This is a genomic window from Streptomyces sp. NPDC006393, from assembly GCF_040628575.1.
GTDB lineage: Bacteria > Actinomycetota > Actinomycetes > Streptomycetales > Streptomycetaceae > Streptomyces.
Genome location: NZ_JBEXZD010000009.1, coordinates 1 through 113,248, shown reverse-complemented (window position 1 = coordinate 113,248; position 113,248 = coordinate 1). Strand labels below are relative to the sequence as shown.

Annotated in this window: 97 protein-coding genes and 4 tRNA genes (1 of these 101 cut by a window edge); 45 read left to right on the top strand and 56 right to left on the bottom strand. The window is 71.1% G+C overall.

Annotated features, from left to right (window positions below; genetic code table 11):
* Window positions 1-14 carry the 3' portion of a multidrug efflux SMR transporter gene (locus ABZ484_RS07020; protein WP_358864837.1) on the top strand. The gene continues 307 nt to the left of window position 1, outside the view, so 14 of the gene's 321 nt are visible here — the last part of the coding sequence; its start codon lies off the left edge, out of view; it ends in the stop codon at window positions 12-14.
* A gap of 10 nt (window positions 15-24) precedes the next feature.
* On the opposite strand, the gene ABZ484_RS07015 is transcribed toward ABZ484_RS07020, so the two are convergent.
* Window positions 25-2,334: a transglycosylase domain-containing protein gene (locus ABZ484_RS07015; RefSeq protein ID WP_358864870.1), complete on the bottom strand. Its 2,310-nt coding sequence runs from the start codon at window positions 2,332-2,334 to the stop codon at window positions 25-27.
* A 1,419-nt stretch (window positions 2,335-3,753) separates the two neighbouring features.
* On the opposite strand from ABZ484_RS07015, the gene ABZ484_RS07010 reads away from it, so the two are divergent.
* From ABZ484_RS07010 to ABZ484_RS06995, 4 genes are all read left to right on the top strand, one after another.
* A complete protein-coding gene (locus ABZ484_RS07010; protein ID WP_358864836.1) occupies window positions 3,754-4,554 on the top strand; it encodes an ABC-2 family transporter protein in 801 nt (266 codons plus the stop codon).
* A 151-nt stretch (window positions 4,555-4,705) separates the two neighbouring features.
* On the top strand, window positions 4,706-5,509 hold the full coding sequence (locus ABZ484_RS07005) for an ABC transporter permease (protein ID WP_358864869.1): 804 nt from the start codon (window positions 4,706-4,708) through the stop codon (window positions 5,507-5,509).
* 15 nt (window positions 5,510-5,524) lie between these two features.
* Window positions 5,525-6,577: an ATP-binding cassette domain-containing protein gene (locus ABZ484_RS07000; protein ID WP_358864868.1), complete on the top strand. Its 1,053-nt coding sequence runs from the start codon at window positions 5,525-5,527 to the stop codon at window positions 6,575-6,577.
* A 149-nt stretch (window positions 6,578-6,726) separates the two neighbouring features.
* Window positions 6,727-7,473 carry a DUF1707 domain-containing protein gene (locus ABZ484_RS06995; RefSeq protein WP_358864835.1) on the top strand — a complete coding sequence of 249 codons (747 nt, stop codon included), beginning with the start codon at window positions 6,727-6,729 and terminating at the stop codon, window positions 7,471-7,473.
* A gap of 43 nt (window positions 7,474-7,516) precedes the next feature.
* Here ABZ484_RS06995 and ABZ484_RS06990 read toward each other — a convergent pair whose 3' ends face one another.
* Window positions 7,517-8,872 (bottom strand): SGNH/GDSL hydrolase family protein, encoded by a 1,356-nt coding sequence (locus ABZ484_RS06990; protein ID WP_358864834.1) that lies wholly within the window; start codon window positions 8,870-8,872, stop codon window positions 7,517-7,519.
* Window positions 8,873-9,316: 444 nt separating this feature from the next.
* Here ABZ484_RS06990 and ABZ484_RS06985 point away from each other — a divergent pair, with 444 nt between their 5' ends.
* The gene (locus ABZ484_RS06985; RefSeq protein ID WP_358864867.1) at window positions 9,317-10,579 is read left to right on the top strand and encodes a DUF445 domain-containing protein; all 1,263 of its coding nucleotides are present in this window, start codon (window positions 9,317-9,319) and stop codon (window positions 10,577-10,579) included.
* Window positions 10,580-10,876: 297 nt separating this feature from the next.
* Complete coding sequence (locus ABZ484_RS06980; RefSeq protein WP_358864833.1) at window positions 10,877-12,427, top strand: MFS transporter; 1,551 nt, start codon at window positions 10,877-10,879, stop codon at window positions 12,425-12,427.
* Window positions 12,428-12,539: 112 nt separating this feature from the next.
* Here the strand turns inward: ABZ484_RS06980 and ABZ484_RS06975 are convergent, their stop codons facing one another.
* A complete protein-coding gene (locus ABZ484_RS06975; protein ID WP_358864832.1) occupies window positions 12,540-12,857 on the bottom strand; it encodes a hypothetical protein in 318 nt (105 codons plus the stop codon).
* A 265-nt stretch (window positions 12,858-13,122) separates the two neighbouring features.
* Here ABZ484_RS06975 and ABZ484_RS06970 point away from each other — a divergent pair, with 265 nt between their 5' ends.
* On the top strand, window positions 13,123-13,596 hold the full coding sequence (locus ABZ484_RS06970) for a carboxymuconolactone decarboxylase family protein (protein WP_358864831.1): 474 nt from the start codon (window positions 13,123-13,125) through the stop codon (window positions 13,594-13,596).
* Window positions 13,597-13,681: 85 nt separating this feature from the next.
* Here ABZ484_RS06970 and ABZ484_RS06965 read toward each other — a convergent pair whose 3' ends face one another.
* The 3 genes from ABZ484_RS06965 to ABZ484_RS06955 form a co-directional block, all read right to left on the bottom strand.
* On the bottom strand, window positions 13,682-14,839 hold the full coding sequence (locus ABZ484_RS06965; protein ID WP_358864830.1) for a hypothetical protein: 1,158 nt from the start codon (window positions 14,837-14,839) through the stop codon (window positions 13,682-13,684).
* 267 nt (window positions 14,840-15,106) lie between these two features.
* The gene (locus ABZ484_RS06960) at window positions 15,107-15,313 is read right to left on the bottom strand and encodes a DUF397 domain-containing protein (protein ID WP_358864829.1); all 207 of its coding nucleotides are present in this window, start codon (window positions 15,311-15,313) and stop codon (window positions 15,107-15,109) included.
* Complete coding sequence (locus tag ABZ484_RS06955) at window positions 15,314-16,159, bottom strand: helix-turn-helix transcriptional regulator (protein WP_358864828.1); 846 nt, start codon at window positions 16,157-16,159, stop codon at window positions 15,314-15,316.
* A gap of 219 nt (window positions 16,160-16,378) precedes the next feature.
* Between ABZ484_RS06955 and ABZ484_RS06950 the strand changes: the two genes are divergently transcribed.
* Window positions 16,379-17,011: an ATP-binding protein gene (locus ABZ484_RS06950; protein WP_358864827.1), complete on the top strand. Its 633-nt coding sequence runs from the start codon at window positions 16,379-16,381 to the stop codon at window positions 17,009-17,011.
* A 25-nt stretch (window positions 17,012-17,036) separates the two neighbouring features.
* Here ABZ484_RS06950 and ABZ484_RS06945 read toward each other — a convergent pair whose 3' ends face one another.
* Window positions 17,037-17,453 (bottom strand): hypothetical protein, encoded by a 417-nt coding sequence (locus ABZ484_RS06945; protein ID WP_358864826.1) that lies wholly within the window; start codon window positions 17,451-17,453, stop codon window positions 17,037-17,039.
* A gap of 127 nt (window positions 17,454-17,580) precedes the next feature.
* Between ABZ484_RS06945 and dcm the strand changes: the two genes are divergently transcribed.
* Window positions 17,581-18,711 carry a DNA (cytosine-5-)-methyltransferase gene (dcm, locus tag ABZ484_RS06940; protein WP_358864825.1) on the top strand — a complete coding sequence of 377 codons (1,131 nt, stop codon included), beginning with the start codon at window positions 17,581-17,583 and terminating at the stop codon, window positions 18,709-18,711.
* Between the two features lie 54 nt (window positions 18,712-18,765).
* Here dcm and ABZ484_RS06935 read toward each other — a convergent pair whose 3' ends face one another.
* The 3 genes from ABZ484_RS06935 to ABZ484_RS06925 all read right to left on the bottom strand — a co-directional run bounded on the left by ABZ484_RS06935 (window position 18,766) and on the right by ABZ484_RS06925 (window position 22,756).
* A complete protein-coding gene (locus ABZ484_RS06935; RefSeq protein WP_358864824.1) occupies window positions 18,766-20,595 on the bottom strand; it encodes a DEAD/DEAH box helicase in 1,830 nt (609 codons plus the stop codon).
* The gene (locus tag ABZ484_RS06930; RefSeq protein WP_358864823.1) at window positions 20,592-22,007 is read right to left on the bottom strand and encodes a ParB/RepB/Spo0J family partition protein; all 1,416 of its coding nucleotides are present in this window, start codon (window positions 22,005-22,007) and stop codon (window positions 20,592-20,594) included. Before ABZ484_RS06930 ends, ABZ484_RS06935 begins: the two co-directional genes overlap by 4 nt.
* A gap of 71 nt (window positions 22,008-22,078) precedes the next feature.
* On the bottom strand, window positions 22,079-22,756 hold the full coding sequence (locus tag ABZ484_RS06925) for a hypothetical protein (protein WP_358864866.1): 678 nt from the start codon (window positions 22,754-22,756) through the stop codon (window positions 22,079-22,081).
* A gap of 219 nt (window positions 22,757-22,975) precedes the next feature.
* On the opposite strand from ABZ484_RS06925, the gene ABZ484_RS06920 reads away from it, so the two are divergent.
* Window positions 22,976-23,665 carry a hypothetical protein gene (locus tag ABZ484_RS06920; RefSeq protein WP_358864822.1) on the top strand — a complete coding sequence of 230 codons (690 nt, stop codon included), beginning with the start codon at window positions 22,976-22,978 and terminating at the stop codon, window positions 23,663-23,665.
* Here ABZ484_RS06920 and ABZ484_RS06915 read toward each other — a convergent pair.
* From ABZ484_RS06915 to ABZ484_RS06880, 8 genes are all read right to left on the bottom strand, one after another.
* Window positions 23,643-24,161, bottom strand: coding sequence for a very short patch repair endonuclease (locus ABZ484_RS06915; protein WP_358864821.1), 519 nt, complete (start codon window positions 24,159-24,161; stop codon window positions 23,643-23,645). The genes ABZ484_RS06920 and ABZ484_RS06915 overlap by 23 nt on opposite strands.
* Window positions 24,162-24,171: 10 nt before the next feature.
* Window positions 24,172-24,930 carry an NgoMIV family type II restriction endonuclease gene (locus tag ABZ484_RS06910; RefSeq protein ID WP_358864820.1) on the bottom strand — a complete coding sequence of 253 codons (759 nt, stop codon included), beginning with the start codon at window positions 24,928-24,930 and terminating at the stop codon, window positions 24,172-24,174.
* Window positions 24,931-24,932: 2 nt separating this feature from the next.
* Entirely contained in the window at window positions 24,933-25,913 is a 981-nt protein-coding gene (locus ABZ484_RS06905; protein ID WP_358864819.1) for a NaeI family type II restriction endonuclease, read from the bottom strand.
* Between the two features lie 47 nt (window positions 25,914-25,960).
* Window positions 25,961-28,876 (bottom strand): Z1 domain-containing protein, encoded by a 2,916-nt coding sequence (locus ABZ484_RS06900; RefSeq protein WP_358864865.1) that lies wholly within the window; start codon window positions 28,874-28,876, stop codon window positions 25,961-25,963.
* Window positions 28,877-28,995: 119 nt separating this feature from the next.
* Complete coding sequence (locus tag ABZ484_RS06895; RefSeq protein ID WP_358864818.1) at window positions 28,996-30,573, bottom strand: ATP-binding protein; 1,578 nt, start codon at window positions 30,571-30,573, stop codon at window positions 28,996-28,998.
* 179 nt (window positions 30,574-30,752) lie between these two features.
* Complete coding sequence (locus ABZ484_RS06890; RefSeq protein ID WP_358864817.1) at window positions 30,753-31,784, bottom strand: SEC-C domain-containing protein; 1,032 nt, start codon at window positions 31,782-31,784, stop codon at window positions 30,753-30,755.
* 307 nt (window positions 31,785-32,091) lie between these two features.
* The gene (locus tag ABZ484_RS06885) at window positions 32,092-33,576 is read right to left on the bottom strand and encodes a glycoside hydrolase (RefSeq protein ID WP_358864816.1); all 1,485 of its coding nucleotides are present in this window, start codon (window positions 33,574-33,576) and stop codon (window positions 32,092-32,094) included.
* A gap of 220 nt (window positions 33,577-33,796) precedes the next feature.
* Window positions 33,797-35,254, bottom strand: coding sequence for an MFS transporter (locus ABZ484_RS06880; RefSeq protein WP_358864815.1), 1,458 nt, complete (start codon window positions 35,252-35,254; stop codon window positions 33,797-33,799).
* A gap of 194 nt (window positions 35,255-35,448) precedes the next feature.
* Here ABZ484_RS06880 and ABZ484_RS06875 point away from each other — a divergent pair, with 194 nt between their 5' ends.
* The 4 genes from ABZ484_RS06875 (at window position 35,449) to ABZ484_RS06860 (ending at window position 38,270) form a co-directional block, all read left to right on the top strand.
* Window positions 35,449-35,976 carry a helix-turn-helix domain-containing protein gene (locus tag ABZ484_RS06875; RefSeq protein WP_358864814.1) on the top strand — a complete coding sequence of 176 codons (528 nt, stop codon included), beginning with the start codon at window positions 35,449-35,451 and terminating at the stop codon, window positions 35,974-35,976.
* A gap of 32 nt (window positions 35,977-36,008) precedes the next feature.
* Window positions 36,009-36,338: a DUF6412 domain-containing protein gene (locus ABZ484_RS06870; RefSeq protein ID WP_358864813.1), complete on the top strand. Its 330-nt coding sequence runs from the start codon at window positions 36,009-36,011 to the stop codon at window positions 36,336-36,338.
* Between the two features lie 136 nt (window positions 36,339-36,474).
* Window positions 36,475-37,203 carry a membrane protein insertase YidC gene (gene yidC, locus ABZ484_RS06865; RefSeq protein WP_358864864.1) on the top strand — a complete coding sequence of 243 codons (729 nt, stop codon included), beginning with the start codon at window positions 36,475-36,477 and terminating at the stop codon, window positions 37,201-37,203.
* 209 nt (window positions 37,204-37,412) lie between these two features.
* Window positions 37,413-38,270, top strand: coding sequence for a fumarylacetoacetate hydrolase family protein (locus ABZ484_RS06860; RefSeq protein WP_358864812.1), 858 nt, complete (start codon window positions 37,413-37,415; stop codon window positions 38,268-38,270).
* On the opposite strand, the gene ABZ484_RS06855 is transcribed toward ABZ484_RS06860, so the two are convergent.
* From ABZ484_RS06855 to ABZ484_RS06845, 3 genes are all read right to left on the bottom strand, one after another.
* The gene (locus ABZ484_RS06855; protein WP_358864811.1) at window positions 38,267-39,166 is read right to left on the bottom strand and encodes an LLM class F420-dependent oxidoreductase; all 900 of its coding nucleotides are present in this window, start codon (window positions 39,164-39,166) and stop codon (window positions 38,267-38,269) included. The genes ABZ484_RS06860 and ABZ484_RS06855 overlap by 4 nt on opposite strands.
* Window positions 39,167-39,317: 151 nt before the next feature.
* Entirely contained in the window at window positions 39,318-39,797 is a 480-nt protein-coding gene (locus tag ABZ484_RS06850; RefSeq protein WP_358864810.1) for a heme-degrading domain-containing protein, read from the bottom strand.
* Window positions 39,794-40,873, bottom strand: a complete 1,080-nt coding sequence (locus tag ABZ484_RS06845) for a Gfo/Idh/MocA family oxidoreductase (RefSeq protein ID WP_358864809.1) — start codon at window positions 40,871-40,873, stop codon at window positions 39,794-39,796. Before ABZ484_RS06845 ends, ABZ484_RS06850 begins: the two co-directional genes overlap by 4 nt.
* 48 nt (window positions 40,874-40,921) lie before the next feature.
* Here ABZ484_RS06845 and ABZ484_RS06840 point away from each other — a divergent pair, with 48 nt between their 5' ends.
* The 9 genes from ABZ484_RS06840 to ABZ484_RS06800 all read left to right on the top strand — a co-directional run bounded on the left by ABZ484_RS06840 (window position 40,922) and on the right by ABZ484_RS06800 (window position 48,742).
* Window positions 40,922-42,133: an ROK family transcriptional regulator gene (locus ABZ484_RS06840; RefSeq protein WP_358864808.1), complete on the top strand. Its 1,212-nt coding sequence runs from the start codon at window positions 40,922-40,924 to the stop codon at window positions 42,131-42,133.
* 254 nt (window positions 42,134-42,387) lie between these two features.
* Entirely contained in the window at window positions 42,388-43,185 is a 798-nt protein-coding gene (locus ABZ484_RS06835) for a hypothetical protein (RefSeq protein WP_358864807.1), read from the top strand.
* Between the two features lie 31 nt (window positions 43,186-43,216).
* Window positions 43,217-43,972: a GntR family transcriptional regulator gene (locus tag ABZ484_RS06830; protein WP_358864806.1), complete on the top strand. Its 756-nt coding sequence runs from the start codon at window positions 43,217-43,219 to the stop codon at window positions 43,970-43,972.
* A 128-nt stretch (window positions 43,973-44,100) separates the two neighbouring features.
* Entirely contained in the window at window positions 44,101-45,225 is a 1,125-nt protein-coding gene (locus tag ABZ484_RS06825) for a TIGR03364 family FAD-dependent oxidoreductase (RefSeq protein ID WP_358864805.1), read from the top strand.
* Window positions 45,226-45,233: 8 nt separating this feature from the next.
* The gene (locus ABZ484_RS06820) at window positions 45,234-46,058 is read left to right on the top strand and encodes an HAD family hydrolase (RefSeq protein WP_358864804.1); all 825 of its coding nucleotides are present in this window, start codon (window positions 45,234-45,236) and stop codon (window positions 46,056-46,058) included.
* Between the two features lie 73 nt (window positions 46,059-46,131).
* Window positions 46,132-46,911 (top strand): HAD-IIA family hydrolase, encoded by a 780-nt coding sequence (locus tag ABZ484_RS06815; RefSeq protein WP_358864803.1) that lies wholly within the window; start codon window positions 46,132-46,134, stop codon window positions 46,909-46,911.
* Window positions 46,912-47,013: 102 nt separating this feature from the next.
* Window positions 47,014-47,304, top strand: a complete 291-nt coding sequence (locus ABZ484_RS06810) for a hypothetical protein (RefSeq protein WP_358864802.1) — start codon at window positions 47,014-47,016, stop codon at window positions 47,302-47,304.
* 14 nt (window positions 47,305-47,318) lie between these two features.
* A complete protein-coding gene (locus tag ABZ484_RS06805) occupies window positions 47,319-47,525 on the top strand; it encodes a hypothetical protein (protein ID WP_358864801.1) in 207 nt (68 codons plus the stop codon).
* Window positions 47,526-47,704: 179 nt separating this feature from the next.
* A complete protein-coding gene (locus ABZ484_RS06800; RefSeq protein ID WP_358864800.1) occupies window positions 47,705-48,742 on the top strand; it encodes a glycoside hydrolase family 6 protein in 1,038 nt (345 codons plus the stop codon).
* Window positions 48,743-48,849: 107 nt separating this feature from the next.
* Here the strand turns inward: ABZ484_RS06800 and ABZ484_RS06795 are convergent, their stop codons facing one another.
* From ABZ484_RS06795 to ABZ484_RS06785, 3 genes are all read right to left on the bottom strand, one after another.
* Window positions 48,850-50,790, bottom strand: a complete 1,941-nt coding sequence (locus ABZ484_RS06795; RefSeq protein WP_358864799.1) for a kelch motif-containing protein — start codon at window positions 50,788-50,790, stop codon at window positions 48,850-48,852.
* Window positions 50,787-52,760 carry a glycosyltransferase family 2 protein gene (locus ABZ484_RS06790; RefSeq protein WP_358864798.1) on the bottom strand — a complete coding sequence of 658 codons (1,974 nt, stop codon included), beginning with the start codon at window positions 52,758-52,760 and terminating at the stop codon, window positions 50,787-50,789. The genes ABZ484_RS06795 and ABZ484_RS06790 overlap by 4 nt, the downstream gene beginning before the upstream one ends.
* Before the next feature lie 417 nt (window positions 52,761-53,177).
* Window positions 53,178-53,251 (bottom strand) — tRNA-Lys (locus ABZ484_RS06785).
* 190 nt (window positions 53,252-53,441) lie between these two features.
* On the opposite strand from ABZ484_RS06785, the gene ABZ484_RS06780 reads away from it, so the two are divergent.
* Together ABZ484_RS06780 and ABZ484_RS06775 are read left to right on the top strand one after the other, a co-directional pair.
* On the top strand, window positions 53,442-54,047 hold the full coding sequence (locus ABZ484_RS06780) for a lytic polysaccharide monooxygenase (RefSeq protein ID WP_358864797.1): 606 nt from the start codon (window positions 53,442-53,444) through the stop codon (window positions 54,045-54,047).
* A gap of 121 nt (window positions 54,048-54,168) precedes the next feature.
* Entirely contained in the window at window positions 54,169-54,630 is a 462-nt protein-coding gene (locus ABZ484_RS06775; RefSeq protein ID WP_358864863.1) for a DUF3592 domain-containing protein, read from the top strand.
* Between the two features lie 58 nt (window positions 54,631-54,688).
* On the opposite strand, the gene ABZ484_RS06770 is transcribed toward ABZ484_RS06775, so the two are convergent.
* The 5 genes from ABZ484_RS06770 to ehuB form a co-directional block, all read right to left on the bottom strand.
* Window positions 54,689-54,762 (bottom strand) — tRNA-Lys (locus tag ABZ484_RS06770).
* 144 nt (window positions 54,763-54,906) lie between these two features.
* Window positions 54,907-55,731, bottom strand: a complete 825-nt coding sequence (gene ehuA, locus ABZ484_RS06765) for an ectoine/hydroxyectoine ABC transporter ATP-binding protein EhuA (RefSeq protein WP_358864796.1) — start codon at window positions 55,729-55,731, stop codon at window positions 54,907-54,909.
* Entirely contained in the window at window positions 55,721-56,365 is a 645-nt protein-coding gene (ehuD, locus tag ABZ484_RS06760) for an ectoine/hydroxyectoine ABC transporter permease subunit EhuD (RefSeq protein ID WP_358864795.1), read from the bottom strand. The genes ehuA and ehuD overlap by 11 nt, the downstream gene beginning before the upstream one ends.
* A complete protein-coding gene (ehuC, locus tag ABZ484_RS06755) occupies window positions 56,362-57,105 on the bottom strand; it encodes an ectoine/hydroxyectoine ABC transporter permease subunit EhuC (RefSeq protein ID WP_358864794.1) in 744 nt (247 codons plus the stop codon). Before ehuC ends, ehuD begins: the two co-directional genes overlap by 4 nt.
* A gap of 15 nt (window positions 57,106-57,120) precedes the next feature.
* A complete protein-coding gene (ehuB, locus tag ABZ484_RS06750) occupies window positions 57,121-58,017 on the bottom strand; it encodes an ectoine/hydroxyectoine ABC transporter substrate-binding protein EhuB (protein WP_358864793.1) in 897 nt (298 codons plus the stop codon).
* Window positions 58,018-58,337: 320 nt separating this feature from the next.
* Between ehuB and ABZ484_RS06745 the strand changes: the two genes are divergently transcribed.
* The 3 genes from ABZ484_RS06745 to ABZ484_RS06735 all read left to right on the top strand — a co-directional run bounded on the left by ABZ484_RS06745 (window position 58,338) and on the right by ABZ484_RS06735 (window position 61,633).
* A complete protein-coding gene (locus ABZ484_RS06745) occupies window positions 58,338-59,066 on the top strand; it encodes a decarboxylase (RefSeq protein WP_358864792.1) in 729 nt (242 codons plus the stop codon).
* A gap of 234 nt (window positions 59,067-59,300) precedes the next feature.
* The gene (locus ABZ484_RS06740) at window positions 59,301-60,455 is read left to right on the top strand and encodes a glutathione-independent formaldehyde dehydrogenase (protein ID WP_358864791.1); all 1,155 of its coding nucleotides are present in this window, start codon (window positions 59,301-59,303) and stop codon (window positions 60,453-60,455) included.
* An 89-nt stretch (window positions 60,456-60,544) separates the two neighbouring features.
* Window positions 60,545-61,633 carry an LLM class flavin-dependent oxidoreductase gene (locus ABZ484_RS06735; RefSeq protein WP_358864862.1) on the top strand — a complete coding sequence of 363 codons (1,089 nt, stop codon included), beginning with the start codon at window positions 60,545-60,547 and terminating at the stop codon, window positions 61,631-61,633.
* Window positions 61,634-61,679: 46 nt separating this feature from the next.
* Here ABZ484_RS06735 and ABZ484_RS06730 read toward each other — a convergent pair whose 3' ends face one another.
* Window positions 61,680-63,515, bottom strand: coding sequence for an EAL domain-containing protein (locus tag ABZ484_RS06730; protein ID WP_358864861.1), 1,836 nt, complete (start codon window positions 63,513-63,515; stop codon window positions 61,680-61,682).
* 959 nt (window positions 63,516-64,474) lie between these two features.
* Between ABZ484_RS06730 and ABZ484_RS06725 the strand changes: the two genes are divergently transcribed.
* A complete protein-coding gene (locus ABZ484_RS06725; protein ID WP_358864790.1) occupies window positions 64,475-65,833 on the top strand; it encodes a M6 family metalloprotease domain-containing protein in 1,359 nt (452 codons plus the stop codon).
* Window positions 65,834-66,170: 337 nt separating this feature from the next.
* On the opposite strand, the gene ABZ484_RS06720 is transcribed toward ABZ484_RS06725, so the two are convergent.
* The 7 genes from ABZ484_RS06720 to ABZ484_RS06690 form a co-directional block, all read right to left on the bottom strand.
* Window positions 66,171-66,244 (bottom strand) — tRNA-Lys (locus ABZ484_RS06720).
* Entirely contained in the window at window positions 66,235-66,915 is a 681-nt protein-coding gene (locus ABZ484_RS06715; RefSeq protein WP_358864789.1) for a bifunctional DNA primase/polymerase, read from the bottom strand. Before ABZ484_RS06715 ends, ABZ484_RS06720 begins: the two co-directional genes overlap by 10 nt.
* A gap of 205 nt (window positions 66,916-67,120) precedes the next feature.
* A complete protein-coding gene (locus tag ABZ484_RS06710) occupies window positions 67,121-67,492 on the bottom strand; it encodes a hypothetical protein (RefSeq protein WP_358864788.1) in 372 nt (123 codons plus the stop codon).
* A 226-nt stretch (window positions 67,493-67,718) separates the two neighbouring features.
* Window positions 67,719-69,089: an AAA family ATPase gene (locus tag ABZ484_RS06705; protein ID WP_358864787.1), complete on the bottom strand. Its 1,371-nt coding sequence runs from the start codon at window positions 69,087-69,089 to the stop codon at window positions 67,719-67,721.
* Window positions 69,086-70,699: a hypothetical protein gene (locus ABZ484_RS06700; RefSeq protein WP_358864786.1), complete on the bottom strand. Its 1,614-nt coding sequence runs from the start codon at window positions 70,697-70,699 to the stop codon at window positions 69,086-69,088. The genes ABZ484_RS06705 and ABZ484_RS06700 overlap by 4 nt, the downstream gene beginning before the upstream one ends.
* Window positions 70,690-71,922, bottom strand: a complete 1,233-nt coding sequence (locus ABZ484_RS06695) for a hypothetical protein (protein ID WP_358864860.1) — start codon at window positions 71,920-71,922, stop codon at window positions 70,690-70,692. The genes ABZ484_RS06700 and ABZ484_RS06695 overlap by 10 nt, the downstream gene beginning before the upstream one ends.
* Entirely contained in the window at window positions 71,873-72,832 is a 960-nt protein-coding gene (locus tag ABZ484_RS06690) for a phosphatase PAP2 family protein (RefSeq protein WP_358864785.1), read from the bottom strand. Before ABZ484_RS06690 ends, ABZ484_RS06695 begins: the two co-directional genes overlap by 50 nt.
* A gap of 223 nt (window positions 72,833-73,055) precedes the next feature.
* Between ABZ484_RS06690 and ABZ484_RS06685 the strand changes: the two genes are divergently transcribed.
* Window positions 73,056-73,652, top strand: a complete 597-nt coding sequence (locus ABZ484_RS06685) for a histidine phosphatase family protein (protein WP_358864859.1) — start codon at window positions 73,056-73,058, stop codon at window positions 73,650-73,652.
* A gap of 237 nt (window positions 73,653-73,889) precedes the next feature.
* On the opposite strand, the gene ABZ484_RS06680 is transcribed toward ABZ484_RS06685, so the two are convergent.
* The gene (locus ABZ484_RS06680) at window positions 73,890-75,455 is read right to left on the bottom strand and encodes a hypothetical protein (protein WP_358864784.1); all 1,566 of its coding nucleotides are present in this window, start codon (window positions 75,453-75,455) and stop codon (window positions 73,890-73,892) included.
* Window positions 75,456-75,795: 340 nt separating this feature from the next.
* Between ABZ484_RS06680 and ABZ484_RS06675 the strand changes: the two genes are divergently transcribed.
* Window positions 75,796-76,179 carry a hypothetical protein gene (locus tag ABZ484_RS06675; RefSeq protein WP_358864858.1) on the top strand — a complete coding sequence of 128 codons (384 nt, stop codon included), beginning with the start codon at window positions 75,796-75,798 and terminating at the stop codon, window positions 76,177-76,179.
* A 156-nt stretch (window positions 76,180-76,335) separates the two neighbouring features.
* Entirely contained in the window at window positions 76,336-77,205 is an 870-nt protein-coding gene (locus tag ABZ484_RS06670) for a fused MFS/spermidine synthase (RefSeq protein ID WP_358864783.1), read from the top strand.
* A gap of 100 nt (window positions 77,206-77,305) precedes the next feature.
* On the opposite strand, the gene ABZ484_RS06665 is transcribed toward ABZ484_RS06670, so the two are convergent.
* Entirely contained in the window at window positions 77,306-77,839 is a 534-nt protein-coding gene (locus tag ABZ484_RS06665) for a hypothetical protein (RefSeq protein ID WP_358864782.1), read from the bottom strand.
* A 162-nt stretch (window positions 77,840-78,001) separates the two neighbouring features.
* Here ABZ484_RS06665 and ABZ484_RS06660 point away from each other — a divergent pair, with 162 nt between their 5' ends.
* The 3 genes from ABZ484_RS06660 to ABZ484_RS06650 all read left to right on the top strand — a co-directional run bounded on the left by ABZ484_RS06660 (window position 78,002) and on the right by ABZ484_RS06650 (window position 81,667).
* A complete protein-coding gene (locus tag ABZ484_RS06660) occupies window positions 78,002-78,706 on the top strand; it encodes a response regulator transcription factor (protein ID WP_358864781.1) in 705 nt (234 codons plus the stop codon).
* Window positions 78,703-80,106, top strand: coding sequence for a HAMP domain-containing sensor histidine kinase (locus ABZ484_RS06655; protein ID WP_358864780.1), 1,404 nt, complete (start codon window positions 78,703-78,705; stop codon window positions 80,104-80,106). The genes ABZ484_RS06660 and ABZ484_RS06655 overlap by 4 nt, the downstream gene beginning before the upstream one ends.
* Before the next feature lie 112 nt (window positions 80,107-80,218).
* Window positions 80,219-81,667, top strand: coding sequence for a cellulose binding domain-containing protein (locus ABZ484_RS06650; protein WP_358864779.1), 1,449 nt, complete (start codon window positions 80,219-80,221; stop codon window positions 81,665-81,667).
* Between the two features lie 204 nt (window positions 81,668-81,871).
* Here the strand turns inward: ABZ484_RS06650 and ABZ484_RS06645 are convergent, their stop codons facing one another.
* Both ABZ484_RS06645 and ABZ484_RS06640 read right to left on the bottom strand, forming a co-directional pair.
* Complete coding sequence (locus ABZ484_RS06645) at window positions 81,872-83,296, bottom strand: GH1 family beta-glucosidase (RefSeq protein WP_358864778.1); 1,425 nt, start codon at window positions 83,294-83,296, stop codon at window positions 81,872-81,874.
* Between the two features lie 647 nt (window positions 83,297-83,943).
* Window positions 83,944-84,993 (bottom strand): LacI family DNA-binding transcriptional regulator, encoded by a 1,050-nt coding sequence (locus ABZ484_RS06640; RefSeq protein WP_358864777.1) that lies wholly within the window; start codon window positions 84,991-84,993, stop codon window positions 83,944-83,946.
* Window positions 84,994-85,488: 495 nt separating this feature from the next.
* Between ABZ484_RS06640 and ABZ484_RS06635 the strand changes: the two genes are divergently transcribed.
* The 5 genes from ABZ484_RS06635 to ABZ484_RS06615 all read left to right on the top strand — a co-directional run bounded on the left by ABZ484_RS06635 (window position 85,489) and on the right by ABZ484_RS06615 (window position 92,305).
* Window positions 85,489-86,814 (top strand): extracellular solute-binding protein, encoded by a 1,326-nt coding sequence (locus tag ABZ484_RS06635; RefSeq protein ID WP_358864776.1) that lies wholly within the window; start codon window positions 85,489-85,491, stop codon window positions 86,812-86,814.
* A gap of 478 nt (window positions 86,815-87,292) precedes the next feature.
* Entirely contained in the window at window positions 87,293-88,288 is a 996-nt protein-coding gene (locus ABZ484_RS06630) for a sugar ABC transporter permease (RefSeq protein ID WP_358864775.1), read from the top strand.
* Window positions 88,289-88,302: 14 nt separating this feature from the next.
* Window positions 88,303-89,226 (top strand): carbohydrate ABC transporter permease, encoded by a 924-nt coding sequence (locus ABZ484_RS06625; protein ID WP_358864774.1) that lies wholly within the window; start codon window positions 88,303-88,305, stop codon window positions 89,224-89,226.
* Window positions 89,227-89,602: 376 nt separating this feature from the next.
* Entirely contained in the window at window positions 89,603-91,051 is a 1,449-nt protein-coding gene (locus tag ABZ484_RS06620; protein WP_358864773.1) for a GH1 family beta-glucosidase, read from the top strand.
* A gap of 198 nt (window positions 91,052-91,249) precedes the next feature.
* A complete protein-coding gene (locus ABZ484_RS06615) occupies window positions 91,250-92,305 on the top strand; it encodes a LacI family DNA-binding transcriptional regulator (RefSeq protein ID WP_358864772.1) in 1,056 nt (351 codons plus the stop codon).
* Between the two features lie 105 nt (window positions 92,306-92,410).
* Here the strand turns inward: ABZ484_RS06615 and ABZ484_RS06610 are convergent.
* The 4 genes from ABZ484_RS06610 to ABZ484_RS06595 all read right to left on the bottom strand — a co-directional run bounded on the left by ABZ484_RS06610 (window position 92,411) and on the right by ABZ484_RS06595 (window position 95,269).
* A tRNA-His gene (locus ABZ484_RS06610) sits at window positions 92,411-92,483 on the bottom strand.
* Between the two features lie 123 nt (window positions 92,484-92,606).
* A complete protein-coding gene (orn, locus tag ABZ484_RS06605) occupies window positions 92,607-93,215 on the bottom strand; it encodes an oligoribonuclease (protein WP_358864771.1) in 609 nt (202 codons plus the stop codon).
* A 118-nt stretch (window positions 93,216-93,333) separates the two neighbouring features.
* Window positions 93,334-94,605, bottom strand: coding sequence for a helix-turn-helix domain-containing protein (locus ABZ484_RS06600; RefSeq protein WP_358864770.1), 1,272 nt, complete (start codon window positions 94,603-94,605; stop codon window positions 93,334-93,336).
* Between the two features lie 379 nt (window positions 94,606-94,984).
* Entirely contained in the window at window positions 94,985-95,269 is a 285-nt protein-coding gene (locus ABZ484_RS06595; RefSeq protein WP_358864857.1) for a hypothetical protein, read from the bottom strand.
* A 570-nt stretch (window positions 95,270-95,839) separates the two neighbouring features.
* On the opposite strand from ABZ484_RS06595, the gene ABZ484_RS06590 reads away from it, so the two are divergent.
* Together ABZ484_RS06590 and ABZ484_RS06585 are read left to right on the top strand one after the other, a co-directional pair.
* On the top strand, window positions 95,840-96,367 hold the full coding sequence (locus tag ABZ484_RS06590; protein WP_030170811.1) for a universal stress protein: 528 nt from the start codon (window positions 95,840-95,842) through the stop codon (window positions 96,365-96,367).
* A gap of 138 nt (window positions 96,368-96,505) precedes the next feature.
* Window positions 96,506-97,072 carry a GPR1/FUN34/YaaH family transporter gene (locus tag ABZ484_RS06585; protein WP_358864769.1) on the top strand — a complete coding sequence of 189 codons (567 nt, stop codon included), beginning with the start codon at window positions 96,506-96,508 and terminating at the stop codon, window positions 97,070-97,072.
* 117 nt (window positions 97,073-97,189) lie between these two features.
* Here ABZ484_RS06585 and glmS read toward each other — a convergent pair whose 3' ends face one another.
* A complete protein-coding gene (gene glmS, locus ABZ484_RS06580; protein WP_358864768.1) occupies window positions 97,190-99,007 on the bottom strand; it encodes a glutamine--fructose-6-phosphate transaminase (isomerizing) in 1,818 nt (605 codons plus the stop codon).
* Between the two features lie 52 nt (window positions 99,008-99,059).
* A complete protein-coding gene (locus ABZ484_RS06575; RefSeq protein ID WP_030170818.1) occupies window positions 99,060-99,317 on the bottom strand; it encodes a hypothetical protein in 258 nt (85 codons plus the stop codon).
* Window positions 99,318-99,482: 165 nt separating this feature from the next.
* Here ABZ484_RS06575 and ABZ484_RS06570 point away from each other — a divergent pair, with 165 nt between their 5' ends.
* Complete coding sequence (locus ABZ484_RS06570) at window positions 99,483-101,048, top strand: metallophosphoesterase family protein (RefSeq protein ID WP_358864767.1); 1,566 nt, start codon at window positions 99,483-99,485, stop codon at window positions 101,046-101,048.
* 40 nt (window positions 101,049-101,088) lie between these two features.
* Here the strand turns inward: ABZ484_RS06570 and ABZ484_RS06565 are convergent, their stop codons facing one another.
* Window positions 101,089-102,018: a DUF4429 domain-containing protein gene (locus ABZ484_RS06565; protein WP_358864766.1), complete on the bottom strand. Its 930-nt coding sequence runs from the start codon at window positions 102,016-102,018 to the stop codon at window positions 101,089-101,091.
* 89 nt (window positions 102,019-102,107) lie between these two features.
* Between ABZ484_RS06565 and ABZ484_RS06560 the strand changes: the two genes are divergently transcribed.
* Window positions 102,108-103,733: a beta-N-acetylhexosaminidase gene (locus tag ABZ484_RS06560; RefSeq protein ID WP_358864765.1), complete on the top strand. Its 1,626-nt coding sequence runs from the start codon at window positions 102,108-102,110 to the stop codon at window positions 103,731-103,733.
* Window positions 103,734-103,808: 75 nt separating this feature from the next.
* Here ABZ484_RS06560 and ABZ484_RS06555 read toward each other — a convergent pair whose 3' ends face one another.
* The 8 genes from ABZ484_RS06555 to ABZ484_RS06520 form a co-directional block, all read right to left on the bottom strand.
* A complete protein-coding gene (locus ABZ484_RS06555) occupies window positions 103,809-105,578 on the bottom strand; it encodes an IucA/IucC family siderophore biosynthesis protein (RefSeq protein WP_358864764.1) in 1,770 nt (589 codons plus the stop codon).
* On the bottom strand, window positions 105,575-106,105 hold the full coding sequence (locus ABZ484_RS06550) for a GNAT family N-acetyltransferase (protein ID WP_358864763.1): 531 nt from the start codon (window positions 106,103-106,105) through the stop codon (window positions 105,575-105,577). The genes ABZ484_RS06555 and ABZ484_RS06550 overlap by 4 nt, the downstream gene beginning before the upstream one ends.
* Window positions 106,102-107,379, bottom strand: a complete 1,278-nt coding sequence (locus tag ABZ484_RS06545) for a SidA/IucD/PvdA family monooxygenase (protein ID WP_358864762.1) — start codon at window positions 107,377-107,379, stop codon at window positions 106,102-106,104. Before ABZ484_RS06545 ends, ABZ484_RS06550 begins: the two co-directional genes overlap by 4 nt.
* Window positions 107,363-108,805, bottom strand: coding sequence for a lysine decarboxylase DesA (gene desA, locus ABZ484_RS06540; protein ID WP_358864761.1), 1,443 nt, complete (start codon window positions 108,803-108,805; stop codon window positions 107,363-107,365). The genes ABZ484_RS06545 and desA overlap by 17 nt, the downstream gene beginning before the upstream one ends.
* Before the next feature lie 98 nt (window positions 108,806-108,903).
* Complete coding sequence (locus ABZ484_RS06535) at window positions 108,904-109,746, bottom strand: siderophore-interacting protein (RefSeq protein WP_358864760.1); 843 nt, start codon at window positions 109,744-109,746, stop codon at window positions 108,904-108,906.
* Window positions 109,747-109,852: 106 nt separating this feature from the next.
* On the bottom strand, window positions 109,853-110,902 hold the full coding sequence (locus tag ABZ484_RS06530) for an ABC transporter substrate-binding protein (protein ID WP_358864759.1): 1,050 nt from the start codon (window positions 110,900-110,902) through the stop codon (window positions 109,853-109,855).
* A 144-nt stretch (window positions 110,903-111,046) separates the two neighbouring features.
* Complete coding sequence (locus ABZ484_RS06525; protein ID WP_358864758.1) at window positions 111,047-112,207, bottom strand: acyl-CoA dehydrogenase family protein; 1,161 nt, start codon at window positions 112,205-112,207, stop codon at window positions 111,047-111,049.
* Between the two features lie 6 nt (window positions 112,208-112,213).
* Window positions 112,214-113,161, bottom strand: coding sequence for a hydroxymethylglutaryl-CoA lyase (locus ABZ484_RS06520; RefSeq protein WP_358864757.1), 948 nt, complete (start codon window positions 113,159-113,161; stop codon window positions 112,214-112,216).
* Window positions 113,162-113,248 lie beyond the last annotated feature (87 nt).

Below are 113,248 nucleotides of genomic sequence, written 5' to 3'. Positions count from 1 at the left end.
CCTCCGGTCACTAGTGCCCCGGCACTAGGTGGGGTTCTGGCCGCCCCATGTGCCCGTGTCCGTGCCGGTGGTCGTCCCGCCGTCGCCGGTGGTGCCCCCGCTCGGGCTGGTGCCGCCGGTCGTGCCGCCGCCCGTGGTCGGGGTGGATCCGCCCGCGCCGCCCGTGGTCGGGGTGCTGCCTCCCGTGACTCCGCCTCCGGTGGTGGTGCCCGTGTCCGTGCCTCCGGTGGTCCCGGTGCCTCCGGTGGTGTCGCCTCCGGTGGCGTCGCCCGGGGTGCCGGTGGTGTCGCCGGTCGTGCCGCCGGTCTGACCCTGGCCCTGGCCCTGGCCCTGGGTGTCCTGGCCGCCGGTGTCCGTGCCGGTGGTGGTGCCGCCGTCGTCCTGGCCGCCGGTGCCGGGCGTCTCCACCGCACCGCTGGACGGCGGCGGCTGCGTCTGGTCGGCGCCGGGCTGGAGCTGGAGGTCGAAGTCGCTGGCCAGGGTGTTCTTCAGGGCGTCGCCCATGAACTGGGCCCAGATGCTGCCGGGCGGGCCGCTGCCGTTGATCCGGGCCAGGCCCAGGGCGCCGTAGAGCGGCTTGTGGGCGGCGGTGACCGGGTCCTGGCCCATGACGGAGACGACGGTGGCCAGGTCGGGGGTGTAGCCGGCGAACCAGGCGGCCTGGTCGTTCTCGGCGGTGCCGGTCTTGGCGGCGGCCGGGCGGCCGATCGCCAGCGCCGGGGAGCCGGTGCCGTTCTGGACGACGGACCGGAGGACCGCGGTGGTGGTGTCGGCGGCCTCGCGGCTGACGGCCTGCGAGGTGGCCCGCTCGGGCAGGTCCACCACGTCGGCGCCGTCCCTGGTGATCTTCTTGATGATCGTGTACGTGCCGTGCTTGCCGTGGTTGGCGAGGGTCGCGTAGGCCTCGGCCATGTCGAGGACGCTGGCCTGCGCCACGCCGAGCGCGATGGACGGGCTGCCGATCAGCTCCGGGGCGTCGGACGGCACGCCGAGGGCGACGGCGGTGTCCTTCACCTTGTCGGAGCCCACGTCGACGGCCATCTGCGCGTACACCGCGTTGACGGACTTGTCGGTGGCCTCGCGGACGGTGATGTTGCCGTAGGAGCGCTGGTCCTCGTTCTCGGGGGCGTAGTAGCCGCCGTTCCAGCCCTGTACGGGCCGCTTGTTGGTGCCGTCGTAGATGGTGTTGGGGGTGATGGGGCGGCCGTCCGCGGTGTCGGAGTGGTTCTGGACGGCGGCGGTGAGGACGAACGGCTTGAAGGTGGAGCCGACCTGGAAGTCCCGGCGGGTGGCGTTGTTGGTGAACTGCTTGACGTAGTCGATGCCGCCGTACATCGCCACGACCTCGCCGGTCTTGGGGTCGACGGCGGCGCCGCCCGCGCGGACGTACTTGTCGACGGGGTTGTTCTTCTTGTCCAGCTTGCTCATCACCTGGTCATTGACCGCCTTGACGAAGGCGTCCTGCTTGCTCTTCTGCAGGGTGGTGGTGATGCGGTAGCCGCCCGCGGCCAGCTCGTCCTCGCTGAGGATGTTGTTCTTGGCGAGGTAGTCCTTCACGGCGCGCACGAGGTAGCCGCGCTGTCCGGCCATGTTGGTGGGGACGGTGGCCTCCTTCGGCATCGGGAACTTCATGCCGGCCCGCTCGGAGGCGCTGAGCCAGTTCTTCTTGACCATGCCGTCCAGGACGTAGTTCCAGCGGGCGACGGCGGCGGTCTTGTTCTCGGGGTGGGCGGTGACGTCGTACTCGCTGGGCGCGTTGACGAGCGCGGCGAGGTAGGCGGCGCGGGCCGGGTCGAGGTCCTTGGCCTTGACGCCGTAGTAGGCCTGGGCTGCGGCCTGGATGCCGTAGGCGTTGCGGCCGAAGTAGCTGGTGTTGAGGTAGCCCTCGAGGATCTTGTCCTTGGGCTCGTTGCGGTCCAGCTTGATCGCGATGAAGAACTCCTTCACCTTGCGGGTGACGGTCTGTTCCTGCCCCAGGTAGTAGTTCTTGACGTACTGCTGGGTGATCGTGGAGCCGGACTGCTTGCCCTTGCCGGTGGCGGTGTTCCAGCCGGCGCGGATCATCGCCTTGGGGTCGACGGCGGACTCGGTGTAGAAGTCGCGGTCCTCGGCGGCCAGTACGGCGTGCTGGGCGTCCTTGGAGACCTCGGCGAGGGTGACGTTCTCGCGGTTGATGTCGCCGTCGCGGGCGATCTCGGTGCCGTCCTCGTAGAGGTAGACGTTGGCCTGCTTCATGGCGAGGGCGTTGGCGGGCGGGATCTTGACCAGGGAGTACCCCAGGAAGAACGCGCCGATCACCAGCAGCACGACGGTGAGGAACCCGCCGAGCACCATGCGCCAGGTCGGCACCAGCCGCCGCCACCCGGTCCGCTTGGCCCGCTTGGACTGCTTGGGCCGCTCGGACTGCTGGGGTTGGTGGGGCTGGTGGGGTTGGTGGGGCTGATCGGGCCGCTCGTCTTCACCGCCGTCGGCGGCGAGCCGCGCCCTCGGGAGGTCCGTCGCGGGGGCGGCCGGGCGGCCTGCCGAGGGACCGCCCGCAGGGCCGCCCTGGGCGGCAGCCCCCGCGCGGGCGGCTACGCCGGGACCGCCGGCAGCGCCTGCGGCACTCGTGGCACCCGGGGCGCCTGCGGCACTCGCGGCACCTGCGGCGCCGGCACCGGCGGCCCATGAAGGCCTGAGGACGGTGGTGTCCTCGTGCTCGCCGGTGGGCTCGCGGCGGTTGCCGCCGTCGCGGCCCGCGGAAGCGTCGGCGTCGGCGGCGGCCCATGAGGGCCTGAGGACGGCGGTGTCGTCGCGTCCGCTCGTGGGGTTCGCGTGGTCGCCCTTGTCGCGGTCCGCGGGGATGCCGGGGCGGCGCCCACTCGCGGTGGGTGCCGTGGTGCCTGCCTCGCCGCCTGCCTCGCCGGCCGCCGCGCGGCCCGCCGCGGGGGTGTCGCCGTGACCCCGGCGGGCCGCCGCCGCGTCGCCCCCTTCGGAGGAACCCGCGAGGTCACCCACGGCGGCCCTCTCGCCGCCGTCGCCTCCCGCCGAGGTCCCGCCCGTGCTGTCGACGGTGGACCTGCCGGCGCCTTCCGCCGCGCTCCCGGCCGTGGTCTCGGCTCGGTCACCGCCGGCGCCTCCCGGCCGCCCGCCTGCGGCGGCCCCCGCGCGGCCTTGCAGCGCTGACTCGTCGCGGCCCTGACCGGCGGACGCGTCGCGTTGCTGTCCGGCGGTCCCGGCGGTGCCCCGCGTCGCAGATCCGGAGCCGCCCTGTCCGGTGCCCGCCGCGCTGTCCCGTGCCGCGGAACCCTCGGCGTCCTCCCCGGCCGCCCCCTCGGGATTCTCTCCTGCGCCCCCGGCCGAGTGCCGTGCCGCGGAGCCCTCGGGCTGCCGGGTGGCGGGCTCGGCGGAGCCCTCGCCCGCGGCGGCGGGCCGGGGCCCGGGTGCGGGCTCCGGTGGCCGGGTTCGGCCGGGTCGGTGTGCGGTCGCCTCCGGTTCGGCGGACCGCGGCTGCGGCTGCGGCTGCGCCTCCGCCTGTGGCTGCTCGGCCTGCGGCTGCGGCTCGTCGCTCATCTCGTGCACGGACTCCTGTTTCGCGTCGTACGTCGCCGTACGCCCTCATGCGCCTTCTGCGCCCCCAGATGAAGACTCTCGTACCAAGCGTTCCGTTCCCGGTCGCGGGCAATTGTCCGGGGCGGAAAACGCGTGGCACGCCGCCTCGCGCGCGCACTAGGCTCCTGCGCTTCGGTGTCGGTGGACCTTGGAGGGCGTGACGTGGGCGCTGGACGGTTGTACGCGGCCGTCGCGGCGGGGGGATTCAGACGGTACGCGACGTATCGGGCGGCCACGGCGGCCGGGGTGTTCACGAACACGGTTTTCGGGCTGATCCTCGTGTACACGTACCTTGCGCTGTGGGACGTCCGCCCGCACCTGGGCGGCTACGACCGGGCCCAGGCCGTGACGTACGTATGGCTGGGACAGGCCTTTCTGTCCACGCTCGCGATCGGCGGTGGCGGCGTCGAGGACGAACTGATGGAACGCATCCGTACGGGTGACATCGCCATCGACCTGTACCGGCCCGCCGATCTCCAGCTGTGGTGGCTGGCCGCCGACCTGGGCCGCGCGATGTTCCAGCTGGTGGGCCGCGGGATCGTGCCCTTCGTGTTCGGGGCGCTGTTCTTCCCCGTCGCGCTGCCCACCGACCCGCTGACCTGGGCGGCGTTCCTCGGTGCCGTGCTGCCGGCGATGCTGGTGAGCTTCGGGATCAGGTTCCTGGTCGCGCTGAGCGCGTTCTGGCTGATGGACGGGACCGGCGTGGTGCAGATGGCGTGGCTGGCCGGGTACTTCTGCTCGGGGATGCTGCTGCCGCTGAACGTCTTCCCGGGCGCGCTCGGCGAGGTGGTCCGGGCGCTGCCGTGGTCCTCGCTGTTGCAGGCCCCGGCCGACGTACTGCTGGGGCACGCCGATCCGCTGAGCACGTACGCCTTCCAGGGAGCGTGGGCGGTGGCGCTGCTGGCGGCCGGGCGGCTGTTGCAGTCGACGGCGACGCGGCGGGTGGTGGTCCAGGGTGGCTGAGATCACAGGGGTGGGGCCCCAGGGGCGCCGTACGGACGAGGAGACCGAGGCCACGCCCGAGCCCGCAGCCGAATCCGAATCCGCACCCGCGCCCGCACCCGCATCCGCATCCGCGCCCGCACCCGCATCCGCCTCCGCGTCCCGCGGCCGGCTGGCGGACGGCCTGCGGGCCTACCGTCTGATCGCCGGGATGTGGCTGCGTTCCACGATGGCCTACCGGGCCTCCTTCGTCATGACCACGCTCGGGAACTTCGCGGCGACCGCGCTGGACTTCGTGGCGATCCTGCTGATGTTCTCCCGCGTGGACGCCCTCGGCGGCTACACACTGCCGGAGATCGCCTTCCTCTACGGGCTGACCAGCATCTCCTTCGGGCTGGCCGACCTCGCGATCGGCTCGATGGACCGACTGGGCCGGCGGGTGCGCGACGGCACGCTGGACACGCTGCTGGTACGCCCGGCCCCGGTGCTCGCGCAGGTAGCCGCGGACCGGTTCGCACTGCGCCGCCTGGGCCGTGTCACGCAGGGCGCGCTCGTGCTGGCCTACGCCCTCGGCTCGCTCGACGTGCACTGGACGGCCCCGAAGATGCTGCTGATGCCCCTGATGGTGCTGGGCGGCGCGGCGATCTTCTGCGCGGTGTTCGTCGCCGGGGCGGCCTTCCAGTTCGTGGCGCAGGACGCCTCCGAGGTGCAGAACGCCTTCACCTACGGCGGCACCACGCTGCTCCAGTATCCGCCGACGGTGTTCGCGCGGGAGCTGGTGCGCGGGGTGACGTTCGTGCTGCCGCTGGCGTTCGTCAACTGGCTGCCCGCGAGCTACGTGCTCGGGCGGCCGTATCCGCTGGCGCTGCCGTGGTGGACGGCGTTCGCCTCGCCGCTGGTGGCGGTGGCCTGCTGTGCGCTGGCGGGGCTGGCCTGGCGCGTGGGGCTGCGCTCGTACCGGAGCACGGGAAGCTGAAGGGACATGGAACCCATGGAACTGGACGGACCGGGTGGCGGACTGGAAGAACCGGGTGGCGGACTGGACGGACCGGGTGGCGGGCCGGACGGGGCGTTCATCGAACTCGACCGCGTGGAGAAGGTCTTCGACGTGCGCAAGAAGACCGGTTTCCTCAAGCGTGAGCGGCGGCGGGTGCGCGCGGTCGACGCGATCTCCTTCTCCGTGGCGCGCGGGGAGATGGTCGGCTACATCGGCCCGAACGGCGCCGGCAAGTCGACGACGATCAAGATGCTCACGGGCATTCTCACCCCCAGCGGCGGCCGGCTGCGCGTCGCCGGCATCGACCCCTCCCGTGAGCGGACACGGCTCGCGCAGCGCATCGGGGTGGTGTTCGGGCAGCGTACGACGCTGTGGTGGGACCTGCCGCTGATCGACTCCTACCGGCTGATGCACCGCATGTACCGCATCCCCGACGCCCGTTACCGCGAGAACCTCGACCGCTGTGTCGAACTCCTCGAACTGGCCGACCTGCTGGACGTCCCGGTACGCCAGCTCTCGCTCGGCCAGCGCATGCGCGGCGACATCGCGGCGGCCCTGCTGCACGACCCGGACGTCCTCTACCTGGACGAGCCGACCATCGGCCTGGACGTCATCAGCAAGGCGAGGGTCCGCGACTTCCTGCGCGACCTGAACGCCGAGCGCGGCACGACGGTGCTGCTGACCACGCACGACCTCCAGGACATCGAGCAGTTGTGCTCGCGGGTGATGGTCATCGACCACGGGCGTCTGATGTACGACGGCCCGCTCGCCGGGCTGCACGAGGCGGGCGAGAGCGAACGCACCCTTGTGGTCGACCTGGAGCGGGAGCTGCCGCCGATCGAGGTGCCGGGCACGCGCGTGGTGCGCGTGGAGGGGCCGCGGCAGTGGCTGGCCTTCCCGGCCGCCGAGTCGGCGGCGCCGCTGGTGGCGCGGATCGCGGACCGGTACCCGCTGGTGGACCTGTCGGTGCGGGAGCCGGACATCGAGGCGGTGATCGCCAAGATGTACGCGGGTTCGGCGGCCGGTGCGGAGCGCGCGGTGTCGTAGCTCCCAGCGCGTGCGGTGCCGTAGCTCCCGGCGCGTGCGGTGCCGTAGCTCCGAGCGCGTGCGGTGTCGTGGCCCGGAGCGCGCGGTGTCACCGGCTGGGGCGCGCGGTCTCGTAGCCTGGCGGGCGGGGAACTCGTAGGCTGCTCCACATGACCGACGATGCCCCGGAGCTGCGCGCCTCCGACGCCGATCGTGAACGAGTCGCCGAGATCCTGCGGGACGCCCTCGCCGAAGGTCGCCTGGACATGGCGGAGTTCGAGGAGCGCCTGGATGCGGCCTACAAGGCGCGCACCTACGGGGAACTGGCCCCGCTCACCCGTGACCTGCCCGCCGCGCAGGCCGCCGCCCCGGCGGTGTCCCTGCACAAGGCCCCCGAGGAGAGCGGGAGTTGGGGGAGCCGTGTGGTCGGCGGCGAGGGCTCCTCGTCGTGGGCCGTCGCCATCATGTCCGGGTTCCAGCGCAAGGGTGCCTGGACCGTGCCCAGGCGGTTCAACTGTTTCTCGTTCTGGGGCGGGGGCGAGATCGACCTGCGCGAGGCCAACTTCGCCGACCGCGAGGTCGAGATCAACTGTGTCGCGATCATGGGCGGGATGCAGATCATCGTGCCGCCCGGCGTCGAGGTGATCGTGCGCGGCATCGGCATCATGGGCGGCTTCGACCACCGTGAGCAGGGCGTACCGGGGGAGCCGGGCGCCCCGCGCGTGATCGTGACGGGCTTCGCCTTCTGGGGCGGTGTAGGGGTGGAGCGCAAGCTCACCAGGGCGGAACGGATGCGGCTGAAGGAAGAGCGCCGCCAGGAGAAGCTGGACCGCCGGGCCGAGCGCCGCGAGCTTCAGGCGGCCCGCCGTGAGGAGCGCTGGGAGGAGCGCGACCGCCGCAGGCACCGCCACCACTGACGGATCGGACCGACGGATCGGACCGACGGATCGGACCGACGGATCAGACCCCCCTCTGGACCGCCCCCCGCAGGCTCTCCAGGCCGAACGCCTCGCCCATCCGCCGGTACCCCAGGTCGCTGGGGTGCAGATGGTCCCCGGAGTCGTACGCCTCGCGCAGCCGCCGCGGGTCGTAGGGGTCCCGCAGCGCCCGGTCGAAGTCGACGACGCCGTCGTACACCTCGCCGGCCCGGATGGCGTCGTTGACCTGCTGCCGTACCGTCTCCCGTGCCGCCGTCCACCCGGGGTGGCCCCCGACGGGCGTCAGGGTCGCGCCGACGACCCTCAGCCCGCGCGCGTGGGCCTGCCGTACGAGCGTGCGCAGCCCGGCGACGATCTTCGCCGGGTCGGCCGGCTCCCGGTTGCGCAGTATGTCGTTGACGCCGAGGTCGACCACGACGACCTCGGCGTTCGTGCGCTCCAGCACGTCCCGGGAGAAGCGGTGCAGCCCGCTGGGGTTGTCGGCGGGCCGTCCGGGCCCGTCGGTGAGTATCCGGTTGCCGCTGATGCCCTCGTTGACGACGCTGTAGCGGGGCACGTCCCGGTCCGCGGCGACGGCGGCCCGCAGCCGCTCCGCCAGGACGTCGGTCCAGCGGTGGTTGGCGCCGACGGTCGAGGTGATGCCGTCGGTGATCGAGTCGCCGAGGACGACGACGGTCCCGTCCGCCTGGTCGCCGAGCAGGTCCAGCGCGGTCAGGTAGCGCCAGTACGGCGTCCGCTCGGTGTACGGCGTGCCGGTGGTGTCCTCGGTGTGGTCGCCCTGGGCGACGTAGGAGGTCTGGCGGGCGCGCGGGTGGTAGGTGACCGGCCCGGAGGGGGTGGGGGAGTAGGTGGTGACCAGGACGTCCGCGTCCTGCGGTACGGCGATGCGGACGGCGTCGCTGACCACCTGCCCGCCCGAAGGTATGACGACGCTCGGCGTGCCGGAGAAGGTGAGCCGCCGCATCGTGTCCGCGGCGGCGGCAGCGGTGCCGTCGGTGCCGGTGCCCCCGGCGGCGGCGACCGCGATCGAGGCGTGGGCGATCGTCAGCGGCGACTGGCCGTACAGATTGGACAGCGTGATACGGGCACTCGTACCCGCGACGCTCGTGTGCACGACGTTGCGCACCGAGCGGCCCGCCATGCCGGTGGTCTCCGTGCCGGGTTCGGCGGCGGCGGGGGCGGCGGCCCAGGCCCCCACCCAGACGGCCGTGGAGGCGGGTGCGGCGGAGTCGTGCCGGCCGTGCCGGACGGCGAGGGAGTCCTCGGGTGTGCCGTCGCCGGAGGCGAGCACGCCGTACAGGGCGGCGGAAGCGGCCACGATCAGCGCGACGGTCGCGGTGATCGCGGCGAGCAGGCCGTAGCCGTGACGCCTGGTCATATGGGTGATGTTCTCCTCCGGCGGCGGGAGCCCGGCGCTCCCGTCCTCGTCCGACAGACGCCGGGAACTTCTGTCGCGTTCCGGGAGTCGGTCAGGCAGGGACAATTGTGTACGGGACCCGTGGGCGATCATCGAACGGGTGGCCCCGAAGGCTCCGGAGCACCTCGGTGCGGCCGGAGCCCGACGGACCGGAACGGAGCGGAACGGAGCGGACCGGAAGGGAGCGCACCGGAGGACCGGCGCGGACCGATCGACTGGCGCGGACCGACGGACCGGAGCGGACCGACGGACCGGAGCGGATCGACGGACCAGAGCGGATCGGCCGACCGGCGCGGAGCCGAACGGGTCGAGTGGATGGAACGGTGGATGGAACCAACGACACAGACCGGCCCGGAAGCGGCACAGGCGCAGGCGGAGGCGGAGGCCGCCGTCTCGCGCCGCGCGATGACCGTGTTCAGCCCCGCCGACGAGGAGCGCCGGCGCGGTGTGCGCCGGATGAAGCTGACCGCGACCGGACTGCTGCTGTTCGTGGCCGTGGTCTACGTCCTCGCCAAGTGGGCCGAGCACCGGGGCGCGGGCGCCTGGGCGGGCTATGTCGCGGCGGCGACCGAGGCGGGCATGGTGGGCGCGCTCGCCGACTGGTTCGCCGTCACCGCCCTCTTCCGCCACCCCCTGGGCCTGCCCATCCCGCACACCGCGATCATCCCCACCAAGAAGGACCAGCTCGGCGTCTCACTGGGTGAGTTCGTCGGCGAGAACTTCCTCTCCGAGGACGTCGTACGGCTGCGGCTGCGCGCCGTGGGGATCGGCAGCCGCCTGGGCGCCTGGCTCGCCCACCCGGAGCACGCGGACCGGGTGACCGCCGAGCTGGCCACCGCGCTGCGCGGGGCCCTGACGGTGCTGCGCGACTCGGATGTGCAGGCGGTGGTCGGCGAGGCGATCACCCGCCGGGCGGGCGCGCAGGAGATCGCGCCCGGCCTCGGCAAGATGCTGGAGAAGATCGTCGCCGACGGCGGCCACAGACGCGTCGTCGACCTGGTCGTCACGCGTGCGCACGACTGGCTGGTGCTGCACGGCGACTCCGTGATGGACGCGGTGCAGGGCGGTGCGCCCGGCTGGACCCCGAAGTTCGTCGACCGGAAGGTCGGGGAGCGCGTCTACAGGGAACTGCTGCGTTTCGTCACCGAGATGAGGGACATGCCCAGCCATCCCGCGCGCGGGGCACTGGACCGCTTCCTCACCGACTTCGCCTCCGACCTCCAGTCCGACAGCGACACGCGCGCGCGGGTGGAGCGGCTCAAGGGCGACGTGCTGGGCCGGGGCGAGGTCCAGGACCTGATCGCCTCCGCCTGGACGGCCGTACGATCCATGATCGTCGCGGCGGCGGAGGACGAGCACAGCGAGCTGCGCCTGCGCGTGCGGGCCTCCCTGCTCTCCCTGGGCGCCCGGATGGCCGTGGACCCCAAGGCGCAGGGCAAAGTGGACCGCTGGGTGGAGGGCGCGGCGGTGTACGTGGTGACGACGTACCGCAGGGAGATCACCTCCCTGATCACCGACACGGTGGCGAGCTGGGACGCCGAGCACACCACCCGCAAGATCGAGGCCCACATCGGCCGCGACCTTCAGTTCATCCGCATCAACGGCACGGTGGTGGGCTCGCTGGCGGGGTTGCTGATCTACACGGTGTCGCGGGTGCTGGGGGCGTAGGGGGAACGGTCGTGGCGGAGGGCGTAGGGGGAACGGTCGTGGCGGAGAGCGTGGGGCGAGCGGTCGTGGCGGAGGGCGTGGGGCGAGCGGTCGCTGCGGGGGCCGTGGGGCGAGCGGTCGCGACGGAGGCAGGGTGGCGACGGAGGCAGGGCGGCGAGCGGTCATGACGGAGGCAGGGCGGCCGGTCGACCGTGGCCGGATTGCGATGGCCGGATAGGCCGGTCGGCCGTGCCCAGGGCGTGATCCGTTCCCTCGGGGGGAACCCGCATGAGGTTCCGCTCGACGAGGAGGGAGCCCATGGCCACCGCCGAAGCGGCCACCGGCCGTACCGTGACCACCAGCATTCCCGCCCGGCTCGACCGCCTCCCCTGGTCGCGCTGGCACTGGACGATCGTCATCGGTCTCGGCACCGTGTGGATCCTCGACGGCCTGGAAGTCACCGTCGTGGGCAACATCGCGAGCCGGCTGTCGGAGCCAGGCAGCGGCCTGTCGATCACCTCGGGTCAGGTCACTGGCGTGGCGGCGGCCCTCTATGTGGCGGGCGCCTGCATCGGCGCCCTCTTCTGGGGCCGGCTGACCGACCGCTGGGGCCGCAAGAAGCTCTTCATGATCACCCTGGCGGTGTATCTCGCGGCGACGGCCCTGACCGCACTCTCCTTCCAGGCCTGGTGGTTCTTCCTCTTCCGCTTCCTGACGGGCTTCGGGATCGGCGGCGAGTACGCGGCGATCAACTCCGCGATCGACGAGCTGATCCCCGCGAACTACCGGGGACGCGTCGATCTGATCATCAACGGCAGCTTCTGGGTCGGCGCGGTGGGTGGTTCCCTGCTGTCGATCCTCGCGCTGAACACCGACATCCTGGCCGCCGACGTCGGCTGGCGGATGACGTTCGCCCTGGGCGCCGTCCTCGCCCTGGTGATCCTCCTGGTGCGCCGCCACGTCCCGGAGAGCCCGCGCTGGCTGCTGATCCACGGCCGGGACCGCGAGGCCGAGGAGGTGGTGGCCGACATCGAGAGCCGCGTCGAGGCGGAGAAGGGGCGGCGGCTGCCCGAGCCGCACGGCGAGATCACCATCCACCAGCGCAAGAGCGTGAGCTTCGTCGAGATCGGCCGCACCGTCTTCGCCGACTACCGCAGGCGGGCCGTCCTCGGCTTCTCGCTCTTCATCGGCCAGGCCTTCCTCTACAACGCCATCACCTTCGGCTTCGGCGCCATCCTGACCAAGTTCTTCGACGTGCCCTCCGACCACACCGGCTACTACTTCGCCGTCATCGCGGTCGGCAACTTCATGGGCCCGCTGCTGCTGGGCAAGCTCTTCGACACGGTCGGCCGCCGGGTGATGATCTCCTCCACCTACCTGCTGTCCGGCGTGCTGCTGTTCGGCACGGCGTGGCTGTTCCACAGCGGCGTGCTGAGCGCGCTCACGCTGACGGCCTGCTGGTGCGTCGTGCTGTTCTTCGCCTCGGCCGGCGCCTCCAGCGCCTATCTGACCGTCTCCGAGATCTTCCCGATGGAGACGAGGGCGATGTCCATCGCCTTCTTCTACGCCATGGGCACCGCGGCCGGCGGCATCAGCGGCCCGCTGCTCTTCGCCGACCTCACCGGCACCGGCAAGGTCGGCGACACGGTCCTCGCCTTCTCCGTCGGCGCCGCCCTGATGTGCGCGGCGGGCCTGGTGGCCGCCTTCCTCGCGGTCGACGCCGAACGCCGCTCCCTGGAGGACATCGCCAAGCCGCTGACGGCGGTGGCGCAGAAGGCGAAGGCGGCCACCAAGGGCGGCGGCCACCAGGACACCACGCCCCCTGGCCCGCCTCCGGACACCACGCCCCCGTCGTCGAGCCCGGCCTGACCGGACGGCGGCCCTGCCCTGACGGCGGCCCTGACCTGACGGCGGGCGGCACCGGAACCGAAATCTGAACCGGAACCGAAATCGGAACCGGAACCGGAACCGGGCCCTACGCCTACGGGTGACGCCGGTCGGCGACAGCCCAGGAGGCGAGCGCGACCGCACCCGCGACGGTGAACACGGACGGCCAGGCGCCCATCTTCTTGGCCAGCGGATGCGACCCGGCGAACGCGGCGACGTAGGCGGCGGTGAGCGCCCCGGCCGCCTTACCGCCCGCCCGCTGCCGCCACTGCTGCGCGGCGGCGGCCCCGGCGACGGCCAGTACGGCCCCGCCCAGCTGCCGCTTCCTGGTCCACCGGGCCACGCCGTACCCGCCGACGAGCCCACCGGCGGCGACCACCGCCGGGGGAACCTTCGCCGTGACCTTCGCCATCACTGCCTCCCGCAGACATCGAACAGAAGTCGAGCAAACCGAGGCTAACCCGCACAAGAGTCCGCCGATCGACCGCCCCTCCGGACCGCGACTCACCGGTCCACCGAATGAGACCCAGGTCACACCATCCGCCCGGGCGGAGCTGTCACACACCGAGGCCGGCCTCCGTCGTACCTGTGCAACGCCGGAACAACGAGACAACGAGCCGACGACGAGCAAGTCGTCAAGCAAGTCGACAAGCAGGACGACGAGCAAGGAGCCCACGATGGAAGCCCGTATCAACCTCTTCGGTAACGACGTCGCGAACAAGTTCCTCCGCTACATCAACTCGGCGGGCAAGGTCCTGTCGGACTCGACGCTCCCGCACGCGACGCAGGAGCTGGTGAAGATCCGCGCCAGCCAGATCAACGGCTGCGGCTTCTGCACCGACATGCACACCAAGGACGCCCTGCACGCCGGGGAGAGCACGCAGCGCCTCCTGCTGGTCGGGGCCTGGAGGGAGGCGAAGGTCTTCACCGACGCCGAGCGCGCCGCCCTGGAACTGGTCGAGCAGGGCACGCGGATCGCGGACGCGGCCGGCGGCGTGAGCGACGAGGTCTGGGAGAACGCCGCCAAGCACTACGACGAGGACCAGCTGGCCGCCCTGGTCTCCCTGATCGCCCTCATCAACGCCTACAACCGCGTGAACGTCATCGTCCAGCTGCCGGCGGGCGACTACCAGCCGGGCATGTTCGGCTGACCGGCCCCAGCCGACCGGACGGTTCCCGCCACCACCCCGTTCGGTGCCCCGCCCAGGGCAGCGGGGCACCGAACGGGGGCGGCGGTCAGCTCGCCGCGATTCCTTCCATGCCCCCGTTGTCGTAGGCGGGGAGTCCGGTCACGGACGTCACCTGACGCAGAGCCCCATCCGTGGGATTGACCGCGTAACCGGTGACGGTACCGGCGCCGGCGTTCTGGACGTACAGGTAGTCGCCGCTGGCGGCCATGTCGATCGGTCCCGCGTCGCTGGCCGCGCCGGTCTCGGCCACGGGCACTCCGGAGGGGCCGATCTCGAACTTGCTGAAGTTCGCGCTGCCGGCGTTGGTGCCGTAGTAGTGGCCGTCGACGCCGACGATCCAGCACAGGGCCGCCTGGCCGTCGGACGCGGAGGATCCGACCACACTCAGCGTGCCGTCCGGGTTGAGGTGGTAGGCGGTGACGGTCGAGGTGCCCGCCTCGGTGAGGAGCAGGTCACCCCGCTCGTCGAAGACGCCGGCGAAGGGCACGGGGTTGGCGCTTGCGCTGGTCACCGGGGCGGAGGCCAGCCAGCCGCCGTAGGAGGGGAACACCTGGACGGTGTTGTGGTTCTTGGTCGGCACGAGCACGTAGCGGCCGTCGGGACTCACCAGCACCTGGGCCGGGGCGCTGATGTGCACGGGCGGGGTCGCGTTGCCCAGGTGCAGGCTCCGGTTGTCTCCGTGGATCGGCCAGAGCCGGTTGTCGGAGAGCCGGTACGCCTGGAGCGCCCCCTGCCCACCGGCGTTGAGCACATACGCGAGGCCACCGTGCACCGCGATGCTCACCGGGAAGTCACCGCCCGAGCGGATCACCTGGATCCGCCGCAGACGCGTGCCGTCGTAGACCTTGAACACGGTCACCGTGTCGCTTCCCGCGTTGACCGCGAACAACAGCCCGTTCGCGTACACGAGCGAGCCCTGCGAGGCCAGCGCGTCCACCGGTGCTTCCTGCTCGGTGCCCCCGAGCCCTCCCGTCGCGTACTCGCCGGCCGAGGTGAGGGACCCGTCGGCCGCCCTGCCGAACACCCGTATCATGTTGCCCGCCGTGCCGTTGGTCTGCACGAACACCGCGTGGGCCGTGTCGGCCTGGCGCGATGACTCCGTGCGCGCCGAAGCCGATGCCGATGCCGAGGCCGCCGGCGCCGCCAGCGACAGCGCCGCCGCGGCCGTCAGCGCGGCGGTTAAGACCTTGGCCTTTCGTTTCATGGCTCATCTCCCAAGCGTGGGTCCGGTGATTGGTCCAGACCAAACTAGGGGTGCGAGGGCAGGCACGGTCCAGCCGAGGACCGGCGGCGTAAGACTCCTGTAAGGCTCGGGGCCCCATAGATGGGTGAGCCCGCAAGGCCGGTGGCGGACTGACCGTCCAGGGAAGGTCTCCTGGTGGCCACAGAACGCCAGCATGGCCGGTGATCGTCGAGAGCCGCGCCTGATCCACCTTCTCGGGAACTCAAAGACGCCGATCTTCGGGGCTTCTTACCTCCGAGGGCGGGTCTGAGCTGTCACGAACCACTCCCATGCCCCTTCAGACACGGCGACGCAAGGGCCCTTCGGGCGCTTGGAGTCGCGTATGAGCACGCCTGACGGGACGAAGGCAGCCTCCAGGCACTCAGTGGCGTTGCCACCGCTGTACGAAGACTTGAACCACGCGAGCTCATGCGGGAACGAAGGGTCGGCGGGCATCTACAACTCCTTGCGAACACGGTCGATCAGGGCGGAGGAAGCCTCCATGTCCAACGCTTGTGCGCGCAGATACTCGAACGCAAGTCTGTATCGCTCCAGTTCCTCGTCCTTCTCCAGGAAGAGGGATCCGGTGTGGAAGTCGACGTAGACGACATCGAGGGTCGGCTCCCGGCCCCCGATCACGACGAAGCTGCCGAGTGCTGCGGCGTGAGCTCCCTTGGAGAAGGGCAGCACCTGCAGCGTGATGTGGGGAGACTCGTTGGCCTCAAGCAGTCGGCCGAGTTGTTCCTTCATGACCTGCGGAGAGCCGACAACCCTGCGGATGACGGACTCGTCCAGGATGGCCCACAGGCGAAGCGGCCTCGGCCGCGAAAGGATCTCTTGCCGCTTCATGCGGATGTCGACGAGCCGCTCGATCTCCTCCGCTTCCAGGGGTACTTCGTTGGCCTTCTGCAGAGCGGTGCTGTAGTCGCGGGTCTGGAGCAGCCCCGGGACGTAGACGCAGGAGAAGTGGCTCTCCCCGACCGCTTCGTCCTCAAGGGTGAGCAGCAAGTTCATGCTCTCGGGGATGGAGTCGGCGAAGGTGCTCCACCAGCCCTGCTGTCTCGCGTCCTTCGCGAGCCCGACAACAGCGCGCCGCTCGGCCTCGGTGGCGCCGTACTCCCGGCAGAGGGCATCGACGACGATCCACTTGACCGGCCCTGCCTGGGTCTCGTATCGGCTGACCGTCGCCTTCGATACCCCGACAAGAAGGCCGGCTTCCTCAAGCGTCAGACCCTTCCGAGCACGCAACTTGCGCATCATCGCGCCCAGTTGTCGTCGGCGTGTGGTGGTCCGTTCGGACATGTGGCTCCTTCGCCGTGAGCCGGGCGGCGGCCCGGAAGACGCCCATCAGGCTAGGTAGCTCCATGCGGACTCACCATCAGCTTCACCCGATCGATTCTCGTGAGAAGTTGCACAGCGAGACTTCCCGTGTGTCATGCTCGGCCTGGGATCGCTACGCAGTGCAGCCGATCGGATACGGCAGGCGCAGGCATGTGCGTGGCCTGGGAGTGAGGATTGGCGATGTCCGTCCCCGAAACGACCGATTGCCGACTCCGCTGCGTTCTGCCATTCGAAGCCGCGCCTAGCGAGGTGACGCTGCTGCGGAGAGCTGCCGTAAGGCAACTGAGCAGGTGGGGTATGCCGGTCGCTGTCGACGAGGCCGAAGTCATCGTCACGGAGCTGGCGACAAATGTCGTCAAGCATGTGGGGGAGGGCACCTCGGCGGCGCTCGTGCTGGAGTGGAGGCGCGACCGGCTACGGCTGGAGGTGCACGACCGGAGTCCTGCCCTTCCGTCCCCCCGGAACGCGGACTGCTACGAGGAGTGCGGCCGAGGCCTGCATCTCATCGCCGGCCTCGCCGCTGACTGGGGGGCGGTTCTCACCACTACGGGCAAGGCGGTCTGGTGTGAGGTGCCGCTCGGTGCAGAGACGGATTGCCTTCGAATCGAGCGGGCGGTCGAGGCGCTCGAGAGGTACCAGGGCGCCGAAAGCGACGCAGGCAGGCGCGGGCGGGGTCGGGGCACCGGCCTCGAGGAGTGCACAGTCGAGCTGATCGCCGACCTTCTCTACTGGGCAGTCGCACGTGGACACGACCCGGACGACATCCTCGACCGGGCTCACATGCACCATGAGGCCGAAGCGGAGGTGGCCTAATGGGACACCGGCCGAGTGCACATACTTATCTCCGCGCGCAGAGATGCTGGAGTGCGCCAGGATTCTCCAGGACGGCTCCTGTGGAGCATGCGGTGGCAGTTCGCGTACAGGAGGGCAGGATCTGCTTCCGGCTCTCCGTCACGCCCGATACGTGGAGAGACAGCCTGTGGTGGACCTCGATGTAGCCGTCTCCCGGCTCGCCGTCGGCAGCGGTGAAGCCGAACGAGCGCAGCTCACACCGCAGCGGCGTGCCCTCTTCCAGTACCACCTGGATCTTCCGGTCACGCAGGGGCTTGTCCCGCTCGCGGTAGAGCGCACGGCGTTTGAGGAGCCGCCCCTCACGGGTCAGTCGGACACCCTTCATAGCGACCACCCCGGCATGGACTGTCACGATATCGTACGAGCGTTCGAAATTGATGTCCGTTGGGCTGGTGGTGGCCAAGGTGGGTCAGGGGATGCCGCACACTGGTGTGTGCCGCCGTGTCGAGTCGCAATGTCAGTGGGTCGTGTCACCCTCTGTGAGGGCTGCCGTATGAGGCGTCGCTGGAATTCGTGCAAGAGGAGGGGCCATGACCGGGACTGACCGGGGCTACACGTCGATCGAGATCTGTGCCGGCGCGGGCGGACAGGCGATCGGGCTGCACTCGGCCGGCTTCAGACACCTGGCCCTTGTCGAGATCGACAAGTACGCGGCGGCGACCCTGCGTGAAAACATCGAAGTGCACCCGAAGTGGGACTGGGAGCGCGCCAACTGCGATGTCCTCTGCCAGGACGTCGTGGTGTTCGACCCCGCGCGTGACTTGGTGAAGAGCGCCAGTCTCTACAAGCGGGGTGAGGTTGACCTGCTCGCCGGGGGTGTGCCGTGTCCGCCCTTCTCTCACGCTGGCAAGCAACTCGGTGAGGACGACGAGCGTGATCTCTTCCCGCGCATTCTGGAGCTGGCCGAACTCATCCGCCCACGCGCCGTGATGATCGAGAACGTCCGCGGTCTCATGGACCCCAAGTTCGACGACTACAGGTCACGGATCCAGGCCAGCCTTGAGGAGATGGAGCCTGACGACGAGGGGCGGCCTGGCTACAAGGTCGTGGGTTGGGATGTCTACGAGGCGGCTGAGTTCGGTGTTCCGCAGCTTCGGCCGCGCTCCATCCTTGTCGCGTTCCGGAAAGACGTGCTCAAGGACCTGAAGTACGAAGCTCCCGCGCCCTGCGCCGAGACGGTAACAGTCTTCGATGCGCTTAAGGACTCGATGCAAGAACGCATCGCGCCGTTTCTGACCGGGGCCCGAGCTGCCCAGGCCCAGAAGGTCTTCGACGATTGGGCGGACGGTGCTAAGAGGGGCGTTGCCCCCACGCTCGTAGGCGGTTCCAAGAAGCACGGAGGCGCTGACCTCGGTCCCAGCCGGGCCAAGAAGGCATGGGCAAATCTAGGCGTCTCGGGCATGGGTGTGGCCAATGCGCCAGTGGACGGCAAACCGACCGGCACTGAGGATCGCGATCTGTTTCGCGCCGGGGGGCCCATGCTCACGGTTCGCCAGGCAGCGATCATCCAGGGGTTCCCGGAGTACTGGGAATTCACGGGAGGCAAGACGGCCCAGTACCGGCAGGTCGGGAACGCGTTCCCGCCGCCCGTGGCGAAGGCCATCGGTGAATCGATCATGGAAGTGCTCAAAGCAGACCGCAACCGCGCTGCCGGTCAGTGAGCGAGGGCGGCTGAGGAGCGGCGCACGTGGGCGGTACCGCAGCTCAGCCGTCCGTCATGGCGTCCGGCTGTCCAAGTGCGCGAGAAGGGCATGGATGTCATCGGCGTCCATGCCCAGGCCCGTGGTCTCCTCCTCTTGGAGATCGCCGAGCTGGCGCACCGCGGGGTCGTCGAGCACGCTGCCCAGGAAGTGCAGCTTCTTTTCGAGGCGCATAGCGACGATTTCGTCGATCGTGCCCCGGGCCGCCAGAACGGTCACGCGCGTCTCGGTGTCTGGAGGCAGCCCCAGCCGGTGAATGCGGTCAAGGCTCTGGAGGAAGCGGCCAGCCATGAAGTCGCGGTCCACGTACACGGCATCGTGGCAGACCTGGTGAAGACTGATCCCTTCACCAAGGGTCGCGGGGTTGGAGATCAGGACCTTGCATGACGGGTCCTCACGGAAGCGGCTGAGCTCAGCTTCCCTGTCCCGGGCCGAGGTGGCGCCGTAGACGGAAGCCGGGGCATGCGGTGCAAGCAGCTCCTCCAGAGTTTTCTGGCTTCGGATGAAACCAGTCCAGACCAGTGTCTTGCGGTCGGCCCGCGCGTTCTTCGCGACGATGCGAACGGTCTCCTCGTACTTAGGGGAAAGTTCATGCTGCGGCAGTCGCTGGAGCAGCGCGTGAAGTGAATCGCCATGAGAGACGTCCAGCGCCGGCAGCTGAAAGGCGAGAGCGTCGTAGGGGTTGTCACTCGGGGCCAGCAGAGCCGGACTGATGGCGGCCATCAGGGTGCGCATCGCCGCCTTGCCGAGTGCGGCCAGGTCACCTCGGCGTGCGGACGGGATCCCCTTGAGTGCGTCGTACAACTCGCGATGCAAGGGCGGAAGTTCGACATAGCGAACTACGGGTTCAAAGGGAGGGAGGCCGAGCTCCTTCTTCGTTGTCCGCGTGAACAGTGGACGCAGGGCCTGGCTGGCATAGGCGAGATCGCCGCCGCTGACCGCTTCGACGACGAGTTGCTTCCCGCGGCCTGGCCAGACGAACGAGAGCAGGCTTTCCAGATCCCGGGCACCGTTGGGAGCTGGTGTCCCAGTGAGGATGAGGCGCCGCCGGGCCAGTGGACCCAGCGACAGACAAGCAGATCCGTAGGTGCCGCGGGCTCCGAGTTTCATACGGTGCGCTTCATCGAGCACGAACATCGCCGGAGCCGTACGCAGCCACTCCGACAGGTGGTTGACAGACCCGGACAGCCTTTCGTAATTGACCAAGACGACATCGGCTTCCGGATCGGGGAATCCGGTGTCCATGACGGATGTCAGCAAGGGTTCCTTGAAGCAGACCTCCCCTTCGAATTGCCAGGACTCGTAGGCCGGCTTGGGGCATACGACGAGAAGCCGCCGGACCTCTCCCCGCTCACGCAGGGCGCTGAATACCGCCAGGGCCATGCGGGTCTTGCCGGCACCAGGGACGCTGAAGTTCGCGCCGTGCCCCAGGGACAGCAGCTCCCCGATGTCCCGCAGCTGGAACGAAGTGAGGTCTGCCTGCCAGCCCGCGCCCAGCAGCGCTTGAACGTCATCCGGCGCGAGCGGCAGCTGCTCGGAGTCGGCAGTCGATGAGCCGAGCCTGGCCTGCACTGTCTCGGCGTCATCAAGGACACCGGTGACCAGGCTGGCCAGCTCAGGCTCCCACTCGACATCAGCGTGGGGCCAGGTGGCCAGCTCGCCGATTGAGAACAGAAAGCTGTCCAGATCAGCATCCGACGTCAGCGGGCCGCGCTGGCCACCCGGAGCTACCCGGGTGGCCAGCATCCCGAAGTCGCCTTCCAAGCCCGGCCGGGCGCGGAGCACTGCCCGCGTCCTGGTGACGTCGAAGCTGATCCGGAGCGACGGGAGGTCAGGGTGTGTCATCGCTGGTCTGCCACGACCTCACGCAGCCACGACAGGCCCTCCCCCGGGAGTTGGATGCTCTTTGACGCTTCGGCTGACACCTTGGTCAGTGCTTGCCTGAGTGCGATCAGAGTGTCATCGAAGGCGGCTTCATCCAGGCTGTTGTTGCCCCGTGCCAGCACCAGGTCGGTGATGCACTGCTGAAGTTCTCGAACTGCCGCGTTGACTCGGTCGGGGGCTGCAAGCCGCTTTTTCCGGTCGCGGTTCGCCTTGTCAGCATCCTGGATCGACTCCTCGAAGGCCTCCCGCAGCGAAGACAGGGAACTGTTGGCCGCAGTGAGCTCTTCGGCGGTCGCTGTGGACGCGGACTTCTGTGTGGCTTTCGCCCGGAGGAGCACGTCAGTGAGGGCACGGGCCCCGGCTGTTTCGGAACTCGGTGCCGGCACGGAACGATTGAGACCAGGGATGGAGACCGCCTTCGGCGGCTCCGGGGCGGCTGTGCGGGTCCCTTCAGGCAAGTGACGTTCCAGGTACTTCTCACGGAAGTCGGTGCGGATATTACGGATATCGGTCTTGGCGAATTCAAGGACAATCGCCGCCAACCGGTATTCAAGGAGGGTGTCCGCCGCCTCCTTGTTCTTGGCCTTCTCCTTGTCATAGGTCCGGTAGAGCTCGGCGAAGCTTTCCTTAGCGTCCTCGAAGTCCATGAGGCGAAGTTTGATCCGGCCGTGCTCGCTGCGTTTGACGAGGTCGCGCAGCTGTCCGAGAACCCATGTGTCCCGTTCCAGTGCCGGCGTTGTGGTGTGAAACAGCTTGGCGATGGCGGCGAGAGGCAGCCCCTGGCTCATCTGCTCCTCAATGGCCATCAGCTTGTTGACATAGGAGTATTCGCGCCGCCGGTCCGGCCTGAGCTGCAGCGACAGTTCAACCGAGAGGATATCGTCCCAGGTGCAGCTAGCCGGCAGAACACCCACGCGGATGGACTGGACGCCCAGCTCTTTGAGAGCAGCCCGGCGGGTGTTGCCGTTGACGAGAACACCTTCACGGGAGATGAGTCCCGGCTCGTTCTGGCGATGTTCGCGAAGGCTCTCCTTCAGTTTGTCGAAGTCCGGATCGCGCTGGCGCGGGTCAGACGGCATGGCTGTCAGCAGGTGATGCAGGTAGCTCTGGCCGGCGTCGGACCAGTGATCCTTTGTGAGTGCCTCTTCCTGCACGGGGTCGTAAGCGCGTTGTGCACTGACCCTGTGGGTTGCGGGGTTGTAGTAGAGCCGTTCTACCGGCATGTCGATGACTTCGACGTGGATAGGGCGGCCCCGGAACTCCACGCGGAGTGTTTCAGGCACTGCGTTACCTGCGCGCACATCCTGGAGCCGCTGCTCGACCAGGGCGCGGTTCTCATCCGCGATCGGGGGGGCGCCGAAGTCCGTCGGCATGGGTACCTCTCGTAGCTGAAGTGGGTTGGGGAAACGATGGTGTCGAACGCCGGCAGGGTAGCCGCAGGCGCCTAACGCAGGCCTTCGCGGAATGCTTCGCGTGCCTCGGCCGGCAGTGCCCGGTACTTCGCCCAGACGTCCTCAACGGAACTGAACGTCCGAGCATCCCGCTTGATCCAGGATTTCAGGATGTCGAGTTCGAGCGAGGGGAGCGAGGCAGCCTCGGACAGCAACGCCGACACGTCGTACGTGGAACCGATGCCGCCGACTCGGCAGCGATTGCACTCGACGACGTACTGGAGAGCCTTTGTCCCATTCGGCAGCAGGACTTCACGCCTGGCCACGTCGAGCTGAGCTGTGACCTCCGAGTCGGCGTACGTGTCTCCCGGGGTGGCGCCACACGAACTGCACTTGTGGTTGTAGGTGGCCAGAAGCTCCCGACGCTGGTTCACCGTGATCGCGCTCTTGGGCCGAGTACCGCGGCCCGGTTCCCAGACGGGCTCGCCGCGCTGCACATAGCGCTGCTCGTTGGCGTCGAGGCCGATGTCCTCGCGCTTCGTGTCGATCTTCCACCCGAAATCACGGAGATCCCGCATGCGGCGGTCGATCTGCGCCACGTCCGGAAAGGCATCGCGGAGCTGCCCCTTGGTGAAGACGTTCCCTTCGCCGACCACTTGGACGAGCCAGAGTGCGGCGCGCTTCATCGTGCCCAGTTTGCTGTCCTGCCATGAAGGCAAGGCCATGCTCATCTCCACCTCGCAGAGCCTGAGCGGGCCAGCCCGACTGCGTGTCAGGACAGTTGGCGCCTGACAGTGGCCCGCTACACACAACCGAACCTCAAGTCCGACTGAAAGAGAAGCGGCTGGGTGTCCGGATGAGTATCTGGACACAATTGAGGAGCCAGTTGGGGATGGGCGGCGGCACACTGTCGTCGAAAGCTGCCTGCGGTGAGGACAGAAGGAGCTGGCGTGCCGCGACCGGGTCACTTCAGAGAACTGGATGCCGAAATTCCGGATGAGAGAAAGGCTCTCGCCAGGGCCTTGCGCGACTTGATGAAGGTGGTCGACCTGCCGCTGCGGCAGACGCATGAGGAGCTGGCAAGGCGCAACCATGGCTGCGACACCTCAGCGAGCGCACTGTCCGATCTGCTCAACGCACGCATACACAGGCCCAAGCAGGAGGTTATCCGCGCCCTCTACGACCTGGCGGAGACCGCCGTAAGGACGAGTGGCGCGACCATGCCGGTCACCTGGGAAGAACTGGAGGACCTCCGGCTCAAGGCGTGTGAACCGCCGGCGCTTCTGTGTACCAGCTGCCAGCGGACTGTGTTGCCGGTCCCCCCAGCGCAGGGGGACCGGCAACACGAGATAGGACGGTGGCCCACCGCGCTGACTCTGCTGGACATGAAGCAGACCAGGAGCGCCGAGGACGTTGCCGGCATCCTGCGGCACGTCGGAATGGCGGGCGGACCGGCAGAGGTGGCTCTCGCGGTGACCGCGTGCAGGGCGCGCGGGCTGCGTTCTGAGGCCGACGTGATACTCAGGTATGCGCAGACCGGACGCGACGGGCGCCAGCTTGCCGAGATCGCCTATGAGTTCATGAGGATTGAGGACCACGCCATGGCCCGGCGAGTACTCAAGATGTCTCTTGCTCAGTAGGGGCATTTGCCTTGCTGGCGGGGGAGGGCGGCCGCCTGGACATCACGGCTTGACGGATCGCCTCACTGCATTCCTCGGCTGACTGATGCTCCCAGAAGCGCAGGACAAGCCAGCCGGCTTCCCGCAGGCGCTCGTCTGTATCGCGGTCACGGGCCATGTTCCGGGCCACTTTGTCGGACCAGTAACCGGGATTGGTCTTCGGAGACACGTAATGCTCAGGGCAGCCGTGCCAGTAGCACCCATCGATGAAGACGGCTACTTTCGCAGGCCGGAAGACCATATCGGCGGTTCGGCGAAGGCCGGAGAGCGGGCGAGCCGCCACTCGGTAGCGCAGCCCCTGGGCGTGCACCAGCCGGCGGACAAGCCGCTCAGGAGTGGTGTCCCGGCTCCGGATCGCCTGCATGTTGCGGCGGCGTGCGGCGGACGACGCCCATGAGCCCTCGGGCGGCACCCAGGCGGTCTGTGACGGATCTGGTTCTGGAGTGGAAGCAGTCATCTGCGGTGAGTTACCAGTCGGACAGAGTTGGCGGCAGCGTCCCGTAGGGCGGGAGACGGCCCTGTTCGATGATCTCGCTCAGATCATCCTGTTGTTGGCGGCTGCCGACAGCGGCAACTGCGGCCTTCAGGGCATCGAAGGCGATGTGATATATAGCATCGGCTTCTCCTGTCCCTCGCGCTATCGAGGCGATCCGGCTGGGCATAGGCTCCGCGGTCACCACCACCAGATGGGGCAGCCGACCGCGCCGGTGCCTGATCATCTGGAGAAATTCATGGCGCACATTTTGCACGCGATCTGACCTGATTGTCCACTTGCAGGATACCGCGGCATGCAGATGCGGACGGGTCGCGGCCTCTGTCCCTGGACGTGTGACGCCTACCGTGACATCAGGCTTGATGAGGTAATCACGGCCGAGATCAACACGAAGGGTGGCGTTCTTGCGTACCGCTTCAGCCACTCTGTCCAAGTGCTCGTACTGCGCGAAGTCGGCCACGGTCTTCTTGTGGTCAACATGCCACGTACGTTCCGGAGACAGATGTGGTAGCGCGGTCCTCAGGTGATCACAGACCGCGTGTTCCAGCGCTGGGCCAAGACTTTCAGGGGTGCCGGGAAGCACGACATCGGATTCCACCCCCAGTGCCTCAAGGACATGCCTCGCGAGCAGCTTTGACGTATTGCTGTCGGAGTCCGCGTTGTTTGGGACGAGCTTTCCGGTCTTCTCCAGTCTTTTCCACCCGAGGAGGCCGGTTGCGAACGGCGCGTGCATCGTCAGTCCTGTCTGGTGTGTGAAGGCAGGACCGGGGCGGGCTCAACGGGGTCGCTCGGCTGGGCGAGGACCCATTGCTTCCCGTCTAGGGAGACTCGCGGCGTGTCCCCGTGATGAGGTCTTGCGGCGACCACCCGGGCACTGACGAATTCGCCTTCGTCCGGCAGCGGGAGACCGAGCTGGCCGGCGATCTCGCGGTGGCTGGCATAGTCCCCCATGATGAGGATGCCCTCCGCTTTGAGTGCCGACCGGCTGCCGCCGTTACCGCGGACCCGCTTCATGTAGTCCTTCTGCTGGGCCACTGTGCGCACCACATTACGGCCGATACGTCGCTTCTGGACGCGCCGGAAGAGTTCGTTCAAGCGGCCCTGCCCTGAGCTCGCTGTGAACACGGCCTCCCGGTCAGCGGCATCCATGTGGAGCAGCACGTTCTCGGGGAGGTCCTCGTCGTGCCAGATCCACTGGATTTTTTCCCGGTGTGCCGCCTTGATCGTGAGCTTGAGGTCGCGGTTGTTCCCCGTGTTCAGCCACTCGTCGTGTATCCGGACAAGGCCGATGCTCCAGAGGGACTTGTAGTCGTCCGCCCAAGCAAGCAAGCAGAGGTGGCCGACCGCCTCTGGCGGGATCATCCAGCCGCCGAACTGCTGGGAGTACTTGCAGTCCACGTCGACGCCGGCGATCTGGTAATCCATAGCCTCGCCGTCCGCGAACCTGAACTCACGCTGGAGATTGATCTCTACGAGAGTTCCCGCGTGAGTCTTCTCAGTCTTGAAGAGCGTCTTCCAGTCGTAGCGTCCGGTCACCTCGCCATTGAGCAGCTGGTCGATGGTGTCACGAAGGACCCTGGCGAACCGTCGGCCCGTCGGGTCGAGCGCCTTGATGTGCTCGTAGACCTTGTCGAGTTCAGGGTCTACCCCGGCCGCCGCATGCTGCAGAGCGACCGCTGTAGCGGCTTTGATGTCGGCCTCTTCGAAAGGAAGCATGCTCTCCCCGTCGGTGAGTGGTTCGTTACGTGCAGAGCCGTCGCGCCTCAGAACGCGTTGACGATCACGGCGTCCGGACGAGTGGAGTCCTTTGTTCGGAAGCGCACGAGCTGCTGTTTTGTGTCGATGGCTGCCTTCGGCGGAATCACGGTGAATGCCATGGTGACCCGGTCAGCCGCCGCAGCACCCGTCGCGGCAACGGCCTTCACCTCATCGTCGTGAGCGGCCTCTACGACGGGATACAGGAGGACTACACCTTGAGCCGCTCCGAGTACGGGGGCGCTGTCCCCAGGGAAGGCCGAGTCGGACTGGTTGACCAGCTGCTGTGCGTACAAACGGTGTTCCAGGCCAGAGATACGGCCGAAGGACGACTTGCCGGACTGGCGGCTTCGGCGGAACAGGGAGAAGGGGCCCTGGTCCACCACAGTGGCTTCGATCCGGTGGCGCTGTGTGCGCTGCGGAGCGATGACCAGCCATTCGTCGACCTTGGCCAGGCGGCCGTCGAGCTGGGACAGGTAGGCCAGGTGCGGGGCGAGTACGTTGCCGTCCTCCCACTCCAGTGAGCTGAGGATGGACAGGAGCTGGGCGTGCGGGATCACCGTGGTGGCTGCCTGGAAGCTACGGGACAGCGGTGAGGTGTCATCCGGCAGCAGCCGGCATGTCGTCGATGTCCCTCTGAGTGCCGCGAGAATGGGCTTCCAGCGTTCGGTGTTCCGTGCCGTCATCTTGGTATCCACCGGGTATGCAGCCGGTTCGATCGGCGTACCCGGCGACCGGACCTCCACCAGCTCCGCGTTGAACATCTTGTTCCGGGCCGACGGCTTCACCCACGGCAGGTGCTGGGCCACCAGTGGCGGGATCTGTGCGGGGGTGACCTGGGGGCGGCCGTCCACCAAGGGGGCGTAACGGGCCAGTTCGGCGCGGAAGAGCTCCTCGTCCCGGCAGATCGCTTCGAAGGCCTCGTACAGGTCGACGGTCTTCGCGTTGCGGCCGCGGCCGAGGGACTCCTCACGGCCGATGTAGAGACGTACGAGATCGCGGTAGCCGGGGCGGAAGCCGAACCAGCGGCCCATCTGCATCAGCGTGTCCGCCTGCTGCGTCGTGCGGCGGTAGTACGTGATCGTCAGGCCCTCGACCGTGAAGCCACGGGACAGCTTGGTGCCGCCGACCAGGATTTTCCAGACGCGCGGGGTGCGGTCGAAGTCCAGGTCGGGCTGGGCGTAGTCGCGCTCGCTCTCACCGTTGACGACCATGACGGGGCCACCGCCTTGATTGATCAGGCGGCGGGCCCCGGAGACGTACGGCTTGAGGTCCGCGTAGGTCGCGGGAGTGGGCAGGGAGCCATCCGCGTGGACGTGGAAGTCCTTGTCGAAGAGGGACGCCAGGCGGGCGTGGCCTTCCGGGCCTGTGTAGGCCGCGTTACGCCACATCGTCTCGATGCGCTCGGCGAGTGCGGCGTGCTCGGCCATGCGGACCGATTCGTGCACGAGCATCGTGTGGTGGCGGAACGGGCCCGAGGGAACGCCGTGGTTCTCGCGGTAGAGCTTCAGCGCGCCGGTGAGTACAAAGGCGTCCAGGGCCTCCTGGAGGCGGTCGCCCGTGGAGCCGTAGATGCCGCGGACGTGCTTCTTCTCGGCTTGCCCCTCGCCGTCCTCCATGGTGTCCAGGTCGTGGAAGTCCTGAACGCCCATGTAGCCGGTGGGGCGGGGCAGCGAGATCAGGAAGTCGCGCGGGAACAGGTCCTCCTCGTCACCCGGGTCGATGAACACGTTGGCGAAGGGAGTCGCCGTGTAGCCGACGTACTGGGCGCGGGGCAGGAGTTTGAGGAGCTTGCTGATCTGGCCGTTGATCGCGGTGCGGGTGACCTTCCCGTCCTCCCACTTCTTCGGGTCGGTCGTGTTCACCGAGGCCTGGTCCGACTCGTCGTCGATGATCAGGGCCGGTATCTCGCCGAGGATCGGGCCGATCTTCTTGAGGTCGGTGACCAGCTTCTCCAGCACCGACTTGTTCTTCTTCACGACCATGACGCGGGCGCGGGCCGCGTGCAGGTTCGCCGGCTCGTACAAGGGTCGGGTGCGGTCCGGCTTCTCGAACTCCAAGGCGCTGATGCCGCGCTCCAACGCCATGTAGTCACGGTCGCGAGAGGTCAGACGCTCGATGTCGAAGGCGCCGAGCAGGGAGGGGCGGGCGCCGAAGGAGACGAACTTCGCGGGCCAGTCCTCGTCGTCCTGGTAGTCGATGCCGATCAGGGCGTCCGGGTCGTTCGGGTCGGCGGCGCCCAGGATGTTCTCCTGGCCGATCAGCTCCATGTCGAGCCGGCGCTGGGTCTGGCCGCGCAGCAGGTTCAGGGTGCCGCCCAGCACGATGACCAGGCGGTAGCCCGCGTCAATGGCTTTGGCGGTGACGCCGGTGAAGTTGGCGGTCTTGCCGGACTGCACGTAGCCGACGACGAGTCCGCGGGCGCCGTACGGGGTGTCGCGGGTGGGGTCGGCAAGCCGCTCGACGACCGCGTGGGCGGCCTCGTCCAGGCTGGAGACCGCCGCGTCGCTCCAGCCCTTGCGGCGCAGCAGCCGTTCGTACGACGTCCAGTAGAAGGAGCGGTTCGCGGCCTGCTCCCGGGTGTACCAGGGCTCGAACTCGCGGCTGATGGTGACGGGGCCCGCTTCTTCGTGCACGGGGACTGCCGCGTCGAGCGCCTTGCGCAGATCCGCGCCGAACGCGAGCTTGTCGTAGATCTCGGCGCGCCGCTCCGCGGTGCGAGGCGCGGTGGCGGCCGACCACGTCGGGGACTGTTCGAAGTCCCATGCCGTGAGCTTGCGGCGCCAGAGGGTGAGCAGCTCGTCGCCGGGATCCGCAGCCAGCAGACGGTCGCGGAAGCGGGCCATGTCCGCGTCTGCCGGATCGTCGGCGTCGGCAAGTACGAAGGCGAGCTTGGCGAAGTGCCTGGGGCCACGCCTGCTCATCGCGTCGAGGACCTCACCGTGCAGGTCGGTGAGGTGGTCGGGAGCGGATGTGTTCTCGGCGGTCACGGCGGTCGGGCAGCCTTTCTGGAGATAGGGGAGGGCGCGGGCGAGAGGCGTGACTAACCCTCTGCGCGGGCGATTTCGGCACGCACCGCGGTGACGAGAACGCTGTTCCACAGGGCGACCTTGTCGGTCTGGTTGGCCCAGACGCGTTCCTTCTGGAAGATCTCGTTGAGCATCAGATAGAGAAGGCTCTTGAGGACCGGTGCGTCGTTGGAACCTCCGCGCCGGTCACCGTTGAAGGCGTGCCGGTAGTCCTTGTTGAGGACGACCCGGCGTTCCTTGTGGTCGATCGTGAAGAGCAGTTCGGCGGCGTCGACGCCGGGTGGCACGTCGAGCCTGGCCCAGGCAAAGGTGATGGGATCGGCGCCTTCCAGCTGTGGCAGTTCGTCCCGCAGCGTCCGCTTCAGCTTCGGGTCGATGCCTTTGCCGGGCGGGATGACGGCCGCGCGTTTGACCTCCGTACGCCGCTTGGCGGCCTCGCGATAGGTCACCTCGGCCTCGCGGACGTACTCGGCGAAGGTGTGGCCGCTCGGGGCTGCCGCCTTCTCAAGGCCCCGGGCGAACGCCGGGGTGACCTGGACTCCGTCCTTCTTGACGGTCAGGGCGAACACGTCGTTGGGCTCGGGCGGCAGATCGACGGCGATGCGGGCCAGGGCGAGGTGGCCTTCCGGACTCCGGGTGTCGTTCCAGCCGCCGGCCTGGACGAGCCGGTCATTGCGGTAGAGATAGAAGCCTTGCCGCTCGGCGAGCGGCCCGATGCCGCGGTAGGCGACGAGGGGCGACTTGGGCGGCCATATGTGGGCGGTGAGCTCGATGTCGCCGACGCCCTCAACAGGCGCGGTGTAGGCACGGGGATAGCCGGGGCGACCCGGGACCCGGTAGCCGAACGGGTCGATGGGTTCCACGCCGCGGTGGTCCAGCTCCTCCCGAGTGTGGACGTCCTCGACGACGATGTCGATGTGGAAGCCGTCGCGGGCGAGGAAGCGGTGGAGGTGAAGCCCGAGGTGGGTCTCGAGCCGTTCGATCGCGTCGTCGAGATAGCGGTCGGTCTGACCGGCGGTGATGGTCTCGAACGTGCGGACCTGGTCCCAGCGGACGATGGTGCCGTGCCAGCCGATGATCCCGTCGTAGCGGTCGACCAGGTTCTGGCAGTACTTCGCATCGACGATGTCGCAGGTGAAGTCGGCCTGGGCGCGGGCGGTGAGCCAGCGCCGGCCGGCCGACGGACTCCGCTTGGTGCGGCTGATCACGGTGAGCGCATCGGCGTGCGAGAGGGAAGCGGCCTTGAGCCCGGCCCCGAAGTGTCCGAGCGCGCCGACGGCGTACTCCTGGCGGCCGCCGACGGTCATCGCCGTGTCCAGGCCCGTCTCGTCCATGCCATGGCCGTCGTCGATGACGAGCAAGCCGACGAGCCGGTCGCGTCCACCCCGCTCACCGGTGTCCCGCAGGAAGCTGACGACGACGTTGCCCGCTCCTGCGTCGATCGAGTTGTCGATCAGGTCGGCGATGGCCGCCTCGAAGCCGTAGCCCTGATGCGCCAGCGATTCGAACGACCTGGCCGCCGGGGGGAGCCGTTTGCTACCGCTGGTGGGTACATCGAACTGCCAGTCAGAAGACGGCTGGTAGGGCGGCATACGGGTGTTCCTCGCGGGCCGGGGCATGTCCAGGTGTGTGCGGACATGCCAGTGCAACTGGTTCGCCTGTGACGTTAGCGTGAGCCTGACGTGAAGGAGTAACCGGATAGGAACAAATACGTCCCTAGTTCCTGGATGCGTTCCTGGTGCGGTGCAGGAGGCCCGTCCAACCCGTGGCCTCAGATTTTCTGGACTCCGTGGCAGGTCTCGTACGGTCCTTCCGAACCGCACCAGCACGGCGTGCCCTGCTGTGGCGGCCAGGCCACCGCCCGCCCCCGCGCCGCCAAGGTCGTCGCGTACTGGGGGAGCAGGGTCGGGTCCGACGGGGAGGAGCCCTCGGAGGCGGCGAAGGCCTCGTAGGAGGGGAGGGTGCCGGAGACGATGCCTAGGTTGGCGGTGCCCGAGGCGGCCAGTTCGCGCAGGGATGCCTCTATGGTCGCCAGGTGGGCCTCGTGGGAGGGGTACTCCGTGGTGAGGTCCGGGTAGGCCGTGAGCAGTTCTCGCAGTTCCTGGGTCGGCCAGTGGAGGACCGCGACCGGGAAGGGGCGGGAGAGGGCCTCTCGGTAGGTGCCGAGTTCGGCGCGGAGGCGTACCAGTTCGGCCTGGAGCTCCGCCGGGTTGTCGGAGCCGAGGGACCACACGCGTTTGGGATCGTGGAGCTCGTCCAGGGAGACCGGGGCCGTGTTCAGGGTGTCGGCCACGGTGTCCCAGGCGTCGTGGGCCGCGCCCAGCATGCGGCGCACCCGGTGGCGGCCGAAGAGGAGGGGATGCGTGGCGTACGGAGGTTCCGGGACGTCCCTGAGCAGCAGGTCCACGGCCTCCGTGAACGTCTTGTGCGCCGACTCCAGCTCGTCGTGGGACTCCAGGGACTCGGCGATGATCACCCAGGGGGCCGGGTCCCGGGGCGCCGCCGTGCGGATGCCCTCGATGATCGCCCTGGCCTCCGCCTCGTGGTCGTACTCCCACAGGTTGGAGGCCTTCAGGGCGCGGACCAGGTGGGGGTTCTCCAGGCCGTCGCCGGAGGAGAGCAGACGGTCGTAGAGGGCCGTCGCGGCGGGGCGGTCGCCGGACAGTTCCAGGTGTGCCGCGGCCCGGAGCAGCAGGGCCTCGGCGTCCTCGGGATACAGGCCGGCGGTCCGCTCCAGGCGGGCCGCTTCGGCGGCGTGGTCGACGGTGTCGGCGTTGTCGGCGGGCGGCGTGTCGGGGCGCATGGGTGACACCGTACTGCCGGGCGGTGACGAACGTGAGGTATCTGCTGGCCAGGGTGCCCTGCGGGGTCCGTCGGCCGCGCGGGCGGGGCTGCGTCGTCCGCGTCCGGTTCGCCTGCCGTCCATGGCATGACCGCCGGGCCCGCGCCAGGGCGATCGCCTGGCGCGAACCGTCCGATCCGACCGATCGGAACGATCGGTCCGACGGGCGCGATCGGTCAGACGGCGCGGACCGTCCGGCCCGGCGCGACCGGCCCGACCGACGTGGGCGCGACGCGTTGCCGCGGCCGGTCGTTGCGGCGCCCGTCCGTCAGACCACCACCCCGTCGATCTGGAGCGTCTGCACCGCCTTCGCCGCGAACGGCACCCTCAGAACCTTGCCGCTCAGGTACGTGTCCGTGTGCGCCGTATAGAGGTCGCCGCCGCCCGTCGTCACCGTGTTCCAGCGGGGGACCAGGCCGCCCGAGCCGCCGGTCACCGTGGAGAAGCGGGACAGGTCGAAGGTCAGGGTCGTCGCCGAGGCCGATGTGTTGGCCGCGACGATCACCAGGCGCTTCGCCGACCTGTCCAGGGCCGCCGCCGCGTAGCTCACGCCCGTGTCCAGGATCGTCATGCCCGGACGGATGTGGCGGCTGAACTGGGCCATCACGTAGTACTTGGTCTGTACGGAACCCGGCTGGAGCGTGTTCGGGTCGTACGCGATCATCGCCCAGCCCGCGCTCGGGTCCATCACCTGCCAGTACACCCAGGCCGTGGGGTGCAGCCAGCGGAAGTCGTAGAGCAGGTTGCCGGCCAGGGTCAGGCCCGTGCCGTCGCTGTCGCCGGTCTCCGAGTTCCACAGGGCCTTGCGGGCCGTGGTCACCACGTCCGTGTACAGCAGGTCCCTCCGGCCGCCCGAGCCCTGGTAGCCGTGCACGTTCACCCGGTCCACCAGCGCCCTCGTCGACGACCCGAAGGAGTTCCAGGTCGTGCGGGCCAGGTCGTAGCTCGTCTCGTCCGAGGCCGAGATCCTCGTCGAGGTCAGGCCGCGGCTGTCCAGTTCGCTGCGGAGGTAGGGGAGTACATCCGCCTGGACCGAGGCGTCCATGTGGCATCCCTCCTGGGTGCCGGAGGCCTTCCACCAGTCGGAGCTCGGCTCGTTGAAGGCCTCGACCGTCGCGAAGTCCACGCCCCAGTGCTGGTGGGCGTAGAGGGCGACGGCGGCCAGGTGGGAGGCGTGCTGGCGGTAGTTCCAGGTCTGGAGGTTGTTGCCGCCGTCCGAGGCGCCGGACGGATTGTGGTTGTTGCACATCCACCACATGGGGGAGTTGGCGAAGAGTTCCGATGTCGCGCCGCGCTGGGTCGCCTTCACCAGCATCGCGCGCTGTGTCGCGTCCGCCGTCCACTTCCACGACGACGAGGCCGGATCCTCGTTCGTCCAGTCCTGCCAGTAGCCCTCTATCTGCTTGAACTTCGGGATGTTGGGCGAAGCGACCATCGACTCGCCGTTCACGCTGTTCCAGCTGCACGCCCCGAGGTTGTAGCGGGCGATGTTCAGGCCGAGGCCGGGCAGCGATCTGCCGCCGTACGTCACCGACTTGGTGGTGAAGAACAGGTCGGCGAAGTCGTCGCGGCCGCCGAAGACGTTGGCCCACCAGGCCAGGGACGTACCCCAACCCTCCCAGGTGCCGTACGTCGTCGACGGGTTGACGGAGATCGTGGCGTCCGCGTACGCGGTGCCGGCGCCCAGGGTCCCCAGGGCGCCGCCCAGGACGCCGGCGCCCGTCGCGGCCAGCAGTGTTCTGCGTCGGATCATGGCTTCTCCGGCTCCTCCGCTCCTCCGGCTTCTCCTGCTTTGCCGGCCGGTCAACGGCCCCTGGGCACACCGGGGTTGGAGCCATGCGCCCCCTACGTGTCCGGCGTGTTCCGGGTGCCGTCGAGAAGCATGGAGGGTGCCGCCGGGCATTGTCGAGGGTTGTGGCAGCCCTTTCTAAAACCGCTAGAGGAAGGGGAAGCCTGCCTGTGGCCCGGCCGGTTCACCGCCCTCCCCGCGCCGCCGCCACCGTCAGCGCGCCCGCCGCGGCCAGTCCCACCGACACCAGCATCGCCAGGTTCGCGCCGCGCGCCGGGCTCGCCGCCGACGTGGCGATCGCGATGGTCAGGGCGACGCCCGCGCAGGAGCCGATGTAGCGGAAGGTCTGCTGGGCGCCCGAGCCCATCGCCGCCCGCTGCGCCGGTACGGACTCCACGGCGACCAGCGGCAGGGCCGCGTTCAGCAGTCCGCTGCCCACGCCGCCCACCAGCAGCCCGGGGAGCAGGCGTACCCAGGAACCGGAGCCGATCGCGCCCAGCATCGTCAGGACGGCGGCCGCGTGCAGGACGAAACCGAGGGCCAGTTGCGTGCGGGGGGAGAGCCGGCCCGCCAGGTGCCTCGCCAGGAGCGCGACGGCGAAGCTCAGGCCCGACCAGAGCAGGAACAGCCAGGCCGTGGCGATGGGGGACAGGTGGAGTGTCTGCTGCAACAGGGCCGGCAGGAAGCTGAACAGGCCGATCACCGCCAGGCCCGTGAACAGGCCGCCCGCCGAGGACGCCAGGAAGGGCGGGTGGCGCAGCAGGGACAGGTCGATCATCGGCGTGGCCGTACGGCGTTCCACCGCCACGAAGACCCCGACCAGCAGCACCGCCGCCGCGAGCAGGACGCCCACCGAGGGGCGGAGCCAGCCGTCCCGGCCCAGGGTCAGGGCCGCGACCAGGGCGACCAGGGCCAGGCCGAAGGCCAGTGCGCCGAGTATGTCCGGGCGGCCGGGCCTCGGGGCGCGCGACTCGGAGAGGGCGCGTGCGCCGAGCGCCGTCACCACCAGCGCCGCCGCGCCCAGGATGCCGTATCCGATTCGCCAGTTCGGCAGGGCGCCCGAGACCAGGGGGCCTACCGCGATGCCGCCGCTCACGAAGGCGCCCCAGGCACCGGTCGCGTGGAGCCGGCCGCGCGGGGACGGGAAGGCGTGGACGATGAGGCCCAGGCTGCTGGCCAGCAGCGCCGCGCTCGCCGCGCCCTGAGCGATGCGGGCCAGCGTGAACTGCCAGGTGGAGCTCGAGAAGGCGCCGAGGGCCGTGGTCAGGCCCAGGGCCAGCGTGCCGGCGAGGAAGACGCGGCGGCGGCCGTGGTCGTCGGCCAGGCTGCCGGCCACCAGGAGAAGCGCCGCCAGGCCCAGCGGGGTGCCGTTGAGCAGCCATGCCTGGGCCGAGAGGGAGGTGTGCAGGGCGGCCGCGGTGTCGGGGAGCGTGACCATCGGCGCCGTGTACGTCATCAGGGCCACTGCGGTGGCGGCGCTGGTCACGGCGAGGGTGGCCCCGGGGCGCGGGGGCGAGTCCCGGAGTCCTTCGCGCGGGCGCGCCGTGCCGCGTGCGGTTTCGGCCGAGGTGGCGGTCGAGGTGGTGGTTTCGGTGGCGGTGGCGGCGGCGTGTGCCGTGGTGGGGGAGTCGGGGCCGGTCATGACCTTGTCCTTCCGGACGGGCGGAGGGGATTCACGGTTGTGGTGTGTGTCGGGTCGGGATCTGCTGGTTCGGCGGTGGCGGCGGTGCTGGTGACCTAGTTGGTTCAATGATTGAACTCAATGCCTGTCGCCACCGTAACACCCTCAGTTCGTTCACTGAACCAAGATGTCGAAAAGTGGCTACAGTGGATCCCATGGCACTGGGCAAGGACTACGCGACGCAGGAGTGCTCGATCGCCCGCGCGCTGGAGATCGTCGGGGAGCGCTGGACGCTGCTCGTCGTCCGCGACGCGCTCTACGGCGTACGGCGCTACAACGACTTCCTGGTCCACCTCGGAGTCCCCCGCGCCGTCCTCGCGGCCCGGCTCCAGACGCTGACCTCCGAGGGCATCCTCGAGAAGCGGCGGTACCAGGAGTCGCCGCCCCGCGACGAGTACGTCGTCACCGAACGCGGGATCGCCCTGTGGCCCGCCCTGCGGGCGCTCGGCCTGTGGGGGCGCGAGCACTTCGGCGAGGAGCAGCTGCGCGTCTTCCGTCACGCCGACTGCGGCACCGAACTCGGGTCGTACGGCGAATGCCCCGCCTGCGGAACCGTCGTGCCCGTCCCGGACGTCCTCATGGTGCCGGGACCCGGACTCGATCCCCACCCGGCGGATCCGGTCAGCCGGGCGCTGCTGCGGCCGAAGAGGCTGTTGCAGCCGCTCCAGATCGATCCTGTATGACGACAGCTGGGACGAGAGGGAGGGAGTCGACCGTGATCCGTCAGCGGGTCGGTGCGCGACTCGCTCCTCTGCTGCTGTCCCTGCTGCTGTTCCTGCTGCTTCTGGCCCTGCTGGTCCTTCAGCTCTCGCTGCTCGACACCGCCGGCAGCCTCTCGGTCACCGTCGCGGCCGGGGCGGCGCTCGTCGCCTGCGCGCTGCTCGCGGCGCGCTCCGTGCCGGTCATGCCGCCCACCCGGGTGCGTACGGCCATCCGCGACCGGGCACGCCGTACGGCCTTCCTGCCGCAGCGCGATCCCGACGCCGCGGGCCGGTCACGGCCCCGGGCACCCGGATGCGCCCTTCCGACGACCGCCGTCGCGTAGGGCGCACTTCCCGTTTCCTCCTCGGTCCTTCCCGTTTCCCCCTCGGTCCTGCGCGGGTCCGGTCGTCATGCCGCCATGCCTTCTTCGACCCCGGCACGACGAGAGACCCCTGGAGGGCTCACCCATGTCCGCAGTGCTGTCCGTTTTCGCGAGTCTGGTCGAGCGACTCGCCGACCTGCTCCAGCCGCTGTTCCACGCCTCCGCGGCCGCCGCCGCGATCGTCCTGTTCACCGCGCTCGTACGACTCCTCGTCCTCCCCCTCTCCCGCGCCGCCGCGCGCGGGCAGCGCGCCCGGGCCGCGCTCCAGCCGCGGGTCGCCGAGCTGCGGACGAAGTACCGGAAGGATCCCGAGAGGATGCGGAAGGCGGTGCTCGAACTGCATGCCGAGGAAAAGGTGTCACCGCTGTCGGGCTGCCTGCCCGGCCTCCTCCAGCTGCCCGCCTTCTTCCTGCTCTACCGCCTCTTCTCCAGCTCGACGATCGGCGGCGAGGGCAACGGGCTGCTCGGCCACCGGTTGCTGACCGCCCCGCTCGGCGGGCGGTGGGCGGACGTGCTGGCGGACGGCCAGGTCTTCGGGGTGTCCGGGCTCGTGTACGTCGCGCTGTTCGCGGTCGTGGCCGCCGCCGCCACCCTCAACTTCCTGCGCGCGAAGCGGAGCGCGGCCGAGAGCGGTGCGGTCGCCGTCGGTGGCGGGGACGCCGTCGGCGGGGAGCAGGTTCCCGGGCTCGGCGTGATGAGCAAGGCCATGCCGTTCATGTCGTACTTCACGCTCGTCACCGTGGCGGTGGTGCCGCTGGCCGCCGCGCTGTACGTGGTGACCAGTACGGCGTGGAGCGCCGTCGAGCGGGCGGTGCTCTACCGGTGACCTGCCGGGCGGTGCTTTACCGGTGACCTGCCGGGCGGTGCTCCACCGGTGACCCTGCGCATGGACCTGGCTACGGTCCAGTACGTGAACGGGGTATTGCGGACTGGACCTCGACCTTGGAGGATCGACCAGTCCTCCGACGGCCGCGTCCGCCGCACCCAGGTCGCGTCGCTCGGCCGGGCTGCCCGCGATCGAGGGAGATGGGGAACATGAAGCTGCTGCGAGTCGGTACGGCGGGGGCGGAGCGGCCCGCGCTGCTGGACGCCCAGGGCACCCTGCGTGACCTGTCGGGAGTCGTCCCGGAGATCGACGGCGCGCTGCTCGCCGACGACGCGGCGCTCGGCCGGATCCGGGCCGCCGCCGACGCCGGGGAGCTGCCCGCGCTCGACGCGACCGGGCTGCGGATCGGGCCGCCGCTCGCCCGGATCGGCAAGGTCGTGTGCATCGGGCTGAACTACCACGACCACGCCCGTGAGACCGGTGCCGAGCCGCCCGCCGAGCCGGTGATCTTCTTCAAGGCGGCCGACACGGTGGTCGGGCCGAACGACACCGTGCTCGTACCGCGCGGCTCCACCAAGACCGACTGGGAGGTGGAGCTGGCGATCGTCATCGGCCGTACGGCCCGCTACCTGGAGTCGCACGAGGAGGCGCTCGCGCATGTCGCCGGGTACGCCGTGTCGCACGACGTGTCCGAGCGCGAGTTCCAGATCGAGCGGGGCGGCACCTGGGACAAGGGCAAGAACTGCGAGACGTTCAACCCGCTCGGGCCGTGGCTGGTGACCGCCGACGAGGTGCCCGACCCGCAGAACCTCTCCCTCAGGCTGTGGGTCAACGGGGAGCTGAAGCAGGACGGCACGACCGCCGAGCAGATCTTCCCGGTCGCGGAAGTCGTGCGCTACGTCAGCCACTTCATGACGCTCTACCCGGGCGACGTCATCAACACCGGCACCCCCGCCGGCGTGGCCCTCGGTCAGCCCGACCCCAAGCCGTTCCTGCGCTCCGGGGACGTGGTCGAGCTGGAGGTCGAGGGTCTGGGACGCCAGCGCCAGGAACTCAAGGACGCCTAGCCGTTCAACAGATCGGCCAGCCTGCGCCACTGCTCCCGCGGGAGTTCGTCGCGGTCGCCGGTGCCGGTGACGACCTGGAGGGCCATGTGGTCCGCGCCCGCCGCTCGGAACTCCTCGACACGGGCGCGGATCCGGCTCTCGTCGCCCCAGGCGAACACCGCGTCGACCAGGCGGTCGCTGCCGCCGTGCAGCACATCGTCCTCGGTGAAGCCCAGGCGCAGGAAGTTGTTGGTGTAGTTCGGCAGTTCCAGGTACATCGCGAGGTAGTCGCGGGCGGTCTCGCGGGCGCGGTCCGGGTCCTCGTCCAGGACGACCTTGAACTCCGGGGCGAGCAGCGGGCCCTCGCCCAGGGTCTCCCGGGCCTGCGCGGTGTGCTCAGGGGTGACCAGGTACGGGATGGCGCCCGCCGCCCGGTCCCGGGACAGCCGCAGCGTCCTGGGGCCGAGCGCGGCCAGCACCCGGCGTCCGGCGGGCACCCCGGCGACGTCCAGGGCGTCCAGGTAGTCGACCAGTGCCGAGTACGGGCGCCGGTACTGCTCCGCGAGCTTGGCGTGGCTCACGCCCAGGCCCAGGACGAACCGGCCTGGGGAGGACGCCTCCAGCTCGGTGAACCCGGCCGCGCTCGCCTCGGCGTCGTACTGCCAGATGCTCTGGATACTGGTGCCGACGACCAGCGTCGACGTCGCGTCGAGCAGCGGGGCGGCGTTGCGGGGCGCGCTGCTGCCGCCGAGCCATGCGGCGCCGTAGCCGAGCTCCTCCAGTTCGGCGGCGGCCTCGGCGATCTCGCCGTGCCGGGTCGGGTCCTCCGAGCGGAGGCCGATGCTCCAGACGCCGTACGGTCCGACCTTCTCCTTCAGCGCGGCCGTTTCCTGCTGCGGGGCTGCCGTGTCGCTCATCGGTTCCGATCCCTCCGGGCGGGGTGCGGTGATCATCTCGCGTACACGCACCCCAACCCGCGGGGCCTCGCCGGTAATCCCCCGAGGGGACTACGGGTCTCTCGGGGACTACGGCTTCTCGGGGACTACGGATCCCTCGTGGTCGTTGCGGCTACCGGTCGAGGAACGCCTCGAGGGCCTCCACCACCAGCCGGTGGTCCTGCAACTGCGGCAGGCCCGACACCGTGACCGCGCCGATCACGCCGACGCCCTCGACGGTGATCGGGAAGGAGCCGCCGTGGGCCGCGTAGGTGTCGGGGTCCAGGCGGGAGGAGTCCTCGAAGGTCGTGCCCTTGGCCCGGAAGCGCGCGCCGACCAGGTAGGAAGCGGAGCCGTAGCGCTCCACCACCCGGCGCTTGCGGGCGATCCAGGCGTCGTTGTCGGGGGTCGAGCCGGGCAGGGCCGCGTGGAAGAGCTGCTGGCCGGCGCGGTGGATGTCGATGGCCACCGGCGCCTGCCGCTCCCGCGCCAGCTCCACCAGCAGCGAGCCCAGCACCCAGGCGTCCTCGTGGCTGAACCGGCTGAAGACCAGGCGGCGTTCCTGCGCCTGAAGCTCCTCGACGGTGGGGGTGGGTTCGGGGTTCGCGGTCACAGTCGTACCGCCACTGCGTCGCGGGCCGAGCGGCGGGCCGCCTCCAGGACGTCGAGCGCGGCGGCGGCCTCATGTGCCGTCACCGGGTTCGGGGCGCCCTCGCGCAGGGCGGCGGCCACGGCGGCGTAGTACGCCGGGTAGTCGCCGGACAGCGTCGGTACGGCGCGGCCGCCGCCGGTCACCGGGGACTCCCCGGCACCCACGCGGCCCCACAGGGACTCGTCCTCCCGGCCCCAGCCCTCGGGACCCGGGCGCGCCCCCGCCCGCAGCGCGTCCTCCTGCGGGTCCAGGCCGTACTTGACGTAGCCCGCCTGCGAGCCCAGCACCCGGAATCGCGGGCCGAGCTGGGCGGCCGTGGCGGAGACGTACAGATGGGAGCGGACGCCGTTCGCGTGGGTGAGCGCGATGAACGTGTCGTCGTCGGTCTCGGCGCCCGCGCGGCGGATCACCGACTCGGCGTACACCTGCGTGACCGGGCCGAAGAGGACCAGGGCCTGGTCGACGACGTGGCTGCCGAGGTCGTAGAGCAGACCCCCGATCTCCGCCGGGTCGCCGGACTCCCGCCAGCCGCCCTTGGGCTTGGGCCGCCAGCGCTCGAAGCGTGACTCGAACCGCCATACGTCGCCCAGCTCGCCGTCGGCGATCAGCCGGCGCAGCGTCAGGAAGTCGTTGTCCCAGCGGCGGTTCTGGAAGACGGACAGGAGCAGTCCGCGCTCCTCGGCGAGGGCCGCGAGGCCGCGCGCCTCGGCCGCCGTGCCGGCGACCGGCTTGTCCACGACCACCGGCAGTCCGGCCTCCAGCGCGGCCGTGGCGAGCGGGACGTGCGTCTTGTTCGGGGAGGCGACGACGACCAGGTCGAGTTCGCCGGCGCGGGCGAACAGCTCGTCGGGGCCGGCCACGGTCCGCACGCCCGGGTGCTCGGTGCGGGCCTGCTCCTGCCGCTCCGGGTTCGAGGTGACGACCGTGTCGAGGACCAGGCCGTCGGTGGTGGCGATCAGCGGGGCGTGGAAGACGGAGCCCGCGAGGCCGTAGCCGATGAGGCCCACGCGGAGGGGGGTGCCTGTCGTACCTGTCATGGCTCCCACTTTCGCAACGCTGTTGCCAAAGTGCAAGCGGCGGGGACAATGGGGGCTGTGAGCGGTACGAACGGCAGGGCGGGCGGAGGCGGCGGAGTCGGCGGCGTGGACGGCGTGGGTGGCATCGGCGGGATCGGCGGGATCAGGGGCGACACGGCGGGGGTGAACCTGCTGGGCGTGCGCAGCCACAACACCGCGCTGGTGCTCGACCTGCTGCGCACGGCCGGCGAGCGGGGCATCAGCCGACTGGAGCTCGCCGAACGCACCGGGCTGACCCCGCAGGCCGTCAGCAAGATCACCGCCCGGCTGCGGGAGGAGGGGCTGGCCGCGGAGGCCGGGCGGCGCGCCTCCACCGGGGGCAAGCCGCGCACGGTGCTGCGGCTGGTGCCGGACGCCGGGCATGCCGTCGGAGTGCACCTGGACCGCGACGAACTGCGGGTGGTCCTCGTCGACCTCACCGGTACCGTCGTCGGGCAGCGGCGTGCGCCCCTGGACCTCGGGGCGGGGGCCGAGTCGGTGCTGGACGCCGTGGAGCGGTCGGTGCGGCCGGCGGCGGCCGGGTCGGTTGCGGCGGGTTCGGTGCTCGGGGTGGGCGTCGCGCTGCCCGGGCCGCTCGACCATGCGCGAGGGGTACTGCACCGGGTGACCGGGTTCCCGGAGTGGGACGGCTTTCCGCTGCGGGACGCGCTCGCCGCGCGCCTGGGGCTGCCGGTCGTCGTCGACAAGGACACCAACGCCGCCGCGCTCGGGCTCGCCGTCGCCGGGGAGGGCGGCTCCTTCGCCGGGGAGGGCGGCTCCTTCGCCTATCTCCATCTCGGTACGGGGCTCGGGGCCGGACTGGTGATCGGCGGGAGCGTGCACCGGGGGGCGCGGACCGGGGCCGGGGAGTTCGGTCACCAGGTGATCCAGCTGGACGGGCCGCCGTGCGAGTGCGGTGAGCGGGGGTGTGTCGAGGCGCTGTGCCTGGCGGCCGTGGAGCGGGGGGACGTCGAGGAGGCGGCACGGGTGCTGGGGGCGGGGGCGGCGAATCTGGTGGGGCTGCTGGACATCGATCTGGTGCTGCTGGGCGGGCGTACGGTCGCGGCGGCGCCGGAGGTGTTCGTGGCGGGGGTGGGCGCGGGGGTCGCCGCGCGGGCTCGGCGCGGTGGGAGTTCTGCTTGCGGGGTGCCGGTTCGGGTGGCCCCGGGTGGGGAGTTCGGGGTTGCGGTGGGGGCGGCGCAGTTGCTGTTGGGGCCGTTGTTCGGGCGGGGGGACGGGTGAGCGTACGCGTGCGCGTGCGGGTGCCGGCGGGGGTGGGGGGTGGTTGCTGTGGGGTGGGGCGCTTGCCCCGTGTGGGGGTGCCGCTGCGCCCACCCGTGCCGCCCTGCGGCACGACTGCCCGCAGCTACGGAGGCCTGCGACTGCTCGCAGTTGCGTTGGCTGCTGGGCTGGTCGGGCGGAAGTGTGGGGCTGTTCGAGGGGTGTGTTCGGGGTGGCTTCCTGGTGGGGGCACGGTTCGGGAAGGTCACGTGGTCATGCGACTGTGCACGTCCCTGTCCCCCTGCCTTGCCGCAGCCGCCCTGCTTCTGACCGGTTCCGCCCTCGCCCGGGCCGACTCGCGTCCCGCCTGTGCCGGGCCGGACGACCGTAACTTCCCGATCGCCAGCCGTATCCACGGCGGCCCCGCCGCCTACCGCGCCGGCGGCGGACACGGCACCTTCTTCCTCGACCTCACCAACACCACCTCCGGTACCTGCGCCGCCGTCCATCCCGTCGTCGTCCTCGTCGACGACAAGCGCGCCCTCAAGGCCGGCCAGGTCCGGCTGGAGTTCTACGACGGCGCCGGCGTCCACCCCGTGCGCTTCGAGTCCACCGACCAGGACGAACTCGTCGGCCCGTTCGACGCCGGGCTGCCCGGGTTCACCGTGGGGCCGGGCAGGACCGTCACCGTGAAGGTCAGGCTCTCGTTCACCTCCGACGCCGCCGCGAACGAGGTCACCGCGAACGCGGCCGTCGTACAGCGGCACGACGACGACGGCGACTGGGTCGGGCAGTCCGACGACTACCGGTTCCGTATCCGGTCCCACGCCCACGCCCACGCGCCGAAGGACCCGGACACGGACAAGGACACCGCCGCCTCGGCCACCTCCTCCCGTACCCCCTCGGCCTCCGCCGACCCCGCCGCCACCGCCCCCGACGCCCCCGACGACGACCTCCCCTTCGCCGACCAGCTCGCCCGCACCGGCCTCGCCACCCCGGACGGAGTGATCACGGCCGTCGCCCTGCTGCTGGCCGCCGGCGGCACGCTGGTACTGACCTGGAGGCGCCGGTGAACCCGTGCCCCGCGTCTGCGACGATCCCTGGGTGGACTACCCGAACGACCAGGCCCCCGGCGCCCCGGTCCGCTCCGGCATCCCGGAGCACGGCCGGATCCCCAAGTACTACGCGGTGAAGGCGAGGATCGACGGCCTCGTCCGCGAGCTGGGGGAGGGCCGGCCGATCCCCACCGAGCGCGATCTGTCCGAGGAGTACGGCGTCGCCCGCGAGACGGTGCGGCAGGCGCTGCGCGAGCTGGTCCTGGAGGGCAAGCTGCGGCGCCGGGGCCGCGGCACGGTCGTCGCCGGCCCCAAGCTGGAGCAGCCGCTGTCCCTGGCCAGCTACACCGAGGGCGTGCGGCGCCAGGGCCGTACACCCGGCCGGACCCTGGTCGGCCTCGACCGTCTCCCTTGCTCCGACGCCCTCGCGGCCGAGACCGGCCTCACCCGCGGCGAGCCCGTCTGGCACCTGGAGCGCGTGCTCCTCGCGGACGACGAGCGGATCGGCCTGGAGAGCACGTACGTGGCCGTGGCCCGCCTGCCGCGCCTGGACACCGACTTCGATCCCGACTCCTCCTTCTACGCCTATCTCGAGGGGCTCGGCATCGTCTTCGGCGACGCCGACGAGCGCATCGAGACGGTGCTCGCCACCCCGCGCGAGGCGCTGCTCATCGGTACGCCGCCCGCGCTGCCCATGCTGCTGATCCACCGGGTCTCGCGGGACACCGGGGGCGGCCCTCTGGAGCGGGTCCGAAGCCTGTACCGGGGGGACCGCTTCTCCTTCGCCACGCACCTGGGCGGCTGAGACAAGCGTCACTCCCGCCGGGGTGTCGCATCACGAAACGATAACGGGTCTAGCCCAATCGCGACGGCTCGTCCAGGCTCGTTGTCAGCCGGACACTTCCGGTCCCGTTCGAGAGGAGCGTCGCCGTCGTGAAAGTGGCAGTCGTCGGAGCCGGCGTGCTGGGCACCCTGCACGCCTGGCAGGCAGTGGAACGCGGCCATGAGGTCGTGCAGATCGAGCGCGAGGCCGAGGCCCGCGGCGCCTCGCTGCGCAACTTCGGGCAGATCTGGGTGAGCGGCAGGGCGGGCGGCGAGGAGCTGGAGACCGCCCTGCGCGCCCGGGAGATCTGGGAGGAGATCGGCGGCCGGGTGCCCGCGCTGGGCTTCCGCGCCAACGGCTCCCTGACCCCCGTACGGGGCGAGCTGGAACGCGCCGTCGCCGAGGCCGCCGTGGCCCGCCCGGACGCCGCCGCCCGCGGCCACAAGCTGCTCACGCCGGACGAGGCCCGCGCCCTCAACCCCGCCCTGCGCGGCGAGTTCGACGCGGCCCTGTACTGCGAGCGGGACGCCGCCGTCGAGCCGCGCACCGCCCAGCGCGCCCTGCGCGCCGAACTGCTCGGGCACCCGAACTACACCTTCCTGCCCGGCCGCGAGGTCCGCGAGGTCGTCGGCGAGAGCGCCGTCCGCGACGACCACGGCGAGGTCCACACCGCCGACGTGGTGGTGCTGTGCACGGGCGCCTGGCTCGGCGGACTCGTCCGCGAACTGGCCGGGCCGGACCTGCCGGTGCGCCGGGTCCGGCTCCAGATGATGCAGACCGACCCGCTGGGCGAGCCGCTGCCCACCTCGGTCGCGGACGCGGACAGCTTCCGGTACTACCCGGCGTACGCCTCCGCCGCTCTGGACGTTCTCGACGCCCGGCAGCCGCAGCCCGCGACGGCCGCCGCGCACCGGATGCAGCTGCTCATGGTGCAGCGCGCCGACGGCGGACTGACCATCGGTGACACCCACGAGTACGAACACCCCTTCGCCTTCGACACCGTGGAGGAGCCGTACGAGCACCTCGCCGCCGTCGTCGAGTCCCTGCTCGGCCGCCCGCTGCCGAGGATCCGCCGCCGCTGGGCCGGGGTGTACGCGCAGTGCACCGACCCGAGCCGGGTGGTGCACCGGCAGCGGGTCCGCGACGGGGTGTGGCTGGTGACCGGGCCCGGCGGGCGCGGCATGACCTGCGCGCCCGCGATCGCCGAGCGGACCGCGAACGAACTGGGCTGGTGAGGAGAGAGATGACCGACGCACACACCACCGACGCACACACCACCGACGCACACACCACCGACGCACACACCACCGACGCACACACCACCGACCGGGACGGCATCCGCCTCGTCGTCCTCGACATGGCCGGCACCACCGTCGCCGACGGCGGCCTGGTCGAGCAGGCGTTCGCCGCGGCCGCCGCCGAACTCGGCGTCGAGCCCGGCTCGGCCGACCACGCCGAGAAGCTGGCCTACGTCCGCGCCACCATGGGCGAGTCGAAGATCTCCGTCTTCCGGCATCTGTTCGGCGCCGAGGAGGCGGCCCGGCGGGCCAACACCGCCTTCGAGGAGGCGTACGGCGGACTCGTCGACGGCGGGCTCGTGGCACCGGTCCCCGGCGCCCGCGAGGCCGTCGAGGAGATCCAGGCCGACGGCCGTACGGTCGTCCTGACCACCGGCTTCGCGCGCGTCACCCAGGACGCGATCCTCGACGCGCTCGGCTGGCGCGACCTGGTGCCGCTCACCCTCTGCCCGGCCGACGCCGGCGGGCGCGGGCGGCCGTACCCCGACATGGTGCTGGAGGCGTTCCTGCGCACCGGGACCGCCGACGACGTGCGCCAGGTGGCCGTGGTCGGTGACACCTCCTACGACGTGCTCAGCGGCGTCCGCGCCGGGGCGGGGCTGATGGCCGGGGTCCGCACCGGAGCCCACGGCGACGAGGAGTTCCGCAGCGCGGGCGCCACCCACGTCCTCGACTCGGTCGCCGCCCTGCCCGCCCTGCTCCGCCGTCCGTTCCGCCGTCCGTCCGGCACCGCGCATGTCGCATCGTGGAAGCGGACCGCAGGAAGCTGAACCGTTCCGGCAAGATCGGGTCACTCGTTAGGCTGAGGCCCACGCAGGCCCGCGTACGGCAGGAGATCCGCACATGGCAGAACGCAAGCCCGTCGAGTCGTGGCTCACCGACATGGACGGAGTCCTGATCCACGAGGGTGTCCCGATCCCCGGCGCCGACGCCTTCCTCAAGAAGCTGCGGGAGTCCGGCCGCCCCTTCCTGGTGCTCACCAACAACTCCATCTACACGCCGCGCGACCTGCACGCCCGGCTGAGCCGCATGGGCCTGGACGTGCCGGTGGAGAACATCTGGACGTCGGCGCTGGCCACCGCCCAGTTCCTGGCCGACCAGCGGCCGGGCGGCAGCGCCTACGTCATCGGCGAGGCGGGCCTGACCACCGCGCTGCACGACGTCGGCTACATCCTGACCGACCACGATCCCGACTTCGTGATCCTCGGCGAGACCAGGACGTACTCCTTCGAGGCCCTGACGAAGGCGGTGCGGCTGATCAACGGCGGCGCCCGGTTCATCGCCACCAACCCCGACAATGTCGGCCCGTCCGTCGAGGGCGACCTGCCGGCCACCGGCTCGGTCGCCGCCCTGATCACCGCCGCGACCGGCAAGAAGCCGTACTTCGTCGGCAAGCCCAACCCGCTGATGATGCGCGCCGGGCTGAACGCGATCGGCGCCCACTCGGAGAGCTCCGCCATGATCGGCGACCGCATGGACACCGATGTGCTCGCCGGTCTGGAGGCCGGGATGCGGACGTTCCTGGTGCTGACCGGGGTGACGCAGCCGAAGGACGTCGACCGCTACCCGTTCCGGCCGTCCGAGGTCGTCGACTCGATCGCCGATCTGGTGGACCTGGTCTGACCCTTCCGTGCCCCTTTCCCTCACCCGAACGGAGCAGTGACGCTCCGCCACGGATGCGGGGCCGGTCCGCCGGGCGTCTCCTGGTACCCGGAGGTTGTCACGATGGGTTCACTGGGCATGACGCTCTGTTCGGAGCTCCACCCCGTCGCGGCCCCGCCCGGTACGGCGCACGCGGTGACCGGCCTGGTCCTCGCGGGAGCCGCGACGACCGCCGTCCTCCTCCTGCCCCGGACGCTCGGCGCGACCCGCGCCCGGGACGACGGCGAGACCGGGACCGGGACCAAGACCGAGACCCGGGCGGAGAACGGGGCCGAACCCGAGCCCGAGCCCGAGTCCGAGCCTGAGCCCGAGTTCGAGCCTGACCCCGAGTCCGAGTCCGAGACAGAGGTCTGAGGGATGCGATCACGATGTCCGACACCGAACGTCTGAGGAGTGCCGGCCGTCTGCTGGCCGGGCTCGCCTGGCTGGTCCTGCTGCTCGGGGTGTGGGAGTGGGGAAGCGACCGGGCCGATGAGCGGCAGGGCCCGGTCCGGCCGGCCACCGTGAGCGGAGACATGGCGGCGGTCGGCCGCCCCATGGAGGACAACCCGCCGCCGGCACCGTCCGGCCGCTGAGACCCGCACCGTCCGGCCGCTGAGGCCCCCCGCCCCGGCGCCCGGAGCGTGTGCGCGTACCCCGTCTCACCTCGCGCAACCGGCTCACGCGCCACCTCGCCGGAACCGGCCCGTGAGCCGAAGCCGCCTGGCAGCATGGAACGCGGGCCAGGTGGCCGAGCGCACCGAGGGGGAGTCGCATGGACGGCAGGAGGGGGGCCCGGTCCCGGCGCGCCCCGGTGACCGCGGCGGTGCTGGGTGCGGCGCTGCTCGTCGCGGGGTGCTCATCGGGGGGCGGGGACGGGGGCGGAGGCGATCGGAAGGAAGGCGCCGGCGCCCGAATCACCCAGCGGCCCAAGGAGGCCGACCCGTTCTGGGTCAATCCGGACGGCACCGCGGCCCGGCAGGTCGCCGCGTACGAGAAGGCCGGCAGGAAGGACGAGGCCGAGCAGATCCGCAAGATCGCCGAGCAGCCCACCGGCGAGTGGATCGGCCCGGAGAACCCCGAGGGGGAGGCCCGCGGTTTCACCGAGGCCGCCGATCGGGCGGGCCGTACGGCCCTGCTGGTGCTGTACAACATCCCGCACCGCGACTGCGGCCAGTACTCGCGGGGCGGTGCCGCCGACGGCGACGCCTACCGCGCCTGGATCGACGCCGTCGCCCGGGGCATCGGGGACCGCCCGGCGACGGTGATCCTGGAGCCGGACGCCGTACTGCACCTGGTGGACGGCTGCACCCCGGACGAGTTCCACGAGGAGCGCTACGACCTCCTCGAGGGCGCCGTCGACACGCTCAAGTCCCTGAAGAACACCAAGGTCTACCTGGACGCGGGCAACGCCGGCTGGGGCCGACCCGACCAGGTCGTCGAGCCGCTGAAGCGGGCGGGCGTCGGCCCCGCCGACGGCTTCGCGGTCAACGTGTCCAACTTCTACTCCACGCCGGACTCCCTCGCCTACGGCAAGCAGCTGTCGGCCGAGGCGGGCGGCAAGCACTTCGTCATCGACACCAGCCGCAACGGCAACGGCCCCTACACCGGCGGTGACCCGGACGAGCGCTGGTGCAACCCGCCGGGCCGCGCCCTGGGCGAGCCGCCCACGACCAGGACCGCCGACCCGCTCGTGGACGCCTACCTGTGGGTGAAGCGGCCCGGCGAGTCGGACGGCGAGTGCAAGGGCGGGCCGAAGGCGGGTCAGTGGTGGGCGAGCTACGCGCTCGCCCTCGCCAGGGCCAGCCGGTAGCCACCGGGCCGGCCCAGCCACCGGGCCGGCCCAGCCACCGGGCTGGCCCAGCCACCGGCCGGCTCAGCCGGTAGCGACCGGGCCGGACCGGTGACCGGGCCGGCCGGCTACGGCACCTTCACCCACCGCGCCGTGCTCGGCGTCCCCTGGTCGTCGACCACGAACAGCATGTACCAGCCCGACTGCACCAGGTTCCGGTTCTTCGGCACCGTCACCGTGACCTTGTCCCCGGACGCCTTGAAGTCCAGCGCGATCGAGCGCTGGTCGACGTCCGTGACGTGCGTGGAGGCGCTGGGCCGGATCAGCCGGACCTTCCTGATCGTGGTGGCGTGCTGCGAGGTGAACGTCCCCGAGGCGCCCCGCGCGATGGTCCCCGGGCCGCCGGAGAGCGAGGGCCGCGCGTCCCGGTAGAGATACGGAGGTGTGTAGATCTCGATGCGCTGCTCGAACGTGCCCGGCCTGGTGTTGGCCTTGTCCCCGTAGAGCGGGTCCGAGCCGAAGAACATCACCCGGCCGTCGGGCAGCAGGATCGAGCCCGCGTGGTAGTTCCGGCCCACCAGCGGGTCGGCGACCCGCTTGAAGGTGTTGGACTTCGGGTCGTACAACCGGGCCTGGAGGATGTCGGAGTCGCTGCGGCCCCGGTAGTCCTGGGAGCCGCCGGAGACCAGCACGGTGTCGTCGGGGAGGACGGAGGACTGCGGGTAGCGGGTGCCCTTCTCCAGGGACGGCCCGTCGGTGAAGTGCGGGTGCTTCGCCTTCAGGTCGATCAGCCGGGTCTTCCTGCTGGACAGCCTGGACTCGCCGACCCCGCCGCCGCCGATGACCAGATACCTCTCGTCCTGGGCCGGCGGCAGCAGCACCGTGCCGGAGGTCTCCATCATGTCCGGGTCGCTCAGCCCGGGCAGCTCGCTGAACCTGTTGCCGGCCACGTCCCAGACGCCCGGGTCGCGGCCCACGTCGGCGGGGCCGTAGCCGGCGTTCGAACCCGAGTAGAAGATCTTGCCGTTCTGCATCAGGAACAGCGCCGGGTAGGTGGGGAACTGACGGGCCTTCGGCGTGTACGTCCACTTCTTCGTCCGCGGGTCGAAGATCTCGTTCTTGCCCGGGACCAGCTGGCCGATGTCGTCCAGGCCCGAGACGCTGAGGATCCTGCCGTCGCTCAGGGTGGTGAGCGTCGGATACCAGCGGGCCTCGTGCATCGGATCGACCTTGATGTACTTCTCCGCGACCGGGTCGAACTCGTACGTGTCCCGGATGCCCTGGAAGTCCTTCTTGTCCAGGGCGAGTTTCTGCGCGATGCCGTAGGTGTTGCGGGCGTCGGTGCCGGTCAGGCCCTGGATCCGGTAGTTGTCCTGGGTCCCGGTCTCGTAGGCGGCGCCGCTCTTGTGCGCCTCGACGTAGATCCGGCCCAGCCCCGGGGTGTTGCCGAGGAACTTCCCCGTCTTCTTGTCGAAGTTCTTCTTCGCGCGCGGGACCAGCACCGGGTCCTTGGAGACGAAGGTCCTGCCGTTCGCCCGGCCGGTGAACCGCGTGCCCGCGGGCAGGGTGATCGGCTTGTCCGGGTTCTCGTTGTGGACGATCATCAGCCCGCCGGCCTTGGTGACGTCGCCCTTGAGCTTCTCGTACCGCTTGGTGCCGCCCGCGATCAGGATCCTGCCGTCGCCGAGCTGGGTGTGACCCGTGCAGAACAGGTCGTTGGGCGTGGGCACCTTCTTGACGGTGCCCTTGACCGGGTCCCAGATCCGCGAGTCGAACTTCCTGGCGTCGAAGTTCTCCTGGTTGTTGCCCGACCCCGCGACCAGCAGGACCTTCCCGGTGTGCAGCAGCACCGCGTGGATGGTGTCCTGCCGGTACTTCCTGGGGAACTCGACGATGTCCCAGTGGCCGTTGGCGGCCTTGTACTCGGGCTTGTTGATCGTGTACCGGTGGTAGCGCTCCGTGCCGAAGCGGTAGAGCCACGGCCCGTTCATCCCCGCCAGGGCGAGGACCGCCACCGCGCCGATCCCGAGCCGGCGGGCACGGCGGAGGCCGGCCTGCTGCTCCCTCATTCCTTACGTCCCCCCAGCCCGCCGAGGGCGATCTGCATGGTGTGCTCGCCCGTCCCCTCCGAACTCCTCGCGCCGGACCCGGCCCAGGTGGGCCTGCGTGGTGGGGTGTGCGCTCGCTCGGCCGGGGCGGGCTCCGGTGCGCGCCCGTCCTGCCGCGGCGCCCACCGCCAGGCGAGAATCGGCGAGGCGGTGATCAGCAGGGCGAGCGCCGCCCACGTGATCATCGCGGGGTGGGAGTGACCGCGGGCGAAGCCGGCGGCGAGGGAGCCGGCGAAGACGAGGATGAAGAACCAGTGCACGCGGAAGGTCCCGAAGAGGGTGTCGGGGCTCGCCGACTCGCCCTTCGGGGTCACCACGAACCTGCTCCTGCGGCGCAGCACCGCGTCCATCAGCGAGCGGGCGTAGATCGGCGCGGACAGCGCCGACATCACCATGCCGGCGACACCGCCGGAGCCCTCCGGCTCGTGCGGGGAGACGTTGTGCCGGCGGTTCCAGACGTACAGGCCGATCTGGAGCGCGGAGGCGTTGCCGTACAGCATCAACCACACCGTCGGGTCGATGTTCACGCCCGAGGCGCCCAGGCCCAGGAACAGCGCGCAGCTCAGCGCGGCCAGGATCCAGTTGAGGGCGGACATCGGATAGAAGACGATCATCATGGTGTAGTTGAAGAGCCGGCCCGGCGGCAGCGAGCCGAAGCCCTTCCAGTACTGCTTGAGGATCGTCTCGTACGTCCCCCGCGACCAGCGCAGCTGCTGGGTGAAGAAGTCCGTCCAGGCGTTCGGGCCCTCGCCGACGGCGAGCACGTCCGGGGTGTAGACCGACTTCCACCTGCGGCCCGTCGCCGGGTTCTTGGCGCGGTGCATCTCGAAGCCGGTCGCCATGTCCTCGGTGATCGAGTCGTACAGCCCGCCGATCTGTTTGATCGCGCTGATCCGTACGGCGTTGGAGGTGCCCACGAACATGGGCGCGCCGTAGCGGTTGCCGGCGCGCTGGATCAGAGCGTGGAAGAGGAACTGCTGCGACTCGGCGGCCTTGGTGACGAACGTGTCGTAGTTGCCGTAGACCTGCGGGCCGATGACGAAGCCGACGTCCGGATCGCGGAAGTAGCCCAGCATCCGCTCCAGGTAGTTGGGCAGCGGCACGTGGTCGGTGTCGACGGAGGCGAAGAAGTCGTACTCGTCGCCGTGCGCCTGGAGCCAGGCGTTGTAGTTGCCGTGCTTGGTCTTCGCGCGGTGCGGGCCCCTGGGCTGGTTCCAGCGCTCGACGCCCTTGCGGGTGAAGTGGTGCACGCCCAGGCGCGCGCAGACCGCCTTCACCTCGTCGTCGTCGCCCTCGTCGAGCAGCCAGACGTGCATCACGCCCCGGTGGCGCAGCCGCACGGCGGCCTGGAGGGTCCTCGTCACCATCTCCAGCGGTTCCTTGCCCGGCACGAAGGTGGTGAGGAAGGCCACGCGGGTGCCGGTCTCGGGCACCACCGGGACCGGGTCGCGGGCGACCAGGGTGGCGTGCGCGTTGGACAGCACGTTCATGCAGCGGAAGAACTCGATCAGGCCGATCGAGACCAGCATCACCACGTCGAGGACCGGCAGGAAGTCGTACGCCGGGTGGTCCCGCTCGGTCCAGTGCTCGGGTTGCAGCAGCCAGGCCAGCAGGACCAGCGAGAGCAGCGGCGCGGCGGCGAGCATCAGCGCGACCCGGAGGCGGTGCGGTTCCTGCGAGATCAGCGAGCGGTACTGCACCCGGTAGGGCCGGTCCGGGTCGGGCTGGGTGAGGGGACCGGCCAGGCGGCTGTAGTGCTCGTAGTCGTATCTCGGCAGCGTCTTGCGGAGTCTGCGGAGACTCACCGTGTGGCCGGTGCGGCCGGTGCGGCCGGTGCTACTGGAGCGGTTCATGTGACTGTCTCGGCCGTTGTGGCCGGTTCGGCCGGTGTGGTCGTACTGGTGCCGGGCGCCCGTCGGCGTCGACGTCATGAGTCATCCCCCCACACGCAGGTCACGCGCGTGTCATCGGATTCGTGCCGGTTGCATGGCTGCCCCCCTCGGCGGCCTTCGACGCACAAGGGCCCCTTCTCCCCGCACATCGGGCAACAGGCTCAAACGACCTTTCGAAACCCCCCAACAATCCCCCGACAACCCCCCAATTACCGCGTACATGCGGCATCTCCGCATCAAGGGTTCTACGGTGCTCAGCATGATCGCAAGATGCGAAAAACGGAGTTAACCACTCATACGCACGTAAGTCTCAGGGCGGCACATGTGTGCGAGAAGGGTGCCGGCTCGGGGGGCGTGGGTGGCGAAGCCCCCACAACGCGCGGCGAAGCCGCGCGGAAACAACGATGGCGAGGCCGGTTCGCGCTTTTCCGCGAACACGCCTCGCCATCGCCATCGTGCGCCGCCAGGGACTCGAACCCCGGACCCGCTGATTAAGAGTCAGCTGCTCTAACCAACTGAGCTAGCGGCGCCTGCTGACGTGGACAACTTTACAGGACGGGGAGGGATGGTCCTGACCAACGGGCGTCCGGAAGCCGCCTGCTATTGGTATGGACATGTTCAAGGAGTCGCAATAGCCTGGACCTTGGTCTAGACCAGCATGTACAGCACACGCACAGCACAGCTCACCGAACCTCCCCACACGTTCTCAGGAGCGGCAGCATGCGCACCAAGGCCAAGTTGTACGCGGCCGTGCTGGGCCTCACCACCGCCGGAGCCTTCGTGCTCTCCACCGGCGGCGCCAGCAGCCACGGCTACACCGACCTCCCCATCAGCAGGCAGAAGCTCTGCGCCAACGGCACGGTCACCAACTGCGGCGACATCCAGTGGGAGCCGCAGAGCGTCGAGGGGCCCAAGGGCTTCCCGGCGGCCGGACCGGCGGACGGGCGGATCTGTTCCGGCAACAACACCCGGTTCGCCCAGCTCGACAGCCCCCGGACGCCCTCGGGCGGTGCCTGGCCGACGACCAGGGTCGCCGGCGGCCAGAGCTACACCTTCCGCTGGCAGTTCACGGCCAGGCACGCCACGACCGACTTCAAGTACTACGTCACCAGGCAGGGCTGGAACCAGGACCACGCGCTGACCCGTTCCGACCTGAACACGACGCCGTTCCTGACGGTCCCCTACGGCGGCAAGCAGCCACCGTCCACCCTCAGCCACAGCGGCACCCTGCCCACCGGGCTGAGCGGCCACCACGTGATCCTCGCCGTCTGGACGATCGCCGACACGGGCAACGCGTTCTACGCCTGCTCGGACGTCACCTTCTGACGCACAACTCTGAGCATCGCCTGAGCCACGGGCGCGGCCGGCGTGGGTAGCGTCTCTCCCACGCCGGCCGATCGCGGCCGCACGGGGGTCGGGGGGCTTCATGGGGGCGTTGTCCCATGTCATGCAGGCGCTGTTCTACGTCGTGCCGACGCTCATGATCGGCGGGGCGGTGTTCCTCCTGGTCCGGATCTCCGGCCGCTCGCGCGAGGTGCGCGGCGCCTGGAACAGCGGACTCACGGCCGAGGCGCGGTGCCTGCGGACGTACCAGACCCACGGCACGGCCGTTGACGGGCACGGTCGCCCGACGCTGCACCACGTGTACGAGTTCACGACCCGAGAGGGCCGCGCCGTCCGGTTCACGGAGAGTGGCGGGCCGGCGACGACGGTCGAGGGCGACATCGTCGCCGTGCACTACACGGCCGAGCGTCCGGAGCGGGCGACGGCCCACGCCCCGGCCCCCGGCAGGCTGGCGGCGGGCCAGGGTTGCGCGTACGCCTTCCTCGGCGTCTTCATCGCCTTCTGCCTCGTCTTCATGGCCGTTGCCCATCTGGTCTTCTCGGCGGTGGACGAAGTCATGCCGTAGCCGGTTCGCGCCGGGCATGCGAAAGGCCCCCCGCTTTCGCGAGGGGCCTTTCGGCTCGTGCGCCGCCAGGGACTCGAACCCCGGACCCGCTGATTAAGAGTCAGCTGCTCTAACCAACTGAGCTAGCGGCGCATGACTCTCGCCCTCCGCTTCACGCGGCCGGCGACGAAGAAAATACTACCTGGTCCCGAGGGGTGCTCGTGACCACCCCGGGGCGGGCGGACCGGTATGGACGCGCGGGCCGCGCCGGCCGCACCGGTCCGGCGCACGCCCAGGTCACAGCACCGCGCTGAGGAACTCCCGGGTGCGCTCGTGCTCCGGCTCGCCGAAGATCTTGTCCGGCGGACCGGACTCGATCACCCGGCCGGAGTCGAACATCATCACCTGGTCGGAGATGTCGCGGGCGAAGTTCATCTCATGGGTGACGCAGAGCAGCGTGATGTCGGTGGTGTGCGCGATCTCCCTCAGAAGATCGAGCACACCGGCGACCAGCTCGGGGTCCAGCGCCGAGGTCACCTCGTCCAGCAGCAGGATCTCCGGCCGCATGGCGAGCGCCCGCGCGATCGCCACCCGTTGCTGCTGGCCACCGGAGAGCTGGGACGGGTGCGCCCCGACCTTGTCGGCGAGCCCGACCAGGTCCAGGAGCTCGCGCGCCCGCTGCTCGGCCTCCTCGCGGCTCAGCCCGAGCACGTTGACGGGCGCCTCCGTGATGTTCCGCAGCACTGTCATGTTCGGGAAGAGGTTGAACTGCTGGAAGACCATGCCGATCTTCTTGCGGATCCGCCGCAGGTGCTTGTCGTCGGCCGGTTTCAGCCGACCGTCCGGACCGGGCATGTGGGACAGTGGTTGGCTGTCCACCCAGATCACGCCGTCGCTGACGCGCTCCAGGGTCATCAGCAGCCGCAGGATGGTCGTCTTGCCCGAGCCGCTCGGCCCGATCAGAGTCACGTGCTCGCCGCGCCGGACGGTGAAGTCCAGCTCGTCGAGCACGACGTGGTCACCGAAGCGCTTGACCACATGGTCGAAGCGCACCAGGTCGGAGGGTGCCTGCGGCACCACCGCTTCCGCCGGGCTCGTCTTCTGCAGGGGATCAGTGGCCAAGGCGCCTCTCCAGCTTTCTCATCAGGAGCGAGGTCGGATAGCTAGCCGCCAGGAAGATCAGTCCCGCCAGGGTGAACGTCTCGGCGTACACGAAGTGGGTGGCCCCGTACTCCCGGGCCTGGGAGACCATCTCCGACACCGTGATCACGGCCAGGAACGGGGTCTCCTTGAACATGGAGATGCCGTAGTTGCCCAGCGCCGGCAGCACGTTGCGCACGGCCTGCGGCAGCACCACCGCCTGCCAGGTGCGCCGCGTCGACATCGACAGCGCCCGGCAGGCCTCCCACTGCCCCTTCGGCACGGCGTCGATGCCCGCCCGGTACACCTCCGACAGGTACGAGGCGTAGTGGATGCCGAGCACCGCGATGCCGATGACCAGCGGCTCGACCGTGTGGAAGATCGCGTAGGCGCCGACCAGCTGCACCAGCATCGGCGTGGACCGCACGAACTCGGTGACGGCCCGCACGGGCACCGTGACCAGCCGGGTCGGGGCACGCCCCAGCACGGCGACGACCAGTCCCAGCACGGCGGCCAGCAGGATACCGAGGACGGTGGCCAGCAGTGTGGTCTCGAAACCCTTCAGCAGCAGGGGCAGCGCGTCCCCCATCGCGCCCCAGTCCCACTGGTAGTTCACCGGGCACCTCCCGCCAGTTCGGACCTGCGCGGCGACTCGGCGCTCCGCGTGCGCAGCAGGGAGCGGGCGTCGCTGCGCAGGCCGAGCCGGGCCTTCGCGTGCCGCTCCACGGCGTTCATCAGCAGGGTCAGGGCGTAGGCGAGGACGAAGTACAGCACCAGGAGCGTCAGATAGGCCCACGTCGTCTCGCCGGTGCGGGTCCGCATCTGCTGCACCACCGTGGTCAGGTCGGCCGCCTGGATCAGCCACAGCAGCGGGGTGCACTTGACCAGCTGGATCAGCAGGTTCGTGAACGGTGGGATCATCTGCACCCACGCCTGCGGCAGGATCACCCGGCGCATCCGTTGCAGCGGCGTCATGTTCAGTGCGACCGCCGCCTCCCACTGTGCCTTCGGTACGGCGTTCAGCGCGCCGCGCACCACCTCGGAGCCGTAGGCGCCGTAGTTCATGCCGAAGGCCAGCACCCCGCAGAACAGCGGGGTGAGCTGGTACTGGAAGAGCAGCGGGAAGGCGTAGAAGAACCAGAACAGCTGGACGTACAGGGAGGTGCCGCGGAAGAACTCCACGATCACCCGGGACACGCCCCGCACCAGCACGGACCGGCTGCCCGCCATGAAGCCGAACACGAAGGACAGCGCGAGCGCGACGGCCGCGCCGAGCACCGTGGCCTCCAGCGTCACCGCCAGTCCGGACCACACCTGGGAGAGGTGGCCGAAGAAGTAGGAGTAGAAGTCACCCATGGGCAGGCGTCCCCGTCAGCCCTTGCAGAGGTCGGCGGTCTTGAGGTTCGCCGGCGGGATGGTCTCCTTGCCGAAGCCGTACTGCCCGATGAGCTTCGCATAGCGGGCCTCGTCGGAGGTGATCTTCTTCAGCTGCTCGTTGAAGGCGTCCCGCAGCTCCTCGTTGCCCTTGCGGAAGACGGCGCCGCCCGGGCTGTACTGCTTCTTGCCGTCGACCTCCGGGATGAACGGCTGGGTGACCTCCAGCCCGCTGTTGGTCTTGGCCAGCCAGTTCAGCGAGATGCTGGTGAGCAGGAAGGCGTCGATCCGGCCGGCCTTGACCGCGTCCGCGCCGTCCTGCGGGCTCTGCAGCGTCTTGATGCTGCCGGCGGAGATCCCGGCGCCGGTGGCGTAGTCCTTCTCGACCGCGCCGGACATCACGCCGATGGTCGCCCCGGCCTTCTTCGCCGCCGCCAGGTCGGTCAGCTTCTTCGGATCGCCCTTCTTCACCATCATCGCGGTCGGCGAGATGAACTCCGGCTCGGAGAACAGCGCCTTCGCGCAGCGGTCCGGGATGATCGCCATACCGGCGCTGATCACGTCGTACTTGCCGGCCTGCAGCCCCGGTATCAGGCCGTCCCACTCGGAGAAGGTCGGGCGCAGCTCGGGCACGCCGAGCGCCTTGAAGATCTCCCGGTGCAGCGTGGGCGCCTCGCCCTTGAGCTGGCCGTTCTCCTTGTAGCCGTAGGGTGCCTCGTTGGCGTAGGCCACCTTCACATAGCCCTGCTTCTTCAGCTGGGCCAGCTTCCCGCTGCCGTCACCGCCGTCCGTCTTGCTGCACGCGCTGAGGAGTCCGGGGACGGTGAGCAGTCCGCCGACGGCCGCGGTTCTGGTGAGGAAGCCCCTGCGGGACAGGTTCGGGAACTCGGTCATGGACGCGCAACCTCCAGGGAGCCTTGCCGGACGGGCCACATGCAGCCAGTGGGGGCCCCTTCCCGACTCACGGGAACTATGCGGGCCTGCCGTCGGACGTGATGGAACGGTGACGTGAGCGAGATGCTTCCGTTTCGCGACGCCGACGAGCGGAGGCGAAAGCCTCACCGCGCATCCCGGTCGTCCCGGCCGACCAGGTCACCAGGTGCAACGGTGTCGCGACAGCTGGGTACCCGAGCGGTGGAACCTGCCAGGCGCTGCCGGACGACTCGGCGGGCGCCGTGCCCGTACTGCCCCCAAGAACAGCGGAAAGGCTGGTCATGACCGCACTCGGAGTCCTCTACCCGGGCCACTTCGCCGACGACGACTATCCACGCATCGAGCAACTCCTGGGCAGTGACATTCGGGTGGACCTGGTGCACGTCGGCTGCGAGGACGCCTACCGGGCGGCGGCGGTGCGCGAGGCGGTCCCGGCCGAGCGGCTGACGCGGAAGGTCGAGGGGCTGCGGCTGGCCGGCGCGGAGGCGGTGGTGTGGGCGAGCACCAGCGGCGGCTTCGGGCCGGGCCGGCACGACGCCCACACGCAGGTGCGCACCCTCGCCCGCGCCGCCGGCATGCCGGCCTCCTCCACCTCCTTCGGCTTCGTGCACGCGGTGCGGGAGATCGGCGCACGGCGTGTCGCGGTCGCGTCGCCGTACCCCGAGGACGTGACCGCCCTGTTCGTGGACTTCCTGCGGGCCGGTGGCGTCGAGGTGGTCGCCGAGCACAGCGGCGGTGCCGCCACCGCGGCCGAGGTGGCCGGCTGGGGCGAGCCGGAGGTGCTGGCCCTGGCAGGAGCCGTGGACACCACCGGGGCCGGGGCGCTGCTCCTGCCGGACACGGCCCTGCACACCGTCTCCCACATCCCGGCCCTGGAGGAGCGGCTCGGCAAACCGGTGCTCACCGCGAACCAGGTGACCGTGTGGGAGGGGCTGAGGCTCACCGACCGCCGGGTCAACGCGCCCGACCTGGGCGCGCTGTTCATGCGGGAGCCGATCGTCCAGGTGTGAGGCCGCCCGGGTATGTCCGAGTGTGTTCGGGTAGGCCGGGCGCGGTTGCGGCCCCCGTCGCGGGGGCGTTACCTGGAAGTGTCCGGCGGTGCAGCGAGAACGCCCCGGGGCCCACGGCAGCACCCGGCGGCCCGGTCGGCCCGGCCTGTGTGTCCCCGCCCCTGTGTGTCCCCGTCCCCGGCAGCGGCCCGTCGTCGCCGTCGGCGGCCAGCGTCCGACGCGGAGGTGACCCAGGTGAAAGCCGTCGTCTATGAGAAGCCCTACAACGTGGTGGTGCGAGAGGTCGACGACCCGCGGATCCAGCACCCCAACGATGTGATCGTCCGGGTCACGTCCTCCGCGATCTGCGGCTCGGACCTGCACATGTACGAGGGCCGCACGGCCGCGGAGCCGGGCATCGTCTTCGGGCACGAGAACCTCGGCATCGTCGAGGAGGTCGGCAGCGGTGTGACCTCCCTGTCCGAGGGCGACCGGGTCGTGATGCCGTTCAACGTCGCGTGCGGGTTCTGCAAGAACTGCCTCGCGGAAAAGACCGGGTTCTGCCTGACGGTCAACCCCGGCTTCGCCGGCGGAGCCTACGGATACGTGGCGATGGGCCCCTTCCTCGGGGGCCAGGCGGAGCGGGTGCGCGTGCCCTACGCCGACTTCAACTGCCTGAAGCTGCCGCCCGGGGAGGAGCACGAGACGGACTTCGTGCTGCTCGCGGACATCTTCCCGACCGGCTACCACGGCTGTGAACTTGCCCAGGTCTCGCCGGGTGAGTCCGTGGCCGTCTTCGGTGCCGGTCCGGTGGGGCTGATGGCCGCCTACTCGGCGCTGCTGCGCGGTGCGGCCAAGGTGTTCTCGGTGGACCGGGTGCCCGAGCGGCTCGCCAAGGCCGAGGAGATCGGGGCCATCCCCATCGACTTCACCAAGGGCGACCCGGCCCAGCAGATCAAGGAGCAGACGGGCGGCGAGGGCACCGACAAGGGCGTGGACGCCGTCGGCTACCAGGCCCAGTCGCACAAGGACGTCGGCCACGAGGAGCCCGCCGTCGTCCTGAACACGCTCGTGGAGACGGTACGGCCCACCGGCATGCTCGGCGTGCCCGGCCTGTACGTCCCCTCCGACCCGGGTGGCCCCGACGAGCACGCCAGGCACGGCCAGCTGCTGGTCTCCATCGGCCGGATGTTCGAGAAGGGCCAGCAGATGGGCACCGGCCAGTGCAACGTCAAGCGGTACAACCGCCAGCTGCGCGACCTGATCATCGCCGGGCGGGCCAAGCCCAGCTTCGTGGTCTCCCACGAGCTGCCGCTGGAACAGGCGCCCCAGGCGTACGAGAAGTTCGACAAGCGGATCGAGGGCTACACGAAGGTGGTCCTGCACCCGGGCCACGTGCTCGCGGCCTGAGAGACGGGTGAGGGAATAAGCGGAGAGCGTCTCCTGTTAACGCCGCGCAGGCAGGACAGCGCACGGCACACACAGGAGGCGCCCCCGTGTTGGCGAACGAGATCCGCGGCGAAGCCCACGGCACCGCACCCGTACCCCTCTCCGTACTGGACCTGGTGACCGTCGGAGCGGGCCGCACCGCCACCGACGCGCTGCGCACCAGTGTCGCGATGTCCCGCATCGCCGAGGCCAGGGGCTACCACCGCTACTGGGTCGCCGAGCACCACTCCATGCCGGGCGTCGCCTCCTCCTCACCGGCCGTGATCCTCGCCCACCTCGCCGCCCACACCGAGCGCATCCGCCTCGGCTCGGGCGGCGTCATGCTGCCCAACCACGCCCCGCTGGTCATCGCCGAGCAGTTCGGCACCCTGGAGGCCATGGCCCCCGGCCGGATCGACCTCGGCCTCGGCCGGGCCCCCGGCACCGACGGCGCCACCGCCGCCGCCCTGCGCCGCACCGACCACCTGAACGAGGGCGCCGACGACTTCCCCCAGCAGCTCGCCGAACTCACCCGCTTCCTCGACGACGACTTCCCCGACGGCCACCCCTACCGCCGCATCCACGCCGTCCCCGGCCCGGTCCAGGCCACCTCCCCGGGCGGCGTGCAGTCCCCGCACCGGCCGCCGATCTGGCTGCTCGGCTCCTCCGGCTTCAGCGCCCGCCTGGCCGGCATGCTCGGCCTGCCGTTCGCCTTCGCCCACCACTTCTCCGCGCAGAACACCGTCCCGGCCCTGGACCTGTACCGCGAGTCGTTCCGGCCCAGCTCGGTGCTCGACGCCCCCTACGCCCTGATCGGCGTCGCCGCCCTCGCCACCGACGAGGAGCGGGAAGCCCGCCGTCAGGTGCGGGCCGCCGCCCTGAACATGGTCCGGCTGCGCACCGGCCGGCCCGGCCTCGTCCCCACCCCGGAGGAGGCCGAGGCCTACGAATTCAGCCCGATGGAGGAGGAGTTCATCGCCTCCTGGACGGCCAACGTCATCCACGGCACACCCGACGAGGTCCGCTCCGGCCTCGACGACCTCCGCAAGCGCACCGACGCCGACGAGCTGATGATCACGAGCAACGCCCACAGCGGGGACGTGCGCCTGCGCAGCTACGAACTCATCGCGGACGCCTACGGGTTGCCCGGCGCAGCCTAGGGGCTCGCTGCCGGAGCGCGGACCCGCTGTCGGAGGGTGGACGCCGCTACCGGCGTCCGCAGGCGTGGCCGTCGAGGAGTTCGGAGATGCGGTCCGGCGGCACCGGCCGGGAGTACAGCCAGCCCTGCCCGGTGTCGCAGCCGATGCGACGCAGCCGGCTGGCCTGGTCGGAGGTCTCCACACACTCGGCGGTGACCGTCAGCCCCAGCCGGTGGGCCAGCTGGATCATCGCCTCCACGATCACCTCGTCGGCGGGGCTCGGCCGGTTCACCGCGGCCTCCCGCGTCCGCGCCCGCCGGGCCTCCGCCTGCCTGGCCTCCACCTTCCGGGGCTCCGTCTGCCGGGCCTCCACCTCCCGGGTCTCCGCCTCCCGCGCCTGTCGTTCCTCGTACTGGAAACCGCGGACGAAGGACCCGTCCAGCTTCAGCGCCGACACCGGCAGCCGGCTGAGGTAGGCGAGGTTGGAGTAGCCGGTGCCGAAGTCGTCGATGGCGATGTGCACGCCCATGTCGCTCAGGGCTCGCAGTGCCTGGAGCGGCCGTCCGGCCGAGCCCATCACCGCCGACTCGGTCAGCTCCAACTGGAGCAGATGCGGCGCCAGTCCGGTCTCCGCCAGCACCCGGGCCACGTCCGCGACCAGGTCGGAGTCCCACACCTGGCGGACCGCCACGTTGACGCTGACGAAGATCGGCGGCTCGTCCGGGTGGTCCAGCTGCCAGCGCCGGGCCTGGCGGCAGGCGGTGGCCAGGATCCAGCGGCCGAGCGGCACGATCGAGCCGTCCTCCTCCGCCAGTGTGATGAACCGATTCGGCGTCAGCACACCGAACTGCGGGTGGCGCCAGCGCACCAGCGCCTCGACCCCGCGCAGCCGCCCGTCGTCCATGCCGACCAGCGGCTGGTACTCCAGCGTGAACTCGCCCCGCTCGACGGCCGCGCGCAGCGTGGACACCAGCGCCTGACGGGTCATGCGGTGAGCGTTGCGCTCGGGGTCGAACAGGGTCCAGCGCGCCCTGCCGTCCGCCTTCGCCCAGTACAGGGTGGTGTCGGCCGCCTGCATCAGGGCGGTGGCCGAGGTCCCGGCCGTCCGTCGCTCGACCACGCCGATCGACGCCGACACCGACAGCCGTCTGCCGGAGATCTCGAACGGCTCCTGAAGCGCCGTCAGCACCGACTCGGCGAGGCCGGCGAGTTGCTCGGTGCCGGTGGAGTCCTCGACGAGCAGCGCGAACTCGTCGCCGCCCAGCCGGGCCACCAGCGGGGCGCCGGCCTGGCCGTGCGCGGCCGCGTCGGCGCAGCTCGTCAGCCGCTGGGCCACGGCCGCGAGCAGCCGGTCGCCGACGCGGTGGCCGAGGGTGTCGTTGACCGCCTTGAAGCCGTCGAGGTCCAGGTAGCACAGGCCGATCCGGCCGGTCCCGCCGCGCTCCTCGTCGTACGACCGAGCCGGCGCCGTCGGCTCCGCCTCCAGTGCGGCCGACAGGCGCTCGAAGAACAGCGTGCGGTTGGGCAGCCGGGTCACCGGGTCGTGCATCCGCACATGCCGCAGCCGGGCCTGGAGTTCGCGCCGGGCGCTGACGTCGGCGATGGACAGCAGCACGCCGGGCGGTCCGGTAGGTCCTGGTGGGCTCTCGGGCGGCAGGGGGGCGACCGTGACCTGGACCCACAGGGAGCGGCCGTCGGCGTGTTTGAGGCGGCGGGTGCAGCGCAGCCGGGCCTGCCGGCCGCGCAGGACCTCGCGGTAGGCGTGCCAGGTGCGGGCGTCGGAGGCCAGGTCGACCAGGTCGGCGGCGGCCTGCCCGGCGAGTTCGCCGGGCCCGGTGCCGAGCAGCGCGCCGAAGGTGTCGTTGGCGCTGACGACCAGGCCATCGCCGTCGAGGACCGCCATCGCGAGGGGAGCGGCGTCGAAGACCGAGCGGAAGGGCTGGCCGGAGGGGGCGGGGTGGGGGCTCTGCGAAGGGCGGGCGTCCTGCGCGGATCGGTGGTCCGGCGAGGGGCGGGCGTCCTGCGCGAGTCGGTGGTCCGGCGAGGGGCGGGCGTCCTGCGGGAGTCGGGGGTCCTGCGGGGACTCGGCCAAGTCGGTGAATTCGAGCGGCGTGGAGGCCGGTTCCGCCATCGGAGTGAGGCCGGGGGCGCGGAGGGGACCCGGCGGGGGCGTCGGCACGGGCGCCGGAGCCGGGTCGGAGGGGCCGGTCAGACCGGCCGGGGAGGGCACGGAGGGGTCGGTCCCGGGCGGCGCGGGAGGGGCCGGGGAGGTGGCCGCGACGGCCCCCTCGTCGGCGGCGGCCACGCGCGGCCCGGTACCGGACGGCTTCGTAACATCACTCTGTGTGACTTTCGGCCGGATGAGGTCTGCCGCGGGCGTCGGCCCCTCGGACGTTCCGCTCACCGCTCGCTCCCGCAGTGCACTCGGTCTTCGTATCGGTCTCGTCGGGTGGCCGGCCGGGTGACGCACGGCCGCCGGGCCCGTGTCCGCGCAGGAAGTGCCAGGAAAGTGTGCCGATCATAGATGCCGGCGCCTGACCCGTTCCAGCCACTTGCCGGTCCTGCCGCGCGGCGGGTCCTTCTGCCAGATCGTTTCTGCTCGCGCCTGGACGGGTTCTTCTGACGGCCGACCACTTGTGACGTTCCGTGAGCGGTTCGGGGGTGTCGCCTTCCGGATCCGCCACGGCCGCGAACGCCGTACCGCCCCCGGCCGCGAACACCGGTCAGGCGACGGCCTCGTGCCGCGCGAACTCGTGCCACTCACCCTTCCCTCACCCTTCCGGTGCAGACAAACAAGGCGTACACCTACAAACTCCCACAGGCTGGGTGCGGTGTCCCCGCGAACCGCACCCGGAGGTCCCTGTGCCGCGTCAGCTCCCTTTGAAGGCGCTCAGCCGTGACGCCGTCAAAGCGCTGACCGGGACGGCGGCGCGGCCCCGACTGCGCAGCACGGCGGCCGTGTTCAGCGTCCTGTCCGCGGTCGCCGCCACCTCCATCCTGAGCGGTCCCTCGGTCGCCGAGCCCTTCTCGCCGGCGCCCTGCGAGCTGCGGCGGACCGACGCGCACCACTCCGAGGGGGTGGACACCTGGAACGCCGCCTACGCCCGGCCCACCAAGCCGATCGACGCCGTGATGGTCTTCCTGTCCTTCCCCGACTCGACCCCGCTCACCACCCCGGCCGAACTCGCCGCCGACCACTTCCCGGCCACCACCCAGTTCTACGCACGGGCGTCCTACGGCCGGTTCGCGCTGCGCCCGCATCCGCTGAAGCGCTGGATCCGGATGCCCCGGCCGTCCACCGCGTACGCCATGCACCGCGACTGGAACCCCGCCGACCGGGCCGCCTACCTGCGTGACGCCCTCGCGGCCGCCGACAAGCAGGTGGACTTCTCGCGGTACCAGGTCGTCTACTTCGTCGCCGATCCGGACGCGCCGGGCGTCGACTCGGACGCCACGAAGGTCGTCAACCTCGACACCCCGCTGCGGGCCGACCACACGGACATCCGGCGGGTGGTGACGGTGTTCGAACGCCACCCCCCGGACCGGCTGGTGCTCGCCCACGAGACCGGGCACGTCTTCGACCTGCCGGACCTGTACCACCGGCCCTCGGACGACAAGGGCGACTGGGACACCTATGTGGGCGACTGGGACCTGATGGGCAGCCAGTTCGCGCTCTCCCCGGACCTGTTCGCCTGGCACAAGTGGAAACTCGGCTGGCTGAACCCCCGTCAGGTGGCGTGTGTGCGGGGAACCGGGCCGACCCGGCTGACACTGGAACCGGTGGAGGTGGGCCCGGCGGGCGGGGACGTGCCGGATGAGCAGTCGCCGGCGACGGGTGCCGCCGGGCCGCCGATGTTCGGGCTGGGCGGCGGCACCAAGCTCGCGGTGGTGCGGACCGGGAGCGACAGCGCGCTGGCGTTCGAAGTGCGGGAGTCGATCGGGAGCGACGTCGCCGGGTGCCGGGAGGGGGTGCTGGTGTACCGGGTGCGCAGCGGTACGGAGTCGGGCGGCGGCCCCGTGCAGGTGATCGACGCCCATCCGCACACCTCGGCTTGCTCGGGGAGCTCCGTCTACCCGCCGCTCGCGGACGCGCCCATCGGCGTGGGGGAGAGCTTCACGGTGCCGCGCGACGGTGTCCGTGTGGAGGTGGAGGACCGTACGCCCTCGGGCGCGTACACGGTCAAGATCACACCCGGCTACCCCACGGCCCAACCAGGCTGACCCCACGAGGGCGCGGCGCGGAGTGGGCATAGGCCGAGGACGGCACGAAGGGAGCGGCCCAGGGGCGAAGCGACGCAGAGGTGGGGGGACGACGCAGGGTTGCGGGGACGATGCAGAGGTGCGGGGACGACGCAGGGTTGCGGGGACGACGCAGGGTTGCGGGGACGATGCAGAGGTGCGGGGACGACGCAGAGGTGCCGGAGTGACGTAGGGGTGCGGGAGCGACGCAGGGGGGTGTGGGTGGCGAAGCCCCCACAACGCGCGGCGAAGCCGCGCAAAAACAACGATGGCGAGGCCGGTTCGCGCTTTCCGCGAACACGCCTCGCCATCGCCATCGTGCGCCGCCAGGGACTCGAACCCCGGACCCGCTGATTAAGAGTCAGCTGCTCTAACCAACTGAGCTAGCGGCGCCTGCTGACGTCGTAGACATTAGCATCCTGGTCGGCGGGAGGAAAAATCGAAATCCGTACGGCCGCGCGGGCCGCCCGTACGGCCGCCCAGAGCAGGATCTCCGGGCCGGGCAGCCACGGGTGGCGGGCGTCCGGGGCGACCAGCCAGCGGGACGCGGACCGCATGAGCCCGGGGCCGCCGACCGGGGCCGGCACGGTCACCGCGTCACCGTTGCCGTGGCACAGCAAGGGGGGTACGCCGCCGGCGCGCCCGGAACCGTCCTGACGGGCCCGGGACCCCCACTCCTCCCACTCCAGCAGCGACGGCAGCCGCTGCGCGGTGCCCGGGGCGGCGAACAGCAGCATCCGCCCCCGGTGGACGGCCACCGGGCCCGTCCCCGGGCCCTCCTCCCACAGCCGGTCCAGCATCCGGCGGCCGAAGATCGCCGGGGCGCTGACCACGTCGAATGCGGCGCCGCAGGGCAGCACGACCGGCGCGTCCGGCCGCTCCCGCCAGAACGCGAGCGTGCTGCGCGGATACGGGCCCGCCGAGGCGAGCCAGGCCGCGCCGTCCGCGGTGACACCGACGGCGTCGGAGGTGCCGGAGGTGCCGGAGGCGTCGAAGGCGTCGGAACGGCGGCCTGCCGCGAGGTCGAGGCGGTCGGCGAGCGGTTGCTTCCCTGTGCGGCTCATGTGGATACGTCTACCGACCGTGAGGGGAACCTTTCCCAGGGTTGCCGGAAACCGGGACAGAAGGGAGAGGCGGGGAGTATCTTGCCCACCTGGCATATGCCGATGCAGTCGGGCGGGGGAGCGTCCAGGGGGCGGAAACGTCGTCGTACGGCGGCGGACATGTCGCCGGACGGCGGCGGACATGTCGCCGGACGGCGGCGAAGCGTCAGACGGGGTCGGCCGGATTGGCGTGCAGCCCCTCGGCTCCGCGCAGCAGGTCCCGCCCGAACTCGACCATCTTCTTGGCGTAGTCCTCGGTCCACTCCGCGCGCTGGGCGATGTCCGCCGGGCTCAGCCGGTCGAACCGCCGCGGGTCGGCGAGCTGCGCCGCCGCGATCGCCTGGAACTCCACGGCACGGTCGGCCGCCGCGCGGAAGGCGAGCGTCAGCTCGGTCGCCCGCGCCAGCAGCGCCCGGGGGTCCTCGATCGACTCCAGGTCGAAGAAGTGCTCGGGGTCGGCGGCGGCCTCGGCGGGCTCGAAGATCAGGGGCGCGGGGCGTAGCCGCGGCTCGTTCCGACGCGGCTCGGGCTCCGCCATCGTGTGTCCTCCTCGTACGGTTCGGATCGGTGCCACCTCTGCGGGGGCCACCCTCCATTGTCCCGCGCCCACGCAAGGGGGCGGTCGCCGAAGGGCACCTGCCCGTCCCGGGGACCACGCGGGACCCCGCGGACCGGACCGAGGCAGTTACTACCCACCCCGGAGGTTCTCAAGGCCCGGAGACAGGGGTTCTCACGGCGCAGAGGTTCTCGAGGCGCAGAGGCTCTCAAGGCGCCCATGCCACTCGATGTTCCCGCAGCCGGGCCAGTACCGCGTGGTTCGCCTCCCAGCCGTCGGGGAACTTCACCGTGACGCCCAGCTGGACCGGTTCCGTGGAGGGGTGGTCGTCCAGGAGTTCGCCGACTCCCGCGCGGCAGATCACGATGCACGCGTGCCGGTGGCGGGAGGCCAGGACGCACAGGCGGCCGGTCTCCAGGTGGAAGGCGGTGGCGTCGGGGCGGCCGGAGAGCGGGTGCAGGACCACGGTCACGTCGAACTCCCGGCCCTGGAGCCGGTTCGCCGTGTCCACTGTGACGTTCGTGACACCGAGGTCCGCCAGCGTCGCCCGTACGGCAGCCGCCTGGTCCCGGTGCGCGGTGCCGACGGCGATCCGGTCGGCGGTCAGCGGGGCCGGGTCCGGGGACCGCTCCGAGACGGCGGCCCCGCCCCGCTCCAGCAGCCGCGCCACGACCGCCGCCACCGCCCGCACGGCCTCGGGGTCCGTGCGCGGAGTGTGCCGCGCGGGCAGCTCCAGCAGGCCCCAGCCCGACTCGGCGGCCTCGTCGATCACCCGGTCGGGGCCCGAGCCGTCCGAGGGCACCGCGAAGGTGAGCCGCCGGTCACCGGGTCCGGTGCCGCTGCGGAACGGCGTGTACGGGTAGAACGCGTCCGAGACCAGCGGCGCCGCCGACGCCGGAAGCCGCCAGGAGACCGGCAGCCGGTGCTGGGGCAGCTCGGGGTTGTGGGCCAGCAGGGTGGTCACCGCGGACGCCGACGGGTCGTACGACAGCCCCGCCCACTGCTCGCCGCCCACGATCGAGAACGGGTCCAGCTGACCGGGGTCGCCCACGAACAGCGCCCGCTCGAACAGCCCGGCCACGGCGAGCAGCGCGTCGGAGCGCATCTGGTACGCCTCGTCGACGATCGCGTGCCGCCACGGCTCGTCGACCTTCACATGCGCCCACTTCGCGGCCGTCGACAGCACGACGTCCAGACCGGCGAGATCGGCCGCCTTCGCCGACTTCCGTACGTTCGGCAGGTCGTCGAGGGCCTTGTCGTAGGGGTCGGTGTCGCTGCTGTGCAGCCGGCCCACCGGCAGGTCGGGGTTCTTCTCCGCCAGCCGCACCACCAGGTCGTCGACCTGCGCGTTGGTCTGCGCGACCACCATCAGCGGCCGCCCGGCCTCGGCCAGCTCCAGTGCCGCGCGGACCACGAGCGTCGACTTGCCCGCACCCGGCGGGGAGTCGACGACGACACCGCGGTGCTGGCCGTGCAGGGTGTCGCGCAGGATCGCCCCGGTGGCGCGGGCGGCCGCCGCCCCCGGGTCGAAGGCGGCGCCGTCCGGGAGTTCCCGGGCGGGGTGCGCGGGGGCGGTCACAGCACATCCTCCTCGGTCACCGGGTCCGGAGTCTCCGGCACGCTCTCCTCGCCCGGCGGGCCGCCGTGCGTCCACGGGGTCTGCTCGGGGTCGGGCAGCTTCGCCCCGCCGCGCTGCTCGTGCTCGAACAGCGTGAAGCACACGTGGTCGCCCTTCTCCGGCACGGAACCGGGCTCGGGCTCCTTGCCGCGCCCCATCTTGTCGAGGATCCGCAGCACGATCAGCGACCCGTCCGCTCCCGGGCCGGTGCCCTCCTCGCGGGCCACGAACTCCGCCGACTGCGGCTTCCCGCCCAGCGAGCGGTACGCCCGGGCCCGCTCGTCCAGGTGCGGCCGGTCGTCCGTGCGCACGGTGACCAGCGGGCGCGGGCTGGGCCGCCTGCCCTCGCTGTACGCCATGGCCACCTCGGTCACCTCGCCCGCGAACGCCTCCCCGGCCAGCCGCCGCCCCGCCATGACCAGCGGGTCGTCCAGCGCCTCCTGGGCGTCGAGGCGGGCCTGCTCGCGCTCGCGAGCGGCCAGCTTGTTCGCGGCGGTGACCGCGTCGTCGCGGCGCGGCTGCGGCGGCTCGCCGGCCAGCACCCGGTCGCGGTGGCCGGTGAACGACCAGCGGTCGCGCGTCCAGCGCTCGGCCACGTGCGCACCCTCGGGCAGCGTCCGCAGCAGGTCCAGTCCGTCCCAGACCTTCTCCCACGTGGGGCGCGTGCACTGTTCGACGAGAGCCCGGATGTGCTGCTCGGCCGCGGTGAGGGCGCCGAGCCGGTCGTCGGCCTCCAGGCCGTCCTCGGCGGCGGCGAGCGCCGTACGGGCGCGGTCGTAGCGGTCGATGGCGGGGGCGAGCAGCTTGTTGTCGAACGCCGGGTCGGTGGCCGGGCCCGCGGGCGGGCACTCCAGTTGGCCGGCCGCGTCCCGCGCGAGCTCCGCGCGCAGTGCCGCCTCGGCGCCCGAGACGCCCTCCGCCGGGGTGATCCACGCCAGCAGCGCCCCCAGGTGCTGGTCCTCGAGGCTGGACTGGCCGGTGGTCCAGTGCCGGGCCAGCACGTCGCTGAGCGCCAGCAGCAGCGAGGAGCCGGGCACCCGGGCCCGCTCCCCGAAGTGGGTCAGCCACCGTCCCAGCAGCGGCACCCTCGGCGGCGCCGGGTGCGGGGCCTCGGGGTCCTGTTCGGCGGTGCGCCGGAACCGCATGGAGCGTCCGAGCAGCCGTACGAAGTCGATGCCCGCGCGGCTCGGCACGATCAGCTGGGGTGCGTCCGCGCACAGTTCGACCTCGACCTTGACCCGCTTTCCGGTCTCCGGGTCGGTCTCGGTGCGCTCGGCGGCCTCCACGGTTCCGGCGTAGGAGTCGATGTAGGGAAGGATCACATCGGCCAGTTCGGCCAGGAACGCGAACCTGAGGTCCCGGTCGCGCGGCTGCGGCACGGCCAGCAGCCGGGGCGCGTCCCGGTCGGTGCCGACCAGCGCGCCCAGCGGGGCGCCGGCCTCACCGGCGGTGGTGAGCGGCACGAACACCAGCGGACGCCCGGAGAGATGCCGGTGGCGGACGGTCGCGGCGGGCTGGGCGCGCCCGGCCCGCACGGCCTCCAGCCGGCCGAGGGTGGCGATCAGCGACACACCGCCTCCCGGTGCTCCGGGTGGGCGTGGTCCCGGTGGGCCGGGTGGCCGTCGAGTGCCTCCTGGTGGCCGCTCAGCGCCTCCGCCCGCAGCCGTGCCGCCCTGCGCAGGGCGGCCACCGCCGGGTCGTCGGGGTCGCCGGCCTCGCCGTGCGCCGCCGCCAGGACGTCCTCCACCGTGGTCAGGCCGCCCAGCTCGGCGCGGACCGAGCGGCCCAGGGCGGTCACGGCGCCCTGGGCGCGGGAGCGTGCCCGGCAGTGGAACGCCAGCTCGCAGGCGGCCAGGCACTCGGGCGCGTAGGTCGCCGGGACCGCCTCGACCGCGGCCGTCAGCTCCTCGGCGGGCAGCTCGGGCGAGAAGCACACCCCCTCGGGGATCGTGTCGGCGATGTCCTGGATCCGGGTCAGGCGCGCCAGCTGGCGGGCGGTCACCGCGCGCTGTTTGCGCACGTCCACGGCGGAGGCGGTGGGCAGGTTGGAGAAGTCCTTGGGGCACACCAGCAGCACCCGGTGGCGCACGCGCGGGGCGGGCGCCCCGTCCAGGGCGTCGTCCTGGCCGGAAGCATCTCGGACGTCCCGGGCGATCCGGGCGGCGACGTCCTCCAGCGCCAGTACGTACACCGCGGCCTGGCGCGCCGCCGCGCCGACCTTCGCCGGGTCCGCGGAGCCGTCCAGCATCGGGAACGACTTGATCTCCACGACCGTCCAGCTGCCGTCCGGGTGCACGGCCACCGCGTCCGGCTCCAGGTAGGCGGGGGAGCCGGCCACCTCCAGGGCGAGCATCGGGTGGTCCAGCAGCGTCCAGCCGCCCGCCGCCGTCGCCTCGCGCAGCGCCATCGCCGTACGCTCCGCGCGGCCCTCGGGGCCGGCGGCGGTCAGGTCCGGAAGCCGGTCCCGACCCGGCGGCTCCGCGCCCGGGTCCAGCCGCTGGTGTGCCAGCCGCAGCAGTTCCGCACCGCCGTCGGCCTTGACCCGTGCCTCGAACGCGTTGCCCCGAGTGAAGGCGAACTGGGACTGGCCGAACGCCGAAGGCGTCCCGAGCGCGCCCGCCAGCGCCGCCTTGTCCACGCCCGCGCCGTCCAGGATCGCGCGCCGCCTGCAACCCGGGTTCGCGGCCAGCGCCGCCAGCGCGCGGGCGTCCAGCGCCCGGGCCGGCACACCGGGGCCGCGCAGTTCAGCGAGCCGGTGCCGGAGCCCCGTCCCCCGCGTCCTGGGAGGAGGCACCCGGCTCGGCTCCGGAACCGAACCGTGCTTCGCGCTGCCGTGGAATTCGCTCACCCGCCGAAGTCTGGCATCCACCACTGACAATCGGGGAGCCCGCACCGCTCGTGCGCCCCGCGACGGCCGGGACGCGGGCCGCCAGCACCGCCCGGGCCCGGTCCGTGCTCCGCATCAGGTACGGCGCGAGCAGCAGCCCGACGCCCATCACGGCCACGCCCGCCACCGCGTCCAGGAAGTAGTGGTTCGCGGTGCCCATGACCACCAGCGCGGTCAGCAGCGGGTAGGCGACGCCGGCCGTCTTCGCCCAGCGCGTGCCGCCGTGGCGCCACAGCATGATCCCGCACCACAGCGCCCAGCCCACGTGCAGGCTCGGCATGGCCGCGTACTGGTTCGTCATGCCGCCCATGCCGCGCGGTGCGCTGGCCTCGCCGCCCCACCAGCCGTACGAGCTGTAGTGGGCCATGGTGTCCACGAAGCCGTGGTCCGGGGAGAGCAGCCGGGGCGGGCAGGTCGGCAGCAGCGTGAAGCCGATCAGCCCGATGAAGGTGGACCCCATCAGCCAGGTGCGGGCCGCGCGGTAGTGCGCGGTGCGCGCCCGGAACAGCCACACCAGGATCGCGGGCGTCACCACGTAGTGCAGCGAGGCGTACCAGAAGTCGGCCGGCACGCCGAGCCAGGGCTCGCGCGTGAACAGGCGGTTGAGAGGGTGCTCGGCGTTGAGCCGCAGCAGCTTCTCCAGCCGCAGGATCGCCAGTCCGTGGTCGACGGCGCTGGAGACGTCACCGCGGGCCAGCAGCCGGCCCGCCGAGTAGCAGCCGTACACCAGCAGGATCAGCGGCAGTTCCGTCCACCAGCGCAGCCGGGTCCGCGGGGTCGCCTCGGTGCGCGGTGCCGGTGCCTCCGTCTGCGGCATCCGATGCCCCTCCCCGTTCTCGTCGCTCTTGTCGGTGCTGCGGCTCCCGGTGATCTCCGGTGGTGTCCGGCCGGTCGTGCCACTTTACGGTGTATGCGCCCGGCCTCATGGGGCGCCCCGGCCCTCAAAGACGCAGAGATCGACCCTCGGGTTGCTCCCGCACAGGGTGCGCGATGATGGAGGGGTTCGTATGAAGATCGCACTTTTTCCCGGAAGGCTCCCCATGGCACCGCGCATCCTGCTGGCCCGGCACGGACAGACGCAGTGGTCGCTGTCCGGCAAGCACACCGGCAGGACCGACGTCCCCCTCCTGGAGGAGGGCCGGCGCGGCGCCAAGCTCCTCGGCGAGCGGCTGCACCGGCCGCCCTTCGACGGCCTGCCCGGTGTCGAGGTCCGCACCAGCCCGCTGTCCCGCGCGCGTGAGACGTGCGAACTGGCCGGCTTCGGCGACCGCGCGCTGCGCTGGGACGCGCTCATGGAGTGGGACTACGGCGCCTACGAGGGCCTCACGCCGCGGCAGATCCAGGACGAGCGGCCGGGTTGGCTCATCTGGCGCGACGGCGTCCCCGGCGGGGAGACGCTCGCCGAGGTGACCGCCCGCGCGGACGAGGTGGTGGCCTGGGCGCGGGCCGAGGACCGTGACGTGCTGGTCTTCGCCCACGGGCACATCCTGCGGTCGATCGGGGCGCGCTGGCTCGGACTGCCGCTGGACTTCGCGGCACGCATGCGGCTCAATCCGACGTCGCTGTCGGTGCTGGGGTGGGCGTACGGGGAGCCGGCGATCGAGAGCTGGAACGATCTGGGGCACCTGGACGCGTAACGACCGGTGCCCGTGGGCACTCCGGGCGAGGGCGCTCGCCCCCATGGGGGTGTCTCGCCGATCATGCCGGGCTCGCGGTGGCTGGCACCGCACCTCGCCGCGTTGTCGTCGGTCGCCGATGCTCCGCATCGACTCCCTCCTCCGCCTTGCGAGGCTCCCTCACTGCCTGAACGGCGTGGGAGGTACCCCCATCACCAGCCGCCGCTCCCTGATCCGGCCTGATCGACGAGACACCCCCTAGGACCGTGGTGTGCTCGCGTGCCTCTCCAGGAACTCGGACACCCCGCTGGCCCGCCGGTGCGGCAGCAGTACCCGGGCCGTTCCCGCCAGCATCGTCTGGATGCGGGAGGACTGGACCTGGTCCAGGAGGTCCAGGACCCGGATTCCGGCGGCCGCCGCCTCGTCGGGACGCCCCCCGCGCGCGAGGTCGTCGGCCAGCTCGGCCGTGTACAGCGCGATGTTCCGGGTGAAGTGGGGGTCCTGGAGCCGTGCGGCCTGCCGCGCGTGCCGTGCCGCCCGCTCCCAGTCGCCGAGCGTGGACCAGCACTGCGCCTCCAGGCCCTGGAGCTCGGCCTCGCCGTAGAAGCTCATCCACTCCGGGTCGGCGTCCGAGGTGCCCCGGTCGTACAGCGCCTGCGCGCGGGTGAGGGCCTGCGCGCAGCCGGTGCGGTCGGCGAGCCCCGCCCAGCCGCCCGCCTCGCGCAGCGACAGCAGCGACATCAGCCGCGCCGAGCCCAGCCCGCGCGCGACGCGCTGGGCGGCCTGCGCGGCGCGCACCGCCTCCCGAGGCCGCCCCGCGTCCCGCGCGAGGAACGCCGTGTTGCAGAACGCGTGCGCCTCCAGGGCGGGGTCCGAGGTCATGCGCGCGGTGGCCAGTGCCTCCGCGTAGTGCGAGCGGGCGTCGTCGAAGCGGCCGGAGTCGTGCGCCAGCCAGCCCACCGAGATGGCCAGTTCACCGGCGCCCGAGTGCAGCCGGTCGGCGGTGGCCTGCCGGGTCGCGCCCGCGTCGAGCAGCGCGTAGGCGGCGCGCAGCGGAGCCGCCGCGCGCCGGTAGAGACCGTCCGCGCCGTGCCGGTCGTCGAGCAACCGGATTCTGCGGACGGCCTCTTCGAGGGCGCCCGCGTCGCTCGCGCCGGCCCGGCGGACGGGCCGGTCCGCGGCCGAGGCGTCGAAGGCGAGCCCCAGGGGGCCCAGCGAGGCGGCGGCCACCGTGGCGCCCCCGCGGGTCATGAATGCGCGACGCAGCACGTCGCTCTCCTCGTGGTCTTCGTGCGGGTGGTACGGGTCCTGCGAGTGGTACGGATCTTGCTGGTGGTACGGGTCCTGCTGGTGGTACGGGTCCTGCGTGCCGTACGAGTACGAGTCATCACTGCCGTACGGGTCCTGACTGCCGTACGGGTCGTGCTCCTCGTACGGGTGATACGGGTGGGACGCCCCCGGCGTCTCACGCGGGGCGCGTTCCTGGCTCGTGACGCGCGGGCGGGGCGCGTCGTCCGCCGGCACGCGCGCCGCGCGCCCGCGGACGGCCGAGCGGGGCGCGAACCCCAGGTCGGTGAGTGTCCGGCCGGGGAACATGTGCAGGAACACCCGCTCGTAGGCGTAGTTGGGACAGCGGATCTCGCCTGCCTCGACCCGACCGATGTAGCGCGCGTCACAGCTGACCCGCTCACCGATCTCGCGGGCGGCCCGCCGCACCGCCGCGGCGAACTCGGCCGGCGAGCGGTGTCCCCGCAGTCGCCGGAAGGCGAGATTCGGCCGCGGTGGCCGGGGGGACTGGGACGAGGTCACCGTTGACGACGCCATGGCCGGGCCCTCTCGTGCGAACCGTCGAACCATGCCGGATACAGGATGAGTTGTCCGACTTACCCGAGTGACACCCTGTTTCCGGCGAGCAAGAACGTACCTGCTGTGTCCGGTCCGCCACGCAGTGTTTGGCTACAAACCGGATATCTCATCCACGATCTGCCATGAACTGCCATCCTTTGCGGCTGACTTTGTGCGTAGCCGTTGACGCGGTGCCGCGTTGAACCCGGCGGACCGGGAGCCGCCCGGCTCCCGACCCGCTCGCTCACGAGGAGGGGTACGCGTGGTGGAGGCCGGGATGCAGACCGACGGGAGCGTCGATTCCCGCGCGCCGTCGCCGATGCCGACGCCGCCGATGCCGCCGACGGCGGCGACCGGGGCCGGGTGCGACCTGGTGACGGTGCCGGCACGGCAGGGCTTGGAGGCCGTCGACATCCTGCGCCGCGGGGCGACGGACGCCGTCGGCCCCGTACTGCACGACGACGGCGGGGACACGCTGGGCTTCGTGGTCCCGGCGGGCACGGCCGCCGGCTGGGACGTCCCGGGGAGCACCTGCACGAGGACGGACGGCCGAGGACTGCGGCTGGCTCCCGAGCCGCCGGTGGAGGGCTCGGACTGGCTGGTGCCGCCCGGAGAGGCCGATCTCGCGACGGACCCCGCCGTGCTCCGGCGCGCCCTGGGCGAGGCGGCCCGGATGATCGAGGCGGCGGACAGCTGCAGCTGACGCCCCGGCGGCGCCGATGCCGCGAGCACAGGGGGCCGGGCAGGCACGGAGAGGCCCGGACAGGCCCGGACGGCACGGAGCCGGAACGGCGTGACGGGCCCCCTGCGTGAGCGGCGCCCGCGCGTGCGGCCCGCCGTCGCTTGCGACAATGGCCCCATGGGAAGGACCAGGAATCCGCGCCGTGAACGCGGAGCCGCCGAGGCCGTCGTCGAGCAGGTCGACGGCGGGCTGGCCGAGCTCATACCCGACCGGGAGCGGGCACGGGGCTGGACCCTGCTGATCGACGGGGCCCCGCAGTCGTACGTCGACCTCGACGACCCGGCGTATCTGTCCTTCGAGTACCAGCGGCGGCTCGGGCACGTCATCGATCTCGCCGCGCCCGCGGGGAAGCCGATCCACGCCGTGCACCTCGGCGGAGGCGCGTTCACGCTCGCCCGGTACGTCGCCGCCACCCGGCCCCGCTCCACCCAGCAGGTCGTCGAACGGGACGCGGCCCTCGTCCAACTGGTGCGCCGCGCACTGCCGCTGGACGCGGGCGCCCGGATCCGGGTGCGGTCGGTGGACGCCCGCGCGGGACTCGCCAAGGTGCCGGACGGCTGGGCCGACCTGATCGTCGCGGACGTGTTCAGCGGCGCCCGTACGCCCGCCCACCTCACCTCGACGGAGTTCCTCGACGAGGTCCGCAGAGCCCTGAAGCCCGGCGGGCTCTACGCCGCCAACCTCGCCGACGGCCCGCCACTGGCCCACGTCCGCGGCCAGATCGCCACCGCCGCCACCCGGTTCGGGGAACTCGCCCTGGTCGCCGACCCGACCGTGCTGCGCGGCAAGCGCTTCGGCAACGCCGTGCTCGTCGCCGGCGACCTCCCGCTGCCGGTCGCCGAACTGACCCGCCGCGCCGCCTCCGACCCCCACCCGGGCCGCGTCGAACACGGCCGCGCCCTCACCGACTTCACCGGCGGAGCCCTCCCCGTCACCGACGCCGCGGCGGTCGCCTCACCGGTCCCGCCCCCCTCTGTCTTCCGCTGACCACCGCCACGGACGGAGACGGCCGCCACGGACGGAGACAGCCGCCACGGACGGAGACGACCGTCCGACGGGCCGGCCGGCTCCGACCGCCCGGCAGGCCCTAGTAGTTGCCGACCTCCACGTGCGGTGGCCCGTCGTGCCAGGTGCAGAAGACCGACACCCGGTTCGTGCCCGAGGTGAACTCCACCCGGATCCAGCTCTCCGTCTTCCACACCTGCATCGACCAGCCCGTTCCCGGGGTGGCGGAGACCAGGGTGGCCGAGGCGGTGCCGAGGTCGAAGACCGCCCGGCCGCCCGCGGTGTCGTAGCTCTTGACGTGGCCGGAGGCGGTGGGGGAGGGGGAGGGGCTCGCGGTGCCCGTGGCGGGCGCCGGCTTCGAGGCGCTGGGGGCGCCCGGGCTGCGCGGCGACTCGCTCGGCCGCCGCGACGGGCTCGGCGACGGGGCCGGCCGGTACGTGGAGGAGGCGAGGGGCGCCGACTCCGGCGTGGTCGCCCCGGCGGCCGTGATGGGCAGGGCGCGCGGCGGGTCGTAGGCGGTGCCCGCCATCACCGTGTGCACACCCCACCACGACAGCGTGACCGCCGCGCTCGTCGCGAGCGACCACGCCAGTACGTGTACGAGTCCTCTGTGCATCGCGGCCATAGTGCCTCACCCGCCCCACCGGTGTCGCCGGCGGACGCTCGGAGTGAGCTTGTCCACAGGAGTTCGCCCGGCTCGTCCACAGGTCGTCGGGAGCGGTGCGGAGTTGTCCACAGGCCCGCACCGGATCCGTCCGCATGGCGTACGGTGCGGCGCATGGCAAGTGTGCTCGTGGTCGAGGACGACCAGTTCGTACGCTCGGCGCTCATCCGGCACCTGACCGACGCCTCGCACACCGTGCGCAGCGTCGGCACGGCACTGGAGGCGCTGCGCGAGGTCGCCCATATCCGCTTCGACGTGGTCGTCCTGGACCTCGGACTGCCCGATCTGGACGGCTCCGAGGCGCTGAAGATGCTGCGCGGTATCACCGACGTCCCCGTCATCATCGCCACCGCCCGCGACGACGAGGCGGAGATCGTCCGGCTGCTCAACGCCGGGGCGGACGACTACCTGACCAAGCCGTTCTCCGTCGAGCACCTGTCGGCGCGGATGGCCGCCGTGCTGCGCCGGGCCCGCTCCGGCTCCGTCGAGGCCGCGCCGTCCACCGTGCTGAGCGTCGGCGGCCTGACCGTCGACCCGCTGCGCCGCCAGGCCGAGCTGGACGGCGCCCGACTGGACCTCACCCGGCGCGAGTTCGACCTGCTCGCCTTCCTGGCCCGGCGGCCCGGCGTGGTCGTCCCGCGCAAGGAGTTGCTGGCCGAGGTGTGGCAGCAGTCGTACGGCGACGACCAGACCATCGACGTGCATCTGTCCTGGCTGCGGCGGAAGCTGGGCGAGACCGCCGCCCGGCCCCGCTATCTGCACACGCTGCGGGGCGTGGGCGTCAAGCTGGAGCCGCCCGGAGCGGAGCCGGCGCGATGAGATGGGCACTGGTCAAGGTCTGTCTGGCGGTCACCACGATGGTCGTGGTCGCCTTCGCGGTCCCGCTGGGGCTGGTCATCAAGGAGATGGCCCGCGACCGCGCCTTTTCCAACGCCGAGCGCCAGGCCGCGGCCGTCGCGCCCGCGCTGTCCATCACCACCGAGCGCGACCAGCTGGAGCGGGTCGTCGCCTCGGCCGGCTCGGCCGCGCAGATGGCCGTGCACATACCGGCGGCCGACGGCAAGCCGGCCGTCGACATCGGCCGCCGTCACGCCGCCGACGCGGACATCGCCACCGTGCGGAGGATGGGCCGCGCCTCCACCACCGAGGTGCCCGGCGGATCCACCCTGCTCCAGCCGGTCGCGCTCAGCTCCGGCGCCATCGCGGTCGTCGAGGTCTACGTCCCCGAGGCCGAGGTCACCAACGGCGTCGGCACGGCCTGGGCGGTGCTCGCCGGCGTCGGTGCCGCGCTCGTCGTCGGCTCGGTGGCCGTCGCCGACCGGCTCGGCGTGCGGATGGTGCGGCCCGCGCAGCGGCTCGTCGAGGGCGCGCACGAACTGGGGGAGGGACAGCTGGGCGCCCGGGTGCCCGAGGAGGGACCGACCGAACTGCGGCTCGCGGCGGTCGCGTTCAACTCCATGGCCGACCAGGTCGTCCAACTCCTCGCGAACGAGCGGGAGCTGGCGGCCGACCTGTCCCACCGGCTGCGCACCCCCCTGACCGTGCTGCGGCTGAACGCAGCCTCCCTCGGCGAGGGGCCGGCCGCCGAGCAGACCCGGGCCGCGGTCGCCCAGCTGGAGCGCGAGGTGGACACCATCATCCGCACCGCCCGCGACGCCAAGCCGCAGACGGCGGCCGCCGGTCCGGGCGCGGGCTGCGACGCGGCCGAGGTGGTGCGGGAGCGGATGGAGTTCTGGTCCGCGCTGGCCGAGGACGAGGGACGCAAGTGGCGTGTGGCCGGGGTCGACCGGCCGGTGCGCACACCCGTGGCCCGCGCCGACCTCGCCGCCGCACTGGACGCCCTGCTCGGCAACGTGTTCCGGCACACCCCCGAGGGCACGGCCTTCGCGGTCGACGTGCACAACGGCGACGACGCCGTGATCGTGCTCGTCTCCGACGCGGGCCCCGGCATACCCGACCCGGAGGAGGCCATGCTGCGCGGAAGCGGATCCGGGAACGACGGATCCACCGGGCTCGGCCTGGACATCGTCCGGCGCCTGGCGGAGTCCACCGGCGGGGACGTGCGGATCGGCGCCTCCGTGCTGGGCGGGACCGAGGTGCGTATCTGGTTCCAGTCGGCCGGACGCGGGCCGGCGGGCAGGGCGCGCCGGGGGGCCGTACGAAGACGCCGGTCGCGCAGGCTGGTCTCCACCTTTAACCGTCCCCGATCCCTTCCTTAAGCGCACCCTAAGATCCTCGACCGCCGCCCGGATCAAGCGGTTCGTCCCTTTCGGGGCCGCTAGCGTGCTGCCGCACCCCACCCCCCAGTGAACAGCGAAGGCAGGCACGCGCATGAGCACGCACCGGCGCAGGATCAGTGGCAGGAACAAGGCGATAGGCGGTCTGGTGGCGGCCGCCGCGGTCGGTGGCGGCGCGCTCCTGTTCACCGCCACCGCGCAGGCGGCCGGGGTCGGGGCCGCGTACACCAGGACCAGCGACTGGTCGACCGGCTACACCGCGCAGTACGTCGTCACCAACAACAGCGGTCAGACCGAGAAGGACTGGACGCTGGAGTTCGACCTGCCGGCGGGCGCGAAGCTCGGCTCGCTGTGGAACGGTGAGGCCGGTGTCAGCGGACAGCACGTCACCGTGAAGCCCGCCAAGTGGGACACCGCCGGGCTCGCCCCGGGCAAGTCGGTCACCGTCGGATTCGTCGTCAACGGCACCGGCGACCCCACCGGTTGCCGTATCGACGACACCGCGTGCTCCGCCGACGACGGCGCCACCCCCGAACCCAGCGGCCGGCCCACCCAGTCCGCGACGCCCACGCCGACGCCCACTCCCACCAAGAGCTCCACACCGACGCCGACCCCCACCCCGTCCCAGAGCACCGGCACCGGCACCACCACCTCCGCCGGGTTCGCGCCCTACGTCGACACCTCCCTCTACCCGGCCTTCGACCTGCTGAAGAGCGCGGACACGACCGGAGTGAAGAACTACAACCTCGCCTTCGTCACCGACGGCGGCGGCTGCAACCCGAAGTGGGGCGGCGTCACCGACCTCGGCAGCGACGGCGTGGCGTCCCAGATCGGCGCGCTGCGCGCCAAGGGTGGCGACGTGCGCGTGTCCTTCGGCGGCGCCTCCGGCTCGGAGCTGGCCACCACCTGTTCCTCGGCGGACGCGCTGGCGGCGGCGTACGGCAAGGCCGTCGACCAGTTCAAGCTCACCAAGGTCGACTTCGACGTCGAGGGCGGCGCGCTGCCCAACACGGCCGCCAACACCCGCCGCGCCCAGGCCATCGCCAAGCTCCAGCAGCAGCACCCGGGCCTGGACGTCTCCTTCACCCTGCCCGTCATGCCCGAGGGCCTGACCCAGGACGGCGTGAACCTGCTGGCGAACGCCAAGTCCAACGGCGTGAAGATCTCCACCGTCAACATCATGGCGATGGACTACGGCGCCTCCTACAGCGGCGACATGGGCACCTACGCCGAACAGGCCGCCACCGCCACCCAGGCCCAGATCAAGAGCGTCCTCGGCCTGTCCGACAGCGCCGCCTGGAAGGCGGTCGCCGTCACCCCGATGATCGGCGTCAACGACGTCTCCTCGGAGGTCTTCAAGGTCGACGACGCCACCCAGCTGGTGAGCTTCGCCAAGTCCAAGGGGCTCGGCTGGCTGTCCATGTGGTCCGCCACCCGCGACAAGCAGTGCTCCGGCGGCACCAAGCCGACCGCCGACGCCACGTGCAGCTCCATCGCCCAGGACCCGTTCGCCTTCTCCAAGGCGTTCGGCGCCTTCAACTGATCGCGCCCGCCCGTGCCGGTCGTGCCCGGCCGCGTGCCAGACAGGCACGCGACCGGGCACGCCCCCCGTGGGGCGCGGCACTCCCCTAGTGCTTCCGCGTGCCGCGCCCCCGCAGGTGCCCCCGTCGGCGGGTTCCTCCCCTTACCCGCGGTCTTCCCTTGGCCCTTGGCGCCACCCCCGGTGTTCCTTCGGTGCCCCGCCCGGTCAGAGAGCGTCCACCGGCGGAAGCTGCCCGCTGCGGGCCGCCTTCCCGTACCAGTGGGCGCTGGACTTCGGGGTCCGCTCGAGGGTCTCGTAGTCGACGTAGACCGCGCCGAACCGCTTGGCGTAGCCGTAGGCCCACTCGAAGTTGTCCATCAGGGACCACAGGTAGTAGCCGCGTACGTCCGCGCCGTCCGCGAGGGCGCGGTGGACCGTCGCGAGGTGGGCGTGCAGGTAGGCGATGCGCTCCGGGTCGTGCACGCGGCCGTCGCCCTCCACCTTGTCGGGGTAGGCCGCGCCGTTCTCCGTGACGTACAGCGGCACCCCCGGCGCCAGACGGCTGTAGCGCATGATCAGCTCGTGCAGCCCGTCCGGGTCGATCGTCCAGCCCATCTCCGTGCGGTCGCCCGGCGTCTGGTGGAACGCCACGTCCGCCGAGCCCGGCCACGGCGAGTGCTCGCTCGCGCCGTGCCCGTCCGCGCGGGGGCCCTCGGGCGCCCTCTCGGGCGAGGAGACCAGCGCCGGCGTGTAGTAGTTGAGGCCGAGCGCGTCCAACGGCTGCCTGATGTCCGCGAGGTCCTTGTCCAGGACGAACGACCAGTCGGTGACCGACGAGGTGGCCTCCAGCAGCGTGGCCGGGTACGCCCCTTGCAGCATCGGGCCGTGGAAGACGCCGTTGGCCAGGTCGTCGATCCGCTGCGCCGCCGCGAGGTCCGCCGGGTCCTGCGACAGCGGCCGGATCACCTGGGAGTTGAGGCTGACGGCGACCGAGGCGCGGGCGGGCAGCACCGAGCGCAGCGCCTGCGTGGCCAGCCCGTGCCCCAGGTTCAGGTGGTGGGCCGCGCGCAGCGCGGCCTGCGGCTCGGTCCGGCCCGGCGCGTGCACCCCGGAGCCGTAGCCCAGGAAGGCGCTGCACCACGGCTCGTTGAGCGTGATCCACTGCTCGACGCGGTCGCCGAGCGCCTCGCCGACGAGCTGCGCGTACTCCGCGAAGCGCAGCGCGGTCTCCCGCTCGGGCCAGCCGCCCGCGTCCTCCAGCTCCTGCGGCAGGTCCCAGTGGTAGAGAGTGAGCGCCGGCTTGATCCCGTGGGACAGCAGCTCGTCGACCAGCCGGCGGTAGAAGTCCAGGCCCACCTGCACGGCGGGGCCCCGGCCGGTGGGCTGCACCCGCGGCCAGGAGACCGAGAAACGGTAGGCGTTCAGCCCCAGCTCCGCCATCAGGGCCACGTCGTCGCGGTAGCGGTGGTAGTGGTCGACGGCGACGTCTCCGGTGTCGCCGCCGGCCGTCCTGCCGGGCGTATGGCTGAAGGTGTCCCAGATCGAGGGGGTACGGCCGTCCTCCCGCACCGCGCCCTCGATCTGGTACGCGGATGTCGCCGCGCCCCAGAGGAAGGCGGGAGGGAAGGACACGGTCATCGGTTCGGGCATGGAATCGCTCCCACGAGTCGAGTGGGCCCCATTATGCATGGGAGCGCTCCCACGCCAACAGGGGGGTGTCACGAGGACGTCCGGACCGGAAGCCTCCGCTCAGCCGGCTCGGCGGTGCGCCCGGTCCGGCGGACCTGCGAACGGTCGCACCGGGCGGGTCCGCCAAGCCGCCGCCGAGCCGGCCCGGCCGGCCGGGCGCACCGGCGGCGCGCACGGTCAGGCACGCCTGCGGGCCGCAATGGCGGGTGGACGGGCGGGTGGATCCGCCGAGTCTTCGGCAGGCAGCCGCTGAGTCGGCCCGGCGGACCGCACGGCTCGGGGGCCCGGACGATCCGGCAGACCTCCGGGCCCGGATGGACGGGGCGGCCCTGCTGGACCGGCGGAGGCCCGCGCCAAGCTGTCGCCGGGCCCCCGGTCGCCCCCCGAGCTCCCGCCCAGCCCCGTCGGGCTGCCCCCCGAGCTCCCGGGCTGCCCCCCGAGCTCCCGCCCAGCCCCTGCCAAGCCCCGCCCAGCCCCGCCTCGCCGGGCTGCCCCCGAGCCCCCACCAAGCCCCGCCGGACCGCCCCTCAGCCCCGCCGGGCTGCCCGAGTTCCCCCGAAGCCCCGCCGGACCGCCCCTCAGTCATCGCCCGACTCCCTCCGACCCCCCTACGCCGACTCCCGTACCACCAGTTCCGTCGGGAGGATCACTTCGCGGTGGCCGGTGCCGCGGTGGGTGATCTCGTCGAGCAGGAGGCCGGCCATGGTGCGACCCATCTCCTGGAGCGGCTGGCGGACGCTGGTCAGCGGGGGGTCGACGTGGCGGGCCACGATCGAGTCGTCGAAGCCGACGACGGCGACGTCGTGGGGCACCCGCAGGCCCGCGGCGCGCAGTTCCAGCACCGCGCCCGAGGCCATCACGTCGGAGGCGGCGAAGACGGCGTCGAGACCGGGGCGCCGGCGCAGGAGTTCGCGCATGGCCGCGCGCCCGCCCTCCTCCGTGAAGTCACCGGGCGCGATCAGGTCCTCGTCGGCGGTGAGGCGCGCGTCCCGGAGCGCCTCGCGGTAGCCGTCGAGCCGGGCCCGGGCCACGTCCATGTCCAGCGGTCCCGTGATCGTGCCGATGGCCCGGCGGCCGCCCGCCAGAAGGTGCTCGACCGCGACCCGGGCGCCGCCCGCGTTGTCCGCGCGGACGTGCCCGAGCGGTTCGGCGGCGCTGCGCCGTCCGGCCAGCACGGTCGGCACGGCGAGTTCCTCCAGCCGGTCGGGCAGCGTGTCGTCGCTGTGGACCGCCATCATCAGCACCCCGTCCACCCGCTGTGCGGACAGGTAGGTTGCGAGCCGGGCGTACTCGGTCGCGTCCCGCGCCAGCACCAGCAGCAACTGCATCCCGGCACCGGCGAGTCCGGCGGAGACCCCCCGGATGATCTCCGAGAAGTACGGCTCGGAGAAGAGCCGGGTCTCGGCGTCGGGGACGACCAGGGCCACCGAGTCGGTGCGGCGGGTGACCAGGGAGCGGGCCGCGCGGTTGGGGACGTAGCCGAGTTCGGCGATCGCCTGCTCCACGGCCGCCCGGGAACGGGCGCTGACCTTGGGCGAGCCGTTGATCACCCGGGAGACCGTGCCGCGGCCGACCCCGGCGCGGGCGGCGACGGCGTTCAGGGTGGGGCGCCGGACGTCCGCGGTCCTGTGCGGCTGCGGCAGTTCGGCAGCGGTCATCGTTCACCTTCCGGTGTTTCCTGGGGGGCCGCTTCATTCTGGCCCAGAAAAATCCGGCCACCGCCCCGGCACCCTGCGCTCAGCCGCCGCTTCCGCGGCCAACCCGCCGGTGACCTGCGTGAATCGTGCGTGAGGCGGGCCGATGACCGGGTGGTTACGCCCCGTCATGCGACACATTCACGTGACGCGCGGAACACGCTTGCGCAACAACGCCGTTTTCAACTCTTGACACCTGGCCCGGCAGCAAGGAGTCTTCCGGACATGCCGCGTGGGAGCGGTCCCACGGGTGACCGGGGCTCTCTCCCGTGTGGACGAAAACCACCAACGGCCCTTCCCTCTGTACCCATTGCCACACCGTTGACCAGCACCTTTTCACCGCACGCCGAGTGCTGTGGGCTGGCCGCTGCTCGATCCGAGAGGGCAGGTCCGGACCGTCGTACCTCGGCGGTCGGATTCCTGAGGTCCCCGTTCCCCACTGGAACAAGGAGTAGTGGAATGCGCATCACCCGTACCGGCGGTGGCCGCGGTCGCAGAGCAGCGGCCGTGACCACGACGGTCCTGACGGCCTCGGCCCTTCTGCTGACCGGTTGCAGCAGCGACGACGGCGACGATTCGAACGCCTCGGATTCCAACGGGAACATCACGCTCAAACTGGCCGACTTCGGTCAGTTCGGCTACAAGGAAGCCGGCCTGTTCGACCAGTACCACAAGCTGCACCCGAACATCACGGTCAAGGAGGACACCACCTCCGACGAGCAGGTCTACTACCCGAAGCTGCTTCAGCAGCTGAACGCGAACAGCGGCCTGGCCGACGTCACGGGCATCGAAGTCGGCCGCATCAAGGAGGTCGTCGACACCCAGGCGGGCAAGTTCGCCGACCTGAGCAAGTCCATCAACGTGGGCGACTGGGTCTCCTGGAAGGAGAAGCAGGCCACCGCGAAGGACGGCACGGTGATCGGCGCCGGCACCGACATAGGCCCGATGTCCCTGTGCTACCGCAAGGACCTCTTCAAGCAGGCGGGTCTGCCCTCCGACCGTGACGCCGTGGCGAAGGCGGTCGCGGGCGGCTGGGAGGACTACCTCCAGCTCGGTGAGCAGTACAAGCAGAAGGCGCCCTCCGGCACCTTCTTCATGGACTCCGCGAGCGCCATGTACAACGCGGTCGTCAGCTCCTCCGACCAGCAGTACTACGACGCCGACGGCAAGGCGGTCTACAAGGACAGCGAGTCCGTCAAGCAGGGCTGGAACCTGGCCGCCGAGGCCGCGTCGAAGAAGCTGAGCGGGGGCCTGGCCCAGTTCCAGGACCCGTGGAAGGCGGCGCTGCGCAAGGGCAAGATCGCCTCCATGGTGTGCCCGGCCTGGATGGCCGCCCAGATCTCGACGGAGTCCGGTGACGCCTACAAGGGCAAGTGGGACATCACCCGCGCCCCCGGCACCGCCGCGGCCAACTGGGGCGGCTCCTTCCTCGCCGTGCCCAAGAGCGGCAAGCACGTCAAGGAAGCCATCGAGCTGGTCAAGTGGCTGACCGCTCCGGAGCAGCAGGCCGCCGTGTTCAAGGCGGTCGGTGTCTTCCCGTCCAACAAGGGCGCCTACGAGCTGGCCAGCGTGAAGACCGCCAAGCTCCCGTACTTCAGCGACGCCCCGATCGGCCAGATCTACGCCGACGAGGCGAAGTCCATCCCCGAGGCCGTGCTCGGCCCGAAGGACGGCGTGATCAAGGACACCATCTCCACCCAGATCAACAACATGGAGCAGCGGGGCACCAAGCCCGACAAGGCCTGGAAGGACGCGACCGAGACGATCGACAAGGCGATCGGCTGACGACCTCCCGGGGTGCGGGCGGACCCTCCGGCCGCCCGCACCGCGCCCGCGCGCGGAGCCGTACGACGGCTCCCGCCGCGGGCGCGAGGCCGTCGAGCGGGGCCGGCACGGGCACGGGACCACGAACGACGGGATCCTGTTCCGGCACGACCACGCTCAGCAGGACCACAGCCTGTCCGGCGGTTCCCGCCGGGCCCGCCGCGCCCGGCGGGAACCACCGGACAGGCAGGCATCAGGCCCCAAGGCCGGTGCCCGGCCGGCCGGACCCCGTGTCCGGCGGCCGGGCCCGGCCCCGCACGCACGTCAGGCCGCGGCGCGGACCACTCGGCACAGCGGACGATCCGCCCCGCGTACAGCGGACGATCCGCACTCGGCACCGCGGCCGATCCGCGCAGGGAGCGGCGGGACGGGCGCCCCGGCCCCTGCACGTGCCTCCCGCCCCGTAACCGGCCCAAACCTCCAGGGAAGGACTCCCTCCGTGGCAACCACAACCCCCACACGGGGTGCGTACACCCCGCCCCCCGGCGGCTCCGGCGCCGCGCCGGACAAACGCGCCACGTGGCGTAGCCGACTGTGGCGCTTCGACGACATGGCGTCGCCGTACGCCTATATCGCCCCCTTCTTCCTCGTGTTCGGCGCCTTCGGGCTCTACCCCCTCCTCTACACCGGCTGGATCGCACTGCACCGGGTGGAGATGACGAGCCTGAACCAGTCCGAGTGGGTCGGCTTCGACAACTTCGCCAAGATCCTCCAGGACTCCGAGTTCTGGACGGCGGTCTCCAACACGTTCGTCATCGGCGTCATCTCCACCGTCCCGCAGCTGCTCGTGGCCCTCGGCCTGGCCCACCTGCTCAACTACCGGCTGCGCGCCAGCACGTTCTGGCGGACGGTCATCCTCACCCCGTACGCCACCTCGGTGGCCACCGCGGCCCTGGTCTTCGCCCTGGTCTTCCGGGCCGACGGCGGCATCCTCAACTGGGTGCTGCACTTCTTCGGCGCCCCCAGCGACACCGACTGGGGCAACGGGCACTGGACGTCGAAGATCGCCATCTCGGTCATCGTGATCTGGCGGTGGACCGGCTACAACGCCCTGATCTATCTCGCCGCCATGCAGGCGGTGCCCAGCGACCTGTACGAGGCGGCCTCGATCGACGGCGCCTCGCGCTGGCAGCAGTTCCGCAAGGTGACCATTCCCTCGCTCCGCCCGACGATCCTGTTCACCATCGTCATCTCGACGATCGGTTCCATGCAGCTGTTCGGTGAGCCCCTGCTGTTGCAGGGCGGCACCCTCGGCTCCGTCGGCGGCAGCGACCACCAGTACGAGACGCTCAGCATCTACCTCTTCAACTACGGCTGGAAGCTCGGGCATCTGGGCCCGGCCGCGGCCGTGGCCTGGGCGATGCTCGTCCTGCTGCTGCTGATCGCCCTGATCAACTGGATCGTCGGCCGGTTCGTGCGCAAGAGCGCGGCCTGACGGGAGCGATATCCATGACCACGACCAGTCCCACCAAGACCGCCGCGCCGGCCCTTCCTCCGGCGAGGCACGCCGCCCACGCGAACAAGGGCCGCGGCCGTTTCAAGATGGGCGCCGGCCAGCAGCTCAAGGCCGGCCCGTTCACCTACATCGCGCTCGTCGTCGTCGGCCTGGGCTCGATCTTCCCGCTGTACTGGACGCTGGTGGCCGCCTCCCACGACCAGCAGCGGGTCCTGGACAGCCCGCCGCCGCTGATTCCGGGCGGCAGGCTGTGGAGCAACCTCCAGGCGGCCTGGGACCAGGCCAACCTGGGCAAGGCCATCGTCAACAGCGTCATCGTGGCCGGCTCCATCACCGTCGCCACCCTGTTCTTCTGCACCCTGGCCGGCTACGCCTTCGCCAAGATGCGCTTCCGCGGCCGTGGCGCGCTGATGACCGCGGTCATCGCCACCCTGACCATTCCGCCGCAGCTCAGCGTCGTCCCGCTGTTCATGCTGATGTCGGACATCGGATGGAACGGACACCTGGAGTCGGTGATCTTCCCGACCCTGGTCGGCGCCTTCGGTGTCTTCTTCATGCGCCAGTACCTGCTGGAGGCCCTGCCGTACGAGCTGATCGAGGCGGCCAAGGTGGACGGGGCGAGCAACATCCGCATCGTCTGGAACGTGGTCCTGCCCGCGGCCCGGCCCGCGATGATGGTGCTCGGCATGCTGACCTTCGTGCAGGCCTGGAACGACTTCTTCTGGCCGTTCCTCGCGCTGAACCAGGAGAACCCCACCATCCAGGTCGCCCTCGGCCTGCTCAGCGCCTCCTACACGCCCGACCAGAGCATCGTCATGGCCGGTGCGCTGATCAGCACGCTGCCGCTGCTGGTGGTCTTCATCGTCTTCGGCAAGCAGATCGTCGGAGGGATCATGGCGGGCGCCGTCAAGGGCTGATGCCGCCGGGGCCGGCCGAGGCCGGGCGCGTGTACGGCCTGTCGTGTGCCGTCCGCCGCGTACCGCCCGCCACGCGTACGCCCCCGTACGGCCCGGTCCGGTACGACCCGCACCTCCGGCCCGCCCCGCACGCGGGCCGTACCGGACCGGGCGTCCACACGCCCCTGCCCCACCCGCCCTTCTCGACCCGCGATCGCCACCTTGCCCCCCACCTGCCGCCGTGCCCCCCACTCCACCGCCCCCCACTCCACCGCCCCCCACTCGTCCCACCGCACACGCCCACCCCCGGCACCCACCCGCACGCGCCGACCGGCCGTCCCGCACCGCCGGACCACCGTCCGTCCCCTTCTCACGCCACTTTGGGAGCGTTCTCACCATGACCGCCGTACGACCCGAGACCAGTGCCCAGCAGGCATCGGACACCTCCTTCCCGCCGGGCTTCGTCTGGGGTGCCGCCACCGCCGCCTACCAGGTGGAGGGTGCCGCCGCCGAGGACGGCCGCACCCCCTCCATCTGGGACACCTTCAGCCACACCCCGGGCAAGGTGCGCAACGGTGACACCGGTGACATCGCCGCCGACCACTACCACCGCTACCGCGACGACGTCGCGCTGATGAAGGACCTCGGCCTCAAGGCGTACCGCTTCTCCATCTCCTGGTCCCGGGTCCAGCCCACCGGCCGCGGGCCCGCCGTCGAGCGCGGCCTGGACTTCTACCGCAGGCTCACCGACGAGCTGCTGGAGGCGGGCATCACGCCGGTCGCCACCCTCTACCACTGGGACCTGCCCCAGGAGCTGGAGGACGCCGGCGGCTGGCCGCACCGCGACACCGCGCACCGTTTCGCCGAGTACGCCGACATCATGGCCCGCGCCCTCGGTGACCGGGTCGGTGTGTGGACCACCCTCAACGAACCGTGGTGCAGCGCCTTCCTCGGCTACGGCTCCGGCGTGCACGCGCCCGGCCGCACCGACCCGGCCGCCACCCTGCGCGCCGCGCACCACCTCAACCTCGCCCACGGCCAGGCGGTCGGCGCGCTGCGCTCCGTGCTGCCGGCGACCGCGCAGACCTCCCTCACCCTCAACCTGCACCAGGTGCGCCCGCTGACCGACAGCGCGGCCGACGCCGAGGCCGCGCGCCGTATCGACGCGGTCGGCAACCGGATCTTCACCGGCCCCGTCCTGGACGGCGTCTACCCCGAGGACCTGATCTCCGACACCGCGCACCTCGTCGACTGGGACCAGCTCGTGCACGACGGCGACCTGGCGGAGATCTCCCGGCCCATCGACGTGCTCGGCGTCAACTACTACTCGCCGACCGTGGTCTCCCTCGCCACCGAGGGAACCGGCACCACCAAGAACGACGGCCACGGCGCCAGCGACCACTCCCCGTGGACCGGCTGCGACGACATCGCCTTCCACCTCGCCAACGACGATGTGACCGCGATGAACTGGGCCATCGACGCCGACGGGCTGCACACCCTGCTGACCGGCCTCGCGGCCTCGCACCCGCAGCTGCCGCTGATGGTCACCGAGAACGGCGCCGCCTTCGACGACTACGTCTCCCCCGAGGGCCGGGTCAACGACCCGCAGCGGATCGCCTATCTGCACGCCCACCTCGAGGCCGTGCGCCGCGCCGTCGCCGACGGGGCGGACGTGCGCGGGTACTTCCTGTGGTCGCTGCTGGACAACTTCGAGTGGTCCTACGGCTACTCGAAGCGCTTCGGCGCCGTCTACGTCGACTACGCCACCCAGCGCCGTATCCCCAAGGCGAGCGCCCACTGGTACGCCGGGGTGATCCGCAACCACGCCCTGCCGACCGCGTGGTGAGCGGAACTCAGGGCTGACCCGGCCGTCGGGTTCGAGGGGCGCGGCAGCCACCGCGGCCGCGCCCCCGTCGCGGTCCCGCGCGGTCCGAGGCGCGTGGGGGCCCGCGGTGGCGCGGGGGAGGGACGATGGGGGCGGGAGCGGAACAGGTCCCTACTGTTACATTCCTGGCCTGACGGCTGCGAACGGAAGGCGGCGACTATGGCGGTCAACGGAGGGCGGAGCCGGGGCGTCCGGCGGCCGACCCTGGAGGAGGTCGCTGCCCGGGCCGGTGTGGGCCGCGGCACCGTGTCCCGGGTGATCAACGGCTCGCCACGGGTCAGCGACGCGACCCGGGCCGCGGTTCAGGCGGCGGTCGCGGAACTCGGCTACGTCCCCAACACCGCCGCGCGGGCCCTGGCCGCCAACCGCACGGACGCGATCGCGCTGGTCGTGCCGGAGCCGGAGACCCGGTTCTTCGCGGAGCCGTACTTCTCCGACATGCTGCGCGGCGTCGGCGCCGAACTGACCGACACCGAGATGCAGCTGGTGCTGATCTTCGCGGGCGGTGACCGCGAGCGGCGCCGGCTGGCCCAGTACCTGGCCGCGCACCGCGTGGACGGGGTGCTGCTGGTGTCGGTGCACGCGGACGACCCGCTGCCCGACCTGGTGGCCCAGCTGGAGATCCCGGCGGTGATCAGCGGCCCGCGTTCGGCGGCGGAGACGCTGACCTCGGTGGACTCCGACAACTACGGCGGCGCGCGCTCGGCCGTGGAGCACCTGCTGGAGCGCGGTCGGCGCCGTGTCGCCCACATCACCGGCCGCATGGACGTCTACGGCGCCCAGCGGCGCGTCGACGGATACCGGGACGCCCTGCGGGAGGCGGGCCTCACGGTGGACGAACTCCTCATCGAGCCGGGCGACTTCACCGAGGAGGGCGGCCGTCGCGCGATGACCCGCCTGCTGGAGCGCGCACCGGACGTGGACGCGGTCTTCGCCGGCTCGGACGTGACGGCGGCCGGCGCCCGCCAGGTACTGCGCGAGCGGGGCCGCCGCATACCGGACGACGTGGCCCTGGTCGGCTACGACGACTCGGCCATCGCCCGCCACATGGACCCGCCGCTGACCAGCGTCCGGCAGCCCATCGAGGAGATGGGCCGGGCGATGATCGACCTGCTCCTGACGGAGATCGCCGACCGCCGCCCTCCGGCCCCCGGCGGCCCGGAGCGCCGTCACGCGGTGCTCCCCACGGAACTGGTGATCCGCACCTCGTCGTGAGGCCCCGGCGCCGGCGCCCCGCCGGGCCGGTGCGTCGGCCTGCCGGAAAACGAATCAGCCGGTGACCTCGACGTGCGTCGAAGAGGTCACCGGCTGACTACTCAGGGTGAGTGACGGGACTCGAACCCGCGACATCCTGGACCACAACCAGGTGCTCTACCAGCTGAGCTACACCCACCATGACCGGCGGCGGTTGACTTTCGTCGTTCCCCGACCGGCCGAGAAAAAGTGTACAGGGTCCGAAGGGGTGCTCGCGCACGGGTTTCGCGGCGCCCCTTCGCGGGACCCGGTCAGCCCTGTGTCATCCGTGCTGAGCAGGCATGACGTACTTCGCGGCGATCGTCTTGGCGGTCTCGGAGTCGGGGCCGGGCTGCGGCACGAAGACGGCCTCGCGGTAGTAGCGCAGCTCCGCGATGGACTCGCGGATGTCGGCGAGGGCGCGGTGGTTGCCGTTCTTCTCCGGGCTGTTGAAGTACGCCTTCGGGTACCAGCGGCGGGCCAGCTCCTTGATGGAGGAGACGTCGACGATCCGGTAGTGCAGATAGCCCTCCAGCGTCGGCATGTCGCGCAGCAGGAAGCCGCGGTCGGTGCCCACCGAGTTCCCGCACAGCGGCGCCTTGCCGGGCTCCTTCACGTACTCGCGGACGTAGGCCAGGACCTGCTCCTCGGCGTCCTTGAGCGTCGTGCCCCCGGCCAGTTCGGTGAGCAGGCCGGACGCGGTGTGCATCTGACGCACCACCTCCGGCATCGTCTCCAGCGCCGCGTCCGGCGGGCGGATGACGATGTCGATCCCCTCGCCGAGCACGTTCAGCTCGGAGTCGGTGACGAGGGCGGCCACCTCGATGAGCGCGTCGTCGGACAGCGAGAGGCCGGTCATCTCGCAGTCGATCCACACCATGCGATCGTTCATGTGTCTCACCTTACGGCGCTCCGCCGCGGGCTGAGCCGACCGTGCGGGGACGGGGACGGGGCGGGCAGGCGCGCCGGCGCCTGTCCACCCCGTCCCCAGCCGTCCCGGCAGCCGCCGCTCAGGCGCCGCCGCGCTGTCCCGGCAGGCTCGCCGACAGCGCGGCGGGCGCCCTGCGGGCGGCCTGGTGCGGCAGCGAACCCTCGGTGTGCAGGGACGACGGCGCGGGGCCCGAGGGCTGCGGGACGCCGACCGGGCCGGCCGGGGCCGCCGCGGCCCCCACGCCCGTGGGGCCGGTCACGTTCGCCGGTCCCGTCCCCTGCCCCGGCACCTGTCCCGCCGGACCCGTCTCGCCGTCCCCGGGCCGCTCGCCCTGCGGCCTGCGCGCCCGGTACGCCGCCCGGTACGCGGCCGGGGACGACCCCAGCTGCCGGCGGAAGTGACCGCGCAGCGCGACGGGGGAGCGGAAGCCGCAGCGGCCCGCCACCTCGTCCACCGAGTAGTCCGACGTCTCCAGCAGGCGCTGCGCCTGGAGCACCCGCTGGGTGATCAGCCACTGCAGCGGCGCGCTCCCGGTGAGCGAGCGGAAGCGGCGGTCGAACGTACGACGGCTCATGTACGCACGGGCCGCCAGCGTCTCCACGTCGAACTGTTCGTGGAGGTGCTCCAGCGCCCAGGCGACGACCTCGGCGAGCGGGTCGGCGCCGATCTCCTCCGGTAAAGACCTGTCCAGGTAGCGCTCCTGACCGCCGCTGCGGCGCGGCGGGACCACCAGGCGGCGCGCCAGCGCGCCGGCCGCCTCGTTGCCGTGGTCCGTGCGCACGATGTGCAGGCACAGGTCGATTCCGGCCGCCGTGCCCGCCGACGTCAGCACGTCGCCGTCGTCGACGAACAGCTCTCTGGGATCGACGTGCACCGACGGGTAGCGCTTGGCCAGCGTCGGCGCGTACATCCAGTGGGTCGTCGCCGGGCGGCCGTCCAGCAGGCCGGCCGCGGCCAGGACGAACGCCCCGGTGCACAGGCCGACGATGCGGGCGCCCTCCTCGTGCGCCCGGCGCAGCGCGTCGAGCGCCTCCTCCGGCGGCGGAGAGGTGATCGACCGCCAGGCCGGCACGACGACCGTGCCCGCCCGCGAGATCGCCTCCAGGCCATGCGGCGCGGTGAGTTCCAGGCCCCCTGTGGTCCGCAGCGGGCCGTCCTCGCCGGCCGCCACCAGCAGGCGGTAGCGCGGCACTCCGGCGTCCTGGCGGTCGATCCCGAACACCGAAAGCGGTATGGAACTCTCGAAGATGGGGCCGCCGCTGAACAGCAGCACCGCGACGATCTCCTTGCGGCGTCGCCCGGAAAGCTTCCGGGCCGCGGTTTCCGGCGCGGCAGTGGAGTCGTGGCTCATACTGCTAAGCCCCCCTCGGTGGTCGCGGCTCCTCGGTTGTGTCGCTCCTGCACGTTTCCCCTCGGTCCTGCACGAGTCCCCCGCCGTAAGTACCGTCAAGATCGAATCTACTGCGTCCCGCCGTGCCGCGGTGACCAGTTCGACACCCGGCACATTGTCGACATGGCAACTTGGCGTGAAGCATTCGATCACGAAGCGTTGCACTCGCGGGGCGTGCAGGGAAGTGCGCCTCGTCGCAGTGGCCAATCCACATAGGGTGCGAAGGGTCGCCGAGACCCTTTCGGTGCAGGTCGAACGGGGGTTGGGGGGTACCTCGGGCGAGTGATGCACGAGTCCGAGAAGTTGGCTGAAAAGATACGGGCGCGTGCGCGGAAACCGGTCAGACGACCGGAGTCGTTCCCCCGGGACGACGGCCGCCCCGGTGGGCCCCCGTGCCCGTCCGCTGATGCCGGCCGCGGTGCGGGACTCGCTCCTCCGCGCGCAGCCGGGCCGCCCCGCGCTCCGACTGTCTCAACAGCACGCGGCAGGCTCCGGTCACGGCCGCCAGTCCCAGCGCGGTCCCGGTGGCCCCGGCCGGCGAGGTGCCGTACCAGACCAGCACCACCGGCACGAGCGCGCAGCTGAAGACGCCCCACCGAACCACATCGCCCACGCTGTCCCCCACCCGCCCGCGGGAGGTGCCGGCGGCACGGCCGCCGTCCGCGGGGTCCCCGACGCGGCCGCCCGCGGGATCCCGGACGCGGCCGGCCGCGGCGTCCCCGGCCCCGCCGGCCGCGGCCTGTGCGAGGTCGCCGTGGCCCGCCCCGCCGGCGCCCCCGGCCGCGACCGGGGCGGGGCGTGGCGACCGGGGCCGGCCGGGGGCGGGGTGAGGTGCGGACACGGTGGGCTCCCTGCGGTGCTCCCTGTGGAGATGGATCACCGGGTTCAACGCGTGTTCGAGGGGTCGGTCACTGTGCGGCACCGGACGGGGTCCGGAGGGGCCTCGCGAAGGGGCGTGACCGGGCGGTCGCGGGGAGTGAATCACGGGCAAACCGCCTGTACGGGGCAGCAACCATTGCGTTACGGGCGCCCGTCGTGCATGCTCCGGGGAACCGCCACGGAGAGTGCGCGGGATCTGGGCTAAGGAGGAGTGCCGCCGTACCCTTGGGGGTATGGGGACGGGAAGACGATTCCCGGACACAGCATTCGCCACAGACTGTCGTCCCCGACAAAGGATCACATCGCCGAGACAGCCATGGCCGGTCACGAATTCTTCGAACCCGCGGACCGCAAGCGGCCGGTCGCCGACCCCGCGTCGGTCGATCCCCTGGCGGAGCAGGAGTCACGCCATCCCTGCGATCCGGCGTTCAAGCACGGCGTCGTCGTCGGCTTCGACGGATCGAACTCCAGTGAACGCGCCCTCGCCTACGCGATCGGGATGGCCCATCGCACCCGGTCCGGGCTGATCATCGTGCATGTGGCCAACCGGCTGCCCACCACGGTGTGGGCGGGCTGTGAACCCCCGGTCTTCGTGGACGTCCCCGACCACCGCACCGAGGTCCTCGGCCTCGAGCTCGCGTGCGCGGAGTACCTCGCCGAGGTGCCCTGGATCCTGGTGGAGCGCGGCGGCGACATCTGCCACGAACTCGAGGAGGTCGGCAAGGAGTACGAGGCGGACGCGATCGTCGTCGGCTCCTCGCACGGCATCGTGGGACGCCTCTTCGGCTCGGTCGCCGGCCGGCTCGCCAAGCGGGCCCAGCGGCCCGTCGTTGTCATCCCGTAACGGTCCCAAATCCCTTTCGTGACCTGGCACATCAGTGTGACGACCGCCCAAGCTACTCGCGCGTAGAAGGTGTTTGTGCCCTTGTGAAGGGCATATATCGGTCACCGCACAACTGCACAGGAATGAAGGGAGCCCGCCGTGGCCAACGACGTCTCTGCGGGAAGCACCACCACCACGATCGCCGGCCGACTCGCCCTGTTCGTCACCCTGTTGGCCTTCGGCCTCGGGTACACGAGGGTCATCCACTCCGTGACGGCGGACGACGCCGTGACCATCGCTCACTATGTCGGCGGTGTAGCCCTGTTCCTCGTCGGGCTGCTGGCCTTCCGCGACCACGACAGTGCCTCCGGCACGGCCTACACCGCCCTCGGAGCCCTCTGGTTCACCTGGGCGCTCTCCTCGGGCAACCAAATCTCGGCCAACGGCTCGGGCCTGTTCCTGGCCCTGTTCGCCGCCGTGGTCCTCTCGCTCACCCTCGCGGGCGGCGACCAGCTCACCCAGGCCACCTACGGGCTGTTCTTCGTCTCCTTGCTCCTGCTCGCCGTGGCGCGCTTCGCCGACAACTCCAGCCTGGCGAAGGCGGGCGGCTGGTTCGCCGTGGCGGCCGGGGCGGTCGCCTGGTACGCGGCGACCGCGGCCCTCGCGCACTGGCCGACGGCCCTTTCGCGACGCGCTGCCGGCCGAGGTGTGACGGCCACCGGCTGAGCAGCCGTCGGGCCGGGGTTCTGGGCGGGCCCCGGCCCCTGAAGAGAGCGACCCCCTGTGCTGGTGGCACACAGGGGGTCGTTCACGTCCGGCCGGTGTCGGCCGCGAGGGCGGTGCCTACTCCACCGTCACCGACTTGGCCAGGTTCCGCGGCTTGTCGATGTCCCGGCCCAGCGCCAACGCCGTGTGGTAGGCGAGGAGTTGCAGCGGGATGCCCATGAGGATCGGGTCCAGCTCGTCCTCGTTCTTGGGCACGACGATCGTCTGGTCGGCCTTCTCCTGCTCCTGGTGGGCCACGGCGAGGATCTTGCCGCTGCGGGCCTTGATCTCCTCCAGGGCCGCGCGGTTCTTCTCCAGCAGGTCGTCGTCCGGCACGATCGCCACCGTCGGCAGCGCGGGCTCGATCAGCGCCAGCGGGCCGTGCTTGAGCTCGGAGGCCGGGTACGCCTCGGCGTGGATGTAGGAGACCTCCTTGAGCTTCAGGGAGGCCTCACGGGCCACCGGGTAACCCCGGACGCGCCCGATGAAGAGCATGGAACGGGCGTCGGCGTAGCCCTTCGCCAGCTCCTCGATCTCCTCCTCCTGCTTCATGATCTCGGAGATCTGCTCGGGCAGCTTGCGCAGCCCCTCGATGATCCGCTTGCCGTCGCGCACCGACAGGTCGCGGATCCGGCCCAGGTGCAGCGCGAGCAGCGCGAAGGCGACGCAGGTGTTGGTGAAGCACTTGGTGGAGACCACGCACACCTCGGGACCGGCGTGCACGTAGATGCCGCCGTCCGCCTCGCGGGCGATCGCCGAACCCACCACGTTGACGACACCGAGGACCCGCGCGCCCTTGCGCTTGAGCTCCTGAACGGCCGCCAGCACGTCGTAGGTCTCACCCGACTGGGAGACCGCGATGTACAGCGTGTCGGGGTCCACGACCGCGTCGCGGTAGCGGAACTCGGAGGCCGGCTCGGCGTCGGCGGGGATCCGGGCCAGCTCCTCGATCATCTGGGCGCCGATCATGCCGGCGTGGTAGGAGGTGCCGCAGCCGAGGATCTTCACCCGGCGCACCGCGCGCGCCTCACGGGCGTCGAGGTTGATGCCGCCCAGGTGCACGGTGGCGAACCGGTCGTCGATCCGGCCGCGCAGGACCCGGTCCACGGCCTCGGCCTGCTCGTGGATCTCCTTGTGCATGTAGGTGTCGTGGACGCCCATGTCGTAGGAGGCGGCCTCCCACTCCACGGTGGTCGGCTCGGCGGTCGTCCGGGTGCCCTCGGTGGTGTACGTGCGGAAGTCGTCGGCCTTCAGGGTGGCCATCTCGCCGTCGTCGAGGGTGACTATCTGCCGGGTGTGGGTGACCAGCGCGGCGATGTCGGAGGCGACGAACATCTCCTTCTCGCCGATGCCGAGCACCACCGGGGAGCCGTTGCGGGCCACCACGATGCGGTCGGAGAAGTCGGCGTGCATGACCGCGATGCCGTACGTCCCCTCGACCAGGCGGAGGGCGGCGCGGACCTTCTCCTCCAGCGTCTCCGCCTCGGAGCGGGCGATGAGGTGGACGAGGACCTCGGTGTCGGTCTCGGAGAGGAACTCGACGCCGTCCGCCTCCAGCTTGCGGCGCAGGTCGGCGGCGTTGTCGATGATGCCGTTGTGCACGACGGCGACCTTGTCGTCGGCCGACATGTGCGGGTGGGCGTTCACGTCGGACGGGGCGCCGTGGGTGGCCCAGCGGGTGTGGGCGATACCGGTGGTGCCCTTGAAGCGCGCCGGGACCTTGGCCTCCAGGTCGCGGACCCGGCCCTTGGCCTTGACCATCTTCAGGCCGGCCGCCTTCGGCGAGGTGACGACGATGCCCGCCGAGTCGTAGCCGCGGTACTCCAGGCGCTGAAGGCCCTCCAGGAGCAGCGGGGCGACGTCACGCTTGCCGATGTATCCGACGATTCCGCACATATAAGTCCCTTTTGTCCCCGAGTTGATGTCACTGTCGGCCCGGCGGCGATGGTCAGCCGTAGACGATCCGCCGCAGCTGCCGCAGCGAGAGCTCCGGCGGCGCCACCGCGCGGTACTTCAGTTCCGCCCCGATCCGTTCGAAGATCTCCGCGTTCACCAGGCCCTGGGCCTGCATCTCGCGGTGGCGGCGACGGACGAACTCCTCGGTCGTCTCGTCGAAGTAGGCGAGCACGTCCTGGACCACCCGCAGCGCCTCGCCCCGGTTCAGGGGCGTGGAGCGCGTCAGATGATCAACGAGTTCGTCGTGCACCCGGTAGATCCTGGAGTACGGGAGATGCTTTCGCAACAATCTTGCCCGATTTCGGGCAGGGTCAGCTTTAGATGCTGATGAATCGCTGTTCGCCCACTGTCCACCCGGCGTCCCGCGTCCTGTCGCACGCGTGAAGCAGTTTCAGACACCATGGATATTCCACGCATGGGTGTACCCGAGAAGCTCGCCGAGCGCATGAGCATGGCCGAACAGCACGAGTACCTGCGCTCGAGGTTCTCGCGGCGCACGATGATCAGAGGCGGTGCCGTCACCCTGGGCGCCGTCGTGGGTGGCGCGTTCGTACCGGGTGCCGCCGCCCAGGCCGCCGTCCCGACGCAGGCCACCGCCCCGGCCACCGAGACGGTCGACGGCTCCCTCGTAGCCCCCTTCGGGCGCCACCTCGCCTACGGCAACGACGCGCGCACCGAGATGACGATCTCCTGGCAGGTCCCGGTCGCCGTGAAGAAGCCCTTCGTCCGGATCGGCGCCCACCCCTGGGACCTCTCCCGCAGGATCGAGGCCGAGGTCCGCACCCTCTACACCCCCGCCGGCGTCGGCGCGAGCGGCGACCACACGCAGTACTACGTGCACGCCAAGCTGACCCACCTGCGCCCGGGCCAGACGTACTACTACGGCGTCGGCCACCAGGGCTTCGACCCGGCCGAGCCGCACCTGCTGGGCACCCTCGGCACCTTCACCACCGCCCCCGACCACAAGCGGCCGTTCACCTTCACGGCCTTCGGCGACCAGGGCGTGAGCTACCACGCCCTGGCCAACGACAGCCTGATCCTCGGCCAGAACCCGGCCTTCCACCTGCACGCCGGCGACATCGCCTACGGCGACCCGGCCGGCCAGGGCAAGACCTCCGACACCGTCTTCGACTCGCGCACCTGGGACCAGTTCCTCGCCCAGACCGAGTCGGTCGCCAAGTCCGTCCCGTGGATGGTCAGCTACGGCAACCACGACATGGAGGCCTGGTACTCGCCCAACGGCTACGGCGGCGAGGAGGCCCGCTTCACGCTCCCCGACAACGGGCCCGACAAGAAGAACCTGCCCGGCGTCTACTCCTTCGTCTACGGCAACACGGCGATCATCTCGCTCGACCCCAACGACGTCTCCTTCGAGATCCCGGCCAACCTCGGCATCTCCGGCGGCACCCAGACCAAGTGGTTCGAGGCCCAGCTGAAGAGGTTCCGGGCCGCGCGGGACATCGACTTCGTCATCGTGTTCTTCCACCACTGCGCGTACTGCACCTCCACGGCGCACGCCTCGGAGGGGGGTGTGCGGCAGGAGTGGGTGCCGCTGTTCGAGAAGTACGACGTCGACCTCGTCATCAACGGCCACAACCACCAGTACGAGCGCACCGACGTCATCAAGGGCAACGCCGTCAGCAAGAAGCTCCCGATCGGCGGCACCGCCTACCCCGAGAGCGAGGGCGTGGTGTACGTCACGGCGGGCGCCGCGGGCCGCAGCCTGTACGCGTTCAGCGCGCCCGACTCCTACGAGGGGCACGAGCACGAGACCGACTCCGTCGCCTCCTTCGTCAACCTCAAGGACGGCAAGCAGAACGAGACGGTCGCCTGGTCCCGGGTGCGCTACCTCAACTACTCCTTCCTGCGCGTGGACGTCACGCCCGCGCCGAAGGGCCACTACACCACCCTGAAGGTCCAGGGCATCGCCGAGACCGGTGACCGGATCGACCACTTCACGGTGGCCCGCCGCGCGAAGTGACGCGACCGCGGGCCTTGCGGGCGGTCCTCACGCGCCGTCCTCACATGCGCTTCAGGACCGCCTGCTTGGCCAGGGTGAACTCCTCGTCGGTGAGCACCCCCGTGCGGTGCAGCTCACCCAGCTCGCGCAGCCGCCGCAGCAGCGCGTCGTGGTCGTCCTCGGCCGCCGCGCGCTGCTGCGGGACGGCGGCCTCCGGGGCCCGTACCACCGCCGTGTCCGGTACGGCCTCGGGAACCGCCGCCCGTATCCCCCCGGGCTTGCCCCCGGACGCCGCGGGATGCGGCAGCCGCGCCTGCACCGCCGCCGCGACCAGTGCCATCAGCGGGTCCTTCTTGAAGCCCCACAGCTCCACCGCGTGCGGGTCGTACTTCGGCGGGGTCCCGGCCGGCGCGCCGCGCACCGTGAAGCGCAGGCAGCCGTTCTCCAGGCCGGCCGCCGGCACCCACTCCACGGCCGTGATGTCCGCCAGCGCGAAGGAGCGGGCGCCGCCGGCGGCCTTGGCGTCCTCCGTCTTCCAGTTCCACTCCAGCCGCACCTGCTCGCCGTCGAAGCTCGCCGTGCCGTCCCCGGCGGCCACCGACACCGGCAGCGATGGGCCGGACAGCAGATACCGCGTCACCGGATCGGGTGAAACCCGCTCCAGCAGCAGAGCGCTGCGGACCTCGTCCACGAAGTACTCGGCGACGCCGTACCGGTCGGACTCCACCAGCAGCTGGTAGGGGTCGTGGGGCTCGGTCAGCCGGCCGCCGGTCGCGAGCAGCAGCGGGTCGGCCCCGTCCCGCAGCCGTAGTCTGAGCCGCCCCGTCTTCTTCCCCTGTTCGAAGGAGACGCCCGCCAAGGCTTCCAGCGGGACGGTGAGTTCGCCCAGCGTACGGCGGAACAGGCCGACGTTCCGGTCCCGTCCGGGGGTCAGCCGCAGGGACTCGCCGTCGAACGTCCAGGTGCCGTCCTTCTGGATGATTTCCGCCATGGGGGGATTGTTTCACCGCTGATGCGAGAGAGTGGTCTACACCCATCGGGTGCTCACCGAGCCCTCGACCCCGTGTGAAGGGAGCGCATGTGAGACGGCACCACAGCACGACTCCCCGCAAGTCCCGTACGACCACCCGGGTGACCCATGTCCTCGGTTCGCTGCTGCTCGTGGCGGCGGCCGGGGCCTTCACGGTCGCCGCCACGCCCGCCAAGGGCGCGCCACCGGCCGCGACCCCGCTGAGCCAGGTGATCCCCGCGCCCGCGTCCGTCCACGCGGGCGGAGCCGCGTACCGCATCACGTCCGCGACGCGTATCCGCGTCGACGGCGGAGCCGAGGCCCGCCGGGTCGGCACGTACCTCGCGGACGTCCTGCGGCCCTCGACCGGCTATCGGCTGCCGCTGACCACGCACGGCCCGGCGGGCATCCGGCTGCGCCTGGCGGGGGGCCCGTTCGGCGCCGAGGGCTACCGCCTCGACAGCGGGCCCGGGGGCGTGACCATCACCGCCCGGGAACCGGCCGGTCTCTTCCACGGCGTGCAGACCCTGCGCCAGCTGCTGCCCGCCGCCGTCGAGAAGAAGTCCGCGCAGCCCGGCCCCTGGCTGGTCGCGGGCGGCACCGTCCAGGACAGCCCCCGCTACGCCTACCGCGGCGCCATGCTCGACGTCTCCCGTCACTTCTTCACCGTCGACCAGGTCAAGCGGTACATCGACGAACTCGCCCTCTACAAGGTCAACGAGCTGCATCTGCACCTCAGCGACGACCAGGGCTGGCGCATCGCCATAGACTCCTGGCCGCGCCTGGCGACCTACGGCGGCTCCACCCAGGTCGGCGGCGGCCAGGGCGGCTACTACACCAAGGCCGACTACAAGGAGATCGTCCGCTACGCCGCCTCCCGCTACCTGGAGGTCGTGCCCGAGATCGACATGCCCGGCCACACCAACGCGGCCCTCGCCTCCTACGCCGACCTGAACTGCGACGGCGTGGCGCCCCCGCTCTACACCGGCACCAAGGTCGGCTTCAGCTCGCTGTGCGTGCCCAAGGAGGCCACCTACGACTTCGTGGACGACGTGATCCGGGAGCTGGCCGCCATCACCCCGGGCCGCTACCTGCACATCGGCGGCGACGAGGCGCACTCCACGAGCCACGAGGACTACGTGAAGTTCATGGACCGGGTGCAGCCCCTCGTCGCCAAGTACGGCAAGACGGTCATCGGCTGGCACCAGCTGACCGGCGCCACCCCGGTCAAGGGCGCCCTCGCCCAGTACTGGGGCCTGGACTCCACCAGCGCCGCCGAGAAGGCGCAGGTCGCCCAGGCCGCGCAGAACGGCACCGGGCTGATCCTGTCCCCGGCCGACCGGGTCTACCTCGACATGAAGTACACCAAGGACACCCCGCTGGGGCTGGCCTGGGCCGGCTACGTCGAGGTCCAGCGGTCCTACGACTGGGACCCGGGCAGCTATCTGCCGGGCGCGCCCGCCTCCGCGGTCAAGGGCGTCGAGGCCCCGCTGTGGTCGGAGACCCTGTCCACCTCCGACCAGATCGAGTACATGGCCTTCCCCCGGCTGCCCGGCGCCGCCGAGCTGGGCTGGTCCCCGGCGGCCACCCACGACTGGGACGCCTACAAGGTGCGGCTCGCCGCGCAGGCCCCGCGCTGGGACGCCCTGGGCATCGGCTACTACCGCTCGCCCCAGGTGCCCTGGCCCGCCGAGTAGGACGGACACGCACCGACGGGCGCCCCGGAGGACCGTACTCCGGGGCGCCCGCCCGTCTTCGCCGCCCGTCGGGCCCTACCGGCCCGCCAGCGGGTTGCGCAGGGTGCCCACCAGTTGGAGCGCGCCCGACGGATCGGCCAGGTCCACCATCTGCCGGTTGTCGCGCAGCTGGAGCCGGTTGAGGCAGGACAGCGCGAACTCGGGGGCGAACAGGTCGTACCGGCGGAATCTCGCGGCGAGTTCGGGCACCGACTCCTGGTACTCGCGCACCGTCTCGGCGACCGTCCGCCAGAAGGCGTCCTCCTCCAGGATCCCCTCGGCGGCGAGGTGCGCGGCGAGGAAGCGGAAGAAGCAGTCGAAGACGTCCGTGAACACCGACAGGAGCTTGTGGTCCTCCGGGACCCGCACCCGGATCCTGGTCACCTCCGGCGGCAGCACCGCGTCCGGGTCCATCACCGCGATCTCCTCGGCGATGTCCTTGAAGACCGCCCGCCGCACCACCCCGTCCCGCAGGACCAGGATGACGTTCTCGCCGTGCGGCATGAAGGCCAGGTCGTGGGCGTAGAAGCTGTGCAGGATCGGGGTGAGGTAGGCGCGCAGGTAGTGGCGCAGCCACCGCGCGGGCGGCAGCCCGGAGCGTTCGATCAGCGCGCCGGCGAAGGAGGCGCCCTCGTGGTCCACGTGGAGGAGCGAGGCCATGGTCGCCAGGGTCTCGCCGTCCCGGAGGGTGGGCACGGGGCTCTCCCGCCACAGCGCGGCCAGCATCTTGCGGTACGGCGAGGAGCGGTCGGTGGCCTGCTCGTACTCCCGGTGCCGGTAGCCGACGGCCGCCCGTTCACGGATGATCGACAGGCCGGTCGCCTTCAGCACGGGGTCGTTCTCGATGAGCCCGGACAGCCAGTCGTTGATCGCCGGTGTGGCCTCCATGTAGGCGGCCGACAGCCCGCGCATGAAACCCATGTTGAGCACGGACAGGGCCGTCTTCACATAGTGCTTCTCCGGACGGGAGGCGTTGAAGAACGTCCGCACGGACTGCTGGGCCAGGTACTCGTCGTCGCCCTCGCCCAGGCAGACCAGACGGCGGTGGGCCACCTCGGCGGCGAAGGTGACGGAGAGCTTGTTCCACCACTGCCAGGGGTGGACGGGGATGAGCAGATAGTCGACGGGGTCCAGGCCCTGACCGGTGAGCACGCCGTGGAACCGGCGGATGGTCTGCTCGCCCAGCTCCGCCCGCAGGAACGACTCGTACTCGATCCCGGCGCCCGCCGTGAACGCCGCCCGCGAGCGGTGCGCGGCCAGCCACACCAGCCGGAGCGGACTCGCGGTCTCGGGGGCGTACGACAGGTACTCGTGGACACCGAAGCCCAGCCGGCCGTTGTTGGCCACGAAGCACGGGTGGCCCTCGGTCATGCCGGTCTCGATGTCCTGGAAGGAGGCCCGCGCCAGCTCGGCCGACGAGATCGGCGGCTTGGCGAGCTTGTAGCAGGTGCCGGCGAGGGTGGAGGAGATCTCCTCCAGATAGACCGGCAGGACCTCGTCGCTCAGGCCCAGGGACCCCTTGAACTCGACGATGAAGTCGAGGGCGGACAGGGGCAGTTCGGCGCCCTCGCGATGCCGGGTGATGGAGTCGGCGTCGACCTGCCAGTGGTCCAGGGCGCGCCGGACGGCGGAGAAGCGGTAGGCGGTGAGCCCGTCATCGCCGCGGACGACGTACCGCGCACCCTCCTGCTCGGGTGTGATCAGCCGCTCGTGCGCGAACTCGGCGAGCGCCTTGCGTATGAGCAGGCGGTCGGCGGCCGCCCAGCGCTCGGGGGACAGGTGGGCGACGGCGTCGGCGAGGCTCATACGGCCACCCCCGTCGCAGCGGTGAACCGCTCGCGCGTGCAGAAGCTCAGCAGGGCCTTCTTCTCCGGCGTCCGGATCTCCCGCTCGGGTACGAACCCGACGGCTTCGTTCAGGGCGTGCACGGCCGTGTTGCGCACGTCCGGCTCGACGACGATCCGGCGCACCGCCGGGTCCTCGAACAGGTGCCGCATCACGGTGGTGATCACGGCTCGCGTGAATCCGTGCACGGGTGTGTCCGTGGGTGCGACCAGGAAGTGCATGCCGACGTCGCCCGGCTCGGGTTCGTACAGGCCGACCAGTTCCCGGTGGGCGGGGTCGTAGCGCTCCATCAGGAAGGCGGGCTCGCCGTCGTGCAGGCCGAGGAAGGCGTGGTGGTGCTCGTCCGCGGCGATGTCCAGGTACGCGCGCTCGACGTCCGCCGGCCCGGCGTCCCGCATCATCCAGAACGTCGCCTTGGGATGGGTGACCCAGCCGTGCAGCAGCCGGGCGTCCTTCAGGGGGTCCAGCGGGCGGATCGTGAAGGTCATACGGCGAACTCCTGGAAGGCGATGGTCTTCTCGACCGGGTAGTACTCGGTGCCGAGCAGCTCGCGGATGATGTACGAGTTGCGGTAGGCGCCCATGCCCAGGTCGGGGCTGGTGATGCTGTGGGTGTGGACGCCGGCGTTCTGGAGGAAGACGCCCCGGCCCGTCACGTCGATGGAGTAGTTGCGGGCGATGTCGAAGTTGCCGTGCGAGTCGTGGCGCAGGCGGTCCTTGACCGGGCTCAGGAACTCCGGCTCGGCGTACTTGTAGCCGGTGGCCAGGATCAGGCCCTGGGACTCGAGTTCGTAGTCCTTCTCCTGCTCCTCTTGGCGGAAGGAGAGGGTGTAGGTACCGTTCTCGTGCCGAGCGCCGTTCAGCGAAGAGTTGGTGAGCAGGCGGGTGGGGACCGGGCCGCCCAGGTTCTTCTGGTAGAGGAGATCGAAGATCTCGTTGATCAGGTCGCCGTCGATGCCCTTGAACAGGCCCTTCTGCTCGGCGGTCAGGCGGTAGCGGGTGGCCTCCGGCAGTTCCCGGTAGTAGTCGATGTACTCCGGGGAGGTCATCTCCAGCGTGAGCTTGGTGTATTCGAGGGGGAAGAAGCGAGGGGAGCGCGTCACCCAGTTCAGCCGGTAGCCGTGGACGTCGATCTCGCTGAGCAGGTCGTAGTAGATCTCGGCGGCGGACTGGCCGGAGCCCACGAGGGTGATCGACTCCTTGCTCTGCAAGTCCTGCTTGTGCTGCAGGTAACGGGAGTTGTGGACGAAGTCGCCGCCCAGGCCCTGACAGGACTCGGGGATGTACGGCGGGGTGCCGGTGCCGAGGACCAGGTGCCGGGCGCGGAACGTCTCGCCGCGTTCGGTGCGCACCACGTACAGCTCGTCCTCGTACGTCACCTCGGTGACCGTGGTGCCGAAGCGGATGCCGCTCAGCTTGCCCGCCGCCCAGCGGCAGTAGTCGTCGTACTCGATCCGCAGCGGATAGAAGTTCTCGCGGATGTAGAACGAGTACAGCCGGCCCTTCTCCTTGAGGTAGTTGAGGAAGGAGTACGGCGAGGTCGGGTCGGCCAGGGTGACCAGGTCCGACATGAAGGGGGTCTGGAGGTGGGCGCCGTCGAGGAACATTCCCGCGTGCCACTCGAAGTCGGGCTTGGACTCCAGGAAGACGCCGCTGAGGTCGGCGATCGGCTCGGTGAGGCAGGCCAGGCCCAGGTTGAAGGGGCCGAGCCCGATTCCCACGAGGTCGTAGGTGCCGTTCGGGGCTTCAGGACGCGCGGTCAAGGGACTCTCCCAGGTACTGCTCGGCGTGGCCGGCGATCAGGTCGAGGACGGCGGCCAGGTCGGCCGGCCGGGTCTCGGGGTTGAGCAGGGTGAACTTCAGGTAGTGGCGGCCGCCGACCTTGGTGCCCGCCACCACGGCGTCACCGGAGGCGAACAGGGCCTTGCGGGCGTAGAGGTTGGCGCGGTCGATCTCGGCCGGGTCGGTGACGGCCGCCGGGATGTAACGGAAGACGAGGGTGGACAGGGCGGGCTCCACCACGACGTCGAAGCGGGGGTCGGCGGCCAGCAGCCGCCAGCCCTCCCGCGCCAGGTGGCAGACCTCGTCGAAGAGTTCGCCGATGCCGTCGGCGCCCATCACCCGCAGCGTCATCCACAGTTTCAGGGCGTCGAAGCGGCGGGTCGTCTGGAGGGACTTGTCGACCTGGTTGGGGATGCGTTCCTGCGCCATGCGGCGGGGGTTGAGGTACTCCGCGTGGTAGGTGGCGTGCCGCAGGGTGGCCGCGTCCCGGACCAGCACGGCGGAGGAACTCACGGGCTGGAAGAAGGACTTGTGGTAGTCGACGGTGACCGAGTCGGCGCGCTCGATGCCGTCGAGGCGGTCCCGGTGCTTCAGGGAGGCGAGCAGGCCGCAGCCGTAGGCGGCGTCGACGTGCAGCCAGGTGGCGTACCGCGCGCAGAGCTCGGCGATCTCGGGCAGCGGGTCGATGGAACCGAAGTCGGTGGTGCCGGCGGTGGCGACGACGGCCATCGGGACCAGGCCGTCCTGGCGGCAGCGCTCCAGCTCGTGGGCGAGGGCGACGGTCCGCATGCGCTTGGCGTGGTCGACGGGGACCGGGACCACGGCCTGCTCGCTCAGGCCGAGGAGTTTCGCGGACTTCCGGACGCTGAAGTGGCTGACCTCGGAGGCGAAGATCCGCAGTTCGGCCAGGTCGTGTGTCTTGGTCTCCTCGCGGGCCAGCAGCAGCGCCTGGAGGTTGGACTGGGTGCCGCCGGAGGTGAAGACGCCGTCGGCGGCGGGCCCGAGCCCGATGCGGGCGGCCGTCCAGTCGATGAGCTTGCGCTCGATCAGGGTGCCGCCGGCCGACTGGTCCCAGGTGTCCAGGGAGGAGTTGACGGCGGACAGGACGGCCTCGCCCAGCACCGCCGGGATCGCCACCGGGCAGTTGAGGTGGGCGACATAGCGGGGGTGGTGGAAGTAGACCGCGTCGCGCAGATAGACCTCCTCCAGCTCGTCGAGGACCGCCGTGGTGTCGTGCAGCGGCCGGTCCAGGTCGATCCGCTCGATGCGGGGAGCGAGGTCGTCGACGGTGACGCCGGTGAACGGCCGGTCGGTGGCGGCGAGTTTGGCGGCCACCCGCTCGACTCCTTCGGTCACGGAGCGGCGGTAGTGCTCCGCGGTGAGGTCATTGAGCAGGTGTGAGCGCATGTGGGGGCCTCCGCAGTGGATGTAACTTAGGTTAGCCTAACCTAACTTCTCGGGATCAAGGCATGCCTCTCCCGTGACCGGCGTCACTCCAGGGGCGGTTACTCCGCCGCCCGCAGCTCCTCCTCCGTCATTCCCTGCCGCCAGTACCCGACGAAGGCGATGCGCCGCCGGTCGATCCCGCGCTCACCGACGAAGTGCCGCCGCAGCGCCTTCACCTGCCCGGACTCACCCGCGAGCCACACGTACGGGCGCTCGGCGGCGGGCAGCCGAGTCTCTCGAAGGGCATCGACGGTCATGGGGGACCCGTCGTGCCGTACGAGCCAGGTGACCTCCGCGTCCGCGGGCGTCGAGACGTCCTGGATGTCACCGGCGTGCGGCACCTCCAGCCAGGCGCGCACCCGGATGCCGGCCGGGAGGGATCCGAGGATCGCGGTGGCGGCCGGAACGGCGGTCTCGTCGCCCCACAGAACGACCAGGTCGGTGTCCTCGGGCGGGCGGAAGCGGATGGCCCGGTTGTCGGCGACGGCCGGGCCGAGCACCAGCACCCGGTCGCCGGGCGTGGCATGCGCAGCCCAGCGGGAGGCGGGTCCGGCGGGGGAGCCGGCCCCGGGCTCGACGCCGTGCAGGGCGAAGTCGATGTCGATCTCGTCGGGGTCGCGGCGCAGCGCCCGCAGCGTGTAGGAGCGCATCACCGCCCGCACCTCGTCAGGGAGTTCGCGCCAGGCCTGCCACCAGCCTTCGCCGAGTTCGACCGGTACGACGGGCTCGGACTGGCCCGGGTGGGGCAGGAACAGCGACAGGGACTGGTCCCTGCCGTGCGAGTGGAAGTCCCTCAGGTCGGGTCCGGCGAAGGTGACCCGGAGCAGAGACGGACCGAGCCGCCTCGTCCGTACGACCTGAAGGGAGAAGAAACGGAACGGGGCGGCCACGGCGGTGGTCATATGTGCTCCTGAGTCGTCGTCAGGGTGCTTTGTGCGGGCGCTGTGTCGGGGGTGCTGTGCCGGGAGAGGGGTGCTTCGCGGAAGGGCGGCGCCGGTCGTGCGAGGGTCAGGAGACCTTCTTCGCGGTCTCGATGGCCTTGGCGAGGTCCTCGAGGAGCGGGGCGCACTTGTCGTAGGACAGGATCGGCTCGGGGTTGCGGGCGATGACCTGGCCGGCCTGGACCGCGGGGAGCTTCTTCCAGGTGCCCTGGGTGATGCCGGCGGGCTGGATGGCCGAGGTGCGGTTGTCCATCATGATGATGTCGGCCGGGTACTTGTCCACGTTCTCCCAGCTCAGCGACTCGTACCAGCCGCCGCCCTTGGCCTTGGCCTGCTCGGGCGGCTCGACGAAGTTCACGCCGAGGGCCTTGAAGTACTCCAGGTCGATGGAGAGGTTGGTGCCGGAGACGTAGAACAGGTCCTGGCTGGCCGAGCCGGCCATCACCTTGATGTCCGGCTTGGCCTTGGCGGCGGCGCGCAGCCGGGCGGCCGCGTCCTCGAAGCGCTTCTTGGCCTGCTGGACCTTGTCGCCGGTGACGTCCCCGCCGAGCGACTTGGCGAGCGCCAGCATGCGCTGGAGCGGCTCGGTCATCTGGCGGTCGTAGACGGAGATGCCGACGCTGGGGGCGCCCACGGCCAGGATCTTCTTCTTGGACTCCTCCGGGACGTACCAGAGGGTGCCGGCGTCGTCGAACATCGTGGAGATGAGGACGTCGGGCGCGAGGGCCGCGTACTTCTCGATGTTGAACTGGCCCCACTCGTTGCCGAGGACCGTCACCTTGCTGACGTCCATGTCGCCGGCCTGCACATCGGCCTTGCCGTCCTTGGTCGTCGTGGGGCCGAAGACGCCCTTGGCCTGGACGCCGTAGTCGTACAGGGCGGCGGCGACCCCGACGAACGCCACGATGTCCGCCGGGACCTTGTCGGCCTTCGCGGTCTGCCCGCGGTCGTCCTTGAAGGTCCACGGGCCGGACTTGGCGGCCGCGGTCCCGCTGCCCGAGCCGCCGCTTTTCCCGTCGTCGGTTCCGCAGGCCGCGAGCGCGGCCCCGAGGCCGAGGGCGCCGCCCGCGGCGAGGACGCCGCGGCGGGAGAGGTGGGTGGCACGGGCAATGGGCATGGGTGTGACTGCTTTCGAACGGGGCGGAGCGCCCGCCGGACAGGTTCGAAGGTAGGTTAGCCTAACCTCAGTTCCTGTCCAGAGGGCGGGGCGCCGCGCCCGTCCGCTCCGGCGGTTCGCCGGCCGGGTCCCGCTGCCGGAGTGTCAGCCGGCGAGCCCCAGCTCCCGGGCGATCAGCATCCGCTGCACCTCGCTCGTGCCCTCGCCGATCTCCAGGATCTTGGAGTCGCGCCACATGCGGGCGACCGGATACTCGTTCATGAAGCCGTAGCCGCCGTGGATCTGGGTGGCGTCACGGGCGTTGTCGACCGCGATCGTCGACGAGTACAGCTTCGCCAGCGCCGCCTCCTTCTTGAACGGCTCGCCGGCCACCAGACGGTAGGCCGCGTCCCGCCAGGCCAGCCGGGAGGTGTGGGCCTTCATCTCCATGTCGGCGATCTTGAACTGGATCGCCTGGTTGGCGCCGATCGGCCGGCCGAAGGCCTGGCGCTCCTTGGCGTACTTCACCGACTCGTCCACACAGCCCTGGGCCAGTCCCGTCGCCAGCGCCGCGATCGCGATGCGGCCCTCGTCGAGGATGCGCAGGAACTGCGCGTAGCCGCGGCCCTGTTCGCCCAGCAGGTTGGCGGCCGGCACCCGGACGTCCTGGAAGGACAGCTCACGGGTGTCCGAGGCGTTCCAGCCGACCTTGGAGTAGGCGGGCGCGACCGTGAAGCCGGGCGTGCCGGAGGGCACGATGATCGCGGAGATGAGCGGCTTCCCGTCGGGCTTGCGGCCCGTCACCGCCGTCACCGTCACCAGGCCGGTGATGTCGGTGCCCGAGTTGGTGATGAAGCACTTGGTGCCGTTGATCACCCACTCGTCGGTGTCCGGGTCCAGCCGGGCCGTGGTCCGGGTGGCGCCCGCGTCCGAGCCGCCGTCGGGCTCGGTGAGGCCGAAGGCGCCCAGGATCTCGCCCGCGCACAGCTTGGGCAGCCAGGTGCGCTTCTGCTCCTCGGTGCCGAACAGATGGATCGGCATGGCGCCCAGGGAGACGCCCGCCTCCAGGGTGATGGCCACGGACGAGTCCACCCGGGCCAGTTCCTCCAGGGCGATGCCGAGCGCGAGGTAGTCGCCGCCCATGCCGCCGTACTCCTCCGGGAACGGCAGGCCGAACAGGCCCATGCGGCCCATCTCGCGGACGATCTCGTACGGGAACTCGTGCCGCTCGTAGAAGTCGCCGATCTTCGGCGCCACGACGTCGTGCGCGAACTCCTCCACCGTGCGGCGGAGTTCCTCCAGCTCGGGGGTCAGGCGGTGGTTCATCGTCGGTCACTGCTCCTTGTGGGAGAGGGCACGCAGGGTGCGGGAGGGACTGGGCCGGCCCAGCCGACCGGCCATCCACTCGCTCGTGGCGACGAGACGGCCGAGGTCGACTCCGGTGTCGATGCCGAGGCCCCGCAGCATCCACACGAGGTCTTCGGTGGCGAGGTTGCCGGTGGCGGACTTGGCGTACGGGCAGCCGCCGAGGCCGCCCGCGGAGGCGTCCACGGTGGTGACGCCGTGCTGGAGCGCGGCCAGGGTGTTGGCGAGGGCCTGGCCGTAGGTGTCGTGGAAGTGGACGCCGATGACGTCGGTGGGCACACCGCCCTCGTTCAGCGCGGTCAGCAGCCGGAGCACATGGCCGGGCGTGGCGACGCCGATGGTGTCGCCGAGGCTCAGCTCGTCGCAGCCCATGTCCCGCAGCGCCCGGCAGACCCGGACGACCTGGTCGACGGGCACCGGACCCTCCCACGGGTCGCCGAAGCACATCGACAGATAGCCGCGCACATGCGCGCCCCCGTCCTTCGCCCGCCGCACCACCGGCTCGAACATGGCCAGCGCCTCGTCCACCGTCCGGTTGAGGTTGGCCTTCGCGAAGGACTCGGTGGCGCTGGCGAAGACGGCGACACGGGTCGCGCTCAGCGACAGGGCCCGCTCCAGGCCGCGCTCGTTCGGGACGAGGACGGGCAGGTCCACCGGCAGGCCGCTCACCATCGGGAACAGCTGTTCCGCGTCGGCCAGTTGGGGCACCCACTTGGGGTGGACGAAGCTGGTGGCCTCGATCGTGGTCAGGCCCGCCTCGGCGAGGCGGCGGATGAACTCCGCCTTGACCTCCGTCGGCACGGTCGCCTTCTCGTTCTGGAGGCCGTCGCGCGGGCCGACCTCGTGGATCCTGACCCGGGCGGGCAGGCCGGGGACCGGGACGGCCATGGGGAGACCGAGTTCCGAGGTGCTCATGCCGATTCCTCCTCCGCCGGTGCGATGACCGCCAGCACCTGGTCCATGGCGACCGTGGTGCCCGGTGTGACGTCCAGCTCGGTGACC

What these genes read in the sequence shown, in the direction of transcription:
- ABZ484_RS07015 (WP_358864870.1), bottom strand. Translation starts at nt 2,334, where the DNA reads ATGGTGCTCGGCGGGTTCCTCACCGTCGTGCTGCTGGTGATCGGCGCG.
- ABZ484_RS07000 (WP_358864868.1), top strand. Translation starts at nt 5,525, where the DNA reads ATGGAACTGGACGGACCGGGTGGCGGACTGGAAGAACCGGGTGGCGGA.
- ABZ484_RS06995 (WP_358864835.1), top strand. Translation starts at nt 6,727, where the DNA reads ATGACCGACGATGCCCCGGAGCTGCGCGCCTCCGACGCCGATCGTGAA.
- ABZ484_RS06990 (WP_358864834.1), bottom strand. Translation starts at nt 8,872, where the DNA reads ATGACCAGGCGTCACGGCTACGGCCTGCTCGCCGCGATCACCGCGACC.
- ABZ484_RS06985 (WP_358864867.1), top strand. Translation starts at nt 9,317, where the DNA reads ATGACCGTGTTCAGCCCCGCCGACGAGGAGCGCCGGCGCGGTGTGCGC.
- ABZ484_RS06980 (WP_358864833.1), top strand. Translation starts at nt 10,877, where the DNA reads ATGGCCACCGCCGAAGCGGCCACCGGCCGTACCGTGACCACCAGCATT.
- ABZ484_RS06975 (WP_358864832.1), bottom strand. Translation starts at nt 12,857, where the DNA reads ATGGCGAAGGTCACGGCGAAGGTTCCCCCGGCGGTGGTCGCCGCCGGT.
- ABZ484_RS06970 (WP_358864831.1), top strand. Translation starts at nt 13,123, where the DNA reads ATGGAAGCCCGTATCAACCTCTTCGGTAACGACGTCGCGAACAAGTTC.
- ABZ484_RS06965 (WP_358864830.1), bottom strand. Translation starts at nt 14,839, where the DNA reads ATGAAACGAAAGGCCAAGGTCTTAACCGCCGCGCTGACGGCCGCGGCG.
- ABZ484_RS06960 (WP_358864829.1), bottom strand. Translation starts at nt 15,313, where the DNA reads ATGCCCGCCGACCCTTCGTTCCCGCATGAGCTCGCGTGGTTCAAGTCT.
- ABZ484_RS06955 (WP_358864828.1), bottom strand. Translation starts at nt 16,159, where the DNA reads ATGTCCGAACGGACCACCACACGCCGACGACAACTGGGCGCGATGATG.
- ABZ484_RS06950 (WP_358864827.1), top strand. Translation starts at nt 16,379, where the DNA reads ATGTCCGTCCCCGAAACGACCGATTGCCGACTCCGCTGCGTTCTGCCA.
- dcm (WP_358864825.1), top strand. Translation starts at nt 17,581, where the DNA reads ATGACCGGGACTGACCGGGGCTACACGTCGATCGAGATCTGTGCCGGC.
- ABZ484_RS06935 (WP_358864824.1), bottom strand. Translation starts at nt 20,595, where the DNA reads ATGACACACCCTGACCTCCCGTCGCTCCGGATCAGCTTCGACGTCACC.
- ABZ484_RS06930 (WP_358864823.1), bottom strand. Translation starts at nt 22,007, where the DNA reads ATGCCGACGGACTTCGGCGCCCCCCCGATCGCGGATGAGAACCGCGCC.
- ABZ484_RS06925 (WP_358864866.1), bottom strand. Translation starts at nt 22,756, where the DNA reads ATGAGCATGGCCTTGCCTTCATGGCAGGACAGCAAACTGGGCACGATG.
- ABZ484_RS06915 (WP_358864821.1), bottom strand. Translation starts at nt 24,161, where the DNA reads ATGACTGCTTCCACTCCAGAACCAGATCCGTCACAGACCGCCTGGGTG.
- ABZ484_RS06910 (WP_358864820.1), bottom strand. Translation starts at nt 24,930, where the DNA reads ATGCACGCGCCGTTCGCAACCGGCCTCCTCGGGTGGAAAAGACTGGAG.
- ABZ484_RS06905 (WP_358864819.1), bottom strand. Translation starts at nt 25,913, where the DNA reads ATGCTTCCTTTCGAAGAGGCCGACATCAAAGCCGCTACAGCGGTCGCT.
- ABZ484_RS06900 (WP_358864865.1), bottom strand. Translation starts at nt 28,876, where the DNA reads ATGAGCAGGCGTGGCCCCAGGCACTTCGCCAAGCTCGCCTTCGTACTT.
- ABZ484_RS06895 (WP_358864818.1), bottom strand. Translation starts at nt 30,573, where the DNA reads ATGCCGCCCTACCAGCCGTCTTCTGACTGGCAGTTCGATGTACCCACC.
- ABZ484_RS06890 (WP_358864817.1), bottom strand. Translation starts at nt 31,784, where the DNA reads ATGCGCCCCGACACGCCGCCCGCCGACAACGCCGACACCGTCGACCAC.
- ABZ484_RS06885 (WP_358864816.1), bottom strand. Translation starts at nt 33,576, where the DNA reads ATGATCCGACGCAGAACACTGCTGGCCGCGACGGGCGCCGGCGTCCTG.
- ABZ484_RS06880 (WP_358864815.1), bottom strand. Translation starts at nt 35,254, where the DNA reads ATGACCGGCCCCGACTCCCCCACCACGGCACACGCCGCCGCCACCGCC.
- ABZ484_RS06875 (WP_358864814.1), top strand. Translation starts at nt 35,449, where the DNA reads ATGGCACTGGGCAAGGACTACGCGACGCAGGAGTGCTCGATCGCCCGC.
- ABZ484_RS06860 (WP_358864812.1), top strand. Translation starts at nt 37,413, where the DNA reads ATGAAGCTGCTGCGAGTCGGTACGGCGGGGGCGGAGCGGCCCGCGCTG.
- ABZ484_RS06855 (WP_358864811.1), bottom strand. Translation starts at nt 39,166, where the DNA reads ATGAGCGACACGGCAGCCCCGCAGCAGGAAACGGCCGCGCTGAAGGAG.
- ABZ484_RS06845 (WP_358864809.1), bottom strand. Translation starts at nt 40,873, where the DNA reads ATGACAGGTACGACAGGCACCCCCCTCCGCGTGGGCCTCATCGGCTAC.
- ABZ484_RS06840 (WP_358864808.1), top strand. Translation starts at nt 40,922, where the DNA reads ATGGGGGCTGTGAGCGGTACGAACGGCAGGGCGGGCGGAGGCGGCGGA.
- ABZ484_RS06835 (WP_358864807.1), top strand. Translation starts at nt 42,388, where the DNA reads ATGCGACTGTGCACGTCCCTGTCCCCCTGCCTTGCCGCAGCCGCCCTG.
- ABZ484_RS06820 (WP_358864804.1), top strand. Translation starts at nt 45,234, where the DNA reads ATGACCGACGCACACACCACCGACGCACACACCACCGACGCACACACC.
- ABZ484_RS06815 (WP_358864803.1), top strand. Translation starts at nt 46,132, where the DNA reads ATGGCAGAACGCAAGCCCGTCGAGTCGTGGCTCACCGACATGGACGGA.
- ABZ484_RS06810 (WP_358864802.1), top strand. Translation starts at nt 47,014, where the DNA reads ATGGGTTCACTGGGCATGACGCTCTGTTCGGAGCTCCACCCCGTCGCG.
- ABZ484_RS06805 (WP_358864801.1), top strand. Translation starts at nt 47,319, where the DNA reads ATGTCCGACACCGAACGTCTGAGGAGTGCCGGCCGTCTGCTGGCCGGG.
- ABZ484_RS06800 (WP_358864800.1), top strand. Translation starts at nt 47,705, where the DNA reads ATGGACGGCAGGAGGGGGGCCCGGTCCCGGCGCGCCCCGGTGACCGCG.
- ABZ484_RS06795 (WP_358864799.1), bottom strand. Translation starts at nt 50,790, where the DNA reads ATGAGGGAGCAGCAGGCCGGCCTCCGCCGTGCCCGCCGGCTCGGGATC.
- ABZ484_RS06790 (WP_358864798.1), bottom strand. Translation starts at nt 52,760, where the DNA reads ATGACGTCGACGCCGACGGGCGCCCGGCACCAGTACGACCACACCGGC.
- ABZ484_RS06780 (WP_358864797.1), top strand. Translation starts at nt 53,442, where the DNA reads ATGCGCACCAAGGCCAAGTTGTACGCGGCCGTGCTGGGCCTCACCACC.
- ABZ484_RS06775 (WP_358864863.1), top strand. Translation starts at nt 54,169, where the DNA reads ATGCAGGCGCTGTTCTACGTCGTGCCGACGCTCATGATCGGCGGGGCG.
- ehuC (WP_358864794.1), bottom strand. Translation starts at nt 57,105, where the DNA reads ATGGGTGACTTCTACTCCTACTTCTTCGGCCACCTCTCCCAGGTGTGG.
- ehuB (WP_358864793.1), bottom strand. Translation starts at nt 58,017, where the DNA reads ATGACCGAGTTCCCGAACCTGTCCCGCAGGGGCTTCCTCACCAGAACC.
- ABZ484_RS06745 (WP_358864792.1), top strand. Translation starts at nt 58,338, where the DNA reads ATGACCGCACTCGGAGTCCTCTACCCGGGCCACTTCGCCGACGACGAC.
- ABZ484_RS06730 (WP_358864861.1), bottom strand. Translation starts at nt 63,515, where the DNA reads ATGGCGGTCCTCGACGGCGATGGCCTGGTCGTCAGCGCCAACGACACC.
- ABZ484_RS06715 (WP_358864789.1), bottom strand. Translation starts at nt 66,915, where the DNA reads ATGAGCCGCACAGGGAAGCAACCGCTCGCCGACCGCCTCGACCTCGCG.
- ABZ484_RS06710 (WP_358864788.1), bottom strand. Translation starts at nt 67,492, where the DNA reads ATGGCGGAGCCCGAGCCGCGTCGGAACGAGCCGCGGCTACGCCCCGCG.
- ABZ484_RS06690 (WP_358864785.1), bottom strand. Translation starts at nt 72,832, where the DNA reads ATGCCGCAGACGGAGGCACCGGCACCGCGCACCGAGGCGACCCCGCGG.
- ABZ484_RS06685 (WP_358864859.1), top strand. Translation starts at nt 73,056, where the DNA reads ATGGCACCGCGCATCCTGCTGGCCCGGCACGGACAGACGCAGTGGTCG.
- ABZ484_RS06680 (WP_358864784.1), bottom strand. Translation starts at nt 75,455, where the DNA reads ATGGCGTCGTCAACGGTGACCTCGTCCCAGTCCCCCCGGCCACCGCGG.
- ABZ484_RS06675 (WP_358864858.1), top strand. Translation starts at nt 75,796, where the DNA reads ATGCCGACGCCGCCGATGCCGCCGACGGCGGCGACCGGGGCCGGGTGC.
- ABZ484_RS06670 (WP_358864783.1), top strand. Translation starts at nt 76,336, where the DNA reads ATGGGAAGGACCAGGAATCCGCGCCGTGAACGCGGAGCCGCCGAGGCC.
- ABZ484_RS06665 (WP_358864782.1), bottom strand. Translation starts at nt 77,839, where the DNA reads ATGCACAGAGGACTCGTACACGTACTGGCGTGGTCGCTCGCGACGAGC.
- ABZ484_RS06660 (WP_358864781.1), top strand. Translation starts at nt 78,002, where the DNA reads ATGGCAAGTGTGCTCGTGGTCGAGGACGACCAGTTCGTACGCTCGGCG.
- ABZ484_RS06655 (WP_358864780.1), top strand. Translation starts at nt 78,703, where the DNA reads ATGAGATGGGCACTGGTCAAGGTCTGTCTGGCGGTCACCACGATGGTC.
- ABZ484_RS06650 (WP_358864779.1), top strand. Translation starts at nt 80,219, where the DNA reads ATGAGCACGCACCGGCGCAGGATCAGTGGCAGGAACAAGGCGATAGGC.
- ABZ484_RS06645 (WP_358864778.1), bottom strand. Translation starts at nt 83,296, where the DNA reads ATGCCCGAACCGATGACCGTGTCCTTCCCTCCCGCCTTCCTCTGGGGC.
- ABZ484_RS06640 (WP_358864777.1), bottom strand. Translation starts at nt 84,993, where the DNA reads ATGACCGCTGCCGAACTGCCGCAGCCGCACAGGACCGCGGACGTCCGG.
- ABZ484_RS06635 (WP_358864776.1), top strand. Translation starts at nt 85,489, where the DNA reads ATGCGCATCACCCGTACCGGCGGTGGCCGCGGTCGCAGAGCAGCGGCC.
- ABZ484_RS06625 (WP_358864774.1), top strand. Translation starts at nt 88,303, where the DNA reads ATGACCACGACCAGTCCCACCAAGACCGCCGCGCCGGCCCTTCCTCCG.
- ABZ484_RS06620 (WP_358864773.1), top strand. Translation starts at nt 89,603, where the DNA reads ATGACCGCCGTACGACCCGAGACCAGTGCCCAGCAGGCATCGGACACC.
- ABZ484_RS06615 (WP_358864772.1), top strand. Translation starts at nt 91,250, where the DNA reads ATGGCGGTCAACGGAGGGCGGAGCCGGGGCGTCCGGCGGCCGACCCTG.
- orn (WP_358864771.1), bottom strand. Translation starts at nt 93,215, where the DNA reads ATGAACGATCGCATGGTGTGGATCGACTGCGAGATGACCGGCCTCTCG.
- ABZ484_RS06600 (WP_358864770.1), bottom strand. Translation starts at nt 94,605, where the DNA reads ATGAGCCACGACTCCACTGCCGCGCCGGAAACCGCGGCCCGGAAGCTT.
- ABZ484_RS06590 (WP_030170811.1), top strand. Translation starts at nt 95,840, where the DNA reads ATGGCCGGTCACGAATTCTTCGAACCCGCGGACCGCAAGCGGCCGGTC.
- glmS (WP_358864768.1), bottom strand. Translation starts at nt 99,007, where the DNA reads ATGTGCGGAATCGTCGGATACATCGGCAAGCGTGACGTCGCCCCGCTG.
- ABZ484_RS06570 (WP_358864767.1), top strand. Translation starts at nt 99,483, where the DNA reads ATGGGTGTACCCGAGAAGCTCGCCGAGCGCATGAGCATGGCCGAACAG.
- ABZ484_RS06565 (WP_358864766.1), bottom strand. Translation starts at nt 102,018, where the DNA reads ATGGCGGAAATCATCCAGAAGGACGGCACCTGGACGTTCGACGGCGAG.
- ABZ484_RS06555 (WP_358864764.1), bottom strand. Translation starts at nt 105,578, where the DNA reads ATGAGCCTCGCCGACGCCGTCGCCCACCTGTCCCCCGAGCGCTGGGCG.
- ABZ484_RS06550 (WP_358864763.1), bottom strand. Translation starts at nt 106,105, where the DNA reads ATGACCTTCACGATCCGCCCGCTGGACCCCCTGAAGGACGCCCGGCTG.
- desA (WP_358864761.1), bottom strand. Translation starts at nt 108,805, where the DNA reads ATGCGCTCACACCTGCTCAATGACCTCACCGCGGAGCACTACCGCCGC.
- ABZ484_RS06535 (WP_358864760.1), bottom strand. Translation starts at nt 109,746, where the DNA reads ATGACCACCGCCGTGGCCGCCCCGTTCCGTTTCTTCTCCCTTCAGGTC.
- ABZ484_RS06530 (WP_358864759.1), bottom strand. Translation starts at nt 110,902, where the DNA reads ATGCCCATTGCCCGTGCCACCCACCTCTCCCGCCGCGGCGTCCTCGCC.
- ABZ484_RS06525 (WP_358864758.1), bottom strand. Translation starts at nt 112,207, where the DNA reads ATGAACCACCGCCTGACCCCCGAGCTGGAGGAACTCCGCCGCACGGTG.
- ABZ484_RS06520 (WP_358864757.1), bottom strand. Translation starts at nt 113,161, where the DNA reads ATGAGCACCTCGGAACTCGGTCTCCCCATGGCCGTCCCGGTCCCCGGC.